General features: G+C 61.0%; 115 protein-coding genes (1 of these 115 only partly in view). 50 read left to right on the top strand and 65 right to left on the bottom strand.

The annotated features are described in order from the left end of the window. Positions 1–110: 110 nt before the first annotated feature. Positions 111–662, bottom strand: coding sequence for a GNAT family N-acetyltransferase (locus PH562_RS20905; RefSeq protein ID WP_285175456.1), 552 nt, complete (start codon positions 660–662; stop codon positions 111–113). Between the two features lie 17 nt (positions 663–679). Continuing rightward, a complete protein-coding gene (locus tag PH562_RS20910) occupies positions 680–1054 on the bottom strand; it encodes a DUF4180 domain-containing protein (protein ID WP_285175457.1) in 375 nt (124 codons plus the stop codon). A 275-nt stretch (positions 1055–1329) separates the two neighbouring features. On the opposite strand from PH562_RS20910, the gene PH562_RS20915 reads away from it, so the two are divergent. After that, the gene (locus PH562_RS20915; protein WP_285175458.1) at positions 1330–1878 is read left to right on the top strand and encodes an NADPH-dependent FMN reductase; all 549 of its coding nucleotides are present in this window, start codon (positions 1330–1332) and stop codon (positions 1876–1878) included. Positions 1879–1936: 58 nt separating this feature from the next. Then, positions 1937–2122 carry an alpha/beta hydrolase family protein gene (locus PH562_RS20920; RefSeq protein WP_285175459.1) on the top strand — a complete coding sequence of 62 codons (186 nt, stop codon included), beginning with the start codon at positions 1937–1939 and terminating at the stop codon, positions 2120–2122. A gap of 47 nt (positions 2123–2169) precedes the next feature. Here PH562_RS20920 and mug read toward each other — a convergent pair whose 3' ends face one another. Next, positions 2170–2751, bottom strand: a complete 582-nt coding sequence (mug, locus tag PH562_RS20925; RefSeq protein ID WP_285175460.1) for a G/U mismatch-specific DNA glycosylase — start codon at positions 2749–2751, stop codon at positions 2170–2172. 305 nt (positions 2752–3056) lie between these two features. Here mug and PH562_RS20930 point away from each other — a divergent pair, with 305 nt between their 5' ends. Beyond that, positions 3057–3497 carry a lipid-binding SYLF domain-containing protein gene (locus PH562_RS20930; protein WP_095433713.1) on the top strand — a complete coding sequence of 147 codons (441 nt, stop codon included), beginning with the start codon at positions 3057–3059 and terminating at the stop codon, positions 3495–3497. Between the two features lie 505 nt (positions 3498–4002). Here the strand turns inward: PH562_RS20930 and PH562_RS20935 are convergent. After that, positions 4003–4863, bottom strand: a complete 861-nt coding sequence (locus tag PH562_RS20935) for a LysR family transcriptional regulator (RefSeq protein ID WP_285175461.1) — start codon at positions 4861–4863, stop codon at positions 4003–4005. Positions 4864–5000: 137 nt separating this feature from the next. Here PH562_RS20935 and PH562_RS20940 point away from each other — a divergent pair, with 137 nt between their 5' ends. The 5 genes from PH562_RS20940 (at position 5001) to PH562_RS20960 (ending at position 9182) form a co-directional block, all read left to right on the top strand. Then, complete coding sequence (locus PH562_RS20940; RefSeq protein WP_285175462.1) at positions 5001–5753, top strand: alpha/beta fold hydrolase; 753 nt, start codon at positions 5001–5003, stop codon at positions 5751–5753. Between the two features lie 178 nt (positions 5754–5931). Further along, positions 5932–6828, top strand: coding sequence for an NAD(P)-dependent oxidoreductase (locus PH562_RS20945; protein WP_285175463.1), 897 nt, complete (start codon positions 5932–5934; stop codon positions 6826–6828). Beyond that, positions 6828–7652 (top strand): oxidoreductase, encoded by an 825-nt coding sequence (locus PH562_RS20950; protein ID WP_285175464.1) that lies wholly within the window; start codon positions 6828–6830, stop codon positions 7650–7652. Before PH562_RS20945 ends, PH562_RS20950 begins: the two co-directional genes overlap by 1 nt. Positions 7653–7703: 51 nt before the next feature. Further along, the gene (locus PH562_RS20955; RefSeq protein ID WP_285175465.1) at positions 7704–8552 is read left to right on the top strand and encodes an alpha/beta fold hydrolase; all 849 of its coding nucleotides are present in this window, start codon (positions 7704–7706) and stop codon (positions 8550–8552) included. A gap of 99 nt (positions 8553–8651) precedes the next feature. Then, a complete protein-coding gene (locus PH562_RS20960) occupies positions 8652–9182 on the top strand; it encodes a VOC family protein (RefSeq protein WP_285175466.1) in 531 nt (176 codons plus the stop codon). 416 nt (positions 9183–9598) lie between these two features. Here the strand turns inward: PH562_RS20960 and PH562_RS20965 are convergent, their stop codons facing one another. Together PH562_RS20965 and PH562_RS20970 are read right to left on the bottom strand one after the other, a co-directional pair. After that, positions 9599–10072, bottom strand: coding sequence for a methyltransferase family protein (locus PH562_RS20965; RefSeq protein WP_285175467.1), 474 nt, complete (start codon positions 10070–10072; stop codon positions 9599–9601). A gap of 21 nt (positions 10073–10093) precedes the next feature. Continuing rightward, positions 10094–10987 carry an NAD(P)/FAD-dependent oxidoreductase gene (locus PH562_RS20970; RefSeq protein WP_285175468.1) on the bottom strand — a complete coding sequence of 298 codons (894 nt, stop codon included), beginning with the start codon at positions 10985–10987 and terminating at the stop codon, positions 10094–10096. 200 nt (positions 10988–11187) lie between these two features. On the opposite strand from PH562_RS20970, the gene PH562_RS20975 reads away from it, so the two are divergent. Continuing rightward, entirely contained in the window at positions 11188–11838 is a 651-nt protein-coding gene (locus tag PH562_RS20975; RefSeq protein WP_285175469.1) for a TetR/AcrR family transcriptional regulator, read from the top strand. A gap of 146 nt (positions 11839–11984) precedes the next feature. Here the strand turns inward: PH562_RS20975 and guaA are convergent, their stop codons facing one another. From guaA to PH562_RS20990, 3 genes are all read right to left on the bottom strand, one after another. Beyond that, positions 11985–13547, bottom strand: a complete 1563-nt coding sequence (gene guaA, locus PH562_RS20980) for a glutamine-hydrolyzing GMP synthase (RefSeq protein ID WP_113233745.1) — start codon at positions 13545–13547, stop codon at positions 11985–11987. Between the two features lie 103 nt (positions 13548–13650). Continuing rightward, positions 13651–14292, bottom strand: a complete 642-nt coding sequence (locus PH562_RS20985) for a 5'-methylthioadenosine/S-adenosylhomocysteine nucleosidase (RefSeq protein WP_015338522.1) — start codon at positions 14290–14292, stop codon at positions 13651–13653. After that, positions 14289–14750, bottom strand: a complete 462-nt coding sequence (locus tag PH562_RS20990) for a PaaI family thioesterase (RefSeq protein WP_113233747.1) — start codon at positions 14748–14750, stop codon at positions 14289–14291. The genes PH562_RS20985 and PH562_RS20990 overlap by 4 nt, the downstream gene beginning before the upstream one ends. A 162-nt stretch (positions 14751–14912) precedes the next feature. Between PH562_RS20990 and PH562_RS20995 the strand changes: the two genes are divergently transcribed. Continuing rightward, a complete protein-coding gene (locus PH562_RS20995) occupies positions 14913–15983 on the top strand; it encodes a DUF2252 family protein (RefSeq protein ID WP_285175470.1) in 1071 nt (356 codons plus the stop codon). A 14-nt stretch (positions 15984–15997) separates the two neighbouring features. Here PH562_RS20995 and PH562_RS21000 read toward each other — a convergent pair whose 3' ends face one another. The 10 genes from PH562_RS21000 to PH562_RS21045 all read right to left on the bottom strand — a co-directional run bounded on the left by PH562_RS21000 (position 15998) and on the right by PH562_RS21045 (position 27735). Continuing rightward, a complete protein-coding gene (locus PH562_RS21000) occupies positions 15998–16801 on the bottom strand; it encodes an alpha/beta fold hydrolase (RefSeq protein WP_285175471.1) in 804 nt (267 codons plus the stop codon). A 514-nt stretch (positions 16802–17315) separates the two neighbouring features. Continuing rightward, positions 17316–18404 carry a DUF1513 domain-containing protein gene (locus PH562_RS21005; RefSeq protein ID WP_285175472.1) on the bottom strand — a complete coding sequence of 363 codons (1089 nt, stop codon included), beginning with the start codon at positions 18402–18404 and terminating at the stop codon, positions 17316–17318. Between the two features lie 3 nt (positions 18405–18407). Then, positions 18408–19619 carry an imelysin family protein gene (locus tag PH562_RS21010; RefSeq protein WP_285175473.1) on the bottom strand — a complete coding sequence of 404 codons (1212 nt, stop codon included), beginning with the start codon at positions 19617–19619 and terminating at the stop codon, positions 18408–18410. Further along, positions 19619–21178, bottom strand: coding sequence for a di-heme oxidoreductase family protein (locus PH562_RS21015; RefSeq protein WP_285175474.1), 1560 nt, complete (start codon positions 21176–21178; stop codon positions 19619–19621). The genes PH562_RS21010 and PH562_RS21015 overlap by 1 nt, the downstream gene beginning before the upstream one ends. Positions 21179–21223: 45 nt before the next feature. After that, positions 21224–22513, bottom strand: a complete 1290-nt coding sequence (locus PH562_RS21020) for an imelysin family protein (RefSeq protein ID WP_113231781.1) — start codon at positions 22511–22513, stop codon at positions 21224–21226. A 220-nt stretch (positions 22514–22733) separates the two neighbouring features. Continuing rightward, positions 22734–24023, bottom strand: coding sequence for an RsmB/NOP family class I SAM-dependent RNA methyltransferase (locus PH562_RS21025; protein ID WP_285175475.1), 1290 nt, complete (start codon positions 24021–24023; stop codon positions 22734–22736). Between the two features lie 205 nt (positions 24024–24228). Beyond that, on the bottom strand, positions 24229–24597 hold the full coding sequence (locus PH562_RS21030; protein ID WP_113231783.1) for a septal ring lytic transglycosylase RlpA family protein: 369 nt from the start codon (positions 24595–24597) through the stop codon (positions 24229–24231). 397 nt (positions 24598–24994) lie between these two features. After that, on the bottom strand, positions 24995–25867 hold the full coding sequence (locus tag PH562_RS21035; protein ID WP_285175476.1) for an SDR family oxidoreductase: 873 nt from the start codon (positions 25865–25867) through the stop codon (positions 24995–24997). Next, positions 25867–27030 carry a tRNA epoxyqueuosine(34) reductase QueG gene (gene queG / locus PH562_RS21040; RefSeq protein ID WP_285175477.1) on the bottom strand — a complete coding sequence of 388 codons (1164 nt, stop codon included), beginning with the start codon at positions 27028–27030 and terminating at the stop codon, positions 25867–25869. The genes PH562_RS21035 and queG overlap by 1 nt, the downstream gene beginning before the upstream one ends. 12 nt (positions 27031–27042) lie before the next feature. Continuing rightward, a complete protein-coding gene (locus PH562_RS21045) occupies positions 27043–27735 on the bottom strand; it encodes a glutathione S-transferase family protein (protein WP_015338534.1) in 693 nt (230 codons plus the stop codon). A gap of 151 nt (positions 27736–27886) precedes the next feature. Here PH562_RS21045 and PH562_RS21050 point away from each other — a divergent pair, with 151 nt between their 5' ends. Continuing rightward, on the top strand, positions 27887–28684 hold the full coding sequence (locus PH562_RS21050; RefSeq protein WP_285175478.1) for an undecaprenyl-diphosphate phosphatase: 798 nt from the start codon (positions 27887–27889) through the stop codon (positions 28682–28684). A 67-nt stretch (positions 28685–28751) separates the two neighbouring features. Here PH562_RS21050 and PH562_RS21055 read toward each other — a convergent pair whose 3' ends face one another. The 7 genes from PH562_RS21055 to dnaN form a co-directional block, all read right to left on the bottom strand. After that, positions 28752–28916 carry a hypothetical protein gene (locus PH562_RS21055; protein ID WP_047628464.1) on the bottom strand — a complete coding sequence of 55 codons (165 nt, stop codon included), beginning with the start codon at positions 28914–28916 and terminating at the stop codon, positions 28752–28754. A 288-nt stretch (positions 28917–29204) separates the two neighbouring features. Beyond that, the gene (locus PH562_RS21060) at positions 29205–30185 is read right to left on the bottom strand and encodes a complex I NDUFA9 subunit family protein (protein ID WP_285175479.1); all 981 of its coding nucleotides are present in this window, start codon (positions 30183–30185) and stop codon (positions 29205–29207) included. Between the two features lie 112 nt (positions 30186–30297). Then, positions 30298–30585 carry a DUF1330 domain-containing protein gene (locus PH562_RS21065; RefSeq protein ID WP_075856622.1) on the bottom strand — a complete coding sequence of 96 codons (288 nt, stop codon included), beginning with the start codon at positions 30583–30585 and terminating at the stop codon, positions 30298–30300. A gap of 27 nt (positions 30586–30612) precedes the next feature. Beyond that, complete coding sequence (gene pyrF, locus PH562_RS21070; protein WP_095433732.1) at positions 30613–31305, bottom strand: orotidine-5'-phosphate decarboxylase; 693 nt, start codon at positions 31303–31305, stop codon at positions 30613–30615. Between the two features lies 1 nt (position 31306). After that, a complete protein-coding gene (locus PH562_RS21075) occupies positions 31307–31894 on the bottom strand; it encodes a histidine phosphatase family protein (protein WP_095433733.1) in 588 nt (195 codons plus the stop codon). A gap of 19 nt (positions 31895–31913) precedes the next feature. Beyond that, the gene (pmtA, locus tag PH562_RS21080) at positions 31914–32507 is read right to left on the bottom strand and encodes a phospholipid N-methyltransferase PmtA (RefSeq protein ID WP_095433734.1); all 594 of its coding nucleotides are present in this window, start codon (positions 32505–32507) and stop codon (positions 31914–31916) included. A 160-nt stretch (positions 32508–32667) separates the two neighbouring features. Then, positions 32668–33786, bottom strand: a complete 1119-nt coding sequence (dnaN, locus tag PH562_RS21085; RefSeq protein WP_095433735.1) for a DNA polymerase III subunit beta — start codon at positions 33784–33786, stop codon at positions 32668–32670. 252 nt (positions 33787–34038) lie between these two features. Between dnaN and rsmI the strand changes: the two genes are divergently transcribed. From rsmI to PH562_RS21115, 6 genes are all read left to right on the top strand, one after another. Then, entirely contained in the window at positions 34039–34947 is a 909-nt protein-coding gene (gene rsmI, locus PH562_RS21090; protein WP_285175480.1) for a 16S rRNA (cytidine(1402)-2'-O)-methyltransferase, read from the top strand. Further along, on the top strand, positions 34940–35320 hold the full coding sequence (locus PH562_RS21095) for a YraN family protein (RefSeq protein WP_285175481.1): 381 nt from the start codon (positions 34940–34942) through the stop codon (positions 35318–35320). The genes rsmI and PH562_RS21095 overlap by 8 nt, the downstream gene beginning before the upstream one ends. A gap of 100 nt (positions 35321–35420) precedes the next feature. After that, positions 35421–36416 carry an endonuclease/exonuclease/phosphatase family protein gene (locus tag PH562_RS21100; protein WP_285175482.1) on the top strand — a complete coding sequence of 332 codons (996 nt, stop codon included), beginning with the start codon at positions 35421–35423 and terminating at the stop codon, positions 36414–36416. A 99-nt stretch (positions 36417–36515) separates the two neighbouring features. After that, positions 36516–37019 (top strand): cupin domain-containing protein, encoded by a 504-nt coding sequence (locus tag PH562_RS21105; protein WP_095433739.1) that lies wholly within the window; start codon positions 36516–36518, stop codon positions 37017–37019. 90 nt (positions 37020–37109) lie between these two features. Next, positions 37110–38057, top strand: a complete 948-nt coding sequence (gene gshB / locus PH562_RS21110; RefSeq protein ID WP_285175483.1) for a glutathione synthase — start codon at positions 37110–37112, stop codon at positions 38055–38057. Positions 38058–38248: 191 nt separating this feature from the next. Next, positions 38249–39781, top strand: a complete 1533-nt coding sequence (locus PH562_RS21115; RefSeq protein WP_285175484.1) for a YifB family Mg chelatase-like AAA ATPase — start codon at positions 38249–38251, stop codon at positions 39779–39781. Between the two features lie 98 nt (positions 39782–39879). Here PH562_RS21115 and cysK read toward each other — a convergent pair whose 3' ends face one another. Then, complete coding sequence (cysK, locus tag PH562_RS21120) at positions 39880–40848, bottom strand: cysteine synthase A (RefSeq protein ID WP_285175485.1); 969 nt, start codon at positions 40846–40848, stop codon at positions 39880–39882. A 327-nt stretch (positions 40849–41175) separates the two neighbouring features. On the opposite strand from cysK, the gene PH562_RS21125 reads away from it, so the two are divergent. Genes PH562_RS21125 through PH562_RS21135 form a run of 3 tightly spaced genes read left to right on the top strand, consistent with a single transcriptional unit; the run spans position 41176 to position 43013 of the window. Continuing rightward, complete coding sequence (locus PH562_RS21125) at positions 41176–41733, top strand: cysteine hydrolase family protein (protein WP_285175486.1); 558 nt, start codon at positions 41176–41178, stop codon at positions 41731–41733. Positions 41734–41757: 24 nt separating this feature from the next. After that, a complete protein-coding gene (locus tag PH562_RS21130; protein ID WP_285175487.1) occupies positions 41758–42390 on the top strand; it encodes a LysE family translocator in 633 nt (210 codons plus the stop codon). Continuing rightward, positions 42390–43013 carry a hypothetical protein gene (locus tag PH562_RS21135; protein WP_285175488.1) on the top strand — a complete coding sequence of 208 codons (624 nt, stop codon included), beginning with the start codon at positions 42390–42392 and terminating at the stop codon, positions 43011–43013. Before PH562_RS21130 ends, PH562_RS21135 begins: the two co-directional genes overlap by 1 nt. A 2-nt stretch (positions 43014–43015) precedes the next feature. On the opposite strand, the gene PH562_RS21140 is transcribed toward PH562_RS21135, so the two are convergent. Both PH562_RS21140 and PH562_RS21145 read right to left on the bottom strand, forming a co-directional pair. Continuing rightward, positions 43016–43318 (bottom strand): NIPSNAP family protein, encoded by a 303-nt coding sequence (locus PH562_RS21140; protein WP_285175489.1) that lies wholly within the window; start codon positions 43316–43318, stop codon positions 43016–43018. Further along, the gene (locus tag PH562_RS21145) at positions 43315–44229 is read right to left on the bottom strand and encodes a DMT family transporter (protein WP_285175490.1); all 915 of its coding nucleotides are present in this window, start codon (positions 44227–44229) and stop codon (positions 43315–43317) included. The genes PH562_RS21140 and PH562_RS21145 overlap by 4 nt, the downstream gene beginning before the upstream one ends. 108 nt (positions 44230–44337) lie before the next feature. On the opposite strand from PH562_RS21145, the gene PH562_RS21150 reads away from it, so the two are divergent. After that, a complete protein-coding gene (locus PH562_RS21150) occupies positions 44338–44802 on the top strand; it encodes an Lrp/AsnC family transcriptional regulator (protein WP_483315368.1) in 465 nt (154 codons plus the stop codon). Here PH562_RS21150 and PH562_RS21155 read toward each other — a convergent pair. Next, positions 44799–45692: a GNAT family N-acetyltransferase gene (locus PH562_RS21155; protein ID WP_285175492.1), complete on the bottom strand. Its 894-nt coding sequence runs from the start codon at positions 45690–45692 to the stop codon at positions 44799–44801. The two genes, PH562_RS21150 and PH562_RS21155, sit on opposite strands and share 4 nt — an antisense overlap. Beyond that, a complete protein-coding gene (dut, locus tag PH562_RS21160; protein WP_285175493.1) occupies positions 45692–46162 on the bottom strand; it encodes a dUTP diphosphatase in 471 nt (156 codons plus the stop codon). Before dut ends, PH562_RS21155 begins: the two co-directional genes overlap by 1 nt. A gap of 91 nt (positions 46163–46253) precedes the next feature. Between dut and PH562_RS21165 the strand changes: the two genes are divergently transcribed. Then, positions 46254–47837 (top strand): peptide chain release factor 3, encoded by a 1584-nt coding sequence (locus PH562_RS21165; protein WP_285175494.1) that lies wholly within the window; start codon positions 46254–46256, stop codon positions 47835–47837. Between the two features lie 40 nt (positions 47838–47877). Here the strand turns inward: PH562_RS21165 and PH562_RS21170 are convergent, their stop codons facing one another. Further along, on the bottom strand, positions 47878–48705 hold the full coding sequence (locus PH562_RS21170; RefSeq protein ID WP_285175495.1) for a helix-turn-helix domain-containing protein: 828 nt from the start codon (positions 48703–48705) through the stop codon (positions 47878–47880). A 68-nt stretch (positions 48706–48773) separates the two neighbouring features. Continuing rightward, positions 48774–49166: a nuclear transport factor 2 family protein gene (locus PH562_RS21175; protein WP_113231900.1), complete on the bottom strand. Its 393-nt coding sequence runs from the start codon at positions 49164–49166 to the stop codon at positions 48774–48776. A 304-nt stretch (positions 49167–49470) separates the two neighbouring features. Here PH562_RS21175 and PH562_RS21180 point away from each other — a divergent pair, with 304 nt between their 5' ends. Both PH562_RS21180 and tsaA read left to right on the top strand, forming a co-directional pair. Beyond that, entirely contained in the window at positions 49471–50496 is a 1026-nt protein-coding gene (locus PH562_RS21180; RefSeq protein WP_285175496.1) for an iron ABC transporter substrate-binding protein, read from the top strand. Positions 50497–50517: 21 nt separating this feature from the next. Next, positions 50518–51042 (top strand): tRNA (N6-threonylcarbamoyladenosine(37)-N6)-methyltransferase TrmO, encoded by a 525-nt coding sequence (tsaA, locus tag PH562_RS21185; RefSeq protein WP_285175497.1) that lies wholly within the window; start codon positions 50518–50520, stop codon positions 51040–51042. 72 nt (positions 51043–51114) lie between these two features. Here the strand turns inward: tsaA and betC are convergent, their stop codons facing one another. Beyond that, positions 51115–52629, bottom strand: coding sequence for a choline-sulfatase (betC, locus tag PH562_RS21190; RefSeq protein ID WP_285175498.1), 1515 nt, complete (start codon positions 52627–52629; stop codon positions 51115–51117). Between the two features lie 20 nt (positions 52630–52649). Next, on the bottom strand, positions 52650–53597 hold the full coding sequence (locus tag PH562_RS21195; RefSeq protein WP_285175499.1) for a choline ABC transporter substrate-binding protein: 948 nt from the start codon (positions 53595–53597) through the stop codon (positions 52650–52652). 99 nt (positions 53598–53696) lie between these two features. Here PH562_RS21195 and PH562_RS21200 point away from each other — a divergent pair, with 99 nt between their 5' ends. Next, positions 53697–54599 (top strand): choline sulfate utilization transcriptional regulator, encoded by a 903-nt coding sequence (locus tag PH562_RS21200; protein WP_285175500.1) that lies wholly within the window; start codon positions 53697–53699, stop codon positions 54597–54599. A gap of 10 nt (positions 54600–54609) precedes the next feature. On the opposite strand, the gene otsA is transcribed toward PH562_RS21200, so the two are convergent. Further along, a complete protein-coding gene (gene otsA / locus PH562_RS21205) occupies positions 54610–55986 on the bottom strand; it encodes an alpha,alpha-trehalose-phosphate synthase (UDP-forming) (protein ID WP_095433756.1) in 1377 nt (458 codons plus the stop codon). 47 nt (positions 55987–56033) lie between these two features. Next, a complete protein-coding gene (gene otsB, locus PH562_RS21210; RefSeq protein ID WP_285175501.1) occupies positions 56034–56828 on the bottom strand; it encodes a trehalose-phosphatase in 795 nt (264 codons plus the stop codon). Between the two features lie 662 nt (positions 56829–57490). Between otsB and PH562_RS21215 the strand changes: the two genes are divergently transcribed. After that, a complete protein-coding gene (locus tag PH562_RS21215) occupies positions 57491–58306 on the top strand; it encodes a class II glutamine amidotransferase (protein ID WP_285175502.1) in 816 nt (271 codons plus the stop codon). Here the strand turns inward: PH562_RS21215 and coaBC are convergent. After that, positions 58293–59504 (bottom strand): bifunctional phosphopantothenoylcysteine decarboxylase/phosphopantothenate--cysteine ligase CoaBC, encoded by a 1212-nt coding sequence (gene coaBC / locus PH562_RS21220; RefSeq protein ID WP_285175503.1) that lies wholly within the window; start codon positions 59502–59504, stop codon positions 58293–58295. The genes PH562_RS21215 and coaBC overlap by 14 nt on opposite strands. 235 nt (positions 59505–59739) lie before the next feature. On the opposite strand from coaBC, the gene PH562_RS21225 reads away from it, so the two are divergent. Then, positions 59740–60186 carry a nuclear transport factor 2 family protein gene (locus PH562_RS21225; RefSeq protein ID WP_285175563.1) on the top strand — a complete coding sequence of 149 codons (447 nt, stop codon included), beginning with the start codon at positions 59740–59742 and terminating at the stop codon, positions 60184–60186. A 124-nt stretch (positions 60187–60310) separates the two neighbouring features. Here the strand turns inward: PH562_RS21225 and PH562_RS21230 are convergent, their stop codons facing one another. Further along, positions 60311–61075: an SDR family oxidoreductase gene (locus tag PH562_RS21230; RefSeq protein WP_285175504.1), complete on the bottom strand. Its 765-nt coding sequence runs from the start codon at positions 61073–61075 to the stop codon at positions 60311–60313. Between the two features lie 119 nt (positions 61076–61194). Here PH562_RS21230 and PH562_RS21235 point away from each other — a divergent pair, with 119 nt between their 5' ends. Further along, positions 61195–62100 (top strand): LysR family transcriptional regulator, encoded by a 906-nt coding sequence (locus PH562_RS21235; RefSeq protein ID WP_113231820.1) that lies wholly within the window; start codon positions 61195–61197, stop codon positions 62098–62100. Between the two features lie 113 nt (positions 62101–62213). Here the strand turns inward: PH562_RS21235 and PH562_RS21240 are convergent, their stop codons facing one another. Continuing rightward, complete coding sequence (locus tag PH562_RS21240; protein ID WP_113231821.1) at positions 62214–63089, bottom strand: LysR family transcriptional regulator; 876 nt, start codon at positions 63087–63089, stop codon at positions 62214–62216. 98 nt (positions 63090–63187) lie between these two features. Here PH562_RS21240 and PH562_RS21245 point away from each other — a divergent pair, with 98 nt between their 5' ends. From PH562_RS21245 to PH562_RS21265, 5 genes are all read left to right on the top strand, one after another. Further along, positions 63188–64471, top strand: coding sequence for an MFS transporter (locus tag PH562_RS21245; protein WP_285175505.1), 1284 nt, complete (start codon positions 63188–63190; stop codon positions 64469–64471). A gap of 15 nt (positions 64472–64486) precedes the next feature. Then, complete coding sequence (locus PH562_RS21250; RefSeq protein WP_285175506.1) at positions 64487–64873, top strand: VOC family protein; 387 nt, start codon at positions 64487–64489, stop codon at positions 64871–64873. Between the two features lie 86 nt (positions 64874–64959). After that, positions 64960–65301, top strand: coding sequence for an ArsR/SmtB family transcription factor (locus tag PH562_RS21255; RefSeq protein WP_285175507.1), 342 nt, complete (start codon positions 64960–64962; stop codon positions 65299–65301). Beyond that, positions 65285–65767, top strand: coding sequence for an SRPBCC family protein (locus PH562_RS21260; protein ID WP_285175508.1), 483 nt, complete (start codon positions 65285–65287; stop codon positions 65765–65767). The genes PH562_RS21255 and PH562_RS21260 overlap by 17 nt, the downstream gene beginning before the upstream one ends. A gap of 5 nt (positions 65768–65772) precedes the next feature. After that, positions 65773–66177, top strand: a complete 405-nt coding sequence (locus PH562_RS21265; protein ID WP_285175509.1) for a GFA family protein — start codon at positions 65773–65775, stop codon at positions 66175–66177. Between the two features lie 9 nt (positions 66178–66186). Here PH562_RS21265 and PH562_RS21270 read toward each other — a convergent pair whose 3' ends face one another. From PH562_RS21270 to ubiE, 9 genes are all read right to left on the bottom strand, one after another. Then, on the bottom strand, positions 66187–66855 hold the full coding sequence (locus tag PH562_RS21270) for a spermidine synthase (protein ID WP_285175510.1): 669 nt from the start codon (positions 66853–66855) through the stop codon (positions 66187–66189). Positions 66856–66980: 125 nt separating this feature from the next. Continuing rightward, positions 66981–68642 carry a thiourocanate hydratase gene (locus PH562_RS21275; RefSeq protein WP_285175511.1) on the bottom strand — a complete coding sequence of 554 codons (1662 nt, stop codon included), beginning with the start codon at positions 68640–68642 and terminating at the stop codon, positions 66981–66983. Positions 68643–68840: 198 nt separating this feature from the next. After that, the gene (locus tag PH562_RS21280) at positions 68841–69170 is read right to left on the bottom strand and encodes a TfoX/Sxy family protein (protein ID WP_037149213.1); all 330 of its coding nucleotides are present in this window, start codon (positions 69168–69170) and stop codon (positions 68841–68843) included. An 18-nt stretch (positions 69171–69188) separates the two neighbouring features. Continuing rightward, the gene (locus PH562_RS21285; RefSeq protein ID WP_285175512.1) at positions 69189–70289 is read right to left on the bottom strand and encodes a thiohydantoin desulfurase; all 1101 of its coding nucleotides are present in this window, start codon (positions 70287–70289) and stop codon (positions 69189–69191) included. A gap of 3 nt (positions 70290–70292) precedes the next feature. Continuing rightward, positions 70293–71567: a Zn-dependent hydrolase gene (locus PH562_RS21290; protein ID WP_483315369.1), complete on the bottom strand. Its 1275-nt coding sequence runs from the start codon at positions 71565–71567 to the stop codon at positions 70293–70295. Then, positions 71567–72949: a dihydroorotase gene (locus PH562_RS21295; protein WP_285175513.1), complete on the bottom strand. Its 1383-nt coding sequence runs from the start codon at positions 72947–72949 to the stop codon at positions 71567–71569. The genes PH562_RS21290 and PH562_RS21295 overlap by 1 nt, the downstream gene beginning before the upstream one ends. Positions 72950–72989: 40 nt before the next feature. Then, positions 72990–74573 (bottom strand): aromatic amino acid lyase, encoded by a 1584-nt coding sequence (locus PH562_RS21300; protein WP_285175514.1) that lies wholly within the window; start codon positions 74571–74573, stop codon positions 72990–72992. Positions 74574–74781: 208 nt separating this feature from the next. Further along, positions 74782–76356 (bottom strand): 2-polyprenylphenol 6-hydroxylase, encoded by a 1575-nt coding sequence (ubiB, locus tag PH562_RS21305; protein ID WP_285175515.1) that lies wholly within the window; start codon positions 76354–76356, stop codon positions 74782–74784. 62 nt (positions 76357–76418) lie between these two features. Next, complete coding sequence (gene ubiE, locus PH562_RS21310) at positions 76419–77195, bottom strand: bifunctional demethylmenaquinone methyltransferase/2-methoxy-6-polyprenyl-1,4-benzoquinol methylase UbiE (RefSeq protein ID WP_285175516.1); 777 nt, start codon at positions 77193–77195, stop codon at positions 76419–76421. A 246-nt stretch (positions 77196–77441) separates the two neighbouring features. Between ubiE and mutM the strand changes: the two genes are divergently transcribed. The 4 genes from mutM to dnaA all read left to right on the top strand — a co-directional run bounded on the left by mutM (position 77442) and on the right by dnaA (position 82054). After that, positions 77442–78332 carry a bifunctional DNA-formamidopyrimidine glycosylase/DNA-(apurinic or apyrimidinic site) lyase gene (mutM, locus tag PH562_RS21315; RefSeq protein WP_285175517.1) on the top strand — a complete coding sequence of 297 codons (891 nt, stop codon included), beginning with the start codon at positions 77442–77444 and terminating at the stop codon, positions 78330–78332. 54 nt (positions 78333–78386) lie between these two features. Continuing rightward, entirely contained in the window at positions 78387–79160 is a 774-nt protein-coding gene (locus PH562_RS21320) for an enoyl-CoA hydratase (RefSeq protein WP_113231838.1), read from the top strand. 192 nt (positions 79161–79352) lie between these two features. Next, entirely contained in the window at positions 79353–79628 is a 276-nt protein-coding gene (gene rpsT / locus PH562_RS21325) for a 30S ribosomal protein S20 (protein ID WP_004108374.1), read from the top strand. A gap of 872 nt (positions 79629–80500) precedes the next feature. Continuing rightward, positions 80501–82054 (top strand): chromosomal replication initiator protein DnaA, encoded by a 1554-nt coding sequence (gene dnaA / locus PH562_RS21330; protein ID WP_113231839.1) that lies wholly within the window; start codon positions 80501–80503, stop codon positions 82052–82054. Positions 82055–82128: 74 nt separating this feature from the next. Here the strand turns inward: dnaA and gcvA are convergent, their stop codons facing one another. Next, positions 82129–83025: a transcriptional regulator GcvA gene (gcvA, locus tag PH562_RS21335; protein WP_285175518.1), complete on the bottom strand. Its 897-nt coding sequence runs from the start codon at positions 83023–83025 to the stop codon at positions 82129–82131. Positions 83026–83180: 155 nt separating this feature from the next. Between gcvA and PH562_RS21340 the strand changes: the two genes are divergently transcribed. Then, the gene (locus tag PH562_RS21340) at positions 83181–84104 is read left to right on the top strand and encodes a DMT family transporter (RefSeq protein WP_285175519.1); all 924 of its coding nucleotides are present in this window, start codon (positions 83181–83183) and stop codon (positions 84102–84104) included. Positions 84105–84420: 316 nt separating this feature from the next. Here PH562_RS21340 and hemW read toward each other — a convergent pair whose 3' ends face one another. The 4 genes from hemW to rph are packed head-to-tail and all read right to left on the bottom strand — an operon-like array spanning position 84421 to position 87433. Beyond that, complete coding sequence (gene hemW, locus PH562_RS21345) at positions 84421–85596, bottom strand: radical SAM family heme chaperone HemW (RefSeq protein ID WP_113231901.1); 1176 nt, start codon at positions 85594–85596, stop codon at positions 84421–84423. Positions 85597–85632: 36 nt separating this feature from the next. Next, positions 85633–86277, bottom strand: coding sequence for an RdgB/HAM1 family non-canonical purine NTP pyrophosphatase (gene rdgB / locus PH562_RS21350; protein WP_113231902.1), 645 nt, complete (start codon positions 86275–86277; stop codon positions 85633–85635). An 11-nt stretch (positions 86278–86288) separates the two neighbouring features. Next, a complete protein-coding gene (locus PH562_RS21355) occupies positions 86289–86705 on the bottom strand; it encodes a VOC family protein (RefSeq protein WP_285175520.1) in 417 nt (138 codons plus the stop codon). Positions 86706–86716: 11 nt separating this feature from the next. Beyond that, positions 86717–87433: a ribonuclease PH gene (gene rph, locus PH562_RS21360; protein WP_285175521.1), complete on the bottom strand. Its 717-nt coding sequence runs from the start codon at positions 87431–87433 to the stop codon at positions 86717–86719. A gap of 172 nt (positions 87434–87605) precedes the next feature. On the opposite strand from rph, the gene hrcA reads away from it, so the two are divergent. After that, positions 87606–88694, top strand: coding sequence for a heat-inducible transcriptional repressor HrcA (hrcA, locus tag PH562_RS21365; protein ID WP_113231843.1), 1089 nt, complete (start codon positions 87606–87608; stop codon positions 88692–88694). A 23-nt stretch (positions 88695–88717) separates the two neighbouring features. On the opposite strand, the gene PH562_RS21370 is transcribed toward hrcA, so the two are convergent. Beyond that, positions 88718–89152, bottom strand: coding sequence for a GFA family protein (locus tag PH562_RS21370; protein ID WP_113231844.1), 435 nt, complete (start codon positions 89150–89152; stop codon positions 88718–88720). A gap of 214 nt (positions 89153–89366) precedes the next feature. On the opposite strand from PH562_RS21370, the gene grpE reads away from it, so the two are divergent. Continuing rightward, positions 89367–90008: a nucleotide exchange factor GrpE gene (gene grpE / locus PH562_RS21375; RefSeq protein WP_113231845.1), complete on the top strand. Its 642-nt coding sequence runs from the start codon at positions 89367–89369 to the stop codon at positions 90006–90008. 94 nt (positions 90009–90102) lie between these two features. Here grpE and ptsN read toward each other — a convergent pair whose 3' ends face one another. The 6 genes from ptsN to lptC all read right to left on the bottom strand — a co-directional run bounded on the left by ptsN (position 90103) and on the right by lptC (position 95398). Next, a complete protein-coding gene (gene ptsN / locus PH562_RS21380; RefSeq protein WP_015338601.1) occupies positions 90103–90567 on the bottom strand; it encodes a PTS IIA-like nitrogen regulatory protein PtsN in 465 nt (154 codons plus the stop codon). A gap of 88 nt (positions 90568–90655) precedes the next feature. After that, positions 90656–91231, bottom strand: coding sequence for a ribosome hibernation-promoting factor, HPF/YfiA family (gene hpf / locus PH562_RS21385; protein WP_075855429.1), 576 nt, complete (start codon positions 91229–91231; stop codon positions 90656–90658). 250 nt (positions 91232–91481) lie between these two features. After that, complete coding sequence (gene rpoN / locus PH562_RS21390; RefSeq protein ID WP_285175522.1) at positions 91482–93041, bottom strand: RNA polymerase factor sigma-54; 1560 nt, start codon at positions 93039–93041, stop codon at positions 91482–91484. A gap of 194 nt (positions 93042–93235) precedes the next feature. Then, entirely contained in the window at positions 93236–94024 is a 789-nt protein-coding gene (gene lptB, locus PH562_RS21395; protein ID WP_183810779.1) for an LPS export ABC transporter ATP-binding protein, read from the bottom strand. Between the two features lie 37 nt (positions 94025–94061). Beyond that, complete coding sequence (locus PH562_RS21400; RefSeq protein WP_285175523.1) at positions 94062–94715, bottom strand: LptA/OstA family protein; 654 nt, start codon at positions 94713–94715, stop codon at positions 94062–94064. After that, positions 94712–95398 (bottom strand): LPS export ABC transporter periplasmic protein LptC, encoded by a 687-nt coding sequence (gene lptC, locus PH562_RS21405; protein WP_113231848.1) that lies wholly within the window; start codon positions 95396–95398, stop codon positions 94712–94714. The genes PH562_RS21400 and lptC overlap by 4 nt, the downstream gene beginning before the upstream one ends. Positions 95399–95722: 324 nt before the next feature. On the opposite strand from lptC, the gene sppA reads away from it, so the two are divergent. From sppA to PH562_RS21420, 3 genes are all read left to right on the top strand, one after another. Then, positions 95723–96679, top strand: a complete 957-nt coding sequence (gene sppA, locus PH562_RS21410) for a signal peptide peptidase SppA (protein ID WP_113231849.1) — start codon at positions 95723–95725, stop codon at positions 96677–96679. 26 nt (positions 96680–96705) lie between these two features. Then, a complete protein-coding gene (locus PH562_RS21415) occupies positions 96706–97014 on the top strand; it encodes an integration host factor subunit beta (RefSeq protein WP_015338608.1) in 309 nt (102 codons plus the stop codon). Positions 97015–97181: 167 nt separating this feature from the next. Further along, positions 97182–97514 (top strand): LapA family protein, encoded by a 333-nt coding sequence (locus PH562_RS21420; RefSeq protein WP_069611376.1) that lies wholly within the window; start codon positions 97182–97184, stop codon positions 97512–97514. Here the strand turns inward: PH562_RS21420 and PH562_RS21425 are convergent. Beyond that, on the bottom strand, positions 97506–97964 hold the full coding sequence (locus PH562_RS21425) for a GNAT family N-acetyltransferase (protein WP_285175524.1): 459 nt from the start codon (positions 97962–97964) through the stop codon (positions 97506–97508). The two genes, PH562_RS21420 and PH562_RS21425, sit on opposite strands and share 9 nt — an antisense overlap. A gap of 36 nt (positions 97965–98000) precedes the next feature. After that, the gene (locus tag PH562_RS21430; protein WP_285175525.1) at positions 98001–98453 is read right to left on the bottom strand and encodes an SRPBCC family protein; all 453 of its coding nucleotides are present in this window, start codon (positions 98451–98453) and stop codon (positions 98001–98003) included. Between the two features lie 115 nt (positions 98454–98568). On the opposite strand from PH562_RS21430, the gene PH562_RS21435 reads away from it, so the two are divergent. The 6 genes from PH562_RS21435 to olsB are packed head-to-tail and all read left to right on the top strand — an operon-like array spanning position 98569 to position 104540. Beyond that, positions 98569–99714, top strand: coding sequence for a class I SAM-dependent methyltransferase (locus tag PH562_RS21435; protein ID WP_483315370.1), 1146 nt, complete (start codon positions 98569–98571; stop codon positions 99712–99714). Continuing rightward, positions 99711–100571 (top strand): TrmH family RNA methyltransferase, encoded by an 861-nt coding sequence (locus tag PH562_RS21440; RefSeq protein WP_113231853.1) that lies wholly within the window; start codon positions 99711–99713, stop codon positions 100569–100571. The genes PH562_RS21435 and PH562_RS21440 overlap by 4 nt, the downstream gene beginning before the upstream one ends. After that, the gene (gene lspA / locus PH562_RS21445; RefSeq protein WP_113231854.1) at positions 100568–101086 is read left to right on the top strand and encodes a signal peptidase II; all 519 of its coding nucleotides are present in this window, start codon (positions 100568–100570) and stop codon (positions 101084–101086) included. The genes PH562_RS21440 and lspA overlap by 4 nt, the downstream gene beginning before the upstream one ends. A gap of 55 nt (positions 101087–101141) precedes the next feature. Next, complete coding sequence (locus PH562_RS21450; RefSeq protein WP_285175527.1) at positions 101142–103430, top strand: hybrid sensor histidine kinase/response regulator; 2289 nt, start codon at positions 101142–101144, stop codon at positions 103428–103430. Positions 103431–103450: 20 nt separating this feature from the next. Next, the gene (locus PH562_RS21455; RefSeq protein WP_146214373.1) at positions 103451–103729 is read left to right on the top strand and encodes a hypothetical protein; all 279 of its coding nucleotides are present in this window, start codon (positions 103451–103453) and stop codon (positions 103727–103729) included. Then, on the top strand, positions 103662–104540 hold the full coding sequence (gene olsB, locus PH562_RS21460) for a l-ornithine N(alpha)-acyltransferase (RefSeq protein ID WP_285175528.1): 879 nt from the start codon (positions 103662–103664) through the stop codon (positions 104538–104540). The genes PH562_RS21455 and olsB overlap by 68 nt, the downstream gene beginning before the upstream one ends. Positions 104541–104546: 6 nt before the next feature. Here the strand turns inward: olsB and PH562_RS21465 are convergent, their stop codons facing one another. Both PH562_RS21465 and PH562_RS21470 read right to left on the bottom strand, forming a co-directional pair. Continuing rightward, positions 104547–105956 carry an adenylate/guanylate cyclase domain-containing protein gene (locus PH562_RS21465; protein ID WP_285175529.1) on the bottom strand — a complete coding sequence of 470 codons (1410 nt, stop codon included), beginning with the start codon at positions 105954–105956 and terminating at the stop codon, positions 104547–104549. A 77-nt stretch (positions 105957–106033) separates the two neighbouring features. Then, positions 106034–108322 (bottom strand): NADP-dependent malic enzyme, encoded by a 2289-nt coding sequence (locus PH562_RS21470; RefSeq protein WP_285175530.1) that lies wholly within the window; start codon positions 108320–108322, stop codon positions 106034–106036. A gap of 197 nt (positions 108323–108519) precedes the next feature. Between PH562_RS21470 and mutS the strand changes: the two genes are divergently transcribed. Continuing rightward, positions 108520–111096 carry the 5' portion of a DNA mismatch repair protein MutS gene (gene mutS, locus PH562_RS21475; protein ID WP_483315371.1) on the top strand. The gene runs 81 nt beyond the window's last position, so only the first 2577 of its 2658 coding nucleotides appear in the window; it begins with the start codon at positions 108520–108522; the stop codon falls past the right edge of the window.

The raw sequence follows: 111096 nt of genomic DNA on the forward strand, positions 1-111096 counted from the left end.
GTGCGACCATCAATGCTGACCTCCTCTCAGCCAGCATCTTGAATCATATTCGACATCAAAAGGGAATCCACGATTCAAACAAAATCTGAACCGCTCTAAAGCTGCTTGTCCTATTCCTTCGGCGCCTGACGGGCGCGGGAAAACAACAGCGTCTGCTTGTCATTGAGGTGCATCGGCTTCGGATCGCCATAGCCGGCTTTTTCGGCAACACGAATCGAGGCCGCATTGTCGGGCGAGATAAGGCAGACGCTGCGGTCAAATCGCGGTTGCTGGTCGAGCCAGGCGACGGCCGCCGCCAGAGCCTCCGTGGCAAAGCCCTTGCCATGCGCCCACGCGGCCAATGCCCAGCCGGCCTCCGGAATACCTCTGATCGGTGGTTCCATCACTCTGTGAAAGTCGGCAAAGCCGAGATCGCCGACATAGCGGCCGGAGGATTTCTCGCGGATTGCCCAATAGCCATGCCCGAGCAGCGGCCAGAGACCATGATAGGACAGCATCCGCATCCATGACTCCCTGGACGTGGAGACCACATTGCCGAAAATATGCCTCACAACCAGAGGATCGCTCCACATGCCCGCAAGCGGTTCGAAGTCATCGAGCGTATGTCCCGTCAGTATAAGCCGTTCGGTTTCCAGTCGCGGTGGGGAAAGTGTTACTTCCATAAGGCAGGACCTTTGATTTAGCTTTGGGCACTCTGCTGCAGGCGCTGCGCAAGCGCACCCAGATCGGGCAGGAACCAGACCTCACGGCCCCTGTTGGATTCGTACACGAAATCGCGCAGGGCGTTACTGTCCGCGATCCATCCGGAGATGTCGCCGACGATGACGAGCTGCGAGCGATAGTTGACGAATTTCTGGATGATCGCGCCGGCGATGCGGGTCGTGAGCCGGAAAAACTCCTCGCTCAGCCGTGATGTCGGAACGACCACCAGCTGGGCTTCAGCGTCCCATGCAGCGCTGATCCAGTCATTCACGTCCCTTTCGCTGGCGAGGAGCGGGCCGTTGTCATCGCCGATAACGACTTTTCGGCCGGAGAATTCTTTGACGGTGTACATGCTGGTTCGACTTTTGCTTGCTATTGAAATTAGGAGTTTTCGCCATCATTCCGCGTGAATGGTGAGGACAGCTATCATGTAGCGCATGGCGTTCCTAGGCCTACCAGATGCGATCCCTCGGCTTCGTCGAGGTTAGAAGCCAGTCGCCGGAGGGGCGTAGCACCGCGACCGGGACGCTACCTTCGGCCTTTCATAGCCAAAATGTGTATTTTGCACCTTTACAAGCTGGGTTGATCTCAATTAAGTGTATTATGCATATATATGGAGCGAACGCCATGCCATCCAGGATCCTCGTCATCATCGGCAGTGTCAGGCCGAACCGCATATGCCCTGCCGTCGCCGAATGGGTGACCTCGGTCGGGCGCGAGCTCCTGTCGGCCGAATTCGAGATCGTGGATTTGCGTGATTGGCCCCTGCCGATGGACGCCGAGCCCGGCATCCCGGCCATGGGTGATTATCGCACCGATCTCACCAGGGCCTGGAGCGAAAAGATCACAAGCGGCGATGCCTTCGTCTTCGTCAGCCCGCAATATAATTGGGGCTATCCGGCCATATTGAAGAACGCGCTCGATCATCTCTATCGGGAATGGGCAGGCAAGCCGGCGATGATCGTCACCTATGGCGGCCATGGCGGCGCCAAATGCGCAGCCCAGCTTCATGAAGTACTGACCGGATTGAAGATGAAGCCCACCGAAACCATGCCCGGCTTTACCCTGTCGCACAGCCGCATCGAAGCGAATGCCGGCGAAGTGGACCCGGCGACGGAATTTGCCGAGGGGCGACCGATGCTTGAACAGGCTTTTGGCGAGTTGGGCCGCCTCTGAACGCGCAATCCTCGCGGCGTCGATTTTCTCGATCGATCGATCAATGGAGCGTGACGGATTGGAGCCGCTCGCCTATTATATCGCATTGCAAAAAGCCGGCGTCCCCACGGAAATGCATCTATATGCACAAGGCAGCCACGCCTTCGGTCTTCGTCCCAAAAAGTTTCCCATCAGTCATTGGCCGGCGCTGGCGGAACGGTGGTTGCACACGATCGGCCTGCTCGATCCGCAAAAGCATAACTGATCGTCACGACAGTTCGGCGTGAGTGATCGCCGACCGGGAGGCGTCGGCTATTTTAAGAGATCCCGTTCGCCTTCAACCGCCAGCTTTACCTCGCGGTAATGTTCCGTCAGTTTCGCCAGATCGAAAGCCCGGTTGAGGCCGCTCGGATTGGGTAGGACCCAGATCGAGGCGCCGGCAAATGCCTCCGCTTGTCTGCCCCATCCGATATCGGCCCGCAGACTGATGGCCGCATAGGCCGCCTTGCCGAGAAATGCCAGATTTGCCGGCGCAAGCCGCCTGATTTTCTCTTCGAGCACGGGAGCGGCGGCAATGTAATCGCTCTTCTTCAGCTCGCTGGCGCTTTTCGTCGGGCGGGAGACTGCCGATGTCAGGCCGAGGCCATATTGCAGCATCTCGCGCTCTTCCTCCGCTCGCAGCAGGCGGGGAGTAAAGCCGGCAAGATGCAAGACCCGCCAGAAGCGGTTGCTGCGATTGGAAAAGTTATGCCCGTCGCGATGTGCGGTAAGCGCAGGATTCAATCCGCAGAAGATCACGGAAAGGTGCGGTGCCAAGATTTCGGCGAGCTCAGTCGCTGGTGCCGTGTCCTCTATCCCATTACTCAGCCCTTCGGCCGGAGCATCGTCTTGCATATTAAACGTCCGTGCGCGAGAGGAGGCGAAGGCTTTGCGGAAAGCCGCGTCCGTCATCCCTAACCGATAGATCGTGCCGCTTGTCGCGGACTTCGTTGATGAAGTAGCCCATGAAGCCTTATAAGCAAGCAATTGCGTTGGAAATAGACCCTGCCATTCACCGCGATCGGGATGGGTCCTAACGCTTTGTTTTAATGTGTTTTGGAACTAAAGGTCGTGCGAGACCGTTTATCTCTGACTTTGACACGACGCTGACGTCGTGCCCGGCCGGCTGGGTAAGCGGCGCTTTTGAGGAGTGTCTTAATATGAGGATTTCATCTGGATTTCGTTCGGTCGCGGTTGCCGCTATTGCTGCCGCGGGAATTGGCTTCGCCGGCGCCGCTCATGCCGATAGCGGCACGATCCGCTTTTCCGTCTACAAGGCGGCTTTCTTCGTCGGCGGCTCCGGAGGCGAGGGCACGCTCACCTTCCATGGTCGCAAATATCCCATCTCGATCGGCGGCATCTCGGGCGGCCTCGCCTTTGGCGCCTCCAAGACCTATTTCCAGGGCACAGTGCGCAACATTCGCCGCGCCCGGGATGTAGGCGGCGTCTACGGCGCTGCCGGCGGCGGCGGCGCGGTAGGCAAAGGCGCGCAGGTGATCGTCATGACAAATGACAAGGGCGCGAAACTCGAGCTCACGGGCCGGCAAGTTGGCTTGCAGGTCAACGCCGATATCAGCGGCCTGAGCATCACGGTGAAGTAAAAGCTGCCGCTTGATTGATGATTTTCCCGGCGGGCCTGATTGCCAAACGAAGTGATCAGGCCCTTTTTCGTGAAAGCCGCGAAGGAAGCGCCGTTATCCTTATTCCCACTCGATTGTTCCAAACCCAGCTAGGTCGTTGATCTATATTGGTTTTTCTGCCTATGACGCCGGAAGCCGACCCTCGGCAGTCAAAACCTTACGATGTTGATTTTAAAGAGAAAATCGTCGGCGAAAAATTTCTGCGATTTCGCCATCTATCGACGTCAATCGCCCGCTGAGCACCGATGTGGCGTTCCCCAGCACCGCTCGTGGCACCTCAAAAAGTACCGTCACTCGAGCCATATCATGCTTAATCACGCAGCGCCATGAAGCTGTGGCCGGCTGCTTTGCCAGCGATCGAATTCCAAGGCAACGGGATACTAGATTGCCCAGGAGCGACCGACCGAGACGACTACAGCGATCTTGGTGTTTCTCCGGGGACCTTGAATCATCCCCGGGCCGCTCATCATGCACTCGCGTTCAGGAGGTGGTCCGATACGGTTGAGATGAACGCACGGAGACGCTGAAGACGTCGTAGGTCCCGGTGATATCCCATCCAGATGTCTCGCGCCGGCGGCGGCATCGGCAGTTCCAGTCTGCGGATACCCGCGATCTGATCGCCGACCACGCGGGGCAGGACGGCGATCCCGACGCCTTGCCGACACATGCGCCCCTGGACGTTACGGTTGTTCGATCGCAGAACAGGTCTCGCGTTGGGGAAGCTCTCGATGAGCCAAGCGATATCGGGGAACTGCCCGGTCGACGTATCGTGGGTGATCAGCCGGAAACCGGTTCCGTCGCCATATTTGGGATCAGGCGACTCCTCGGCGAGGTAGACGCCGTACTCGAGCCTGAAGAGCCGCCGCTGAACGACATCGGCTGTGTTGAACGGAACGATACGAAAAGCGACGTCGGCCTCCCGCTGGGCAAGGTTGAACAGGCGCGTGCCGGTCAGGATTTCCACGTCGACATTGGGGTAGGCGTTGGAGAAATCCGCCAGGATCGGAGGCAGTACATAGGCCCCGAACCAGTCCGCTGATGAAACGCGCAGACTGCCTTTGAGATTTTGCTCCTGGCCCGCAAGCCGGCGCTCCATGGCCAGCGCGCCCTCTTCCATCTGCTCCGCCAGCGCGATGATCCCGTGGCCCTCTTCGGTCAGGACAAGACCGTCGGCGGTCCGCTGGAAGAGCGTGTGACCGATCGCCTGCTCAAGTGCGCGCAGTCGCCTGCCGACGGTCGGATGGCTTGTCTGAAGGGAACGCGCGGCGCCGCCGAGCGTGCCGGATCGCGCAACAGCAAGAAAGATTCTGACGTCACTCCATTCCATCTTAGCCCCCCACAAAACTGAACGCTGAGAATACATTTTTGTCACTTAAAGAACAAATCTAAGCACCTAGATTTCCACTATCGGTCCATCGGACCATCGCTCGTGTATCACCTCATGTCATTCGGAAGGATCGGCAAATGTCTCTTAAGTCTCTCTATCTCGGTGCTGCGGCTCTTGCAGTGGTGTTCGGCGCGCCCTCCGCTTTCGCGCAGCCGGCCCAAAATGTGATTTTGGTCCATGGCGCGTTGGTCGATGGCAGCGGCTGGAGGGGCGTTTATGAGCGTCTGGTCGCCAAGCGCTTGAAAGTCACGGTCGTTCAGGAGCCGAACACTTCGCTGGCGGATGACGTTCAGGCGGTTCACCGCGCTATCGAGCAGCAAAGTGGGCCGGTCGTCCTCGTCGGCCACAGCTATGGTGGTCAGATCATCACCGAAGCTGGGGTCGACCCGAAGGTTTCGGCACTTGTCTATGTCGCGGCCATCGTCCCGGATGTTGGCGAGGGCGTAGGCGATCTGTTTGAGAAGTGGCCGAGTCCGACCGCGGACGCGTTCAAGCCGACTTCTGACGGCTTCCTGCTGTTCGATCCCGCAAAGTTCCGGGCGGGATTCGCCGCTGACCTGTCCAAGGCCGAGACGGATTTCATGACTGACTCGCAGGTGCCCGTTTCGGCAAAGATCCTCGGAACCAAGACGCAGTACGCAGCCTGGAAGACCAAGCCGAGCTACGGCATCGTGGCCGGGCTGGACATGGCTGTCAGCGCCGAGGCAGAGCGGTCTATGTACAAGCGGGCAAGTGCGAAGGTCACCGAGGTGCCCGGTGCCAGCCATGCGGTTTATATCTCGCATCCGCGCGAAGTCGCCGACGTCATCGCCGAAGCAGCGAGCAAATGAAGCCGATGCTCTGATGGTCAGGCTCAGGGCTGCGGATGTTTCGTGACATGCGCCGAAGCCACCCCTGTGGCGGCATCGCGGCCGGCCAACTCATCGGCGCGGGTCTCGGTCTGACGATCGCCCGGCGGCCGGGTCCGACCCTGCGCCCAGCTCTCATCCGAACAACAGGAGATAGAACATGCAGATCGGATTTATCGGTCTCGGCAGTATGGGCTCGGCGATGGCCTTGAACCTAGTGAATGCAGGCCATGATGTTCGGGCCTGGAACCGTAGCAAGGTCGCCCAGGATAGTGTCCCCGGGGTGACGCTTGTCGAATTCGCGGCGGATGCATTCCAGGCCGACGCAGTCTTTACGATGCTGTCCGACGACGCTGCCATTCGCGAGGTGATCCTCGATGCCGGCCTGCTCGAAAGCGCGCAACCAGGGCTGACCCATGTTGTCACATCGACGATTTCGGTCGCCTTCGTACGAGAACTGGAGCTGCTGCACGACGAGGCTGGCCTTGGCTATGTGTCCGCACCGGTTCTCGGCCGACCCAACGTAGCGGCGAGCGGCCAGCTTAACATCCTGGCGGCCGGGAAGGCCGATGCAATTGCCGCGATCGAGCTGCTGCTCGCTCCCCTCGGCAAAAAGGTCTGGAAGTTGGGGGAGAACCCCGCTCGGGCGAATGCGGCGAAGCTTGCCTGCAACATGATGATCGCCATGGCCATCGAGGCGATGGCTGAGGGTGTCGTGCTGACCGAGAGCGTCGGCCTCGACCGTGCGGATTTCTTTGAACTCATCCTGGGCACCCTGTTCTCGGGCCGCGCCTATGAGAGCTACAGCGCGCAGATCACGGAACGATCATTCGAGCCCGGTTTCAAGGCCAAGCTCGCCCTCAAGGACATGCGCCTGGCGACCGAGGCCAGCAACGATATCGGACGCATGCTCCCGATGCTCGAAGCTGTCCGCGAGGGGCTCGGCAAAGCCGTCTCGGCGGGCCACGGCGAGAAAGACTGGTCGATCATGGCCGACATGACGGTTCGTGGCCGCAACAGCTTGGCGTCGTCTGAAAACAACTCGGAGAAAAAGTAATGAAAACTTGGCTCATCACAGGCTGCTCGAGCGGCTTCGGCCGGCGGCTCGCGCTCGCTGCGGCGCAGCGCGGCGATCGGGTCATCGCAACGGCCCGCAATGTCAACGCGATTGAGGAAATGGCTGAGCCTTTCGGCGGCCGCATGATCACTTTGCCACTCGACGTGACCGATACGGGGGCAGCTCAGGCAGCGGTCGCAAAGGCGGTCGAGACCTTTGGCGGGTTTGACGTACTCGTGAACAATGCCGGCTACGGACTGTTCGGCGCGATCGAGGAAGGCACGCCCGAGGAATATCGGCCGATGTTCGAGGTGAACGTCTTCGGTCTGGTCGAAACCACCAGAGCCGCTCTGCCTGTCCTGCGACGTTCGGGCGGCACGATCGTAAATATGTCGTCCGGCGCGGGCATCGCGGGCGGCGGCGGCGGAGGTTATTACAACGCCGCCAAATTCGCCGTGGAAGGGATTTCCGAAGCGCTGGCCGGCGAGCTGGAGCCGTTCGGCATCCGCGTGCTGATCGTCGAGCCTGGTCCGTTTCGCACCGATTTTCTTGGTCGTTCGATTACGATGGCGGCCAACGAGATACCGGAATACGCCGCGAGCTCGCGCAAGCGCTATCGCGAAACCAACAACGGCAGTCAGGCGGGTGATCCCGACAAGGCGATCGCGGTGATCCTGCAAGCAGTCGATGCCGATGACGCCCCGCTTCATCTGCCGCTCGGCCCGATCGCGCACGCGATCGCCGAGCGAAAGCTGGCTGCCTTCCGCAGCGATATCGATGCCTGGCGCGACATCACCATCGCCACCGATTTCAACCAGCCCTGAGCGCTGGCCGCGAACTCCGTTTGAACGCCAACATCTGACTGGAAAGTGATCATGATCGCAACTTTGAAGGGGTTTACCCAGCAGCTGGTGCCGGTGAATGGCATCAAGATCAACGCCGTCACGGGAGGCTCCGGTCCACCGATCCTTCTGCTTCACGGCTGGCCGGAAACGTGGTGGGAATGGCACCATGTGATCCCGCTGCTCGCCGAGCATTTCAGTGTTGTGGCCATGGATCTGCGCGGTGCGGGTTTTTCCGACTGCCCGCTTGACGGCTATGACAAGGCCACGATGGCGCATGACGCGCACGAGGTCATGGTTGCCCTGGGGCATGAACGCTACGCCGTGTGCGGCCATGACATAGGTGGAATGGTAGCGTTGCCGCTGGCCGCTATCTATCGAGAGGCTGTTACCCACCTGGCCGTCCTCGATGTTCCGCTTCCCGGCTGGACGCTATGGGAGGCGACGACTGCGAAGATCTGGCACTTCAGCTTCCATATGAACCGGGATCTACCGGAGCGCCTGATCCATGGCCGTGAATATGATTATGTTTCGGCCTTCATGGCTGAGCGGTTCTACGATCACAGCACCTTCAATCCGGCGGACATCGAGATCTACGCGAAAGCAATGGCTCTTCCTGGCCGCACGCGCGGCGGCATGGAATGGTATCGTACCCTCGCTGCCGACCATGCGGCCGCGCTCGAGTACAAGAAGCAACCGCTCGATATACCGGTGTTAGGTCTCGGCGGGGATCAGCGCTTCGGTGCGCATATGGTCCCGATGCTCAAGGAGTTCGCCAGCAATGTGACGGGCGGCTCGATTGCGCGGTGCAGCCACTATGTCGCTGACGAGCGGCCGGATGAGGTAGCGGCAGCTCTGATCGATTTCCTAAAGGCCAATTAAAATTCTGAACCGCCCCGTCCCGGTCGAATTACGACATCGCAGGCGAGTTGCGCCGGCACCTATCGCGTTCGATCGATTAAATAAGAAAGGAAAACTGTCATGACCGCACCCGTCATTCGCGGCGTCAATCATATCGGCATCACGGTACCCGACATCGAAGCAGCAAAATCGTTCCTGGTGGAAGCTTTCGGCGGCCAGGTGATCTACCAGTCCTTCGGACCGCAGGATCCACCGCGGCAGGGACCCGAATTCGAGCGGGCCACGGGTGCTTTCCCCGGAACGGTCGTGCACGCGCAGGCGATGGTCAAAATCGGAACCGGACCTGACATCGAGCTCTTTGAAATGCACGGCTCCGAACAAGCCCAGCCGGTTCGAGCGAGCGACTTCGGCATTACCCACTTCGGTGTCTACACCGACGATATCGACGCATCAGTAGAGCGCTTCGAAAAGGCTGGAGGCACGTCTCTTACCGCGCCGCGCGCTATTCCCTACGCAACCGAAAAAGGTCCTGGAAACAAGGTCTGCTATTGCCGCATGCCATGGGGCACGACGATTGAGTTTATCACCACGCCGGATCGCATGGCCTACCATGACCAGACGAACCTGCGCAGGTGGCAGGACGACGACTGAGTAGGGCGCGAAGAAAAGACCCGCATCGGTTAAGTCGCGGCGATGCCGCCGCTATCGGACGGTTCAACGAGTGCGCAGTCGCGATGGATCGACCGCGCCGGCGGTCCGCCCATCCGGGTGAGCCTGACCTTCGTCCGCGCGCGCTTGATACAACTCACTATGAATCCCTTACTCCCACTCAATTGTTTGAATCTAGTTAGCGGTTGATATAACTAGGTTTTTCATTCGTTTGCCGTGCAAAAAGCCGACCCACGGGCTGTCAAACCGCTGCAGTTTTGATTTCAAAGGGAAAAATAGCACGAACATTTTCTGTGCGGTTTCAGCATCTATCGAAGCCGATCGCCTTTCCGAACCCACTGATTGACCAAAGACGCCCCTCAGGAAGCGGAGGCCCCTTAGCGGCAGCGGCGGAATAGTCAGAGCCAGCGGCGAACCTCGGCCTTGTAGCGCCGGTAGTCATCGCCGAACTTCGCCTCGAGATAGCGCTCCTCGCGGGCGATCACCTGCGTCTGGATTGCGATCAGCACCAACGGGAGCAACGCCAAGGCGATCGGCGCGTCGAAGCCGATCGCGAGGCCCGCATAGATGAGCGCCATGCCGAGATACATGGGATTGCGGGTCCACCGATAAGGACCGTTCGTTGCGATGAGGGTCGTTGGCTGCGACGGCCGAACGTTGGTGCCCAGCCGCCGGAACACCCCCGCCGCCGCAAGCATCACCGCCGCGCCGGCAACGAACAGCGGCGCGCCCGTCGCGATCAGCAACCGCCAGTCGATGCCGACGGAGCGCAGGGTGACGAACCGCTCCGCCGCCAGCCCCAACAGCAGCGCTCCCAGATAGATGAAGGGCGGAGGGAAGCGCACACCCGCGCTGTCCGATTCGACGGCCATGTTCATCTCCAATCTGTGCTCTCAAGTCAGCATCGACTGCTGGGCGAAGATGCCCGCCATCGTGCCTTGCCATGATGCCGTGGTCACTGAGGGGATCATGGGGTTAGTGAGGTCGCCCGCGGCGTAGATGCCGGGCATGCTGGTTTCGCGGCGCTCATCAACCTTGAGGACGATGCCAAGGGGCGTAGCGGCCGTGGCGAGGCCCAGTGATTCATGCAGGCCGGCGGACGGCTTGTTGCGCGGATGCGCGAACAGAATGTCGACCGCGACATCACGGCCGGAATCGAGCTTGAGGGTGGGATTACGGCCGCCATGACGGGTGATTTCAGTGATCCGGCCATCGACGATAGGTGTGTTGCGACGCTCCAGATCGGCCCGGATATCGGGCGGAATGTCGTGACCATCGGCGAAGACCGTCAACCTGTCAGTCCAATCGTGGAATAGCCTGACCTGATTGAGCGACTGCGGTCCGGACCAGACGAGGCCCCAATGCTGGCCGGCGACTTCAAAGCCGTCGCAATAGGGACAGGGTACGATGGACTTGCCCCAGCCTTCGGCAAAGCCCGGAACATCAGGCATCTGGTCGATGACGCCATAACTCAGGATCAGGCGCCGCGCCTTAAGGGTTTCGCCGTCGGAAGTGAGGGCGGAGAAATCGTCGATGGCGCCGGAGACGCTTTCGGCCCGGGCATTGACCAGCTTGACCGTGGGATAGCGGGCCAGCTGCTGCCGCGCCTCGGCCAGGATGTCCAGTGGTGGCTTGTGATCGTGGCCGAGCAGACCATGCGAGTGGCCGGCGAAGCGGTTGCGCGGCAGGCCGGTATCGAGAACGGTGACCTCGCGGCGGGCACGGCCGAGCTGCAGCGCGCCGGCGAGACCGGCAAAGCTGCCGCCGATGATGATGACGTCATCCATGGTGATGGGCTCCGTGTTGCGGATGGAGAGGGGTGTACTGAGTCTGCCACGCAATATCGTCTAGCGACACGCATTCGATATCGCTTGGCGGCAAAGGGAAACCTGAGTTGGCGGACACGATGAAATCCACTCTTGGAATTTATGAAACTACGTAGTATCGTAATTCAAGAATAAAGATACTGTCAAGGACTGTAATTATCGTGCCCGACGAAAACATCCGCGTACGGCGTGGCCGGCCCGCCAATGAGGCGCTTGGCCAAACCATTGTCGACACCGCAGGCGAACTCTTTGCAGAACTGGGTTTTCAAGCGACGACCTTGGACAAGGTCGCCCAGCGAGCGAAGATATCCAAGCTCAGCATTTACAGGCACTTCGAGAACAAGGAGGCCCTGTTTGGCGCGGCCTTTGCGGCCCGCTGCCAGCAGTTAATCCCACAGGCGCTTTTTGAAGGCGTCGATGGCTCGGCCGAGGATCAGCTTATGGCGGTGGGATCATCGCTGCTTCGCACGCTGCTGCGCCCAGACGTCCGCAACGTCGAAGCCATGGTCATGGCCGATATGCCGAACCAAAAGTCGTTGAGCAAGGTCCATTACGAAGCCGGCCCCGCCCATATCGTCACCCAAATCGAGACCCTGTTACGTCAGTTGCACGCGAAGGCGGTCCTGAACGTGCCAGATCCTCTCCGGTCCGCCCGCTTGTTTGCCGCACTTTTCAAAGGCTCCGATCTTCTGATTATTGCACGCTTCGATGAGGCGGGAGCAGAGAACGATGACGAAATCGAATCCTATTGCCGGTCGGCCGTCGCCATGTTCATCGCCGCGCACGGTGGCAGCGACCATGCGGTGGCATAGCCTAGACGAGGCCGCGAGGAAGGGCGGAGAGCCCCCAATAACGCCCGCTTTTTTGGGAAGGTGTCATTCGAGCACAGCCCAAATGGATGAAACAGGCACGGCAGCGAAAATTGGCGCTTAGACTGCGCGATCACACCGTTCCCCCGTCACTCCCATTCGATCGTGCCGGGCGGCTTCGAGGTGACGTCGTAGACTACGCGGTTGATGCCGCGGACTTCGTTGATGATGCGGGTTGCGGCGCGGCCGAGGAATTCCATGTCGTAGTGATAGAAATCCGCCGTCATGCCGTCGACTGAGGTGACGGCGCGCAGTGCACAGACGAATTCGTAGGTGCGGCCGTCGCCCATGACGCCGACGGTCTGGACCGGCAGCAGCACGGCGAAGGCCTGCCAGATGGCATCGTAGAGGCCGGCCTTGCGGATTTCGTCGAGATAGATGGCATCGGCTTCGCGCAGGATTTCCAGCTTCTCGCGGGTAATGCCGCCTGGGCAGCGGATGGCGAGGCCAGGGCCCGGGAAGGGATGGCGACCGATGAAGCTGTCGGGCAGGCCGAGCTCCTTGCCGAGTGCGCGCACTTCGTCCTTGAAGAGTTCGCGTAGCGGCTCGACGAGCTGCATCTTCATGCGCTCCGGCAGGCCGCCGACATTGTGGTGCGACTTGATGGTGACCGAGGGACCGCCGGTGAAGGAAACGCTCTCGATCACGTCGGGATAGAGCGTGCCTTGGCCGAGGAAGTCGGCGCCGCCGAGCTTCTTGGCCTCATCCTCGAAGGTCTCGATAAAGAGGCGGCCGATGATCTTTCGCTTAGTTTCTGGGTCGGAAACACCCTCAAGCTCGCCAATGAAGCGGTCAGAAGCATCGACATGGATCAGATGCAGATTGTAGTGCTCACGGAACATGGCGACGACATTGGCCGCCTCGTCCTTGCGCATCAGGCCGTGGTCGACGAGAATGCAGGTCAGCTGGTCGCCGACCGCTTCGTGGATCAGCAGGGCGGCAACGGAGGAATCGACGCCGCCGGAGAGTGCACAGATGACGCGCTTGTCGCCGACCTGATCGCGGATCGCCTGCACCGCCTTGGCGCGATAGGCCGACATCGACCAGTCGCCCTTGATGCCGGCGATGTTATGGATGAAGTTGCCGATCAGCTTGGCGCCATCGGGCGTATGCACGACTTCCGGATGGAACTGCACGCCGTAATATTTGCGCTTCTCGTCGGCGATAAAGGCGTAAGGTGCGTTCGAGGACGTCGCGACCACTTCGAAACCTTCCGGCAGCGCGGTGACGCGGTCGCCGTGGCTCATCCATACCTGATGGCGCGAACCGTTCGACCACAGCCCTTCGAAGAGGGCGCAGTCCTTGTCGACTTCGAGGAAGGCGCGGCCGAATTCGCGATGGTGACCGCTCTCGACCTTGCCGCCGAGCTGCATGCACATGGTCTGCTGACCGTAGCAGATGCCGAAGACCGGAATGCCGCTGTCGAAGATGATCTGCGGCGCCCGCGGCGAACCTTCGTCCACGGTCGAGGCCGGGCTGCCTGACAGGATCACGGCTTTCGGCTGCAGCCGCTTGAAGCCGGCTTCGGCGGACTGGAAGGGAACGATTTCGCAGTAGACGCCTGCTTCGCGCACACGCCGCGCGATGAGCTGCGTCACCTGGCTGCCAAAATCGACGATGAGAACGGTATCTGGATGTGCTGTCTGGGTCATGGCGAGCCTTTAATGAAAAGCGCTTTCCCTGGCAATCGGGCAAATCACGCGAGAGCCGATTTTATTGTCCCGATTGTCCTTAATTCTCATCGTCTCCGGCCTTTTAGAACCAGAATACGCCGTCTTCCAGCGCCGTAAACAGCCCATCGACGGCGTAGGAGAGTTTGCGGTCGATCACATGCAGATACTCCGTCCAGTCGGAAATGTGCTGCAGATCGACCTTTCCGTCGGAAATGCCCCGCAGGCCGATCAGCGGCAGACCATAGGTCTGGCAGGCGCGCAGCACCGCGAAGGTTTCCATGTCGACCATGTCGGTGCCGATGCGCTCATAGGCCTCTGCGCCGGAGACGATATTGGCGCCGGTCGAAAGGCTGCCCTCGGCAATGGTCGGGATGCGCAGCGGCAGTTCGATCGTCGCCGGCAGATCGAGGAAAGGCGTGCGGCCCTTTTCGAAGCCAAGGGGCGAAGCATCCATATCGCGGTAGGAAACGGAGGTGACCTGGTAGACCTCCGTCTGTTCCAGTTTGGCAGAGCCGGCCGAGCCGAGCGACACCACGAGATCGGGAAGATCGCCCTGAGCTTCGAGCTGCGCGAAGGCGCGGGTGAGCGCGATGGCCGCCTCCACGGGGCCTACGCCCGTCATCAGCGGATCGATGCGCGAGCGCAGGAAGGGTCCATATTCGGCCTCGGCGGCCATGACGAACAGGATCGATTTGCCCGATACCCGCTTCAGTTCGAATTTCATCCGCTAATTCCCTCTCTGCCCCGGATGACCATCATCGTTCCGGTCATCGAGGCAATCAGCTTGGCCGGTCCGTCGCCGATGGCATAGCCGCGGCCGTCGGCGACGATGATCGTCGTGCCAGGCTTGGTGACGTCGCCACGAAACAGGAAGCGCTCGCCGCGCCCCGGCGACATCAGATTGACCTTGAATTCGATCGTGAGGATCGACGCGGAGGGATCGATGACACTGTAGGCGGCAAAGCCGCAGGCCGAATCCAGCGCGGCGGCAATGATGCCGGCGTGCAATATGCCATGTTGCTGCGTCAGCTTGATATCGAAGGGCAGCTCGATCTCGACCGTGCCGTGTTCGACGCGCGTCAGCTCTGCGCCGATCGTCGCCATGGCGGCTTGCCGTTCGAAGCTGGTCCTGATGCGGGTCCGAAAATCGCCGCTGGTCCCCGTCTCGTCTGCCCCTGTCATGCCGTCCCCTTTCGCGGGTGCGAAATTGGCACGGAGAGGCGGTTTGGACAAGGGTTATCCGGTGGAAAAGCGGAGGCGTCCCGGCCTGCACTCCCGACATCGAATTTCCACGATCGGATCGTCATGCTATCCGAAACGATGAAGCTTGTAGCGAGGGCGCAGATGACGACGATCCGGCAATCGGTGGCTGCCTATGAGACCTGGATGCGGGCGCAGCTCGGCGCCGATCTGGTGGAGGCGGGTCTGGCAAAGAAACACAAGCTGATGAAGGCCGACAGTTTCTCCTTCCTGCGCGGCACCTATTGGCGCTGGGCGGAAATCATCATCGACGTCTGCTCCGAGCTCAAGAGCGCGCCGCAATTGCTGGCGATCGGCGATACGCATCTGGAAAATTTCGGCACCTGGCGCGACGAGGAAGGCCGCCTCGTCTGGGGCGCCAATGATTTCGACGAGGCGGCCGTCATGCCCTATGCACTCGATCTCGTGCGCCTTGCCACAAGTGCCATGTTGGCGCGCAGCGAGGACGGCCCGACGCCGCGCATTGTTGCCGACAGCATCCTTGCCGGCTATCGCCGCGGCCTGCGCGAGCCGTCTCCCGTCATTCTTGAGCGCGATTACAAATGGCTGCGCAATGCCGTCTTGCTGCCGAACGCCGAGCGCAAGGCCTTTTGGGAGAAATACCGCAACCTGCCACCGGCAACCGCACCCGATCGTTATCTCAAGGCCTTGCACAACGCCCTGCCGGATCCGGCAGTAGTTTTCGAGCCGAAGCCGCGTCTCGCCGGCACAGGCAGCCTCGGCCGCCCGCGCTTCGTCGCCTATGTCGATTGGCGCGGCGGCCCGGTATTGCGCGAGGTCAAGGCTTTGCTGCAATCCGGCTGGTCGCTGAAGCACGATCCGTCGAACAAGACGATCCGCACCGGCACCATCGCTGGCGGACGGGCGCGTTCATCCGATCCGCGCTATCAGGTGAGTGGAGGCTTGTTGGTACGCCGCCTGTCGCCCAACAGCCGCAAGATCGAGGTCGACGGCGATGCCGAGGTGCTGCTGTCGCCTGATATGCTGGATCTGATGGGTTTTGAAATCGCCAATTGCCACGCCAACGATGCCTCGCTCGTTCCCGGTATTCTGGCCGATCTCGATGCGCGCAATGCCGATTGGCTGCGTGTGGCCGCCAAGGCGGCCGCCGCAGCGGTCACGGCGGAGCAGGTGGAATTTGCGAGAAGAGGCTAAGGCCAGCGAACCGGTCAATGCCCTGCAGCTTCCAGGATCAAATGGGCGATCGTATCGGGATGCGAGATCAGCGAGAGATGGCTGGCCTTCACTTCGATGGTTTTGGCACCCATGCGCTTGGCCATGAAGCGCTCCAGATCCGGATTGATCGTCCTGTCTTCGGTGGAGACCGCATACCAGCTGGGCTTGCTGCGCCAGGCGGCCTGCGTGGTCTTGCCGGATAGGAGCGCCTTCTGGAAGGGTTGCTGCACGGCATAGAGCACCTCGGCCTTCACTTTGGGCAGGTCGCCGGCGAAATCGCGCAGGAACGCTTCCTCGGTCAGCCGTCCTTCGTCGCCATCGAAGACGATGCCGGCCGATGCCGGCGGTGTCGGATATGTCTTGGCGAGCGCCGTATAGTCTTCGCCGGCATCCGGTGCGCGGGCGGCGACATAGACGAGCGCGGAAACCTTCGGATGCACGCCGGCTTCGGTGACGATCATGCCGGAAAAGGAATGGCCGACGAGGACAGTCGGGCCGTCCTGACGATCGAGAACCCGCTGCGCGGCCTCCACCGCTTCCGGAAGTGTCGTCAACGGATTTTGTACCGCCGTGCAGTTCAGCCCCTTGGTCTGCAGCCGGGCGATAACCTCAGTCCAGCAGGAGCCGTCTGCAAAAAGTCCATGGGCCAGGACGACGTTGCGAGCCTTCAATGGCGCAGACTTGACCGCTCCGGAGGCGGGTGTCGGAGTGCTGGCAGCCATGCCGCGCGTGGAAATGAGGGAGGCAGCGGCGCCGGCGATAACGGCGGTCGAGAAATTCCTTCTGGTCATCATCATGATCGTGATCCTTATGGTGTTGAGGATAAATGGGCACCAGAAAGCCGTCCGCGCCGAATGTCGGAACGGCAAAGCTTCTGAAATTCTGTATGTCTCGCAGCGGCATACGATCGAGCGCGCGGATCATATGCCCGATCCTGTATTCCGGTTCAGCTTCGAGCTTGCTTTATGTATGCAAAGCGTGAGGCTGTTGATCGCTTTTGTATTTTAAATGGCGTCTATGGTCAATAATTGGGTGCATAACGGTTGCGTGATTGGTTATATGTATGCAGAAGCGATGAGAGGAGATGCTTCTGCATACGGCCCAGGTTGATCTCGGGGAACTCTGGCGGATGGGCTGCGTGACGCGGTTGAGAGCCGCTGTCCGGACGTATTCACAACCCAAAGCCATCATCCAGGCTATCGGGGAAGGGGATGGAAAGGATGTCACGGCGCATGCGGGCACCTATGCTGAATGCCCCGACGGCATTGCGGCGCTTTATCCAAGTCAGCTGCGGCGCAGCCAAAGTCCGCATCAGCCGCGGGCGATCCGCACGATGTGTTGATCCCAGGCGACGTCGCTGTGCTCGTTCAGGAAATCTCCGTCATAGGAAGAAACGGCGAACCCGCGAGGAGCCGGCGCGATGCCCGCCGCATCGGGGATGCTCTCCACCTTCAGCACCTCGCCGGTCCTCGCATCCAGCGTCACCGAGGTCCCTTCAACCGGTGATGTGACACCTACGAGGTTTTCGGCGCGATTGACGGCGATAGCGCCGACGTAATTGCCAAGCGCCCGGGTCGTATCGTCGGGCAGGGTGACGAAGGTCAGATCCTCCCCCCTCGCGAAATGGCCGACAAGCGGCGGCAGGTCGTTGCGATGCCCTTCGTATTGGCAGGCGAACCAGACCCGGCCGCTGGCATCGATATCGACATGGCGGGTCGAGACCTGCGCGTATTGCGACGGAAGCGTGTGCTTTTCGATCAGCCGGCCGCTGGCGGCGTCGATCAGCGTCAGCGACGGTTCCATATGGTCGAGGTTGAGCTTGGTGCGGCCGAAATCCGGATGCGTCTCGATGCCGCCATTGGCGACGATCAGGAATCTGCCGTCGTCTGAAACCGTCATGTCGTGTGGGCCGACGCCGTAGGTCTCGTATTCGCCGATGCGCGCAAAGTGGTTGCCGGCATCATAGAGCCCGATGATACCGCGATTATTGTCGAAATCGTTCTCGCTGGCATAGAGCAGCCTGCCATCGGGCGAAAACGTGCCGTGGCCGTAGAAATGCCGGCCTTCTTTAGCGGAAATGACGATCGGCTCGGCCTTGTTCCAGGGATCGAAGATCATCGCGTAGGTGCCGGGCCGGCGGGCGAAGGCGACGGTCTTGCCGGTCGCCTTGGAAAAAGCCATGCCGTGGGCGCGGGCAGGCAGCGCCACCTGATCGATGATGCGGCCGTGTTCGGTCACCGTCGCCACGGCGAAGGAGCCGTCCGCAGCGCGGATGCCGGAGGCGTAGACCGCATCGGCCCGCTCCAGCGCTATCAGCGCGCTAGGCTTCAGGGCCGCAAGGAAGGTCAGCCCCGCGGCTTTGACAAAAGCTCTCCGATCGATCAGGCCGCTGCGCATCATGTTCTAGTCTCCGTCGGCGAAGGAGAAGCCGGCTGAAAGGCCGATGGCACCGCCATACGCGTCGCTGAAGCCGGTGGCGAGATCGCGGCTGACGGCGAGCAACTTGTCGATCTTGGCGCGCTCCGCATCATTGCCGATTGCTGCCTCGATATCCGGGTTGATTGATGACGTTGTCGCCGCAAGCTCGTTCAGCAGGCCGTCGATCTTGGTGGCGACAGCGCGCTTGTCAGCCGGCAGCAGCTTCGCCATGTCGGCTTTTTCCCAGAGCGTCTTCAGGCCCTCGATATTGCCCGTGAACGAGGTCCACGTATTGGCCGAACGCCAGTAGATCGCCATCTTCGGCCGCGCCGTTGCCGGATCGCCCTTATAGAAGGTTTCCAGCCGCTGGTCGCGGACATTGGCCGCGCCATGCACGAGAATTCCGAGCAGCGCCGTTACGGCCTCCTTGTTATCCATGAAATCGTCGCTGGTCTTGCCGGGGAATTTCCAGGATTTCTGCACGCCATCTGGCGCATCCCACTCGTCGGCGATTTCCTTGGCCGTATTTTCGATATTGCCGGCAACCGCCGCGCCATAGCGGCAGCGGAAGCTCTGCTTGTCCTTGCCGAGAACGTCGGAGCCGTTGCCGAAGAGCACATATTCCAGCGCCGTCATGCTCATGAGCGCCACGCTCTTGCCGGCGACGGCCTCGACAGTCGTGTCCTGCTCATCCGCCTTGGCGATCAGCGCCTGCACCTGTTTGAGGCCTACGCCCTTGCGGTCGGGATAGAACAGGATGTGCTCGAAGCGGTTCTTTTCGATGATCGGGCCGGTATCGACGATCTCGATGCGCGACCAGCTCTTCACGGTGTCGCCGAAAGCCGATTTGGCGCCGGAAAGGGTGGCGTCCGTGGGATCGGCGCAAAGCGCCTTCATCGCGACAGTCAGTTTGGAGGCGGAGTCGTGCATGGCACGGTAGCCGGGGCGGATCACTTCATCGACGGCCTTCTGCAGCACGGCCGGCACCGCCGCCTCGTTCAGGCCGGCGCCATTGGTACCGACATCCTCGGCATGAGCAGGCAAGGCGGCAACGGTGAGAAGAAGGCTGGCGGCCAGAGCAATTCCAGCAAAAGTGCGCAGCGGTTTTGCGTCTGGAATTGCGTGAAAACAATGGGACGGAGCATTTGCGTGACTCTGTTTAGAGCGGAAATGCTCTGGACGTTTCCAGTGGCGCATTAAAGGGACTCCAGAAAGTTGATGAGGGCTTGCCGATCGTTCTTCGAAAGACCGGCGAATGCGTTGCGGGCTTTTTCGGCCTCTCCTCCATGCCAAAGGATGGCTTCGGTCAATGTGCGGGCGCGGCCGTCATGCAGATAGGCCTGCCGGCCGCTCACCGTCTGTGTCAGGCCTATACCCCAGAGCGGCGGCGTGCGCCAATCGCGGCCGGATGCCACGCCCACCCGCTGTCCATCCGACAGGCCTTCGCCCATGTCGTGCAGCAGGAAGTCGGAATAGGGCCAGATCAGCTGGAACGCCTGCGGCGAATCCTTGCCGTTGCTGCTTTTCAGGCCGTCGCGTGTCACGAATTTCGGCGTGTGGCAGGCCGCACAGCCGGAGCGGTAGAACATGTCCTTGCCATGCAGCACTGCGGGCTGGCTCGTCATGCGGCGGGCCGGCACGGCAAGATTTTCAGAATAGAAGGTAACCAGGGGGAGCACCGGGTCCGGCGCTTCCGTGTCGCCCAGGCGCTTCTGCACGCCGGTCGGCATGATCAGACATTGCGGTTCCTTGGCGGTGCAGTCGCCGTACGGGTTCGGTCGGTCCGGTGTCGAAATGCCGATATCGGCTGAAAAGGCGTCGGCCACCTGGTCGCGCACGGTCGCATTCTGGGCCTTCCAGCCGAAGCGCCCGAGCGCGAGCTGACCGGTGCGGTGATCGCGGACGATGGCGGGGCGGCCGCGAATACCAGTGCCCTTCTTATCGTCCGGATCGGCATTGGCGAGAATATCGGCATCAGGAATGGCCTCGATCAGGCCGAGACCAATCATCGGCGGCGCTATGCGCGGCGAAAGTGTGGTATTGGCGTCCATCGGCCCGTAGGCGAGATCGCCGATACCGTAATGCGGTTTGCGCAAGGTCGCCGTTTCCCCGCCGCCAAGTGTCACCGTCTCCTCGCTATAGCTGAGGGTTACCTTGCCTTCGGCGGCGAGGCCGGGAACGGCAAGATCCTGCAGCTGCGCTCCATAGGTCGAATCCGGGAAATTGAGCGCGTGAAAGTCCTTGACGACCTGCTCCTCCTCCGGGGTTACGGCGGGCCGTGCAAGGCGCAAGACCATTGAGGTCGCGGCAGCTCCCGCTTCTTCAGGCGGATGACCCCGTCCATCGCGGATATGGCAGCTCTGGCAGGAGCGGGCGTTGAACAGCGGCCCCAGTCCATCGGAGGCCTGGGTGGAGGAGGGAGCGGAGACCCAAAGCTTGCGAAAGAGCGCGTTGCCGAGATGAAAGTCCTGGCCCTGTTCCTGGTCTAGCTTGGCCGAAGGCTGGGAGAAAATATCGCGCGTGACCTTGTCGATCGAGGTCAGACCGCCGCCCTGCATCGTTTCATAGGGTTCGGCCTTGAGGAAGTTGCTGGTTGCGCGGGTCACGTCGCGCACGCGCTTCAGCTCTTCGCCCGGGAGATCGCTGCGCGTGGTCGGAAAATCGAGAATATCGGCGGCTGCCAGCGTGATGGAAAAAACCAACATACCCGCGGCGATGGCGGGCAAAAGGGCGCGATTGGCCGGTAAACCTGTCATGGGTATTGAGGCGGCAACGTCTTGTCGCGCTGCCGCCATCCCTTATTACTTCTTGGTGAAGACGGCGTTCGGGTTGTCCAGGCTGTCCGAACCTTCGAGCTTGATCGTGCCGAGATCGAGAGCGGCGATGACGCGCTGGATGCTCTTCGTCTGGTCGAGCAGGCCGTCGATGGCCTTCTGAACCGTCGCGTTGCCTTCCTTGTTGCCCTCGCCGATCATCTGGTCGTATTTCTCGACCGTCTCGCCGCGATGCACCAGCGCCTTCATGGCCGCAAGCGTCGTGTCGAGCTTGCCTTCCATCTCCTTGTCGAGCGCCGGATCCTTGGCCTTGACCAGATCGTGCAGCGACGGACCCTTCAGCTTGGTGCCGTCGACGCGGGTATAGTTGCCGTTATAGGCGGCAGCGATGCCGATGGCGTCGCCATTATGCTCGTTATAGGTATTGTCGGAGAAGCAATCCTGCTCTTCTTCCGGATCATGCAGCAGCAGGCCGAGCTTCATGCGCTCACCGGCAAGTTCGCCGTAGGAGAGCGAGCCCATGCCGGTCAGGATGGTGGTCAGGCCGGCCTTCGGATCGGCTTCGACATGCTTGGTGGCTTCGCCGTCCGGCGCCCACTTGTCGGTCATCTCCTGCAAATCCGAAACCAGCAGCGTCGAGGCGGACTTCAGATATTCGGCGCGGCGATCGCAATTGCCGTGCGTACAATTCTTCAGATCGTAATCGGTAGCGGGACGTTCGCCGGCGCCGGCACCCGTGCCATGCAGGTCCTGTCCCCACAATAGGAACTCGATGGCGTGATAACCCGTCGCAACGTTGGCTTCGACGCCGCCAGCCTGATGCAGCGTGCCCGACAGGAATTCCGGCGTCAGATGCGAAGCGTCGACATCCTTGCCGTTGATCTTGATCGTCTTGTTGGCGATGACATTGGCGACGTAGAGCGAGTTCTCATCGCTCTCCGTGCCGTAGGAGGCGTCGACATAATCGATCAGGCCCTCGTCCAGCGGCCAGGAATTGACCTTGCCTTCCCAATCGTCGACGATCGGATTGCCGAAGCGATAGACTTCCGTCTGCGCATAGGGAACGCGAGCCTTGATCCAGGCCGCGCGTGCGGCCTTCAGCGTCTTGTCGCTGGGGTTGGCGAGCAGGGCGTCGATGGCCTTGTCGAGTGCCTTCGCCGTCGTCAGCGAGTCCTGATATTTGGCATGTGCCAGTTCCGCATAGTGCTTGAGAACGGCAGCCGGCTCGGGAGCGGCTGCGAGAGCCGGCAGGCTGAACGCGGCGGTCGTGACAACGGCCACCGCGAGCGCGGCGCCAATTCTGTTTTTCAGTTTCATGTTCCTCTCCTGTGACAGCGGGGGGCACCGTCAAAACTTGGTAATTTGTGTCATGTATGAAAAACAAACTTGTGTCAAACGCTCTAGTTTAGAACGATTTTAAGGCGAAGGGCCAAGGGTTTAACGTCGCAAGCGAAATGGATTCGCTCGCGAATGCGCAGATATGGGCGTTTGATATTGCGTCAGCGGGGCAGTGGAAGCAGGCTCGTTCGCCGCCAGCTCACATCTTCCGCTGCAGGCGGCTGAAGAAGAAGCCGTCGGTATCTGTGGAGGCCGGCGTCAGCGTAATGGTCTTACCGTCGGAGGAGCGCGGCTTTGCGGCATCCTTGCCGAACAGTTTCTCCCAGGAGCTCAGGGTTTCCACGACTTCGAAGTCTGGATTCTGGGCGGCGAAACGGTTCACCTGTGCCTCATTCTCCTCCGGCAGCACCGAGCAGGTGACATAGAGCAGAGCGCCGCCGGGGCGGACGAATTCGCCGGCCTGCGCCAGGGCTTCCTGTTGCTGGCTGGTGCGTTCATCGAGGTTCTTCTGTGTCAGTCGCCATTTGGTATCGGGACGCCGCCGCCATGTGCCGGTGCCGGTGCAGGGAGCGTCCACCAGAACCTTGTCGAACTTGCCGCGCAGTTGGAGCAAGCCGTTGCGGTCGTCATGGACCTGAACATTACGGGTGCCCGCCCGCTTCAGGCGCTCAATGATCGGCGCCAGCCGCCGCCGGTCGCTGTCGTAGGCATGGACCTGGCCCTTATTGTGCATCGCGGCCGACATGGCGAGCGTCTTGCCGCCACCGCCGGCGCAATAATCGAGCACCTGGTCGCCTTCATCAGGCAGGACTAGATCGGCGACGATCTGCGAGCCTTCATCCTGCACCTCGAACCAGCCCTTCTGGAACGAAAGTTCGGCCGTGACGTTCGGCAGGCGGGATGCGCCTTCTCCGGCGGGAATGCGGATGCCGAAACGGGCAATCTTCGATGACTGGCCACCGGCGCGCTCCAGCGCCTTTACGACCTTGGCGCGGTCAGCCTTCAGGGCATTGGCGCGAAGATCGAGCGTCGGACGCTCGGAGAGAGCCTTGGCTTCGGCAAGCCAGCCATCGCCAAAGGCTTGGCTGAAGGAGGGCTCGACCCATTCGGGAATATCGCCCTGGACATGACGAGGCGCATCTTCGAGCTTGCGGGCCGCAAACGCGGCCAATGTTTCGGCGCTCGGCGCCTCGGGCGCAAATTTATCGCCGTCCAGCTCCGCTGCCAGCGCCTCCGGCGTCAGGCGCCATTGGCGGAAGAGGACTGCATGAGCAAGCGCGGACGCACTGTCGTCTCCCATCAGCCAGGCATGCGAAAGCCGCATGCGCAAGGCGTCATAGACGATGTTGCCGATCGCGGCCCTGTCCCCGGACCCAGCGAAGCGATGGGCAAGGCCCCAATCCTTCAGGGCATCGGCCACCGGTCGCTTGCGCGCTTCGATATCGGCAAGAACTTCGATGGCCCCCTGCAATCGGCCGCCCAGACGCATTCACACTCTCCTGCTCGCGCATGACCCGGAACCCGTTCGAGCTCATCTTGGGACTCTGCGCCTACCAAAACTGCTGACGCCTCGCCGATCCGCGCAGACAATGCCCATGGCGGCGGATTTTGAGACGCCTCAACCGCGTGGTAGCCGCGATTGGCCGAGAGAGCAAGCGTCATGCCGATTTGCCGGTAGTTCCGGCTTTCGGCGATTACTTCGAGGCGACGACCTCGTAACAGACCTTGGCAGTACCCGAAGCGACCATGCCGATGTTCTGTGCGGCAGCGCGGGAGAGATCGAGAACACGTCCGCGAATGAAGGGCCCACGGTCATTGATGCGAACGACGACGCTACGGCCATTGTGCTTGTTGGTGACCCGCAGACGCGTGCCGAAGGCGAGCGAGCGGTGGGCTGCAGTAAGATTTCTGGAACTCATGCGTTCCCCGGAAGCAGTCTTGGAGCTTCCTCCGTACCATGAAGCGCCTCCGCAGCCAACGGATGCAAATGCCGGAGTCGAAACGACAGCAAAGGAGGCGGATATAGTTGCGGCGATTGCCAAAGAACGTGCGATTTTCTTCAAACCGATTTTTCCCTCAAGCTATTGAACTTGCGCCCTGGGTAGGCGGCGGGCTTAAATCAGGCCAAAAATGGCGAAAAAGTGCCACTAAAGATCACGGAATGTTACATACTGTAACATTTGTGATGTTAAGAGAATACTAGGGCTATTCAGCAGATTTGCTTGATCGTGGAAAAAACCTAATAAAATCAGTTAAAACTCGAATGAATTTTCTCGTAAGCATCCGCCGATGCCGGGCATCACAAAAATCGGAAAAATAATTTTCCGCCGTTGCCATAATTGCTGCCGCATTTGTGCAATTTTAGAGGTCGTTAACCATAAATGCGGAGCAAATTGAACTAGGCCAGCCGGCTAAGTAGGAATTTTCATGCGATCCGGTGGGTATATTAGGGGCGATTTCTCAGCCGCGCCACGCTTCAGAGGACCAGAGTTCGGCCAGCGACATACGATACTCTGGGTAGCGGAACTGGAAGCCGAGCGTGCGCAGTTTCGCGTTCGAAACGCGCTTGTTCTCGCCATAGAAGGAGCGTGCCATCGGCGTCAGCTCAGCTGTTTCGAAAGGCTGTTCCGGTGGCGGTTCGACGCCCATCAGGCGCGCGGCTTCGGCAATGACATCCTGCGGCGGCGCAGGCTCGTCGTCGGTGACATTATATATACCGCCGAGCTTGCGATCGGACAGGAAGCGGGCGCAGGCGCCGATATCCTCGACGCGGATGCGATTGAACACCTGGTTCGCCTTGATGAGCCGCCGGGCGGTTCCCTTTTCCAAATTGCAGAAGGCATTGCGGCCCGGGCCGTAAATGCCGGAAAGCCGCAGCACGGCAACGGGGAGGCCGAGCCGGATGCCGGCGCGCAGCCAGCCGTCTTCCGCCTCGACCCGTTCGACGGAGCGATCCGCAACCGGATGCAGCGATGTCTGTTCGCTGACCCAGGCGCCCTTATGGTCGCCATAGACCCCGACGGTCGAGAGATAGCAGATCCATTCCAGCTTCGGCATTAAGGCCTTGAGATTGAGCTGCGCCAGCCGCAGCAGCGGATCGCCCGATTTGCCAGGCGCGATCGATTGCACCAGATGCGTCGCGTTTTGCATCGCCTCCGAGAGAGCCGGGTCGAGCGTCTCGCCATCGAAGACGAAGGCCTCGATGCCTTCCTTCGTCAGCTGTTCGGCCTTGTCGGCGGAGCGGGTGGTGCCGGTGATGCGAATGCCGGAGCCGGCGAAGGCCTTGGCGATGGCGGTTCCGGAATAGCCGCAGCCGAAAATCATCACATGCATCACAATACCCCTGCCAGTTTCCATTCGGCGCGGACGTCTTCGTCCGCCTCGTTCTCGTCATCTCTTTCTGCCGCAAACGCATGGAATTCGCCAGCCGTCATCAGCCGCGATAGAGCCCAGACCGCCATGCCGCGCACGGTGGGCGAGGGATCCCTCGCCAGTTCGCGACATTTCTCGATAAAGGAACGCTCGCCCGAATTGCCGGCCGCGATAAGCACATTGCGGATGAAGCGGTCCCGACCGATGCGCTTGACCGGCGAGCCACTGAAGAATGTGCGGAAGGCTGCATCGTCCAGACCAAGCAGAAAGGCGATCGACGGTTCCTTGAGATCCTCGCGCGCCACCAGTTTCATCTCCGAGGCGGCGCTTGCGAACTTGTTCCAGGGGCAGGCGGCAAGGCAGTCGTCGCAGCCGTAGATGCGGTTGCCGATCAACGGCCGAAGCTCTGGATCGATCGGACCCTTGTGCTCGATGGTCAGATAGGAAATGCAGCGCCGTGCATCGAGCTGGTAGGGGGCTGGGAAGGCATTGGTCGGGCAGGCGTCGAGACAGGCCCGGCAGGAGCCGCAATGGTCAATCTCCGGCTCATCGGGCTCGAGATCCGCCGTGGTGAACATCGAGCCGAGAAAGAGCCAGGATCCGAAGGCGCGGCTGACGAGATTGGTATGCTTGCCTTGCCAGCCGAGACCGGCCGCGCCCGCCAGCGGTTTCTCCATGACCGGCGCCGTATCGACGAAGACCTTGACGTCCTCCTTCGAGCGCGCGGCGAAGCGTGTGGCGATCTCCTTCAGCCGTCCTTTGATGACATCGTGGTAGTCACGGTTTCGGGCATAGACGGAGATCGCCGCTTTGTCCTTTTTGTCCAGAATGCCGCGCGGATCTTCGTCAGGGCCGTAATTGAGGCCGAAGAGGACGATGGAGCGGGTCTCGCTCCAGAGTACGCGCGGATCGCCTCGGCGGTCGCGGGTCTCCTCCATCCAGCCCATCGTGCCGTGATGGCCTTTGTCGAGAAACTGGCCGAGCCGGACGGCCGCTTGCGGAATGGCATCCGGCCTGGTGATGCGACAGAGATCGAAACCCTGGGCACGCGCTTCCTCTCGCAAAAAAGCGGTCAGTGTGTTTCGACGCTTGTCAGCTTTTTCCGCTTCGCGATCACCGGGCATATCGAGCCCTCGTCAGAAATCCAGATCGGCATAGTGCGAAACCGGAGTGACTCCACGCACACGTTCCGCCAGGATCGGCCGGAAGGATGGGCGCGACTTCAGCCGCTGATACCATTCCTTGGCGACGGGCGATTCCGTCCAGTCGATCTCACCCAGATAGTCTAGCACGGAAACCGAGGCTGCGGCGGCGAGATCGGCGTAGCTCAGCCGTTCGCCCGCGAGCCACTGCCGCGAACCTGCAAGCCAGGAGAGATACTTCATATGCTGGCGAATATTGCCACGCGCCATGCGCATGACCTTGGAATCGGGCGCGCCGCCACCCTGTTCGGCGGTCATCTGCAGCTTGAAGACGCGCTCGCGCGTCAGCGGCCGCGTCACATCCTGCTCCATCTTCTGCATGAACCATTCCGTCAGCCGGCGAATTTCGGCGCGCTGGAACGGATCTTCGGCCAGAAGCCGGCGGTCGCGCTTCAAGACACCATGCGTCTCGTCGAGATATTCGGAAATGACCGAGGCGCCACAGAGCGCCCGCATGCTGTCATCGACATAGACAGGCAGGGTGCCGGCGGGGTTTAGCGCCAGGAAATCGCGTCGCTTTTCCCAGGTCTGTTCCTCGATCAGCTCCGTCTGATAGCCATATTCCGTCAGGATCAGGCGAACGAACCGGGAGGAAGATGACATTGGGTGGTGATACAGCGTCGGCATTGGTACTCGGGTGTTTCTGATTGATGCTACGGAAGTCTTTTGGGTCGCGATCCTGCGGCCCTAGTCATTTGTCATCGGTTGAAGCTATAGGATCTTGGCCTAGTTTGCACAAGCGAATCGGGCCGCCCTGCCGTTAGACAAAGGACACGATATGGCTGAACAAATTATTATCGCGTTGGTTTTAGGCCTTGTAGAGGGGCTTACGGAGTTCATTCCGGTCTCCTCGACAGGCCATCTCATACTGCTTGGACATTTTCTCGGCTTCAAATCGGCCGGTACTTTTGAAGTTTTGATCCAGCTCGGCGCGATTCTCGCCATTCTGCTTGTCTATTTCAATCGCCTCGTCCAGATCGCCAAGGCACTCCCCGTCAGCACCAAGGCTCGTCACTTCGTGCTCGCCGTCCTCTTCGGTTTTCTGCCCGCTGCCGTCATTGGCGCGCTGGCGCATGATTTCATCAAGACCGTGCTGTTCGATTCGCCGAAGGTCATCTGTATCTCGCTGATCCTCGGCGGCATCGTCCTGCTCGTCATCGACAGGATCGAGTTCAAGCCGAAATATACCAGCGCCTATGAATTTTCCTGGCCGATGGCGATCAAGATCGGCTTCTTCCAGTGCCTGGCGATGATTCCGGGAACGTCACGCTCCGGTTCCACTATCGTCGGTGCCCTGCTGCTCGGCGCCGATAAGCGTTCGGCCGCTGAATTTTCCTTCTTCCTCGCCATGCCGACGATGGTCGGCGCCTTCACGCTGGACTTGTGGAAGAGCCGCCATGATCTGAGCTTCGCCGATGGTCAGCTGATCGTCATCGGCTTCTTCATGGCCTTCATCTCGGCGTTGCTTGTCGTGCGTGCGCTGCTCGACTTCGTATCCCGCCGTGGTTACGCCCCCTTCGCATGGTGGCGCATTGCCGTCGGCGCAATCGGTCTCATCGGTCTCTATTTCGGCTGAGACCGATCGTCGGTGCTGATATCCTGAAAAGTGAAGGCCGGTGAAAACCGGCCTTTTTCATACCCGATCAGTTCGGGGAAGACGCATCGATGGAACCCGTCGTGCAGGGGTCGACGCCGTAGGTCGGCGCACATTCGCCCTTGATCGAGGCGATGCTGCCGCGGGCCACGAAGGAGCCTGCGAGAATCACCAGTGCCGCGCACGCAAACAGAAGCGCGATAGACTTGCCCATCGAAGAATGCCTTTCCGCAGAAGTGTGAAGCGCGCCACGGACCGGTTTGTTGTTCAAGCCTGGGACGCGCGGCTGTGTTAGTCAGTGAGATGAGCAATAGCAATAAATGTTCATATTAAATTTGACGTTAATGCTACTATTTCCACACTGCGTCTTTTGAGCAACGCCAAGCTGTGAATGGCGGGGCTCTGCCAGCGTCTTAAAGTCCGATTCTGTCTTCGCGGGGCAATGAAAAACGCCGCTCGGTAAAGCCGGGCGGCGTGTGAATTTCGTGGAATGGCCGAATCGTCAGGCGGCTTTGCCCGAGCCCGTGAACTGGCCCTGCGGACGGTAGCGCACCAGGTAGGAGGGCAGCACGGAGACGAGCAGCGTCGGCAGCAGGCCGATGCCCTTCAGGGTGCGTCCTTCCGTTTCCGCTTGCTTCGAAACGACATTGTCGCTCTTCAGCAGCGTGACCTGGTCGGCGGTGATCGGCGGCTTGATGAGCGGCACGAGCGACGCGACCGAGCCGATCAGCGAAGCCAGGCCGAAGGGGATGGAGACGAATGACTTCTTGCGATTGATGACGGCAAGCGTCGTCTCGAGACATTCGCGGAAGGACAGCACTTCCGGACCGCCGAGCTCATAGATCGTGCCGGCCTTCAGTTTACCGTCGACGCTGCGGGCGACGGTCTCGGCGATGTCCTGAACGTAGACTGGCTGGAACTTCGTCTTGCCGCCGCCGATCAGCGGCAGGAAGGGTGCGGTGCGGGACATGTCGGCAAATTTATTGAAGAAATCATCTTCAGGGCCGAAGACGATCGAGGGGCGCAGGATCACCGCATCGGGCTTGATCGACAGGACGGCGGCTTCGGCGCGAGCCTTGGTGCGGGCATAGGCCGAGGGCGAGTTGGCATCAGCGCTGAGGGAAGAAATATGCGTCAGCGAAGCGCCCGCATTGCGGGCGGCTTCCGCAATCGCCTTGGCGCCGAATTCCTGCACGGCGTCGAACGTGTTGCGGCCGCTTTCGGCGAGGATGCCGACGCAGTTGACGACATGCTGAGCGCCTTCGACGGCGCGGTCGATGGAGTTACGGTAGCGCACATTGGCCTGGACGATCGAAATCTGGCCGAGATTGCCGAGTGGCTGCAGGAAACCGGCAAGATCGGGGCGGCGAACAGCGACACGGATGCGATAGCCGCGCTTGGCAAGCGCACGCACGGTGTGTCGCCCGATGAAACCTGATCCTCCGAACACGGTGACGAGCGGCGGGAGGTTGGACAGGGTCATGGCGGGCTCCTCGAAAGGCTTTGATTGGGCTTATCTGGTTTCGTCTTAGCCGATCCGCGCGCCGAGGTGAAGTGCCATCGCGCTGCATTGCAGCGTCGGCTTTTCAAAGGGGTTAAACCCCTTCGACGACGACCATTTCCGCGTCTGCCACCTGTTGCCGGATTTTGGCCGCGATCTGGTATTCCGGCGAATTGTAGCAATCGACGGCGTGCTGCAGCGATGGAAATTCGATGACGACGTTGCGGCCGCGCGCCTGTCCCTCAAGCGGGGTAAACGCTCCGCCGCGTGCAAGGAAATTCGCGCCGTATTTCTCGAAGGCGGGCTTCGCGGCGGCGACATAATCCTTGTAGCGCTCGGGGTCGCGGACATCCACGCGCGCGATCCAATATCCCTTTGGCATGTTTTCCTCCCTGATTGTTGTCGTGGTTTAGAGCGCGGCGTCCATTTCGGCGAGGATGGCGCGAGCGGCCTCCTTCGGATCGGCGGCCTTGACGATTGGCCGTGCGACGACGAGATGGCTCGAGCCGGCCTTGATGGCCGCGGCCGGCGTCATAACGCGCTTCTGGTCGCCCTTGTCGCTGCCTGCCGGGCGGATGCCGGGGGTCACCAGCGCCATATCCGGCCCTATGATCTTGCGGACGGCGGCGGACTCTTCGGCCGAGCAGACAATGCCGCCCATGCCGGCCAGATGCGCCTGTTCGGCCCGGCGCAGCACCAGCGTGTGCGGGTCATATTCATAACCGGCGGCGATGAGATCGCCTTCGTCCATCGAGGTCAGCACGGTGACGCCAAGCAGGCAGAGGTCTGAGCCCTTGGCCGCTTCGACTGCCGCCTTCATGGCTTTCGGATAGGCGTGCAGCGTCAGCATCGACATGCCCATCTTGACGATATTCTCCACGCCGGAGGCCACCGTATTGTCGATGTCGAGCAGCTTCATATCGAGGAAGATCTTCTTGCCGCTGGCGGCAAGGTCGCGCGCGAATTCCAGGCCGCCGGCAAAGGCGAGCTGATAGCCGATCTTGTAATAAAGGATATCGTCGCCGAGGGCGCCGACCACTTTTTCGGCCTCCTGAAGGTTTGGAACATCCAGTCCAACGATCAAGCGGTCGCGTGCGGTCATATCAAGCCCATCCCATCCAATCTTCCATGCGTGTCCAGTCGCATGAGACGGCGCGCTTCGCAAGATCGAAACAGAAAAGATTGCCGCCCCCTGGCGGCTGATCGCCCTGCCGCGCAATCGGCTTCCCCTCCAGATGGCATTTCAGCAGCGTGCCGACGCCGCCATGGCCGACGAAGGCGATCGGCGCGTTCGGATCGTGCCGCGCAAGAACGGCCTCGACATTGGAAACGATCCTCGCCTGCGCATCGATGGCGCGCTCCCAGCCCTTGAAGCTCTCATTCGGGTTGGCGAAAAACCAGTCCGCCGCCTTCTCGAACTCCGGCGGCGCCAGAAAGCCTGTGGCACTGCGGTCGTTTTCATGCATGGCCTCGATGACCTCGATCGGCGCACCGCTTGCCGTCGCCAGAGCCTCGGCTGTTTCGATCGCCTTGCGCTCGCCGCTGGAGACGATGAGGCTCAGCTTGCCCGCCCAGGGTCGGCTCGCCGCCAGCCGCACCCGCTCGGCGCCAATGTCGGACAAGCCCCATTGCGGCACCGGCACATTCGGGTCGATCCGCACCTGCGGGTGCGTAATATAAAGAGCGTACATGGATTTCTCAGCGATTGTCTCAGCCGCGGCTATAGACCCAGAGCTGGGCCGGCGGAATGTTGCGGACGATGAAGTCGTAATGGCGGATATGATAGCGATCCGGCTTGGCGATGATCGGTGAGACCGGGCCGTAGGAGATCTGCACCACGGGTCGGCCGGGCGGCATGCGGTCCAGCAGGCTTTCCAGCAATGCGACGCGCGCCTTCATCGGGAAATTGAGGAGAGGAATGCCTGAGACGACGGAATCGAACGTCTGTCCGCGCAGCACGCCAAGCGTCTTATCGAGGTCGAAGGCGTCGCCATTGATGAAATTGACGCCGGGGTAACGACGGACGAGATGATTGTAGAAATCGGTGGAATATTCGATGGCGACGAGATTTTGCGGCTCGACGCCACGTCCGAGGATCGCCTTGGTGATCGCCCCGGTTCCCGGCCCAAGCTCCAGCACCGGCAGGCCGGATTGCGTATTGATGACGCTAGCCATCTTGCGGGCCGTGATCGACGAAGTAGGAACGATCGACCCCACGGTCTTCGGCCCTTGCATCATGCCCTTGAAGAAACGGATCTCCTCGTCGAACTTCTTGCCAAGCCGTTCCTTGAGACGCAGCGCCATGCTCTCCCCCATCAGATGTTACCGTCGCGACTTACATATCGCTTCTCTAGGATCTTGCAACGGAATGACGCAATAACAAGAGAAAATGTCGCAATCGACAAAGGACCAAATAAAAGCGCCCCTGTGGCGATTAAACGCACGAAAGGGCGCTTTAGTTTCGCTATACGCGCATCGGCATCAGCACATAAAGCGCATCGTCGCCGGCCGTGTCGCGAATGAGCGTCGGCGATCCGGCATCGGCCAGCAGGAATATGGCTGCATCGCCGGAAAGCTGCGCGGTGATGTCGAGGAGATACTTGGCGTTGAAGCCGATTTCCATCGGGTCCATCTCGTAGCCGACGGCGACTTCTTCCGTCGCACTGCCCGAATCCGGATTGTTGACGGTCAGCAGCAGCTGGCCATCGGATAAGGCCAGCTTCACGGCCCGGCCACGCTCCGAAGAAATGGTCGACACGCGGTCGACAGCCTGGGCAAAGGTCTCGCAATCGACCCGCATTTCCTTGTCGTTGTTGGCCGGAATAACGCGTTGATAGTCCGGGAAGGTGCCGTCGATCAGCTTCGAGGTCATGACGATGGAGCCGATGGTCAGACGGATCTTGGCGTCGGAGACTTCGACGGTGACGATCGCATCCGGCGTGTCCACGAGCTTCTGCAGCTCGCCAACCGTCTTGCGCGGGATGATGATGCCGGGCATGCCTTCGGAACCAGAGGGAGCGCTGACATCGGCGCGTGCCAGGCGATGGCCGTCCGTGGCCACAGCCCTGAGCTTCAGGTCGCCGCCGCTTTCGATCGTATGGAAGAAGATGCCGTTGAGGTAGTAGCGCGTCTCTTCGGTGGAGATCGCAAACTGCGTCCGGTCGATCAGCATCTTCAGATCCGAAGCCTTCAGCTTGAACGAATGGCTGAAGCTGCCGGCAGTGAGATCGGGGAAATCGGATTCCGGCAGGCATTGCAGCGAGAATTTCGAGCGGCCGGAGGCGACCGTCATCGAGCTGCCGTCGGTGTTGGTGGCGAGAAGCACTTCCGAGCCGTCGGGAAGCTTGCGCACGATATCGTAGAGCAGATGCGCAGGAACCGTGGTGGCGCCGGCCTGTTCGACATTGGCGGGCGTTGCCTCGGTGATTTCGAGATCGAGGTCGGTCGCCTTCATGTCGAGGTTCGTGCCGTCGGCCTTGAGCAGCACGTTGGACAGGATCGGGATCGTGTTGCGACGCTCGACCACGCGATGCACGTGGTTCAGCGACTTCAGGAGGTTCGACCGCTCTATTGTAATACGCATGGATGCTACCGCTTTCGACCGTGACTAGCCGGGCGGCCCGAGGCGCCCGAGCGACATGTTTTCGGACAAGGCCCGAAAGATTGGACAGGCAACTTGGCAGACTTCTCCATCCGAATGCAAGAGGCATAGATGATTTGCCCAGCGCCAATTCGCCATTTCGTCGGCAATGCTCCACAGGAATTGCACCGCTCTTGCCGTCCGCGCGCGCCTCGCCCATAAAGGCTGCTTATCCCAGGTGAATTCAGGACCGGTATGAACGAAGAGCAATCAGGCGGCGGGACACGCAGTTTCCGCCTGCATAACAATCAGATCCCGGCCCGTCCTCTCGAACCGGCTCTCTATCTCGTCGCGACGCCGATCGGCAATCTCGGCGATATCACTTTGCGGGCGCTGGAGACGCTGGCCGGTGCCGACGTGCTGGCCTGCGAGGATACGCGTGTCACCCGTGTCCTGCTCGACCGCTATGGCATCCAGAACAAGCCCTATGCCTATCACGAATACAATGCCGACGAAGCAGGCCCCCGGCTGCTGCAAGCTCTGGAAGCTGGCCGATCGGTGGCGCTGGTATCGGATGCCGGCACGCCGCTCGTGTCCGATCCTGGTTACCGTCTTGCAGTGCAGGCGATCGAAGCGGGCTATAAGGTCGTTCCCATTCCAGGCGCCTCCGCGCCGCTGGCGGCTCTCGTCGGCTCCGGCCTGCCCAACGACGCCTTCTTCTTTGCCGGTTTCCTGCCCGCCAAGGACAAGGGCCGGCGGGATCGGTTGGCCGAGCTGGCAGGCATCCCCGCAACCCTCATCTTCTTTGAATCGCCGCATCGCATTGCTGCGACTCTTGCCGCCGCTGCCGATGTGCTGGGGGGCGAGCGTGCCGGCGCCGTTTGCCGCGAACTGACGAAGACCTTCGAGGAATTTCGCCGCGGTACGCTATCCGAACTCGCCGCATTCTATGATGCTGTTGAGAATGTGAAGGGCGAGATCGTCTGGCTCGTCGGCCCGCCGGCGGAAAGCGTTGCGACGGAGGCCGATGTCGATGCCGTCTTGGCCGATCTCTCAGGGACCATGCCGACCGCCAAGGCGGCAACGGAGGCTGCGCGCTTGACCGGCTTGCCGCGTAAGGAGCTTTACCAGCGCCTGCTCGACATGAAGGAGCGCCATGGCTGATACGAAGCCCGGGTCCGGCGAGAAGCTGAAGCGGCAAAAGGCCTGGCGTCGCGGCCATGTGGCCGAATATCTCGCCGCCGCCTTCCTGATGCTCAAGGGCTATCGCATCCTGGCGATCCGCCATCGCACCAAGCTTGGTGAAATCGATATCGTCGCCCGCAAAGGCGACCTCGCTATCTTCGTGGAGGTCAAATCCAGACGCGGCGCGCAGGAGGCGATCGACGCCGTTTCCTTCTCCTCGCAAAAGCGCATCCGTGCCGCGAGTGATCTTTGGCTTACCCGCCAGCCGGATTTTGCCCGCCTGTCGCAACGCTATGATATTGTCGCGATGCTGCCGGGTCGCTGGCCGCAGCATTTTCCGGATGCGTTTTGAGCACGTCGTTACAGGACCGTCACAAAATCAGCCTATTGCCGGACCGATAAGCGTTCGCGATTTCCGCCGCGCTCACAATGCTATTTCGACAGGCTTCAATATGATCCGCAACACCGTTTCCGCATTCACCGTTCCCTCGCAGGAAGAGCGCAAGAGCTTTATTTCACTCGAAAAGACCGCGGCCATCCATGCGAAAAAACTTGCATCGCTTGCCTGCATGAATGCTGTGCGCATCGGCGAGGCGGACGCCACGGTCGAGGCTCTGTCCTTCCCCTTTACCGTCACTGCCTGGAACCTCGAGCGCTGCCTCTTTCCTGAGGAAAGTGCGGCCAAGCTGCGGGAAACCGGCGCGCCGTTGATCCTGCTATCGGAAATGGATCTGGGCATGGCCCGCACCGAGCAGCGCGATCCCACGGCTGTAATCGCCGGCGAACTCGGCATGAACCATGCCTATGGCGTCGAGTTTCTCGAACTCAGTCTTGGCTCGGAAATCGAGCGCTCCTACTGCCGCGATGATTTCAATGAGAAGGGTTTTCACGGCAACGCCCTGATGGCCTCCGTCGCCCTGAAGGATGCTTTCATGATCCGCCTGCCCGGCGAGGCCGTCTGGTTTAACGACAGCAACGAGCAGCCGCGCATCGGCGATCGCTGCGCCGTCGGCGCTATCGTGGAGACGGAGGCTGGTCCCATGGTCACCGTTTCCGTTCACCTCGAGAGCGTCGCGACCGCTATCTATCGCGAGCGGCAGCTGGCAGCATTGATCGATGAAGTCGAGGCCTTCGCGCCCGGCCTGCCGATCCTGATCGGCGGCGATCTCAACACCGGCAATCACACCGGCGGCGATTATTCGACCGATACGCTCTTCGCCATGGCCGAGGGCCGTGGTTTCGAATGCCATGGCGGGCCGCTCGACCAGACCAGCACGCGCCCGAGCCTGATCACCCGCTTTCCCGATCGCGCCATGAAGCTCGACTGGTTCATTACCCGCGGCTTGAAGATCGGCGAAAGCCATCTTGTTTCCTCCCTCAACGGAGAAGGCAAGCCGCTCTCCGACCACGATATGGTCGTCTGCACAATCGAAGGTTTTTCCGCCTGATCGCTGCAATCGTTAAAATGCGCGCGGTTTCGTGAACCCTGCCGTTACCCCTTCCATGCGAATGAGATCGCAGACGCACATGGAATTTTGGGGGATTGCATGGTCTTGAAACTGATGTTGGCGAGCATGGCGGCCTTTGCCACCCGTGCGGCGCCGATCGTCCTCGCGATGCCACAGTCGAAGAGCTTTGTGGCAGGCGCCAGCAACGAAATGGAAATGAAGCCGTCGCCGATCGAACCCTCCTGGGTTTTGTCCGGTAATCCGGTCGCCCGCATCGCCGAGCATTCGCGCGGGCAGGACGATGCCGCAATGACGGCGCTGTGGGATTGCACCGCGGGCGAGTTCCGCTGGTATTTCGGCTGGGATGAAACCGTAATGATCCTCGAAGGCGAGGTACATATCACCACGGAAGACGGCGTCGAGCGGACACTTAGCGCCGGCGATGTCGCTTATTTTGCCGGCGGTACCTGGGCGACATGGCGCATCGATCGCTACCTGCGCAAGGTCGCCTTTCTGCGCAAGCCGTTCCCGAAGCCTCTGACCATGGCTTATCGCCTGCGCAACTTTGTCCGTCAGGGCGGCGCACAAGGCCTTGCTGCCTAAGCGGGCCACTTGAGAGAAGCCATTGAATAGCCGTTGCGTTTGCATGCGGGCCGACCTACATCTGTCCGCAAATTCGAGCGAGGGTTGACTATGGCTGGTATCAAGAATGTTGCGGTCCAGATGGACCATGTGAAAAGCATCAACATTGCGGGTGACTCCACCTTCGCCATGAGCCTCGAGGCGCAGAACCGGGGCTATAAGCTCTTCCACTATACGCCGGAGCGGCTGAGCATGCGCGACGGCAAGGTCTATGCCTCCGTCGAGCCGATGATCCTGCGCGACGTCAAAGGCGATCACTTCGAGCTCGGCGAGCCGGAGCGCGTCGATCTCTCCACCATGGACGTGGTGTTGCTACGCCAGGACCCGCCCTTCGACATGGCCTATATCACCTCGACGCATCTGCTCGAGCGCATCCACCCGAAGACGCTCGTTGTCAACGACCCGGCCTGGGTGCGCAATTCGCCGGAAAAGATTTTCGTCACTGAATTTGCCGATCTCATGCCGAAGACGCTGATCACGCGCGATCCGGCTGAAATCCGCCGTTTCCGCGATGAGATGGGCGACATCATCCTGAAGCCGCTCTATGGCAATGGCGGCGCCGGCGTCTTCCACTCGACCCGCGACGACCGCAATCTCTCGTCGCTGCTGGAAATGTTCGGCCAGCTCTTCCGCGAGCCCTTCATTGCCCAGCAATATCTGCCCGATGTGCGCAAGGGCGATAAGCGCATCATCCTTGTCGATGGCGAGGCTGTCGGCGCGATCAACCGCGTGCCGGCCGAACATGATGCCCGCTCCAACATGCATGTCGGCGGCCGCGCCGAAGCCACCGAGCTGACGGCGCGCGAAAAGGAAATCTGCGCCCGCATCGGACCGGCCCTGAAGGAGCGCGGCTTCCTGCTCGTCGGCATCGATGTCATCGGCGACTATATGACCGAGATCAACGTGACGTCGCCGACCGGCATCCGCGAAGTCAAGCGCTTCGGCGGCGCCGATATTGCCAGCCTGCTCTGGGATGCGATCGAAGCCAAGCGGGCCTGATCGGCAGTTTCCGCCACGCTTTCAGCTGAACGATCATATTCACCCAGGATGTCGATGATTTCGACATAATCGGGCGAAGCTTTTGTTCGTTTATTGTTCTTGTTTCATTCCTTGTCTTGTGCCAGATTGCAACCCGTAGTTTGCGGATCGGGGCACGTAACGGCAAACGGGTTTGGCGACAGGGGATAAGCATGGTAGCGCGCGTCAGTACGGTTGCGTTTCAGGGCATTGAGGGCGTACCCGTCGAAGTGCAGGTGATGATCGCGCCGGGCAAGGTGCTGATGCACATCGTCGGCCTGCCGGACAAGGCCGTGGCCGAGAGTCGGGAGCGGGTTCAGGCGGCATTGCACGCCTCCGGTCTCGCCCTGCCGCCAAAGAAGGTCACGGTCAATCTCGCGCCGGCCGATCTGCCCAAGGAGGGCAGTCATTTCGATCTTGCAATCGCGCTTGGGCTGATGGCGGCGCTCGGCGCGATCCCAGCCGATGCCCTGTCGTCCTACACCGTTATCGGCGAACTCAATCTGGATGGCACGATCGCGCCCGTTGCCGGTGCGCTTCCGGCGGCAATCGCCGCCAACGCCATGGGCAAGGGGCTGATCTGCCCGGCCGAAAGCGGGTCGGAAGCCGCCTGGGCCGGCAAGGAGATCGATATTCTGGCGCCGCGCAGCCTGATCGCGCTCGCCAATCATTTCCGCGGCACGCAGGTTCTGTCACGGCCAGAGCCGTCAGTCCGTGCCAATGCCGCCAATCTACCCGACCTTGCGGATATCAAGGGGCAGGAGAGCGCCAAGCGCGCGCTGGAAGTGGCGGCCGCCGGCGGCCACAATCTGCTATTCGTCGGGCCGCCGGGTTCCGGCAAGTCGATGCTCGCCTCGCGTCTGCCGTCGATCCTGCCGCCCTTGTCGACGAACGAGCTGCTGGAGGTGTCGATGATCCATTCGATCGCCGGCCAGCTTTCCGGCGGCAAGCTCTCCGATCGGCGCCCGTATCGCGCGCCGCATCACTCGGCCACCATGGCTGCGCTCGTCGGCGGCGGCATGCGCGCTCGGCCCGGCGAAGTCTCGCTCGCCCATCACGGCATTCTCTTCCTCGACGAACTGCCGGAATTTTCGCCGCAGGCGCTCGATGCGTTGCGCCAGCCGCTCGAAACCGGGGAGTGCGTCATTGCGAGAGCAAACCACCGTGTCTCCTATCCGGCCGGCATCCAGCTCGTGGCAGCAATGAACCCGTGCCGCTGCGGCATGGCCGGTGAACCGGGCCACACCTGCGCCCGCGGGCCGCGTTGCGCCAGCGACTATCAGGGCCGCATTTCCGGTCCATTGCTCGATCGTATCGATATCCGCATCGACGTGCCGGCAGTCTCCGCCGCCGACCTCATCCGGCCGACAGCCTCAGAGAGCAGTGCCGATGTCGCACTCCGCGTCGCCCGCGCCCGTGAACGGCAGCGGGAGCGTTTCGAGCGGGCCGGCATGAGGGATGTCAGCACTAATGCCCGCTGCTCGACGGCGATGATCGAAACCATCGCCGAGCCGGATGCCGCCGGCCTGCAATTGCTGCGCGATGCGGCCGAAAAGATGAAATTCTCCGCCCGTGGCTACCATCGCATCCTCAAGGTGGCGCGCACGCTTGCCGACCTCGACGACAAGCCAACGGTCGGGCGCATCCACCTCGCCGAAGCCATCTCCTATCGTATCGCCGGAGAGCGGCTGACCGCGCATGCTTGAAAATTCGGGACTCTCGCAGCGCGTGATCGTCTTCAGCCTGCCCAAATGAAAAAAGGGGTGCCGCAGCACCCCTTTCCCAATCAATTGCTGCCGTTAACTCAGCCGCCAAGTCCTTCGAACAGCGCAGTCGAGAGATAACGCTCGGCGAAGGACGGGATGATGACGACGATGGTCTTGCCTTCGTTTTCGGGACGCTGGCCGATTTTGATGGCCGCCGTCAGGGCGGCGCCGGATGAGATGCCGACCGGCACGCCTTCGAGCTTGGCAACGAGCCGGGCTTGCTGGAACGCCTCGTCATTGCTGACGGTCACTACCTCGTCATAGACATGCGTATCGAGGACTTTTGGTGCGAAGCCGGCGCCGATGCCCTGGATCTTGTGCGGGCCGGGATTGCCGCCGGAAAGAACGGGCGAATCCGCCGGCTCGACGGCGATGACCTTGATATCGGGCTTGCGTGCCTTCAGCACCTGGCCGACACCGGTGATCGTGCCGCCGGTGCCGATACCGGAAACGAAGATATCGACCTTGCCTTCGGTGTCGTTCCAGATTTCCTCGGCCGTCGTCTTGCGATGGATTTCCGGGTTGGCGGGATTTTCGAACTGCTGCGGAATGATCGCATCCGGCAGCGACGCGGCCAGCTCTTCGGCCTTGGCGATCGCTCCCTTCATGCCCTTCGGTCCCTCGGTCAGCACCAGCTCGGCGCCGAGCAGCGCCAGCATCTTACGGCGCTCGATCGACATGGTCTCAGGCATGGTGAGGATCAGGCGATAACCCTTAGCGGCGGCGGCAAAGGCGAGCGCAATGCCTGTGTTGCCCGAGGTCGGCTCGATCAGCACGGACCGGCCGGGAGCGATCTTGCCCTGGGCTTCCAAGTTTTCGATCATGGCGACGCCGATGCGGTCCTTCACGGAAGCGATCGGATTGAAGAACTCGAGCTTTGCCAAGATGTTGGCCTTGACGCCCTTCTCCTTCGCCAGCTTGTCGAGGCGGACGAGCGGCGTATCGCCGATGGTCTCGGTGATCGAGGCGTAGACGCGGCCGCGGCCGGGTTTGCGGGTGTCGGACATGGGTAGCTCTCCCTACATTGAATTATGCAATGACAATAGGATCAAATGCGCGCGGAAACCAGAGTGCACACCCGTTCCCTGCGTGAAGCGCGTGAGAAAAGAATCTCCTAACGGCCTTCTTTTAGAATGTTTTTTTCAGGCGGCGCGCATAGCGCTGAAGGGCGCGTCGCAATAGGCAAGCAGCGCCGCGAGCGTCATGAAGGTTTCCTCCTGGGATAGTGCTGGCGCTATCGCACCACCTTTGCGTTTTCAGGCGATTGCGCCGATGCAGCGAACATATTACCAAGGTGTTAACGGCCCATCGTAACTGCTTTGCCCAAGGATATCATGTCTTCCGCATTGCTCCTGATCGATCTTCAGAATTCCATCCTGACGGGCCTCGGCACGTCGGATCGCCAGCCGGCTATCGATGTCGCGCTGGAGACGGTCGTTGCGAAGCTCGCAGCGTTGAAACACAGCGCCCGCGCAGCCGGTATTCCGGCCTTCATCGTCCAGCATGACGGCGGCCCGACCCATCGTTTGGCCAAGCGCAGCGAAGGCTGGCAGCTGCGCCGGGAGATCGCGCCGGAAGCCGGCGATGTCGTGGTACACAAGACGAGCTGCGATTCCTTCTTCGAGACGGATCTGGAAGCACGGCTCAAGGGCCGCGGCGTCACTCATCTCATCGTCGGCGGTTGTATGACGCAGTTCTGCGTGGATACGACCGTGCGGCGTGCTGTTTCGCTCGGCTTCGACGTCTCGCTGATATCGGACGGTCACACGACGGCGGATATGGGCAAACTGAGCTTCGAAGACATTGTCACCCATCACAATATGCTGCTTGACGGCTTCGATGCCGGGCCGCATGAAATCAAGCTGGTCGCATCCACCGAAATCTCCTTCTGAAGCCCTTTCTCCGCCGGAGCCTCCATGCCGCATCTGACCAGCATGATCACCTTTGCCCTGATCGCTCTCGGCATGGTGCTGACACCTGGACCGAATATGATCTATCTGGTGTCGCGCTCGATCTCGCAGGGGCCAGCGGCAGGGTTGATCTCCCTTGGCGGTGTCGCCTGCGGCTTTCTCCTCTACATGTTCTCGGCTGCGCTCGGCATTACCGCCTTCGTCTTTGCCGTGCCCTTCGCCTATGATGCGCTGAGGCTGGCGGGTGCCGCCTATCTCGCTTGGCTCGCCTGGAATGCGTTGAAGCCCGGCGGCCGCTCGGCCTTTCAGGTGCGCGCGCTTCCCAAAGATAGTACACGTCGGCTCTTCACCATGGGGCTGGTGACGAGCCTTCTGAACCCGAAGGTTGCGATCCTCTATTTGTCGCTGCTGCCGCAGTTCATCGATCCCGCCGCCGGCAGCGTCTTCACCCAATCCATTGTTCTCGGCTTCGCGCAGATTATCATCAGCGTAACATTCAATGCCATCTTCGCGCTGAGTGCCGGCTGGATCGCGATGTTCCTCACCAGCCGCCCGTCCTTCGCCCTGGTGCAGCGTTGGCTGATGGGCACAGTGCTGGCCGGGCTCGCCGTGCGCATGGCTTTCGAGGCGCAGCGTTGATGCGGAGCGTTTCGCTGCTGTTCGCTAGCCTTCTGACATTAGCATCGCTCTGTGGCGCTGCTTCGGCGGCGGAGGCGGGAACGCAGACGATCGTCTTCATGCGCCATGGTGAAAAGCCCGAGGCAGGTCTTGGCCAATTGAGCTGCCAGGGCCTCAATCGGGCGCTGGCTTTGCCGCTGGTGCTGACAAAGCTCTTCGGCAAACCGGCGGCGATCTTTGCGCCTGATCCATCGAAGAGAAAGGACGATTCCGGCACTTCCTACGATTATATCCGGCCGCTCGCGACCATCGAGCCGACGGCAATCGCCCTTGGAATGCCTGTCGATACCAGTTTCGGCTATGAGGATATCGATGATCTGAAAACCGAGCTGAAGAAGCCTGCCTATGCCGGCAAGCTGATCTTCGTCGCCTGGGAGCACAAGCAGATCGTCGATCTCGCCCGCGAGCTGATGAGCGAGAATGGCGGCGATGAAAAAGCGGTGCCGAAATGGCATGGCAAGGATTTCGATAGCCTCTACGTGCTGCGCATCGGCGGGGCTAAGGCCGGATCAGGCGCGACCTTCGAGAAGGTGGCCGAAGGCCTCGATGGTCGCTCCGATGTCTGTCTGAATCCGGCTAAATAGCCTTAGAGTACCGGGCGCATGAAGCTGCGCTCGTAGCTGACGATGCAGCGCGTTTCCTCGCCATAGGCAAGGGCGGCCTGGCATTCAGCATCCTCGGGTATTTTCAGGCGATATTCCTCATAGGCGGCCAGGCTCGGAAAGCTGAAGAGCGCCAAGGCGATGTTATTGGCGCCTTCATGCGGCATGAAATAGCCGTGATGCGTGCCGCCCATCCGGTTGACCAGCGGAATCCAGAGCTTGGCGTAATGTTCGAACTGGGCAAGCTTATAAGGGTCGATGACGTAGCGAAGATAGCAGGTGATCATTCGGCAGCCCCCTTGGAAAGATGGTGATTTCTATTCCAGGGCAGGGGGATCGTCCATCCCAGATTCATGCCGGCCGCAGCCGCGAGGATGATGATCGCGCCGAGGATTTGCGCGATGCTGAGCACATGGCCGAAGGCGAAGCGATCTACCAAGATGGCGGCGATCGGATAGACGAAGGAGAGCGCGCCGGTCAGGTGCGTCGGCAGCTTCTGGATGGCGCCATAGAGCAGCACATACATCAACCCGGTATGCACGATGCCCATGGTAACGAGGATCGACCATCCTCCGACATCCTGGGGTGCGGCCGAGAAATTGGTAAAGGGTGCCAGCATCAGGATACCGGTCGAAACCTGAATGAGCGCGATCAGGTGCGGCGGCGTGCCCTTCAACCATTTGGCGGCGATCGCTGCCAGCGCATAGAAAAAGGCCGCGCCCAGCGAAAACAGGATACCGATTGCGTAGCTTCCGCCACCTGCTGCCTCCGCCGGCTTGCCTTCGACGATCACGGCCATGCCGGCAAAGGCGAGGCCGAGCCAGAAGAGCTTGGTGAAGGTGATCCGTTCGCCGAGGAACAATGCGCCAAGCCCGAGCAGCATGAAGGGCTGCGTGTTGTAGACCGTCGTGGCGATGGAAATGGAAGCGTGGGAATAGGCCGCGAAAAGCAGCAGCCAGTTGAGTACGATGGCGATCCCGCCACCGACGGCGATGGAAAAGGTCTTGAGATTCAGAATGCCGGGACGCAGCAGGCCCATGGCCGCGCAGATGACGAGCAACGTCAGTGCGCCGAAGAAGCAGCGCCAGAAGACCACCCCGGTCACCGCCTGTCCGGACATCAGCACGAACCAGCCGATCGTGCCTGAAATCAGCATCGCCGCCGTCATTTCCACCGTGCCGCGTTTAATCTCGTTCATTGCCTTGGCTCCCGTCTATCTACCCCAATCATATTGCGGCATCGACGCTGGTGATATATATTTAGTAAGGTAGTTTCGCCAAAAGACCTAAATAAATGAGGTTGGATGATGAGTGCTCCTAATGTGAACCTTGGTCTCGATGAGGTCGATCAGCGGATGCTGGAGGCGCTGGCGCGCAATGCCCGCATATCGCTGAAGGAACTGGCGGAAGCGGCCGGCCTGTCGTCGCCGAGTGCGGCGGAACGTCTGCGCCGGCTCGAGGAGCGCGGCATCATCTCGGCCTTCACCGTGGATATCGCGCCGGAGGCGATCGGCTATCCCCTGCAGGCGATCGTCCGCATCCGGCCTCTGCCCGGCCAGCTGCACGTCGTCGAGCGGATCATTCAGGAGACGCCGGAATTCATCGAGTGCGACAAGGTCACCGGCGACGATTGCTTTATCGGTCGGCTGGTGGTGCGCTCGATGGGTGAACTCGATGGGATATTGGACAAGATCACCGAGCGGGCAGAGACGAACACGTCGATGATTAAGGCGACGCCGGTCAAGCGCCGCCTGCCGCCGTTATCACGCTAAAATTCCGCCATTGGCGAGAGCATGAGCGGCCCGGCAATATCCTCTGCCGCTTTGCTGCGCGCCATTAGCGTCGTGTAACCCTCGTAGGGCTGCAGCGATACCTGGCAATCCAGCCGATCCGGTGAAAAGCAGATCTCGATGCGATCGGGTTCGATATCAAGCGCGGACACGATGGTCGCCAGCGAAGGGATCGCCATTGCCACGACATCGAGAAGCCAGAGAGTCGCGCCATCGAACGTCCATGCGATGACCACCTCATCCCCAAGCGCCGTCAGGCGGATCGCGGAGTTGAAGGAGGCATTCAGGAGAAACATCTCCGTCTGTCTGACAACGGCAAATTGGGCGGAGACCGGCTGCCGGTTTTGCAGCAGCGTCTTGATCAGGCGCAGATCGTCAGGCGCTTCCAGGGAGAGCTGCCGGGCTGTCAAATCAGATTTCTGAAGCTTCGGCGTCTGCGCAACGAAGATATGCTGCGGCAGGACGCGAAAGCCATACCGCTCATAAAGCGCAGGCTTGTCGGTGAGCAGGAGATCGAGCTGGTAGCCCTCCACCGCGGTGTGGGCAAAGGCGCGCTGCATGAGGTCGCGATAGAGGCCGCGTCCGCGCCATTCCGGCCGGACCGCGCCGGATTGATAGCCCGCCGCCTTGACGGCCCTGCCATTAATGATCATCGGCATGGAGAAGGTGGTGAAATTGGCGACGCAACGGCCATCGGCATCGAAATAGCCAAACGGCATGCTTGTGGGATCGGGGCCGCCCAATCGATCCTGGACGCCGACATCGATCGAAAACGTGTCTTCCAGCAGGCCGACAAGACCCTTCCATGCAGAAGGATCGCCGAAATAATCCTGCCGCAGGGTCAGGCCATGCGTTTGGACAACATCCAACATCACACGCCGGTCGAGCCGAAACCGCCTGAGCCGCGCGTGGTTTCGCTGATCTCCGCAATCTCGGCGACACGCACCTGCATGACTGGCGCTATGACCATCTGCGCGATCCGCATGCCGCGGGTGATCTCGAACGGCTCCTCGCTGAGGTTGGCCAGCAGCACCTTCACTTCGCCGCGATAGTCGCTGTCAACCGTGCCGGGCGAATTCAGGCAAGTAATCCCATGCTTGAAGGCAAGCCCGGAACGCGGCCGAATCTGCGCCTCGAAGCCTTTAGGAACTTCGAAAATAAAACCCGTTGGAACGAGAACCCGATTCCACGGCGCGACCGTCAGCGTCGCACCGTCGTCGACGGCGGCGCGCAGGTCCATACCGGCCGCGCCCTTGGTCTCGTAGGCGGGCAGTTCCAGGCCCTCCCCATGCGGCAGGCGGATGAGGTTCAGGGTCGGAGTGATATCGGTGTGAATGGTCATACGCCAATAGTTTGCGTTCGAAAGCCTTAGGTCAATTGCATTTAGGGCTTTGAGTCGCTAGATACGGCCGCAATTCACAGGATTCACACGCATGGCTGAAAGTCTCGCCGAGGCGGTTTCCCGCCGCCGCACATTCGCTATTATCGCTCACCCGGACGCGGGCAAGACGACGCTCACCGAAAAGCTGCTGCTGTTCGGCGGCGCCATTCAGCTCGCCGGCGAAGTCAAGGCCAAGAAGGATCGCATGCAGACGCGCTCCGACTGGATGAAGATCGAGCGCGAACGCGGCATCTCGGTCGTGACTTCAGTCATGACCTTCGAATATGATGGTAACGTCTTCAACATTCTCGACACACCCGGTCACGAAGACTTCGCCGACGATACCTATCGCACGTTGACGGCCGTCGATGCCGCGGTCATGGTCATCGATGCCGCCAAGGGTATCGAACCGCGGACGCTGAAGCTGTTCGAGGTCTGCCGCATGCGCGACATCCCGATCATCACCTTCATCAACAAGATGGACCGCGAAAGCCGCGATCCCTTCGAAATCCTCGATGAAGTCGAAGAGAAGCTGGCGCTGGATACGGCTCCGATCACCTGGCCGATCGGCCGCTCTAAGACCTTCTGCGGCTCCTATCATATTGCCGCCAACACCGTGCGCGGCTCCGATACCGAGGTCGAGGCGACCAAGGTAAATGGTCCGCAAGCTGTCGCCGACCGCTTGCCGGAAAACGAGCGGCAGGCCTTCATAGATGAGACGGAACTGGCGATCGAAGCCTGCCGTCCTTTCGATCGGGAATCCTTCCTCGAAGGTCATATGACGCCGGTCTTCTTCGGCTCGGCGCTGCGCAATTTCGGTGTTCGCGATCTCATCAACGCGCTCGGCGACTTTGCGCCGCCGCCGCGCGATCAGGTCGCCGATATCAGGACGGTTCACGCCACCGACGACAAGATGACGGCCTTCGTCTTCAAGATCCAGGCCAACATGGACCCGAACCATCGCGACCGTATCGCTTTCGCCCGCATCTGCTCCGGCAAGCTGGAGCGCGGCATGAAGGCCCGTCTGTCGCGCACCGGCAAGCAGCTCGGTCTCACCGCGCCGCAATTCTTCTTCGCCTCGCAGCGCCAGCTCGCCGACACAGCCTATGCCGGCGATGTCGTCGGCATTCCGAACCACGGAACGCTGCGCATCGGCGATACACTGACGGAAGGCGAATCCCTCGTCTTCCAGGGTGTGCCCAACTTCTCGCCGGAAATCCTGCGCCGTGTTCGTCTTGAAGACGCGATGAAGGCGAAGAAGCTCAAGGAAGCGCTGCAGCAGATGGCCGAAGAAGGCGTCGTGCAGCTCTTCTCGCCGGAAGATGGCTCGCCCGCCATCGTGGGCGTCGTCGGCGCCCTGCAGCTCGACGTGCTGAAGGAGCGGCTGATGGCCGAATACGGCCTGCCGGTTTCCTTCGAAATGTCACGCTTCTCCGTTTGCCGCTGGATCTCGGCCGACCAGCCCGCCGACCTCGAAAAGTTCGTCACGGCACGCCGCGGCGATATCGCCCGCGACCTCGACGGTGATCCGGTCTTTCTCGCCCAAGACAGCTTCTCGCTGCGCTACGAGGCGGAACGTTACCCGGCTATCAAGATGGTTGCCATCAAGGAATATCACGCCGTCAAGGCGGCGTGATATCGGGGACTGAAGCCACAGGCGATAGGCCTGTGGCGCATCACCCTTCGGCTGCGTTCATCAGCTCCGCGTAGCGCGCCTCCGTGGCGTCATCCAGCGGAAACATGCACTCGACCCGCAGCTCCTGCGTCGTAATCATCTGCGCGGTTCCAACCGTCGTCACCAGTGAGAAAAATCTCAGAACTTGCCCGTCCTTCACGAAGGACAAAGGAATCAGCGGCGCATTCGCGATCGCTGGCGATGTCTGCCATTCGGTATTGACATCCGGATAGGCAAGCAGACTGTCGACAAGCTCCTTCGTCCGTCCGTCGATGACGCGGCCGACGGACTCGCGGAAAACACGCCTCATAAGGCTTTCCGCAGTCTTCTCCCAATCCGCAATGAAAGGCCGCATGCCCGAGGGGTCGAACATGAGATGCAAGAGATTGCGCGGTTTCGAACGTGCGGCCATATCGGTGAAGTGGCCGAAGAAGCGAAGCGTTGCATCGTTGGACATCAGCACATTCCAGTAGCGATCCATCACGACGGCTGGGAATGGCTCGTGCTGACGCAGCATGCGCTTCAGCGCATTGGTGACGCCCTGCATCTCCTGATCATCGAAGCTTCCTTCGGAATAGATCGGCGCATAGCCGGCGGCGAGCAACAGCGTGTTGCGCTCGCGGAACGGCACGTCCAGGGCATCGGCGAGACGCAACACATTCTGGCGACCGGGCGTGCTCCTGCCGCTTTCGATAAAGCTGATCTGGCGCTGCGAGATGCCGGTGTCGAGCGAAAGCTCGAGCTGGCTCTTGCCGCGCGTGTCGCGCCATGCGCGCAGCTGCGGTCCCAACTCGTTCGACAATCTCGGTTCGGCGCGAAGGGAACTCATTCTGTAAAGCCTCGCTTCGTTCGTTTGGTGTGGCGGGGCCGTATGGGCAGCCCCGCCAGCTTCAATTGTTATGAGAAAGCGACCGGCCCGACCGAGCCGTACCAATGGCGCACTTTCGTCGGGTCTGCCTCGTCCATGTAGAAAAAGTGCGTCATGACCGGTTTGACCACCGCCTGGGTGCGATCGTTGGGGGTCATGGTCACGGTTCCGCGGAACACTTTCAGCGATCCGGCGTCCCAATATTCGGTGACATCATGCAATGCCGTGAAACCGGTGTCGATGAATGCGCGCAAGTTCCGGCGAATGGTTTCGCGCCCCTTCCAGTCGGCAATGCCGAGATTGCATGTGGCATCTTCCGCAAGGCAATCAAAGCCTTCGCCGAAAGTCTTGTCGTCGATTTCGCGCCAGAAGGCGAGCAGCCATTGCGGGGCGTCTTTTTTGGTGAATGACATAGTCGTCATGGATTTCTCCTGAGCCTGCCTTTGGAAGGATGTCGTGGCCATCGACGCCATGCCGGGCAAAGGCTCTCTTTCGTTGAAGGGCTGAAAAGCTCTTCCTGCAAGAAGATGGTCTTTAAATACACCGGGACGAATGCCGCCCTCAATTACATCAGATGTAATGAAGACCGGCCGATTGTGTCTCATGCTGATCCGATCGGTTCGGATGCGTTTCGTTTTGGAATACTGCCATCGCGATGTTCCATCCAATATAGCGCTATGCCATAGTGCCGCCCCGAGGTCCCCTCGATCAGAATGAGCAGCTTTCATGATGAAATTTCTTGCGGTTCTTGCTCTGGCCTTCGTCGGCCTGATGCCGGTCGCAGCCGAGGCGCGAATCATCACCGATGCGGCCGGACGCACGGTGTCCGTGCCGGATAAGATCAACCGCATTCTGGTGGCCGGGCCGCCAGCCGCCGTCCTGGTTTATGTGCTGGCGCCGGAGAAGCTGGTGGGCTGGGTGCATGCGCCTGATGATGCCGCCAAGGCCTATCTGATGCCGTCGGTGCGGTCGCTGCCGACAATCGGGCGCCTGACGGGCAAGGACAGCACGATCAGTGCACAGGCAGTCATCGACGCCAAGCCTGATATCATCCTCGATGCCGGCACGGTCGATCCGACCTACAAGGCTCTGGCTGACAAGGTACAGTCCCAAACACATATTCCCTATGTCCTGGTCGATGGCAGCTTTGCCCGCACCGCCGATACGCTTCGCGACGTAGGCGCGCTGATCGGTGTCGAGGATCGCGCCAACAAGCTTGCCGATTATGCCGATTCCGCGATCAAGGATCTGAACGACAAGCTCGCGACGCTGCCGAACGATCCACGACCGCGCGTCTATTACGGCCGTGGTGCCGATGGCCTCGAAACCGGGCTTTCCGGCTCGATCAATCTCGAAATCCTCGATGCCGTCGGCACGATGAATGTTGCTGCCGCTGCCGGCAAGGGCGGCCTCGCCAGGGTGACGCCACAGCAGGTCGCTGGCTGGAATCCGGATATCATCATTGCCGAGAGCCCGGCTTTCGCTGCTTTGGTAAAGAGCGACCCGCAATGGGCCGGCATCAAGGCCGTCAAGGACGGCAAGATCTTCGTGCCGCCGTCTCTGCCTTTCGGCTGGTTCGATTCTCCGCCCGGCGTCAACCGGCTGCTCGGCGTGCGCTGGATGGAGAAACTGCTCTATCCAAAGCTCTTCCGCAGCGATTTTTCCGACGATGTGAAGGAATTCTACAAGCTGTTCTACCAGGTCGATCTGACCGACGATCAGCTTGCGTCCTTGTTGAAGGGCATGAAGTAACGCCTGATAAGGAGGACACGGATGGTCCGGGAAAACGAAATTCGCGAAAACGAGGTGGCTGTCGAGCCGCCCGCAGCCTCGGATGCGGGCCTCACCTTCATCGGCCGCATTTCGACACCCTGGACCTCACGCATGGAAACGCCGCGTCAGGGTCGCCACGACGGCCCGATCTGCCGGATCGAGATCTTCGAGCCCTGGGTGGCGGCGTTGAAAGGCGTCGAAGTCTTCGAGCGGCTGGAGGTTCTTTATTGGCTGGATCGGTCTCGCCGGGATCTCGTGCTGCAAAGCCCGGCCAACAGCGGCAAGGTGCACGGCACCTTCTCGCTGCGCTCGCCGGTGCGGCCCAATCCCATCGGCACATCCATCGTCAAGCTGGAAGCCGTCGAAGGGAGCGTCTTGCTGGTGCGCGGGCTTGATTGTCTTGATGGCACGCCGCTACTCGACCTGAAGCCCGATCGCACCCTGTTCAAACCGATCGCGCCGCCGCAGCCCGGAGATTTCCAGACCGGCGACGGCGAGACGGCGCATTACTGCCAGAAGGCGTAAAGCATGATTCAAAAGTGCGTAGCGCTTTTTGAATAAGATCATGCCGGTGCCGGACCACGAAATCCCATTGCCCTATTCGCCTCGCGGATAGCGCTGATTTTCCTCCAGCACGTTCAGATCCATGTGGTTGCGCATGTAGCGCTCCGAGGCCTTCTGCAGCGGCTGATAGTCCCAGGGATAATAGGCGCCGTTGCGAAGCGCCGTGTAGACAACCCATCGCCGTGCCTGGCTTTCACGCACGGCAGCGTCAAAGCTCGCGAGGTTCCAGCGTGCCATGGCCTGCGCCGTCAGTCTCTCCAGCGTTTCCGCATAGGCCGGGTCGCCTGCCAGGTTGGTCAGTTCCTGCGGATCCTCCCTGAGGTCGAAGAGCATCGGCGGATCTTTCTCGCAAAGGGTCAGCTTGTAATTGCCGTCGCGTAAGGCCACCAGCGGCGCTTCCGAGCCTTCCGCGGCATATTCCATCGGCACGGGGCTACGGCCTCCGGTTCCAAGAGCCAGCGGCGTCAGGTCCTCGCCATCCGTCCAGCGGCGCAGCGATGCGATGTCGATACCGGCAAGGGCGGCGAGCGTCGGCGTCACGTCGAGCGTCGACACCGGCTGGTCTATCCGCTTCGGCTGCCAGCCGGGCGCTGCGATCATCAGCGGCACGCGGGCCGAGCCTTCGAAGAAGTTCATCTTGAACCAAAGGCCGCGCTCGCCGAGCATGTCGCCATGGTCCGAAACGAAGAGGATGATCGTGTTGTCGGCCATGCGGCCGCGCTCGAGCGTTTCGAGGATCTCGCCGATCTTTTCGTCGACATAGGAGATGTTGGCGAAATAGCCGCGCCGCGCCCGGCGGATCTGCTCCGGCGTGATGTCGAAGGCGGTGTGATCGCAGGCTTTCATCAGCCGCTGCGAATGCGGGTCCTGCCGCTCGAAGGGGATTTCGCCGACTTGCGGGTCGAGCGCCGGGCAATCCTCATAGAGATCCCAGAAGCGGCGACGCGCGACGTAAGGGTCGTGCGGGTGCGTGAAGCTGACCGTCAGGCACCAGGGTCTTTCGTCTTGGCGGCGCGATAGATCGTAGAGCTTGCGGGTCGCGTGATAGGCCACCTCGTCGTCATATTCCATCTGGTTGGTGATCTCGGCAACACCCGCGCCTGTGACCGAGCCGAGATTGTGATACCACCAGTCGATGCGCTCGCCAGGCTTGGTATAGTCAGGTGTCCAGCCGAAATCGGCAGGGTAGATGTCGGTCGTCAGCCGCTCCTCGAAGCCGTGCATCTGGTCGGGGCCGACGAAATGCATCTTGCCCGACAGCGCTGTCTGGTAACCGGCGGCGCGCAGGTGATGAGCGAAAGTCGGTATATCCGAGCAGAATTCGGCGGCATTGTCGTAGACGCGCGTGCGGCTCGGTAGCTGCCCGGACATGAAGGAGGCGCGTGCCGGCGCGCAGAGCGGGCTTGCCGTATAGCTGTTGGCAAAACGCACGGAACGCTTCGCCAGGGCTTTCAGGACCGGCGCATGCAGGAACTCGGCCGGGCCGTCGGGAAAGAACGTCCCGTTGAACTGATCGACCATGAGGATGAGGATATTCGGGCGGGACATGCTGGTGTCTTTCATGAAACTCAGAGGCCGATGGCGGCTTTGACGGCGTCGAGGCCGGGCTTGCCGTCGATAGTGGTGACGCCGGCAAGCCAGGGCGTCAAGGCATCCGGATGCGCCTTCAGCCAAGCGGTCGCCGCATCCTTGGCGCTGTCACCGCCGAGGATCGAGCCCATCAGTGAATTCTCCATGCCGATGTCGAAGGTGAGATTATGGAAGAGCTTGGCGGCATTCGGGCATTGGGCGGCCCAGCCGGTGCGCGCCAGCGTATAGACTTCGGCGCCGCCGTAATTCGCGCCGAAATAGGCATCGCCGCCGGAAAGATAGGCGATCTTGAAGCGCTCGTTCATCGGATGCGGCGCCCAGGCGAGGAAGACGATCGCCTGCTTGTCTTTGGAGGCGCGCTCTACTTGCGACAGCATCGCCTGCTCGCTCGATTCCACCAGTTCCCAGCCTTTCAGACCGAAATCGTTGGCGTCGATCATTTTCTGGATATTGGCATTGGCCGGTGCACCTGGTTCAATGCCGTAGATCTTGCGGCCGAAATCGTCGGCCTGCTTCTGCAGGTCGGAAAAGTCCCTGATGCCCTTGTCGGCAACATAGGTCGGAACGGCCAGCGTGAACTTGGCGCCCTCAAGATTGCGGTTCAGCACCTCGGCCGCTTTCGCCTTGTTCAGATCGTCGACGAAGGCCTTCTGCGCCGGCATCCAGTTGCCGAGGAAGACATCGATCTCGCCTGTCTTCATTGCCTGATAGCCGATCGGCACGGAAAGCGTCTTGATGTCGGGTTCATAGCCAAGGGCGGTCAGCAGTACGCCGGTCACCCCATTGGTCGAAGTGATATCGGTCCAGCCGGGGTCCGAAAGATGGATCGTCTTGCAGCTGCCGCCGTCGGCGCGAGCGATGCCGGCAAGGGAAAGAACGGAAAGAAGAGCGCCGGCGGCGAGCCGTCCCATTGCAGACATGCACATGACGATGGTTCCCTCTTGTTATTGGATTATTTTATTGAACATCACTAGAGTTCCTGCTGTGAAGCGGGCATTTTTCGATAGATGCCAAAAGGAAATTTTATGGCTGAACGTCTCGTTGATCTTGGTTGGCTGCGGATATTCCTGGAAGTGGGCCGTTCCGGCAGCCTCTCTGCCGCCGCTGCAGCGCTTGGTCTAACGCAACCGGCTGTCAGCTACCAGATCCGCCGCATCGAGGAGCAGATGGGCGTGCCCTTGTTTCGGCGCCAGCATCGCGGCGTGGCGCTCTCGCCGGAAGGGCAGCGCCTCTTCGAAATCGTCGAAAAATCCGTCGGCAGCGTCGACCATCTAGTGCGCAGCTTCCGCGTGGAATCAGAGCGGCCATCCGTTCGCCTGCGTACGGACTATGCCTTTTCCGCCCTCTGGCTGATTCCCCACATGCATGCCTTCCGGTTGCTTCATCCTGAAGTCGATATCCAGATCGTCGCCACGCAGCGGCCGGATCGCGGCGCCCCGGAAAGTGGCGATATCGCCGTCTTCTTCGGGACACGCAACGAGTTCGGTCCGGGTGCTACGCTGCTTCTGCCGGAGAAGGTCGTGCCGATCTGCACCAGAGGTTTTGCCGAGCGGCACGGTCCATTCACCGATCCCTCGCAGCTTACCGGCACCACGCTTGTTCACCTCGATACGGAAATGCCGTCGCCATGGTTCGACTGGCAGAGCTATCTTGCCGCCTTCGGCATTACCCGGGATGCCTATGCCGGCCGCGGCGACCTGCGCTTCAACACCTATTCGTTGGTGGTGCAGGCAGCCCTCAGCGAACAGGGCGTTGCCATCGGCTGGATGGGCCTTGTCGATTCCCTGCTCACAGCGCGGACGCTGGTGACGGTAGGTCCCATGCTGGAGGCGCCGGAACGCGGCTATTGGCTGATGCCGCCGGCGGCCGCAAACCTAGAGGCGGAGCGGCTGGCGCAATGGCTGCTCACTGAAGCCGCCGCCGGATGATCATCATGCTCTATTCCGCCGTAAGATCGGCAAGAAACGTCTCGCACCAGCGCGATACGTCATTTTCGAGGAGATAATCCATCATGCCGCGCCAGCGCTCCTGCCGCTCCTGCAGCGGCATGTTGATGGCGCGCGCCAGTGCATTGGCGGTGCCGTCGACATCATAAGGGTTGACCAGCAAGGCACCCTTCAGCTTGCGCGCGGCACCGGCAAAGCGCGAAAGCACCAGCACGCCTGGGTTTTCAGGATCTTGCGCCGCGACATATTCCTTGGCGACGAGGTTCATGCCGTCGCGCAGCGGCGTCACCAGCCCGACCTTCGCAATCCGGTAGAGACCCGCGAGGATCGGCCTACTGATCGAGCGGTTGATGTAGCGGATGGGTACCCAGTCTACCGTGCCGATCGCGCCGTTGACCCGGCCGGCCTGTTCGGCAACCGCATTCTGCATCGCCTCATATTCGGGGACTTCCGAGCGGGATTTCGGCGTGATCTGCAGATAGGTGATGCTGCGCTGGTGAGCGGGGTTGTTGGTGATGAAACGTTCGAAAGCGTCGATGCGTTGGGTGATGCCTTTGGAATAATCCAGCCGGTCGACCCCAAGAATCAGGTCGCGGCCTTCGATGCTTTGACGCACTTTCTGCACCATGCTGTGCGACGCTGCCCTGCGGGCGAATTCGGCAAAGCCTGCCGTCTCGATACCGATCGAATAGGCGCCGCCGCGAAAATCATGGCCGTGCGCACTGAAATGGCCGGGGCTTTTCTCGATGCCCATGCCCTCGCGTTTCAGGCAGCCCGCAAAGTTTTCAAGATCATGGTCCGTCTGGAAGCCGAGCAGATCGTAGGAGGAGAGGCCCCGCATGATCTCCTCATGCACCGGCATGGCAAGCACGACGTCTGCAGGCGGCCAGGGAATGTGCAGGAAGAAGCCAATGCGGTTCTTCAGGCCCATCTGCCGCAGCTCTGCGGCCAGCGGGATGAGGTGATAGTCATGCACCCAGATGATATCGTCAGGCTCGATCAGCGGTGCGAGCCGGTGGGCAAAGAAGCGATTGACGCGGAAATAGCCGGTCATTTCCTTGCGGGCATATTCGGCAAGATCGAGCCGGTAGTGGCAGATCGGCCAGAGAACACGGTTGGCAAAGCCCTGATAGTATTCCTCGACATCGGTCTGGGTCAGATCGGTGAGCGCATAGGTGATGTTGCCGTCCTGCGTCATCTTCAGCGGCTCGGGCTCCACGTCGCCGCTCGATTTGCCGGACCAGCCCATCCAGATGCCGCCGCGCTCGGCAAGCGCCGCCTGCAGCGCCACCGCAAGGCCGCCCGCCGCGGCGGCACCCTTATGGTCGGGCACGGAAACGCGATTAGAAACAATGATCAGTCGACTCACGAATTCTTCCTTTCGAGAAGGCTGGTAGACATCGCCATGATCGAAAATTACTTGACGAGCGTTCCCAGCACGTCCCTTAAACGCGCAGGTGAGCCAATGGATGCACGCGCCAGTGTTTTTCCGTTGGCATCGCCGATGCGTACGGATTGGCCGCCGAGACGGTTGGCGGCGGCAAACATGGTCTCGTCGGTCACGTCGTCACCGATCGCGACCGGACGGCGTCCCTCGAACGGCTCTTCGGCAAGAAACGCCTCGACGGCGCGTCCCTTGCTGGCATGGGAAGGGCAGATTTCGATCACCATCTTGCCGCGCTGCAGGTTCCAGTCGGGACCGGCTTCCTCCAGATGGCGCTGCATGACTTCGCCGATCTCGGCCTCGTTTGCCGGCGAATGGCGGAAGTGGACCGCGACCGCAGCTCCCTTATCCTCCACGATGGCGCCGGGCCAGGCGAGCGCTTCGCGCCGAATGATCTGCTTCATCTCCTGGAAGGCAGGCGGAATATGTGCGCGCCGCAGCCGTCCCCCTGCATCGCGACGTTCCGCGCCATGCAGGCCTGCAACGGGAAAACGAAATGGCGCGAAAAGAGGATCGACGAATTCGATGGCGCGGCCGGTGACCAAGGCCAGCGCGCCGCCGAGCTGGCGGGAGAGCGCATGCAGCGTGCCGGGCAAATAGTCCGGAACGACGATCGCTTCCGGTCTTTCGGCGAGATCGAGCAGGGTTCCGTCGATATCGAGGAACAAGGCCCAGTCCTGCGGATATAATGAGAGTGCGGTAAGGGCCGGCTCGTTCAGCGGCCTCGGCTTGGCTTCACCCTTTTCGGGCTGTTCCTGAGAAGACATGCTGGTTTAGCTAAGGCGCTCTTCCCATTTGGCAAGGCAAAAAATAATAGCTGAAAATCAAAAGGGGCCGCCTTAAGCGACCCCCCATGAGCTTTGGCCCGTAACTGGCCTGAAGCGGCGAACGCTTCGGGAAGGTGTTGATCAGAGCGAGGGCTGCCTCGCAACGCTCACAACCATTTCCATGCCGTATACAAAGACCGAAATCTCACTAGACATTGGATCACCTTCCTTTCGTTACGTTTCAGACAAGCTAAACGTAGCTCAAATTTGACGTGATGCAAGAGGTTCGATCCACGGGAGCTTCACACTTATTGTCGCATTGAAATGCTTATGCTCGGTGCCTCCTCGCGAAAAGCGCTGTGACATCGGGCTTCACGAAGAAAATGTTGCGACGCCAAACGTGATCGGACGACGCGTCAAATATCTGTCATCTTGCGCTGCAGACGATGGAAAATTAAGACTTTATTACCCATTCTGCATAAACAATTGTCCTAGAGCCGGATGATTTTAGGTCGGCTCGACCTAAAATCTGAATCCGCTCTAGAATCGAAGAAGTAGAGCGTGATGTCGTCCGAAAACCGCCTACACTTTTCGGCATCACGCTCTGGATGAGCCATTCTCCCGCGGGACAGGAAGACAGCGGTAATCGGAGTAGAAGACGCATGTGTCGTTGGGCAGCCTATCGTGGAGACCCCCTCTATCTGGAGGAGCTGGTGTCTTCGCCCGCCCACTCCCTGATCGAGCAATCCCATTGCGCCACGCGCGCCAAGACGGCGACCAACGGCGATGGTTTCGGCATCGCCTGGTATGGCGACCGGCCGGAACCGGGCCGTTACCGCGATATCCTGCCGGCCTGGTCCGATTGCAATCTGAAGAGCCTAGCCCGGCAGATTCGTTCGCCGCTCTTCCTCGCCCATGTCCGCGCGGCCACCGGCGGCGGCACACGGCGCGACAATTGCCATCCCTTCGTCTTCGAGAACTGGTCCTTCCAGCACAATGGCCAGATTTCCAATTTCGACCGCCTGCGCCGGCCGATGGAAGCCATGCTCGACGACCGGCTGTTCCAAGCCCGCAGCGGCACAACCGATTCCGAGCTCCTGTTCCTGTTGGCGATGCAGTTCGGTCTTACGACGAACCCGACGGCGGCGATCGCTCAGACCATTGGTTTCGTCGAGGGCTTGTCGCTGCATCTGACGGGCTCGGTACTGGTGCGCTTCACGGCGGCCTTCTCCGACGGAAAGTCGCTCTACGCCATCCGCTATGCGACCGACCGCAAGGCGCCGACGCTTTATGCCTCGCCTGTCGGGTCAGGCTACTGCCTCGTATCGGAGCCGCTGAACGACGATGTCGATGCCTGGCGCGAGATCCCCAATGGCAGCGCCGTTCTGATCGACGACACGGGCGTCCATGTCACGCCCTTCCAGCCGGAAGAGCATGCCGTCGGAGAGATCCGGACGCCGGCTGCTATCCCTGCTTGAACTGTTCCGATATCAGCGCCGCCAGCCGCACCGCCACTTCATCCTTGTCGAGATCGGGCCACTGCTCTACGCCGCCGTGACTGACAATCTTCACGCGGTTTCGTGTACCCCCCATAATGCCGGTTGCGGGCGAGACGTCGTTGGCGACGATGAAGTCGGCGCCCTTGCGATCGAGCTTCGCGCGGGCATTGCTCTCGACATCCTGCGTCTCGGCGGCAAAGCCGATCACGAGTTTCGGCCGCTGCGTATGGTGGCCGACGGTTTTCAATATGTCGGGGTTTTCGGTAAGCGCCAGCGTCGGGATCGACTCGCCCGGATGTTTCTTGATCTTCTGATCGGATGCGGAGGCGACGCGCCAGTCCGCAACCGCGGCCACCATCACGGCGATATCAGCTGGCAGAGCAGCCAGAACGGCATCGCGCATCTCATCAGCTCGCTCGACATGGATGACGGTAAGACCAACCGGGTCGGGTATGGTGACAGGGCCTGAAACGAGGGTGACGTCCGCGCCCAGCGCCGCAAGTGCTGCGGCGATCGCATGACCCTGCCGTCCCGACGAGCGGTTGGCGATATAGCGCACCGGGTCGATCGGCTCGTGTGTCGGCCCGGAGGTGACGACCGCCTTCTTGCCGGCAAGCGGCTTGGCGCCGTCATCCAGCCGACGCTCGGCTGCCGCGACGATATCGAGCGGCTCCGCCATCCGGCCAGCGCCGCTCTCGCCGCTCTCGGCCATTTCGCCCGTCATCGGCCCGACGAAGGCAATACCGTCGCCACGGAGCGTCTCAACATTGCGCTTGGTCGCCGGATGTGCCCACATCTTCGGGTTCATGGCGGGGGCTGCGAGTACAGGCCGGTCGGTGGCGAGCAATATGGTCGAGGCGAGATCGTCCGCCAGCCCGTTTGCCATCTTGGCGAGCAGGTCGGCAGTCGCGGGCGCGATCAGCACGAGATCACAGTCGCGCGCCAACCTGATATGGCCGACATCCTGCTCATCCTCTCGCGAAAACAGATCGGTAAAGACATGGTCGGCAGCAAGGGCCCCAACGGCTAGCGGCGTGATGAACTCCTGGGCGCCCGATGTCATGACGGGCCGCACGCTTGCGCCGCGCTCGCGCAGCCGGCGAATGAGATCGAGACTCTTATAGGCCGCGATGCCGCCGGAGATGATGAGAAGGATGCGCTTTCCTGCGAGAACCATGCCTGAACCCGTCGCCTGTTCTTTTGCCGATAAGCCTAAGCCTTTGGTGTGTCATAGGCAATCGCCGCGTGCTTCCATCGAGCCCGGCGTGTCGGTGATTGCGATGCAGGCGATCGGATTTTCCGCTATTTGCCGCCAATGATCACGTCGGCATCACCGACTTGTCATTTGCAGGCATCTTCGCCTTCGACAAAGTGAACGTGTTAACGACAAAAGGAGCAACGCCTTGAAATTGATGAAAGTCGCTGTCATCGCCCGGCCAATCATGGCCGCTGCCATGCCGGCCTTTGCCGAGCGCGCTTATTCGCCGCAGGAGCTGAAGAATAAGGAGATCGTTCTGGATTTCTATCAGAAGGCGCTGAACGACAAGGATTTCGACGCGGCTTCCAAATATCTCGGCAAATACATCCAGCACAATCCTCTTGCCGCCGATGGTCCCGAGGGTCTGCGCGGCTTCCTCGAGTACCTGAAAAAGAACTACCCGCAGTCGAAGAGCGAGATCAAGCGTGTGATGGTCGATGGCGATTATGTGATCCTGCGCGTCCACGCTGTTCGCCAGCCGGGCGACCGCGGCAGCGCTATCGTCGACATTTTCCGTGTGGAAGACAACAAGATCCAGGAACATTGGGATTCGGTGCAGCCGATCCCTGAAACCTCGAAGAATAGCAATACGATGTTCTGAGCGGAAAGGCCGGGGCTCATTCGAAGCATTTGAGCGACATGCTCCCGCAGCCATTTATATGTTGCGGGATCATGTCCGCGTTCCGAAGCTGCCGACGCGACAATTGCTTCGGCTAAACACTCGGTCAGGTCCGCGTGATCGACAAGCCGCCGTCAACAAGCGAAGCCGTGCCGCTGACGAAGCTTGCGTCATCGGAGGCGAGATAGAGGACCGAGCGAGCGATCTCTTCCGGGCCGGCGACGCGCTTCAGCGCATGCAGATTGGTGATGAAAGCCTGCTTTTCGGCGGTGTCGTTCATGTCGCGATACATGTCGGTATCGACGGCACCCGGCAGTACGGCATTGACACGCACGTTCTGCGGGCCAAATTCGGCGGCGAGAGTTTGCGTCAGACCGATCAGGCCTGATTTGCTGGCGGCATAGGCGGCAACGCCGGGGAAGCTGACGGTGTGGCCGACGAAGGTCGATGTGAAGATCACCGAACCACCGCCGTGCTTTACCATTTCACCGATCTGGTGCTTGGCAGCCAGGAACGACGCAGTAAGGTTGATCGCCAGCGCATCCGCAAAGCCTGCCTCCGAAACTTCGGTGCTGGGGCCGGCCTCGCCGATTGTGCCGGCATTGTTGAAGGCAATATCAAGCTTGCCGTAACGCTCGACTGCAAGGGCGACCAGAGCTTTGTGATAGTCTTCCGAGCGCACATCGCCGGCCAATACGGCTGCTTCACCGCCGGCTGCCTTGATCTCCGCGGCAAGGCTTTCCAGTTCAGCGGCGCGGCGAGCGCCGACGACAACCTTGGCGCCTTCGACGGCGAACAGTTTTGCCGTGACGCGGCCGATGCCGGAGCTGGCACCGGTGACGATTGCAACTTTTCCATTCAAGCGGTTCATTGTTCCATCTCCTGTGTGAGGACGTGTCTTTCGGTTTGTCCGATACCTGGAAGATGGCCTTTTCCGATCGTTCGGATTAGTCTGCAAAAAGAGGAATTCGAATTCGGAGTTTCCGAACGATGCTGAAGATCGACGGGATCGTGACGTTCGTGACTGTAGCCGAGGCCGGCTCGATCAGCGAGGCGGCCCGACGCCTGCGCCTGTCGAAATCCGTGGTCAGCGAGCGCCTGTCGGAAATGGAGAAGGCGTTGGGGGCAACCCTCCTTCACCGCACGACCCGCAAGCTGACCCTGACGGAGGACGGCACCGCCTTTCTGCAGCGCGCGACCCGCATCGCGCAGGAAGTACGTGAGGCGGCTTCCGATCTCGCCGAACGGCGCGGCACGCTGATGGGGCCTCTGCGCATCGCAGCTCCCGTCACCTTCGGCCGCCTGCATCTGGGGCCGGCCCTCTATCCGTTTCTTGCCGCGCATCCGGAAATCGAGCTGACGCTCGATCTCGACGACCGCCGGGTCGATGCCGCCTCGGACGGTTACGACGCGATCATACGCCATGGCCTGATCGCCGACTCGCGCCTCGTCGCTTGGAAGCTCGCCCGCAGCCGCCGCCTTCTTGTGGCCTCGCCGGATTATCTCAGCCGCCACGGTAACCCCGCGTCGCTATCCGATCTCGAGGATCACCGCGGGATTTTCTACACGAATCGCGGCGTCGCGGACTGGCGTTTCGAGGGACCGGAGAGCGCCATCGTCATCCGTGCGAAGCTAGCGCTAGGCGTGAACAATGGCGATGTTCTCCACGATGCCGCAATTGCCGGGCTCGGCATCGCCCTGCTGCCCGCCTTCATCGCCGGACCTTCGGTGAGGGAAGGGCGGCTTGTCGAGATCGATGTCGGCTATCGGCCCGAGCCGGAATTCATCTTCATGGCGCATCCGGAAGGCCGCAATCCCTCGGTCAAGCTGCGCGCCATCGCCGATCATCTGAAGAAGGCGTTCGGCGATCCGCCTTATTGGGAGCGGAGCAAGTAATTAGAGCATGATGCCGAAAAGTGTGAGCGGTTTTCGGACGGCATCATGCTCCACTTCTTCGATCTTAGAGCAGATTCAGGTTTTAGGCCGAACAGGCCTAAAATCATCCGGCTCTAGGCAATCAGGCTCATGAGATTGGCGATGACGGGCGATCGCTGCGCCTTGAGACTGGCAAGGCCGAGACGCGCCACGACCGGCGGCCCGTCGATTCGCCGATAGGCGACGCCATCGAGCTTGATCTGTGCGATCGAAGCCGGAACGATGGAAACGCCTAGGTTTGCGGCGACGAGATTGACGACGGATGGGATCTGCGGCGCCTCCTGCGTCACCACGAGATCGAAGCCCGCCTCGCGGCAAGCGGCGACGATATCGTCGTAGAGGCTGAGCCCCACCATGCGCGGGAAGAGAATGAAGGGTTCGCCGGCGAGCTCCGCGATCGGCAGGCGTTCCTTACTTGCGAGCGGATGATGGGCCGGAAGCGCGATCAACATCGGCTCATCGGCAAAACGTTTCAGGCGCACATCTCTGGGGTCTTCCAGGCCCGGGCGAATGAAGGCCGCGTCGATCTCGCCGCGCATCAGCCGCTCCATCAGCGCATTGGTGTTCATCTCGGTCAGCGATATCAGCACTTCCGGCCAGTGCCGGCGAAACTCGCGAATGGTTGAGGTGACGATGGTGTTGAAGGCGGAGGAGGCGGTGAAGCCGAGCGAGAGGCGGCCGATCTCGCCGCGATTGGCGCGCTGGGCGGCAAGCTTTGCCTTTTCCGCCGCATCGACCGCCATTTTCGCTTCCGCGAGAAAGGCCTCGCCGGCCGCCGTCAGCTCCGCGCCATGTGGCACGCGGTGGAACAGCTGCGCACCCACTTCGTTTTCCAGGTCCCGGATCTGTTGGCTGAGCGGCGGCTGGCCGATGCCGAGCTTGGCCGCCGCGCGGGTGAAGTTCCCTGTTTCGGCCAGCGCCAGAAAATAGCGGATATGACGCAGCTCCATCGCTATCTCCAAAAGCTATTGAGATCGCCTGTTCCATATATTGGACTAATGGAGCTGGTCTGGCTAGATTCCAGGGCAAGAAAGGTCAGGTGCCACCAATGTTTCGCGCCGCAAGTAAGCAGCAAACCACCGCGTCCGAAGTTCCCTCACGCCCCGAATTGTTGCTCGTCAGGAACGAGCCCCCGACCGAGGCCCGCCAATTTCTGACGCGCGGCACGCCTGCCTTCCGCCGCGCGACCATTGGGCTGTTTCTCTCCGGTTTCGCCACTTTCTCGCTGCTCTATTGCGTCCAGCCGTTGATGCCGATCTTTTCTCAGGATTTCGGTGTCACACCGGCTGCAAGCTCGCTGTCGCTGTCACTTTCGACCGGCTTCCTGGCCTTCGCGATCTTCGGCGCCGCCGCCGTTTCCGAAAGCCTCGGCCGCCGCAGCCTGATGTTCATTTCGCTGCTCGGCGCCGCCATCTGTACGCTCGTCTGCGCGGTATCGCCAAGCTGGCATATGCTGCTTGCCGTTCGCGCGCTCGAAGGCTTTCTGCTGGGTGGCGTCCCGGCCGTCGCCATGACCTATCTGGCCGAAGAGATCGAACCGCGCGGCCTCGGCGGCGCCATGGGCCTCTATATCGCCGGCAACGCCTTCGGCGGCATGGCCGGTCGCGTGGTGACGGGCACGATCGCCGAATATCTGAGCTGGCGGCCGGCGCTGGCAACGATCGGCATTCTCGGCCTGATCGCGGCCATCGGCTTCCTCTATCTCCTGCCGCCGTCGCGCAATTTCACCCCGCGCAAGGGTTTTGATGTTGCCTTCCACCTGAAGGCCTGGAGCGGCCACTTCGGTAATGCGGCGCTGCCGCTGCTCTTTGCTATCGGCTTTCTAGTCATGGGCTCCTTCGTCACGGTCTATAACTATGCCGGCTTCCGTCTCGTCGCCGATCCCTATGATCTCAACCAGACCGAGCTTGGACTGATCTTCACCGCCTATCTCTTCGGCATCGTTGCCTCGTGGGCGGCAGGTCTCCTCGGCGATCGCATCGGCCATTTTATCGTGCTGCCGGTGGGCGTGCTGATCGCCGCACTCGGGGTGGCGGTGACGCTTTCCAGTTCCTTGCCGCTGATCATTCTCGGCATCGTCCTGGTGACGATCGGTTTCTTCATGGCCCACTCCGTCGCCAGTGCGCTGGTGGGGCGGCTGGCTCACGGCTTCAAGGGGCACGCCTCCTCGCTCTACCTGCTCGCCTATTATCTCGGCTCCAGTATAGCGGGCTCGGTCGGCGGCTATTTCTGGCTTGCCGATGGCTGGAATGCCGTGGTTGCTTTCATCCTCGTCATGCTGGCACTATGTCTCGCCAGCGCCCTTGCCGTTGCCGGGCTGGCGCGTCGTTAAGCCCAGGAAGCCACCATGATCCGCATCGACCATCTCGATCATCTGGTGCTCACCGTTGCGAGCATCGAGGAGAGTTGCGATTTCTATGCCCATGTCCTCGGTATGGGTGTCGAAACATTTGGCGAAGGCCGCAAGGCTCTCACCTTCGGCAACCAGAAGATCAATCTGCATCAAGCCGGCCATGAATTCGAGCCGAAGGCCGAGCAGCCAACGCCTGGCTCAGCGGATCTCTGCTTCATCAGCACCACGTCGCTGGATGACGTCATCGCTCACTTGCAGACCAAGGGCGTTACGATCGAGGAGGGCCCCGTGCGCCGAACCGGCGCGACCGGCCCCCTTCTCTCAGTCTATTTCCGCGATCCCGACCAGAACCTGATCGAAGTGTCCAACATCATTTCCTGAGATTGCGTGCCGGCAGCAGCTTCTTGACATCGCGTGCTTGCGTCATATATTAAACCAATAAGTTAATTAACTATATGGTTTATCAAATGGACACGTTGAGCGCGACCCTTTCGGCCCTAGCCGATCCCACCCGCCGGGCAATCCTGGCGCGGCTGGCAAGCGGCGAAGCATCCGTCTCCGAGCTGGCCGAACCCTTCGACATGTCGCTGGTCGCCGTTTCCAAGCATTTGAAGGTGCTGGAGAAAGCCGGCCTGATCTCGAAGGGTCGGGAAGCGCAATGGCGACCCTGCCGGCTGGAACCGAAACCGCTGCGGCAGGTCGATGACTGGCTGGAGAATTATCGCCAGTTCTGGAACGACAATCTCGATCGCCTGGAAGCCTACGCAGCGTTACTACAAAAGGGAGGAAAGAATGACCCCAGCAACTGAAGGCGCCAGCATGCGTCCGCCGCGCGAGATCGTGTTGACCCGCGACATTGCTGCGCCGCGTGCCCTGCTGTTTCGTCTCTGGACCGAACCGCAACATCTGATGCGCTGGTGGGGACCGCAAAACATGACGGCGCCGTCCGTCTCGGTCGACCTGCGGGAAGGGGGTGCCTGGCGATACTGCATTCTGACACCGGAGGGGAAGGAATATTGGAGCCACGGCCGCTATCTGGAGATCGTCCCGCCCGAGCGCCTCGTCTTCACTTTCGCCTGGGAAAACCAGGAGGGTAGGCCTGAACATCCGATGCAGGTGACCGTGGAATTTCACGAGCGTGGCGAGAAGACACGCCTCGTCTTCCGCAAGGTCGAACTGCCTGACGATACAGAGCTGAGATTGCAGACCGGCGGCTGGGAACAGGCGCTCGACAAATACGCCGCTTACGCAGAAGCCACCTCAAGGGAAGGATGAGAGTGATGAAGAAGACCTATCATGGAAGCTGCCATTGCGGTGCCGTCGCTTACGAAGCCGATCTCGACCTGCAGGGCGGTACCTTCAAATGCAATTGCTCGATCTGCAAGAAGAAACGCAATTGGCTGGCTGTCGCCACACCCGCCGATTTCCGTCTGACCTCGGGCGAGGACAGCATCGGTGAATATCAGTTCGGCCCGCGCATCCTGCATCACCTCTTCTGCAAAAATTGCGGCATCAGCTCCTTCAATTGGGGTGAAAATCCCGCACTCGGCGGCAAGTTCTATGCGATCAGCATCAGCTGCCTGGACGATGCCACTGACGAGGAACTTGCCTCGCTTCCCGTCGGCTACTTCGACGGCCGCGACGACCGCTTCGATCGCGCGCCGGAGGAAACGCGTTATCTTTAGCGAAATGGTCTAGCCTTTGGTGGCCAGCCAGATCACATGACGTGCGCCTGTCTTACCGTTGGCGCGCGTATTGACGACCTCGGCAGCAAAACCGCTGTCGCGCAGCCGCCTTGTGAAGCGCTCGTCAGGTCCTGAAGACCAGACCGCGAGCACACCTCCCGGGCGTAAGGCATCACGCGCTGCCTTGAGGCCCTGATAGTCGTAAAGCCCGTCATTGGCCTCTGACGTGATGCCATCTGGGCCGTTGTCGACATCGAGCAGGATAGCGTCGTAAGACGCCTTGCGGGCGCGGATGAGCGGACGCACATCGCCCTCATGAATGGCGACACGCGGGTCATCGAGACAGCCGTCGAAGACCGTTGTCATCGGCCCGCGCGCCCATGTGACGACAGTCGGCACAAGTTCCGCAACCGTGACCTTGGCATCCGCATCGAGTTCGCCGAGGGCCGCGCGCAAGGTGAAGCCCATGCCGAGGCCGCCGATCAGTATATGCGGCGCCTTCCGGCCCCTGATCTTCTCGCAGGAAAGCGTGGCAAGCGCCCGCTCGGAGCCGCTCAGGCGGCTGTTCATCAGCTCGTTGGTGCCGAGCATGATGGAAAATTCCTGGCCGCGCTGCTTCAAACGCAGCTCGCCGCCGCCAGGGATTTTCGCAGTATCAAGCAAGGTCCAGGGGATCACGGGCAATTCTCCAAAGCAATTCCAGGAAAAGTGCGAAGCGGCTTTCCGTCCGGAATTGCGTGTAAAGCAGGTCGTCTCAAGTTGCCCGGACCATAGTCTTTCAATGTCGCCAAGAACAGACGCGCTTACCCCAGCCGGATATAGGGCACATCCTTTTTCGCAACTTCATCAAGCGCTTCCTCATAGCCGGCATCGGCATAGCGCATCACGCCGAGCGCGGTGTCGTTGGTCAGCGCGTGGTCGAGCCGTTCGTCGGCGGCTTGCGTGCCGTCGGCGACCACGGTGACGCCGCAGCTCGTCATATAGCCGGCATAGCCGCCGCCGCCGGAGTGGACGACGACGAGGTCGGCCATGGACGAGCAGAGCATCATGGCGTCGATCAGCGGCCAGTCGGCAATGGCGTCGGAGCCATCTTTCATGCGCTCGGTCATGATGTTTGGATGTGCCATGGCGCCGGCATCCAGATGGTCGCGCGAAAACGCGATCGGACCCTTCAGCTCGCCGCTTACCACGAGCTCGTTGACGCGGCGGGCCAGCGCCGTCCGCTCGCCATGGCCGAGCCACGCGATGCGTGCCGGCAGTCCTTCGAAGGGCACATGCTGACGGGCAAGCTTGATCCAGTTGGTGATGATCTTGTTGTCGGGGAACATTTCCAACAGCAGATCGTCGATGCGCGCGATATCGCTCTCCTCGCCTGATAGGGCCATCCAGCGGAACGGGCCGATGGCGCGACAGAAGAGGGGCCGCAGATAGGCTTCGGTGAAGATCGGGATATCGAAGGCGTTCGTAACGCCGCCTTCCTTCGCCTGGGTGCGGATCAGGTTGCCGTTGTCGAAGACTTCAGAGCCTTGTCTCTGGAAATCCAGCATGGCCTTCACATGCTCGACGATCGAGGCACGGCTTGCCGCCATGAGCTGGCCCTGACCGTCGTCACGCAAGTCCCGAACCTGCTGCAGGTTCATGCCTTTCGGCACATAGCCATAGACGAGATCGTGCGCGGAGGTCTGGTCGGTGACGATATCGGGCACGATGCCGCGCCGCGCGATCTCGGGATAGATCTCGGCCGCATTGCCGACAAGGCCCACGGAAAGCGCCCGCCTCTCCTTGACCGCCGCATCGATCATCGCCAGCGCCGAATCGAGATCGGGGGCGATTTCCTGCAGGTAGCCGATCTCCTGGCGCTTCTTGGCGCGCTCGGCATCGATATCGACGCAGAGGATGGCGGCCCCCGCCATACGGCCGGCGAGCGGCTGCGCGCCGCCCATGCCGCCGAGCCCGGCCGTCAGCACGAAACGGCCAAAGAGATCGCCGCCGAAGCGGCGCTCGGCGATGCGCATGAAGATTTCGTAGGTGCCCTGGATCACGCCCTGGCTGCCGATATATTGCCAGGCGCCGGCCGTCAGGCCGCCCCAGCAGATCAGACCTTTGCGCTGCAGCTCGTAGAACACCTCGGCCTTCGCCCATTGTCCGACGATGTTGCAATTCGCCATGATGACGAGCGGCGCCTTGTCATGCGTGCGGATGAGGCCGATCGGCTTGCCGGACTGGATGAGCAGGGTCTGGTTCTCCTCCATTTCGGTGAGTGCCTTGACGATGCCCTTGTGTGCCGCCCAATTGCGAGCCGCCTTGCCGAGGGCGGCGTAGACGACGAGATTGTCCGGATCTTCGCCGACCGAGAGCACGTTTTCGAGCAGGCGCAGCAGGGCCTCCTGCCGCCAGCCTTTGGCACGCAGCTCCGGGCCGCCCGGAATGGGGAATTTCGGGTGACGTGGATTGGCTTTCGGCATGGTCCTCTTACCTCTTGTTTCGTGGTGGTCTACCTTCTCCCCTCGGGGAGAAGGTGGCCCGAAGGGCCGGATGAGGCGGCGGCTAGGCATGTACCGTCCTAGCTTACCGTTCGGATGTTCGCTCCTTTATCCCCCTCATCTGTCCTGTCGGACATCTTCTCCCCGCTGGGGAGAAGAGGAGTGTTCTTCAATACTCATTCATTTCGGCGGCAGGCCTTCGACAAAGTCCAGCGCGGCCAGAAGCAGCCGCTTGCGCAGCATGTCGTTGCCATAGGCTTCCGGCCCGGCGCGCACCCAGCCCTGCATTGTCCGGCCGCCCATCTGCATGCGGTTGACGTCGTGCTGCTGAACCGCCCAGCTATCGTTGCCCTTGCCGAGGCGGATCAACATGCCGTCTTCGCGCGCGCCGCATAGCAGATGGCCATTGAGCAGAAAGGCCCAGCCGCCGAACATTCCTTTTTCGCTGAGCCCGGGCCGTGGTCCGAGCTCTTCTCTCAGCAATTCTTCGAGACCAGCGTCACGCGCCATCTGCGCCTCCCGCGCCTTTCAGCCTTTCTTGCCGGCCAGAGCGTATTTCGCGATCTCGATCCCCATAGCCTTTTCGACGGAGGGATAGACCGTGGGGTCGAGCACGCTGGCGGACAGCGGAATGATATCCGTCGGCACATGCAGGATGAAAACCTTCATGCCTTCGTGCAGCTGGCCGACGCTCAAGGGTTCGCCTTCCGGCGACAGCGTGGTGATGACGGAGGGGAAGGTTGCGAGGCGCTTGCCGCCGACATCCTCGACGGCCATGTATTCGTTCATTACATGCATGGTGACGGCCTTGTCGCCGCTGCCGACCGTGATGGTGCCGATGTCGAAGGCTTCCTTCGTGTAGACGACATCCTTCCTGGTGATCGTGCCCTCGGCCAGGATATGGCCGCCGGTGGTCTTGCAGATGGCATCGATGACGGCGCTGCCGCCCTTCTTTTCCGCCTCGATGATCGCTTCGCCGAGCGAAAGCGCCATGGAGATGCCGCCGAGCGCCGCATGTGTACGGACGTAGGAAGCGCGCAAGGGATTGCGGCAGGAGGCGATGAAGCCGCCGGACTGGTCGGATGCCGCACGCAGGATCGGCGAGATCTTCGCCGTCGCGCCCTTCACCACAAGCTCGATATAGCGGTTTTCGGCGCGGTTGCCGCCGACGGCGGTCTGGATCATCTGCTCGGGCGAACCGGCCATGCCGATCGAGCCCATATCACCAGTTGGATGGGCGCGGATGTCGCCGACCGCGTCTACCACCTTCGTTCCGAGGATCGCCGACGGCAGCCAGCCGTTCAGCGTCGAAGACCTGCCGTTCTGACCGATGATCAAGCCGGAAAGCTTTTCGCCGAGCTCGTCCTGCAGCAGCTGTACGGCCTTCACGTAATCGATGCCCTGCATTTCCCAAGGGGTCGTGGAGGCCGGTGCGCCGATGGCGGCGGCCGTGGCGATCCAGTCGTTGTCGTTCAATTCGTCGATCGACACCAGCTCCGGCTTGCCGACATTGACGGCCGCATAGCCGAGCATGCGGCCGTGATCGGCCCAGCCGCCACCGCCCGCGGCGTAAACGGAGCCGCCCTTGACGGCCGCTTCCACATCCTTGGCAACGAGTACGCGTCCCATTGGCTACTCCCGGTTCTGTTTGAGATTCTTGTCCATGTCGCGCACCGCTTCGAAAAGAACGGCGGCACCCATGGCGATGTCGTCGTTCTCGGCCCACTCTTCGGCGCAGTGGCTACGGCCTTCCTTGCAGGGCACGAAGATCATGGCGGCAGGTGCGACCTTGGCGATCCAGGCCGTGTCGTGACCGGCGCCGGAGGCCATGCGGCGATGCTTGGCGCCGACAGTCTCGCAGGCGCGCTCGAGCGTTTCGAGCAGCGCCGGCGCGCCGGGGGTCGGCATGTTGTCGGAGACGCGCACCGGCGTATTGATCGTCACGCCATAATCGGCGGCAATGGTCTTCACCTCGCCATCGATCCAGGCGAGGAAATCTTCCATGTCGCTGCGGATTTCGGCACGGCCGTCTATCAAGAGCACGACCTTCGAGGGCACGACATTGGCGGCATTCGGCTCGATGCGGAATTCGCCGACGGTCGCGGCGAAATGGCCCGGCGTCTTTGCCTGCTCTGCCGCGCGTCGGCGAATGTCGAGGACCAATTGCGAGGCGGCCACCAGCGCATCCGCGCGGCGGTCCATCGGCGTCGTGCCGGCATGATCGGCGCGGCCTTCCACGGTGATTTCGATGCGGGTGATGCCGGCGATCGCGGTGACGATGCCGATATCCTTGTTTTCGGCTTCCAGCACCGGACCCTGCTCGATATGCAGCTCCAGAAAGCCCGCGAGATCCGGCCGCTTCTGCGCGAGCAGCACGGAAGGATCGCCACCAACCTCGGCAATGCCCTGCGACAGCGTGCGGTCGCCGCTCACGCGGGTAAGCCACGCCTCGGGGATCTGCCCGGTCATGCCGCGGCTGCCGACGCAGGAAACGCCGAAGATGCTGACTTCCTCAGCAAGAAAATCGACGATCTCCAGATCGTGATCGAGCTCGATGCCGCGATCCTCTAGGGAGCGCGCGACTTCGAGCGCCGCAATCGTGCCGGCGATGCCGTCGAAGCGGCCGCCATCGGGCACGGTGTCGGAATGCGATCCCACAAGGATCGTGCCGAGGCCCGGCTTGGCGCCAGCACGCCGGCCGATCAGATTGCCGGCGGCGTCGATGCGGGTCTCAAGCCCTGCCGCCTTCATACGCGCGTCGATATAGGCGCGCCCTTCGAGGAAGAGCGGCGAGAAGGCGCGGCGCGTCCAGGGATGGCCCGGCTCGGTAATACCGGCCAGCGCATCGATATCTTCCGCGATACGATCGGCATTTACGGGCAGGTTGTGGCGCTTGGCTTCGGTCATCAGGCTGCATCTCCGGCAAGTATTTGGCGAGGCAAGGGACGGACGAAGCTGCCTGAGCCGGGCTCGGCCAGCACTTTCTGTCCCTCTGTAATCTGCTTGCCTCTAAGATAGGCGGCGGACACCGTCCAGGGCAGGCGAATGCCGTTATAGGGGCTCCAGCCGACGATATTGTTGCCGCTGGATGCTGCGTCATAGACCATTTCTCGCGGTTCCAGCACGACGATATCGGCGTCCTTGCCGGGGGTCAGCGCGCCCTTGATGTGGTCGAGGCGGAAATGCTTAGCCGGGTTTTCCGCCATCAGCTTTGCGGCCCAGGTCAGCGGCACGCCGCGTTCGAGAGCACCCTTGACGAAGAGTGGCACCATGACCTCCAGTCCCGGCACGCCGGAAGCATTCGCCAGCATGTCCGGATTGGTCTTGCGGTTTTCCGACCAGCTGACATGGTCGGTCGAGACGAGCCAGACATTGCCTTCCGCCACCTTGCGCCACAAGGTTTCCACTTCGGCGCGCGGGCGGATGGGCGGATTAATTTTCGCCTTGCCGCCGAGACGCCGCACATCGTTTTCCTCGTCGAGCGTCAGGTAATGGATGCAGCATTCGACCGTCGCCTCGAAGCCGTCGCGGCGATAGGCGCGCGCGATGTCATAGCCGCGGCCGAGCGAGCAATGCACGACATGCGCCGGGCAGCCGGTATCCGCACCCGTTTCGAAGATCGTGTGCATGGCGAGTAGCTCTGTGATCGGTGGTCGCGAAAGGCCGTGAGCGCGATAGTCTGTCACGCCGCTTGCCTTCACCTGCTCCATATAGGCGCGCACCGCTTCGTCGTCTTCGTTGTGGACGCCGGCGGTCAGGCCCGTCGGAGCGATAGCGGCAAAGCAGGCATCGAGGAGAGCGGGCGGAATGCGGGGAAAGCGCTTGGGATCGGTGCCGAAGGTGGAGAATTTGAAGGCGGCCACACCCGCCTCGACCATCTCGCCGATGCGCGCCGGGCCTTCTTCCGGATCGACCGTGCCATAGAGGGCGAAGTCGACGCGCGATTGCGGGGCGGCATGGTCGATTTTCTTCTTCACCGCCGCTGCCGAGCAGACGAGATTGCCTTCGTCATAGGGCATGTCGACGATGGTGGTGACGCCGCCAGCGGCTGCCGAGCGCGTCGACCAGATGAAATCCTCTTGGTCCTTCTGCGAGAGGGAGTGAACCTGCGCATCGATCGCGCCAGGCAGGATCAGCGCCTTGCCGAGCAGGTGCCGCTCGCGTGCGGTCGGCGGCACGCCCATGCCGATCTCGGCGATCTTGCCGTCGCGCACGGCGACATAGCCGGCTTCCACGATGCGTTCAGGCAGCACCACGGTGCCTTGCAGAACAAGATCGAAATCGGCCATGTGCATTCTCTCCGCCAGTCAGTTGGTTCAGTCGGTGGGTTCAGATAGCAACGGTGTCGCGATAAAGCCGCTCTTCGACCCGCTCCAGCGAGCCGAGCGCGAAGAAATCATCATAGGCGAGGATCGGCTTGTGAGCGATCAATTCTGAAACGAAAGCCTCCGAGCCCAGCTCCTCCTCGATCGCCTCGACTTCAGCCGATAGCGGCCGATCGACCACATAGAAATCGGCATGCTTGCGCACGACGTCATAGAGCATGCGCGCGACCCCCTCCGGCTTGTCGCCGAGAATGTCCATCGCCTGGGCCGACAGCAGGGCTTCAAGAGCGGCCAGACGCTTCAGGGCCCGCATCTGCCGCTCGAAACGCTCGATGACCAGCGGCAGGAAGGCGGCCTCGTCCTCCATCCCGGCTGCCACCACGAGGGACTGCGCCGACACCGGATTGGACATGGACAGAACACGCGAGAAGATCTCGCCGGCAAGCTTGATGATCGGGCCGAAGCCAGTCGCGATCCTGCCTTCCGGCACGAGATTGACGGGAAGGCCGCGCCGTTGGCCGTTGCCGAGCAGGACGCAGCGATTGAAGGCATTGCGGGCCGCATGGGCCATGCAGATCACGGCCGCTTCCAGAAGCACGGTGACATCGAGCGGAAGAGATCCACCTGACGTCATCACACGCCCATCGACGATGACTGGGTTGTCGTCCGAGCGGCCGGTGGCTGCCAGGATCTTGTGGCCGGCCGTCAAAAGGTTTTCGATGACGGCGCCGAAGACCTGGGCGATCATGCGCAGGCTCAGCGGGTCCTGCACATGGGTCGCGACCGGCCAGGGCCATTCATCCGAAGCGTTGCAGAGCCACGCACCGATCAGTGCCTCGCGGGCGGTGCCGACATGGCGCACGGCAATCCACGGATCGCGCGAGGCGCCAAGTGCACCGGCCGCCATCATGCCCGTCGCAAGCAGCACGCGAATCGAGGCGGCGGCATTGCGGGTCGTCTCGGCGGCGGCGGCAAAGCTCACGGCATTGACGCTGAGCGAGGCCAGGCTGTCGCGCGGCATCATCCTGACGGGGGCGATACCGGCGGCATCGAAGGCATCGGCAGCCTGCATGCGGCGGCCGCGATAGACGGCCTCGCCAACGCCGGTCAGAACCGCGCCGATCTGACCCATCAGGCCGATATCCGCGCAGCCGATCGAGCCCGTACGCCTCACGACGGGAATGACATCAGCGCTCAGCAGCTGCAGGTAGGCCTGGATCAGTTCCTGCGAACAACCTACTTGGCCGGTGAGCGCGGTGTTGACTCGGATCGCCATCGCATTGCGGACGACCGACATGGAGAAGGGCGCGCCAGTGCCGAAATGATGAGCGCGCACGAGGCCGAGATTGAAGGCATCGAGATCTTCGGGGGACCATTCGATATCCTTCATGGCGCCGACACCGGTCGTGGAGCCATAGACCGGCATGCCCGACTGAATGGTGCTTTCGAGAACGCCGCGCGCCAGCCGCACCCTGGCCATGCCGCTTTCCGACGCCGATGGTAGGACGGCTCCCGCACCGATCCGCACCAGATCGCTGAACCCAAGGGGCTGCCCGGTGAGTTCGATGCCGGCTCTCTGACGCTCCATCTCTGCTGTTCTCCTTTTTTGCAAGGCTATGCGAGCCTTGTCGTCAATGGGATATCCCAAATGGCGAACACCTTGATCCGTGCCGGACAGACTGATTTTGAGGCGAGTGCGTACGTTGCGCAACTCTATGTTTGCGCGCGCATGGGGCTTCCTGCACCGGCCAGCTATTTTGGCCGAGACGAGGACGAAGCATCCGAAAACGTCGCGATCAGCTCAGGTGCCAGGCGATATAGAGCAGCGTCAGCGCAATTATCCAAAGCGCAAAGCGGCCGGAACGGCTGTGCTTGGCCTCGGCCTTGCCGATTGCTTCGGCGGTCTGCGGATCGAAACGCAGGCCGTTTTCGCTCATATGCAGCAGTTCGTGGTGGAATTTCTCGGTCTTCGCCGCAATCTCGGGTGCGGCTTCGGCAAGCTTCACGGCCGCTTTCAAACCATCCTTCAGATCGGTCATGATCCGCTTCGGGCCAAGATTGGTGCGGATCCAGTCGCCGACGACCGGTTCGGAAGCCTTCCACATGTTGAAGCGTGGATTGAGCATGCGCGATACGCCCTCGACCACGACCATGGTCTTCTGAAGCATGACCAGCTCGGGCCGAGTCTCCATGTCGAAGAGTTCGGTCACTTCGAAGAGCAGGGTCAGAAGCTTGCCCATGGAGATGGTTTCGGCCGGCTGGCCATGGATCGGCTCCCCGATGGCACGGATAGCCTGCGCAAAACTTTCTATATTGTGATGGGCAGGTACGTAGCCGGCTTCGAAATGCACTTCGGCCACCCGGATATAATCGCGGGTGATGAAACCGTAGAGGATTTCGGCAAGGAAACGGCGTTCCTTCTTCCCCAGGCGTCCGACGATGCCCATGTCGACGGCAACGATCATGCCGGTCGCATCGACGAAGAGATTGCCCGGGTGCATGTCTGCATGAAAGAAGCCGTCGCGCAGCGTATGGCGCAGGAAGGACTGGATCAGCGTATCGGCGAGCGCGTTGAGATCGTGACCGGCCGCCTTCAGCCCCTCGACGTCGGACATCTTCACGCCGTCGATCCACTCCATGGTGATGACGTCGCGGCCGGTGCGTTCCCAGTCGACCTTCGGAACGCGAAAGCCCGGATCCTTGTCGGTGTTTTCGGCGATCTCGGAGAGCGCGGCCGCTTCCAGCCGCAGATCCATCTCGACCTTGGTGGTCTGCTCGAGGGTCTTGGTCACTTCTACGGGACGAAGGCGCCGGCTGGAGGGCATGAAGCGCTCCTGTAGCCGCGAAACGAGATACATCGCCTTGATATCGTTGGAAAAACGCTGACGTACGCCCGGCCGAACCACCTTGACGGCCACGCGCTTGCGCCCCTCTGCCGTCTCGATTTCGGCCGGATGCACCTGCGCTATTGAAGCAGCGGCAATTGGCTCGCCGAAGCTGGCGTAGAGATCGCTGATCCGCCGGCCAAGAGAAGCCTCAATGGCTGCCGTTGCGGTCTCATGCGGAAAAAAGGCCATCCGGTCCTGAAGCTGCGACAGGTCGTTGGCCATGTCTACGCCGACGACATCGGGACGTGTTGCCAGGAACTGGCCGATCTTCACATAGGACGGCCCGAGCCGCTCGACCGCCTGGGCGAGCCGGTCGCTGCGCGCTTGGCTCTTCGCCTTCCTGCGCGCAAAGATGCTGACGAAGGACTTGGCGAGACTGACGGAGGGCGGCAGCCCTTCCGATGGCAGTGCCATGACCACGCCTTCGCGCACGAGCACCCAGCCGACCCGAACAAGGCCGAAATATGCGCTGAAAGCACTCATAGCGTCTCAAGGTCTCGAAGAGAGGAGGCCGTCAGCCGCATGATATGGCTCGACATCATGCTTCAGAGCTTCCAGCCGGAGTGCAGCGCCGCGATGCCGCCGGTGTAATTGGTGAAACTCACGCGCGAGAAGCCGGCCTCGCGGATCATCGTCGCGAAATCCTGCTGGTTCGGGAACTTGCGGATCGATTCCACCAGATACTGATAGGGTTCGGCATCGCCTGTTAGCGCCTTGCCGAATTTCGGAATGGCGTTGAAGGACCAGGCGTCGTAGACGCGGTCGAGCAGCGGCAGGTCGACTTCGGAGAATTCGAGCACGAGCAGCCGACCGCCGCGCTTCAGGACGCGATAGGCCTCCTTCAGCGCCACATCGATGTGCGGCACGTTGCGGATACCGAAAGCGATCGTATAGGCGTCGAAGGAGTTCGGCTCGAAAGGCAGCTCCTCGGCATTCGCCTCGACGAAGGTGAGGTTGTCGGAAAGCTTCTTTTTCTCCGCACGCTCGGCGCCGACGGCCAGCATCGAGCCGTTGATGTCGAGCACCGTCGCATGCGCCAGCCGGTTTGAGGCCTCGACGATGCGGAAGGCGATATCGCCCGTGCCGCCGGCGACGTCCAGCACCTTGTAGGCAGGGTCCTTGCGCGGGTTGAGCGCTGATATCATCGCGTCTTTCCATGCACGATGCATGCCCATGGACATGACGTCATTCATCACGTCGTAGCGCTTGGCGACCTTGTGGAATACCTCGTTGACGAGACCCTGCTTTTCGCCATCGGCTACTTCGCGGAAGCCATAGGATGTTTCCATGCCGCCATCGGCGGAGGTGCGGCTGTCTGCCATCGGCTCAACTCCGTTACATTACAGCGCCGCGCGTCATTTATGGCGCGCAAAGGTCGCTGTAACACTTTAAACTTGCTGCATAATTCTCTCCTTAAATCGATTCCGATCTAAGGAATTATGCAGTATTCAGCGGCGGACCATAGCGAAATCGCGTTTGCCACGCTATCTCATCAGCCAGATCACCAGCCGCAATGCCTTGGGCTATAGCTCAGATCATAAGCGGTTGAAACATAAAGATGGATAGCCATGCCGGAATTACCAGAGGTCGAAACTGTCAGACGGGGCCTTGCGCCTACCATGGAAGGTGCCGTTCTGAAGGAACTGGAGCTGCGCCGCAACGATCTGCGCTTTCCTTTCCCGGCCGATTTCGCGCAAGCCGTTTCGGGCCGCGGCATCGCGTCGCTGTCGCGCCGTGCCAAATACCTACTGATCGATCTCGACGATGGCAAGACGATCGTCGCGCATCTCGGCATGTCCGGCTCGTTTCGGGTCGAGGCCGGTCGGGAGGCACAAGCGCCGGGCGAATTCCATCACCCCCGCTCCAAGGACGAGAAGCACGATCATGTCCTCTTCCATCTGGAGGGCGCAAGCGGCGAGGCGCGTGTCATCTATAATGACCCACGTCGCTTCGGCTTCATGGACATTGTTAGGCGGACGGACATGATGAGCCATCCCTTCTTCCGCGACCTTGGTCCGGAACCCACCGGCAATGAGCTCGATGCCGATTACCTGGCTAAGCGTTTTGCCGGCAAGGCGCAGCCGCTGAAGAGCGCGCTGCTGGACCAGAAGAACATCGCCGGTCTCGGCAATATATATGTGTGCGAGGCGCTGTGGCGCTCCCACCTGTCGCCATTGCGCGCCGCCGGCACGCTGGTTACGGATACGGGCAAACCGACAGAAGCGCTGCTGGTGCTGGTCGAAGCGATCCGCGAGGTCATTGCCGATGCGATCGCCGCTGGCGGCTCGTCGCTGCGTGATCATATCCAGACGGACGGCTCGCTCGGCTATTTCCAGCATTCCTTTTCTGTCTATGATCGTGAAAGCCAGCCTTGCAGTACGCCCGGCTGCAGCGGTACGGTCAGTCGCATCGTCCAGGCGGGGCGCTCTTCTTTCTACTGCGCTTCCTGCCAAGACTGAGTGAAGGGCCAAAGCTGATTTAAAGGGCCAGAGCTGACTTAAAGGGAGAGAGAAGTGGCTTACGAAACCCTCATCGTCGAAACACATGGGGCTGTCGGCCTCATCCGGATCAATCGGCCGCAGGCGCTGAATGCGCTGAATTCAACGGTCCTGTCCGAGCTGAAGCAAGCCTATGCCGCTCTTCATCTTGACGATGCCATCGGTGCGATCGTGCTCACCGGTTCGGAAAAGGCCTTTGCTGCCGGCGCCGACATCAAGGAAATGCAATCGCTCGATTTCGTCGACGCTTATAAGAATGACTTCTTCAGCGGCTGGGCCGAGATTGCCAATGCCCGCAAGCCTGTCATCGCGGCGGTCAGCGGCTTCGCGCTCGGCGGCGGCTGCGAGGTGGCGATGATGTGCGATTTCATCATCGCCTCGGAAACCGCCAAATTCGGCCAGCCGGAAATTACGCTCGGCGTCATTCCCGGCATGGGCGGCTCACAGCGTCTCACGCGCGCGGTCGGCAAGGCGAAGGCGATGGATCTTGTATTGACGGGTCGGATGATGGATGCGGCAGAGGCGGAGCGTTCAGGTCTCGTGGCGCGCGTCGTGCCGGCAGACAAGCTCTTGGACGAAGCGCTGGCCGCCGCCGCCAAGATCGCCTCTCATTCCCGTCCTTCGGTACTGATGGCCAAGGAAGCGGTCAACCGCGCTTTCGAAACCACGCTCGAGGAGGGATTGCGCTTCGAGCGCCGCCTGTTCCATAGCCTGTTTGCCACAGAGGATCAGAAGGAGGGCATGGCGGCCTTCGTCGAGAAGCGCAAGCCAGCCTTCAAGAACCGCTAAGGCCGGGATTCAGGAATTACGCGGGTTTGGCGAGAATCCGCGTTGACGCCGCGGCTCATTCCGGTTATATGCCCGCCACAGTTTGGAAAGCCGCTCTGGTTTTCCGCAATTGCTCCCGCATTGCTGGATGAAGTGGCCATGGGGCCTACGCCGCAACGATGGAGTTTTGTTCGAATTCTAAGAGAGGCATACATGGCCAATACTACCTCGGCGAAAAAAGCGACCCGCAAGATCGCCCGCCGCACCGATGTCAACAAGGCTCGTCGCTCGCGCGTTCGCACGTTCGTTCGCCAGGTCGAAGAAGCCATCGCATCGGGTGATGCAGATCGCGCAAAGGCAGCTTTCGTTGCAGCTCAGCCGGAACTGGCTCGCGCAGCCACCAAGGGCGTGCTTCACGCCAACACCGCTTCCCGCAAGGTTTCGCGTCTTGCCAAGCGTGTGAAGGCTCTTTCGGCCCCGACCGCGTAATCTTTCGTTAACGATTTAATCGTTAGAGTTAAGCCCGGCCCTCGCGCCGGGCTTTTTGGATTCGGCCAAAAAAATGCCGCATTGCCAAAAATGGCCGGCCGTTCATGTCATTGACGTGACAGAAATATGCCTTTGAAAACAAAGGCTTGCGACAGGATATCTCAGCGCTGGGTGATCTGCATGACGCATTGCCGGCTCACAACTGAGTCAAGGGATTTTTTATTTTTTTTCTTTTGAAAGCTGTGGGAATCGCGTTCGATAGGAATCTCTTTGATTCAACAGCGATTCTTTTTTGAAGGGCTTGTGACAGTCAAAAATGGCCTCCGGAGTCAATGGCCGCCTCTTAATTTTGTGTAAAATTCATCGTTGATATCTGCCTTCGATCCTGCCTAAATGGATTTCAACAAGGGGCGCGGATTTCACCTTAAACGGCTTCGGCAAACACCGTTACGTATGGCGGTGGAGGTGGTTTTGTCTCTTGTGACGGAGCGGTTCAGTTCCGTTTTTTCAAACAGTTGACGAGTAAGAACCGGAAGCGGCGACGCTTGCGGAACGAGGAAGCTTGTCTGTCCTTTGCGGCCCAAATCATTGGCGCGGCTGCGGGGAGGGGAGAAAAATTGACAGCCATTGGAGCGGTCAGTCGGAGTACGAGGGCCGATTGATGCTCCGGTTACAGACGCCGGGACGAAGACTGCTTTAAAGAGCGGTTTTTGCCACAGTGTTCCTGTAAAGCCCGCTGGCCGGGCGTGGCTGATGAACCGGTATGCGGCGCAGCTTGGGATAACGAGCGTGATCGTCATGCCATGGCGAAGAACCAAGGGCGGCAGTGATCTGCTCCCGCCCTATAAAGAGACTGTGGAAGGCGGCACTATATGCAGATACATACGAGGGCGACGGGTGCGTTGGAAAATGGGGACAATGCGCAGGCGTTCGGTGCGGTTTGCTTAGAAGCGGCGGGGGAAAAGGGCGACGTGGCGCAAAGTAATTTGTTCGAGCGCGTCAGCGCGCGCTTGAAGGCTCAGGTCGGACCCGATGTCTATGCCAGCTGGTTTGCGCGGCTCAAGCTTCATTCGGTATCGAAGAGCGTCGTTCGTCTCACGGTCCCGACGACATTTCTTAAGTCCTGGATCAACAATCGCTATCTCGATCTCATCACCAGCCTGTACCAGGCTGAGGATGCCGAGATTCTCAAAGTCGAAATTCTGGTGCGCACAGCGACCCGTCAGGGCACGAAGCCAAGCGCCGATGAACAGCAGCCGGCGGTGCCGGATCAGGCGGCTGTCGCACCGATCCGTCGTGCCGTCGCCCAGCCCGCTGGGCAAGTCGTTGCCCAGGCCGTGAGTGCGGCTGCGGCTGCGCGGCCTGCAACGGCGGGTACGCCGCTCTTCGGCTCTCCGCTCGATTCCCGCTTCACCTTCGACACCTTTGTCGAAGGCAGCTCGAACCGTGTCAGCCTGGCCGCTGCGAAGACCATCGCCGAAGCTGGCTCCGGCGCCGTGCGCTTCAACCCGCTCTTCGTCCATGCGACGGTCGGCCTCGGCAAGACGCATCTGCTGCAGGCGATCGCCAATGCGGCGGTACAGAACCCGCGCGGCCTGCGTGTCGTCTATCTGACGGCGGAATACTTCATGTGGCGCTTCGCAACCGCGATCCGCGACAATGACGCACTGACGCTGAAGGACTCGCTGCGCAATATCGACCTGCTCATCATCGACGACATGCAGTTCCTGCAGGGCAAGATGATCCAGCACGAGTTCTGCCACCTCTTGAACATGCTGCTCGACAGCGCCAAGCAGGTCGTCGTCGCTGCCGATCGCGCGCCTTGGGAGCTGGAATCGCTCGATCCGCGGGTGCGTTCGCGCCTACAGGGCGGTGTGGCGATCGAAGTCGAGGCGCCGGACTATGAGATGCGTCTTGAGATCCTCAAGCGCCGTCTCGATGCTGCCCGCCAGGACGATCCTTCGCTGGAGATCCCGGCTGAGCTTCTCTCGCATGTCGCCCGCAACGTGACTGCCAGCGGCCGCGAGCTGGAAGGAGCCTTCAACCAGCTCATCTTCCGTCGCTCCTTCGAGCCGAACCTGACGGTCGAGCGCGTCGACGAGCTGCTGGCGCATCTGGTCGGCTCCGGCGAACCGCGCCGCGTCCGCATCGAAGACATCCAGCGCATCGTTGCTCGCCACTATAATGTCTCGCGTCAGGAACTGGTCTCGAACCGTCGCACGCGCGTCATCGTCAAGCCGCGCCAGATCGCCATGTACCTGTCGAAGACGCTGACGCCGCGTTCCTTCCCGGAAATCGGCCGCCGCTTCGGTGGCCGCGATCATACGACTGTGCTGCATGCGGTGCGTAAGATCGAGGAACTGATCTCCGGTGACAGCAAGCTGTCGCACGAGATCGAGCTGCTGAAGCGCCTCATCAACGAGTAAGCTGAGCGTCAGCATTCATCACATCGTCCACGGCCGGCTTGATCGCCGGCCGTTCCTTTTTGCGCTCCAAGCGCTTAGGTCGGAGGCGTCGCGCGTGATACCTCGGAAAATAGCCAGGCGCGCAGCGCCGCGATCGCCGGCCGTTCCAATGCCCCGGGCGGATAGACGAGATGGTAGGCGAGAGCGCTCGCAAATCCGATCGGAAAGGGTGCGACGAGGCTGCCATCTGCCAGTTCCTGCTCCACGAAGGAGCGGCGCATCAAGGCGATGCCAAGGCCAGCCTTCATGGCGTGGTAGGCGCCCATGCCGTCGGTGAAGACCGGCCCATGCATGGCATCCACCCGCGTTGCCCCGACCGCCTTCAGCCAGAGCTCCCAGTCACGCCGGTAGACATCATGGATCAACGTCAGGGTGGCGAGATCGTCAACCGCAGGGGAGGGGCCGAGTGCGGCCGCCATCTCCGGCGTACAGACCGGAACATATTCGTCATCGAGAAATCTCTCGCTCGCCAGCCCCTCGTAGCCGCCGAGACCGTGGCGAATAGCGATATCGATCCCATCCCGCTGGAAATCCATCATGCGGTAGGAGGCGCTGATGCGTAGATCAATATCGGGGTGGGCCTCTTCGAAGCGCCGCAGCCGTGGCACCAGCCAGTGCGTGGCAAAGCCCGCCGTGCAGGTAAGGGTCAGCACCGTATCCTTGGCGCGCATGGCCAGCGCCGAAGTTGCTTCGCGGATAAGGCGGAATGCCGTTCGCATCGTCGCGAAATATTCAGCGCCTTCACTCGTCAGTGCCAGGCTGCGGGCTCGCCGCTCGAAAAGGCGTACGCCCAGCGCGCTTTCGAGATCGCGGATCTGCAGGCTGATGGCGCCCGGCGTCACGTGCAGCTCGTTTGCGGCCAGCGTCATGCTGAGATGCCGCGCGGAGGCTTCGAAGGCGCGCAGTGCCGAAAGGGATGGCAGTTGATCCATGATGATTGAGCTCAGCTAAACCATGATTTGAAAAAGACTCGTTTGCCAGAGGCTGGATATAGCGAGATTATTCCAGCAATGGCGATGGTTGGCAATCATGTCGCGGTTGGTCACCAATAAGTAAAACTCAATCAGCTGATGCTGGAGATGATCAGATGGCACAGAAATCCATGGGCGCGGTCGAATGGAGCATGCTGGTAGGGCTATCCATTCTGTGGGGCGGCTCCTTCCTGTTCAACGGCATTCTGGTGCGCGAACTGCCGCCCTTCACTATCGTCACCGCGCGCGTCGCGCTCGCCGCCATTGCCCTGCATGTCATCGTGCGCGCAACCGGGCATTCCATGCCGAAAGACGGCAAGGCCTGGCTTGCCTTCTTCGCCATGGGCTTCCTCAACAATGTCATCCCGTTCCTGCTGATCGTCTGGGGCCAGACACATATCGCCAGCGGGCTTGCCTCGATCCTCAACGCCACCACGCCGCTCTTCGCCGTCATCGTCGCCCATTTCCTGACGGAGGATGAGAAGATGACCGGCAACCGCCTGATCGGCGTCATCGTCGGCTTTATGGGCGTGGCCCTGATGATCGGCCCCTCGGTGCTGGCAAGCCTCGGTTCCAACGTGCTGGCGCAGCTTGCCGTACTGGGTGCCGCCTTCAGCTACTCGCTGGCTGGCATATTCGGCCGCCGTTTCCGCCGTATGGGGCTGGCGCCGATCATTCCCGCCGCCGGCCAGGTGACGGGCTCGGCGATAATGCTTCTGCCGATCGCGCTCTTCGTCGATCGCCCCTGGGCGCTGGCAATGCCGTCCACCGAGACCTGGCTGGCGCTCGCCGGCCTGGCCATCCTGTCGACCGCCATCGCCTATATGCTGTTCTTCCGCATCCTGGCGACGGCCGGCGCCACCAACCTGATGCTGGTGACTTTCCTGATCCCCGTCAGCGCAATCCTGCTCGGCGCGCTCATCCTCGGCGAAAGCCTGCAGCCGAAACATTTCATCGGCATGGCGCTGATCGCGGTCGGCCTTGCCGCAATCGATGGGCGCTTACTTGCCCGCCCCTTGAGGGGGAGGGTCGGCACGTAGTGCCGGGGTGGGATGATGTCGGCAAGAACCGGAACATCATCGCACACACGGGGATCACCCCCCGCTTTGCGGCGACCTCCCCTCAAGGGCAGGGGTATCGCCTATGGGGTGGATCGGCACCGGAAATTCCTTCTCCCCTTGGGGAGAAGGTGGCCCGAAGGGTCGGATGAGGGGGCTATCGATTTGAATTCATGGATTTTCGTAGTCTTGGCGGGCACCCCCTCATCCGCCTGACGGCCCCTTCTCCCCGAGGGGAGAAGGGGGTGGCCGCGATTTCAGCTCATATGCGATAGCCCTGCCCTCAAGGAGGGGATAGTCAGCAAGCGAGATCGGCGACGACCGAGTCGAGAACCAGCATTCCCGCCGGCGTGCAGCGCAAGCGGGAATTACCGATCCGTTCTATGAAACCGTGTTCCAGTAAAAACGCCTCGCGCTGCGGATCGGGATCGCGCCCGGACAGCTGCTGCCAGCGAGCGAGATCCACGCCCTCCCGCAGCCGCAGGCCCATTAGCAGCAATTCGTCGGCCTGTTCGTCGAAACCAAGCATTTCCTGGTCAATCATGCCGTGGCCGTCGCGCTCGACCATCTCGAGCCAGCTCTCCGGCTTGCGTTCGGTCGCCGTCGCCAGCTTCTGCGGGCCACGCGTCAGGCGGCCGTGGGCGCCGGGACCGATGCCGGCATAGTCGCCATAGCGCCAATAGGTGAGGTTGTGCCGGCTCTCGGCGCCGGGACGCGCGTGATTGGAAACCTCATAGGCCGGCATGCCCTCACGCTCGGTAATCTCCTGCGTCGCCTCATAGAGCAGCGCCGATTGATCGCCATCGGGCACGATCAGCTTGCCGGCCTTGTGCAGGCCATAGAAGGGCGTGCCTTCCTCGATCGTCAGCTGATAGAGCGAGAGATGATCGACCGCATAGGAGATCGCCTCTTTCAGCTCGCGTTCCCACTCCTCGACGGTCTGGTTCGGGCGAGCATAGATAAGGTCGAAGGACATGCGCGGAAAAATCTCGCGCGCCAGTCTGATCGCCTTCAGCGCATCCTCGACATTGTGCAGACGTCCGAGGAATTTCAGGTCGCGGTCGTTCAGCGCCTGCACGCCCATCGATACGCGATTGACCCCAGCGGCGCGGTAGCCTCGAAAGCGCTCTGCCTCGACGCTAGACGGATTGGCCTCCATGGTGATCTCGATGCCGTCAGGCACATGCCAGGTCTTGGCAATGCCATCGAGGATCGCGCCCACCGTCTCGGGCTTCATCAGCGACGGCGTGCCGCCGCCGAGGAAGACGCTGGTCACGGTTTTAGGGCCGCTGATCATCCGCATTGTCGCCATTTCCTTCAAAAAGGCGGCAGCAAAACGCTCCTGATCGACTGGCTGATGGCGGACATGGCTGTTGAAATCGCAGTAGGGACACTTTGCCGCGCAAAAGGGCCAATGCACATAGACGCCGAAACCGGGTTCGCCGGTATCGGGCAGCAATTGCGCCCCGCGCATCAGATCCTCGGTATCAACGACTTCCACGGGGTTAGCTTACGCCTCCAGGCAGGTTTCGACAAAGATCTTGAAGGCGCGGGCGCGATGCGAGAGCGCCTGCTCGTCGCCGGGCTTCCAGCCATGCTTCTGCTCGGCACTCATTTCGCCGAATGTGGTCTCGTATCCCTTGGGCTGGAAGACCGGGTCGTAGCCGAAGCCCTGGGTGCCGCGCGGCGGCCAGACGACGGTGCCTTCTACTTCGCCGCGGAAAAGCTCGGTATGCCCGTCCGGCCAGGCGAGGCAGAGCACGCTGACGAAGCGAGCCGTGCGGCTCTCCGGCGCGGTGGCACCGGCCTTTTCCAGGGCGGTCTCTACCTTCTGCATCGCCATGGCAAAATCGCGCGTGCCGTCAGCCGTTTCGGCCCAATTGGCGGTATAGACGCCGGGATCGCCGCCGAGCGCATCGATCACCAGGCCGGAATCGTCCGAGAGTGCCGGCAGGCCGGAGGCGTTGGCGGAGGCGAGCGCCTTGATCGCAGCATTTTCCTCGAAAGTCGTGCCCGTCTCGTCCGGCTCGATGAAGTTCAGATCGGCGGCGGACTTGGCGGTAAAGCCGAGCGGGCCGATCAGATCGCGGATTTCCTGGATCTTGCCGGCATTGTGGCTGGCGACGACAATGGTCTTGGTGTCGAGCTTGCGCATGTGCTGTCCTGTCATAGGCCCCAGATGCGGGGTTCGGCGCATTCCAGGCTGTTGCCGGCCGGATCGCGGAAATAGATCGAACGGCCGCCATTCGGCCAGTGAAAATCGGCTTCGATATCGACACCGGCCGCCTTCAGCCTTTCGGCCATGGCCTCGATATCATTGCCATCGACGCGGAAGCAGACGTGACCATGCCCCTTGGTCCCATGCGGCGGCACGGGCAGGGAACCCGGCTCATGCGCCTTGACCGTTTCTTCGCTGTTGAAGATCAGCAATACGCCCGGTCCGCAGCGATAGAAGACATGACGGTTGCCGCCGCGCGAGATCTTCTGCAATCCGAGTATGCCGCCATAGAAGGCCTCGGCTGCATCGAGATCGTCCGCATAGAGTGCGGTTTCAAGGACGCCTGCGGGGGCCGGGTCAGCCATTCAAAATATCCTCAGGCGATAGCCTGCTTCTGCAGCTCCACCAGTTCGGCAATGCCGTTCTTGGCCAGATGCATCAGCGTGGCGAATTCCTCTTCGCTGAAGGGCGCGCCTTCAGCCGTTCCCTGGATCTCGACGATGCCGCCTTTGCCCGTCATGACGAAATTGGCGTCGGTCTCGGCCGAGGAATCTTCAAGATAGTCGAGATCGATGACAGGCTGACCGGCGAAGATGCCGCAGGAGATAGCGGCGATGTGATCCTTCAGCACGCGCTCGACCTTCACCATGTTGCGGCTTTCCATCCACTTCAGGCAGTCGTAAAGCGCGATCCAGCCGCCAGTGATCGACGCCGTGCGCGTGCCGCCATCCGCCTGGATGACGTCGCAGTCGACGGTGATCTGGCGCTCGCCGAGCTCCTTGAGATCGACGACAGCGCGCAGCGACCGGCCGATGAGGCGCTGGATTTCCTGTGTGCGGCCGCCCTGCTTGCCGGCAGCGGCTTCGCGCTTCATGCGCTCGCCGGTCGCGCGCGGCAGCATGCCGTATTCGGCCGTGACCCAGCCCTTGCCGCTGTTGCGCAGCCATGGCGGCGTCTTGTCTTCCAGGCTTGCCGTGCAGAGCACATGCGTATCGCCGAATTTCACCAGGCAGGAGCCTTCCGCATGCTTGGAAAAATTGCGCTCGAATGACACCTTGCGCATCTGGTCGGTTTTTCTGCCTGAAGGCCGCATTCCACTCTCCTGAATGTTCGTTGACCGCTTCTACGACCCACAGGCCGCTTTTGCAAAGGAAAAGCAGGCTGCAAAGCCCCTCGGCAGCCTTGGCGACATTTTTCCCTTTTGCCATTGCTAACTGAATGATTATATTTTGCCTAAGGCTCAACGGAATGGATCTGACAGCGAAATGGTATTCACGACATCGTCGGTCTCGGATGTCATTGCTGCACTGGACGAACGCTCCAAGGAAATCTTCCGTCGCATCGTCGAAGGCTATCTTGAAAACGGTGAGCCGCTGGGTTCGCGCAACCTCTCGCGGCTATTGCCCATGTCGCTGTCGCCGGCTTCCGTGCGCAATGTCATGAGCGATCTGGAAGAGCTGGGGCTCATCTATTCGCCGCATGTCAGCGCCGGGCGATTGCCGACCCAGGTGGGGCTGCGCTTCTTCGTCGATGCCTTTATGCAGGTCGGCGATCTCTCTGCCGAGGACCGCGCCAGTATCGACCGGCAGGTGCGCGGCAGCAATCGCGATCAGCCGGTGGAATCGATGATGTCGGAGGCAAGCCGGGTGCTGTCGGGCATTTCGCGCGGCGCCGGTCTCGTCATCACCTCCAAGAGCGATCCCGTTCTCAAGCATGTGGAATTCATCCGGCTGGAGCCGACCAAGGCGCTCGCCGTGCTCGTCGGCGAGCACGATCAGGTCGAAAACCGCATCATCGAACTACCGGCCGGGACGACCTCGTCGCAGCTCATGGAAGCTGCCAACTTCCTCAACGCCCATATGACCGGCCAGACGATGCCGGAGTTGCGGCGGCAGTTGCAGAGCCTCAAGGAAAGCGTGCGCCAGGAGCTGGACAGCCTGTCGCATCAACTGGTAGAGCGCGGCATCGCCGTCTGGTCCGGCGGCGAAGACGACGGCAAGCCGACGCAGCTCATCGTGCGCGGCCATTCCAACCTGCTTGCCGAAATCGGTGGTGCGGAGGATCTGGATCGTCTGCGCCTGCTTTTTGACGATCTCGAGAAGAAGGACAGCCTGATCGAGATTCTCAATCTCGCCGAAAGCGGACCGGGTGTGCGCATCTTCATCGGCTCGGAAAACAAGCTCTTCTCGCTGTCCGGCTCTTCGTTGATCGTTGCGCCCTATCGCGATGATGATGATCGCATCGTCGGTGCTGTCGGCGTTATCGGCCCGACGCGGCTGAACTACGCCCGCATCGTGCCAATGGTCGATTATACCGCGCAACTGATCTCCAGACTGTCGCGGCCTGGAATGTGAGAAAAGCGATCTGACGATAACCGTCAATCGGGAAGCAAAGTTCCCGATCCGCCCATTTCGGCTGGTAAATCCTTCTGCTTCGGCAGCCCGTCCTTCAGATGCAGCACCGTCGTCTCGTAGTTGACATGCACGCCCGGCTGAAAATCGAGGCCGGGAAGGACGGCCGCGTAGACATCGGTCACGCCCCACGGCGGATGTTCCGTCAGAAGATGGCCGCCGCAGACCGTACACCACTTGCGCACGCTCTTCTCGGTCTTCTGGTAGCTGCCGATTTTGTCCGTGCCTTTGGTGACGTGCACGGCTTCCGGCGGCCAGAGCGAGAAGGCATTGACCGGCCCTGCCGACCATTCCCGGCAGGAGTCACAATGACAGTAACCCATCGCCATTGGCTCGCCATCGACTGCGATTTCCACCGCGCCACAGAAACACTTGCCTGAAAGGGATTTGCCATTAGACATTGATGTCACCCCCGCTGTGCTGAGATGCCTTTCAGAATACCACCGGCGAGGAGGGCTGAACAGTCGATGTCACAAGCGGCAGCCATGAGCAGGGAGAGGTATTACCGCCGTCGCAAAGCCGCAAATTGGCTGTTCTTCTCGACAAAGCCTTGATTTTTTCCGGCCAAACCTCGATATCGGGCACATCCAAAGACCAAGCAATTCGGAGACCGTCATGACCGACGAAACAACAAAAACCGGACCTGACGCCACGGCGGCTGACACGTCAGCGGATTTCGCGCAGGATGCAGCGGAAACCATTGATGCGGCTGAGCCGTCGCAGCCAGATCCGGTTGAGCTGCTGAAGGCCGAGAACGGCGAACTGCGTGATCGCTACCTTCGCCTCGCTGCCGAGATGGACAACCTCCGTCGCCGCACCGAGCGCGATGTGAAGGACGCAAAGTCCTATTCCGTGGCAAGCTTCGCCCGCGACATGCTCTCGGTGGCAGACAATCTGCGCCGCACGCTGGATGCCATTCCTGCTGAAGCACGCGCCGGTGCCGATGTCGGCCTTAAGACGCTGATCGAAGGTGTCGAGATGACCGAGCGTTCGATGCTGTCGGCTCTCGAGCGTCACGGCGTGCGCCAGCTCGAACCGATCGGACAGAAGTTCGACCCCAATTTCCACCAGGCCATGTTCGAAGTGCCCAATCCTGAGGTGCCGAACAACACGGTCGTTCAGGTCGTGCAGGCAGGTTTCGCCATCGGCGACCGCGTTCTGCGCCCGGCCATGGTCGGCGTTGCCAAGGGCGGCCCGAAGATCGTGGAAAATGCCGAGCAGGGCGCCAACAGCCCCCTGGACGAGAAAGACGCCTGATCCTCTTTCGGGCAACGCCAATAAAAGAAGAGAGCCGGACGATCTCGGATCATCCGGCTCTTATTTTTGCCTTGGTCCGGTGCAATTCAAGCGGTTAGGCAGCGTTGGATGCCTGCTCCTCGTTGAGGAAGGCGTAGATGGCTGAGGCGGAATCGGTGGCGCGGAGCTTGGCGACGAGATCCTGGTCGCGCAGGACGCGGGCGATGCGCGAGAGCGCCTTCAGGTGGTCTGCACCGGCACCTTCGGGTGCGAGCAGCAGGAAGACGAGATCGACGGGCTGGTCGTCCAGAGCCTCGAAATCGACAGGCGCTTCAAGGCGCGCGAAAATGCCGGCGATGGACTTGATGCTGGCAAGCTTGCCGTGCGGAATGGCGATGCCGTTTCCGACGCCGGTGGAGCCCAGGCGTTCGCGCTGCAGCACGACGTCGAAGATTTCGCGCTCGGGCAGTCCGGTGAGCTTGGAGGCTTTGGCGGCCAGCTCCTGAAGCAGTTGTTTTTTGGAATTTGCCTTCAAGGCGGGGATGATCGCATCTTGCTGTAGCAAATCTGCCAATGCCATTCTCTTTATCCTTCGTGTCGCCGAGAACCGATGACGGGCAAGCGGCGGCCAGCTGCGATGATGCGCAGCCGCCGCTTATCTTCTATTCTCAGCCTTTGATATTGGCTGCGTCGATCCAGCCAATGTTGCCGTCCTGACGGCGGTAGACGATGTTCAAGTGTTCGTTGCCGGGGCTGCGGAAGAGCAGCAGCGGCTCGTCGGTCATATCGAGCGCCATCACGGCGGTCGCCACGGACATGGTCTTCAATTGTTTCGTGCTCTCTGCGACGATCGCCGGCGCGAAGTCGGCAGGAATCTCCTCGTCGTCATCGGGAACGCCGTCCATGACGGTATAGGCAACTTCCGCCTGACCGTTCACATGGTTGCCAGCCTGATGGTCCTTGAGTTTGCGTTTGTAACGGCGCAGGCGCTTTTCGATGCGCTCGGACGCAGCGTCGAAAGCAAGCTGCGGGTCCATGGCTTCGCCGGCAGCATGCAACACGACACCGCTATCGAGGTGAAGCTTGCAATCGGCCGCGAAGCGCGAGCTGGACTTGTGTACAGTTACCTGACCTGAATACCCCCCGTCGAAGTATTTGGTCACGGCCATACCGATCTGGTCCTCAATCCGCTGACGGAAGGAGTCGCCAATTTCCATATGTTTACCGGAGACACGCACACTCATGGAGTTTCCCTTCTTGTAGTGGTTATTGCGCGTATCAGTTTACGCCAAGCCTCAAGCTCATCCAAGCACTTCACGCAGTCAAAGGCAAATTGCGTATATCGACCGCCTTTTGGATGGTGGGGATAAGTTTCATGGTCGTGCTGTCCTGCAGCGATTGCGGCGGGCTTCTAGCCCTGCCTCATACGAAAGTCAACTGCATCTTAACGGACCGTTAGGAGTTTAGCATCCTGTGGTTGAAGGGCGCCGGCCGTCAGAAACCAGAAACTTTGGCTAGAGCCCGCTTCTCCCGGCGCCGTTGCACCGAAGAGGGGATGTTCATGGCTTCGCGGTACTTTGCAACCGTGCGGCGAGCTAACTCTATCCCGCCCTTCTTCAGCGTATCGACGATATCGTCGTCGGAGAGGACCGCATCCGGGCTCTCGCTGTTGATCAGCAGGCGGATCTTATGGCGAACGGCCTCGGCGGAATGGCTGTCTCCACCCTCGACGGCGCCAATCGAAACCGTGAAGAAATATTTGAGCTCGAACAGCCCGCGCGGCGTCAGCATATACTTGTTCGAGGTCACGCGGCTAACCGTCGATTCATGCATTTTGATGGCGTCCGCCACGGTTTTCAGATTAAGCGGCCGCAGATGGTCGACGCCATGCAGCAGGAATGCGTCCTGTTGCCGCACGATCTCGCTTGCCACCTTCATGATCGTCTTGGCGCGCTGGTCCAGGCTGCGGGTCAGCCAATTGGCGTTCTGCAGGCATTCCGACAGGAAGGCATGGTCCTGGCTGGTCTTGGAAACGGAGGCGAAATAGGACTGGCTCACCAATACCCGCGGCAGCGCATCGGGGTTGAGTTCTACTAGCCAGCTCCCGTCCGCGGCGGGTCGCACGACGATATCGGGCATGATCGCCTCCGATATCTCTGTCTCGAAGCCGCTGCCGGGCTTGGGGTTGAGCTGGCGGATTTCCGCCATCATGTCGAGCAGGTCTTCCTCATCGACGCCGCAGAGCCGCTTCAGCGTGGCGAAATCGCGGCGGGCAAGCAGCTCGAGATTTTCGATCAGCCGCTCCATGGCGGGATCGAAGCGATCCTTCTGTCGGAGCTGGATTGCCAGGCATTCGCTGAGGGAGCGGGCAAAGACGCCCGGCGGATCGAGTTGCTGTAGGGCCTCCAGCACGCGCTCGACGTCGGCAAGCGTCGCACCGAGGCGTTCGGCCGTCTCACCGAGTTCACCGCGCAGATAGCCACAGTCGTCGAGCTGGTCGACGAGATGCTGGGCGATCAGCCGGTCGCCCATGGCGGGAAGCGAGAAGGGGATTTGCTCGTTGAGGTGATCGCGCAGCGACACCTGGCCTGCGACGAAATCGTCCAGATCGTAGCCTTCGCCGGCCTCGCCGCCAGGCATGGATTTCCACTGGCTGAGCAGCTCCGGCGCATCGGCGCGCTGCGGGTTGCCGTCATCGGGAAAGACGTCGCGGAAATTGGTGTCGAGCTCGTCGCTCAGCCGGTTGGCGTTGCCAGTATTATCGCTCTCGTACCAATCGCTCGCCAGATCGCCGGCATTGCGTTCGGAACCATCCTCGCCATGGGCTTCTTCCATGGTCTCGAAGCGTTCGTCCTTGGCCTCGCGATCGCCGCCCCTGCCTATATCCTCGTCATTTGACGCAAATTCCAGCAGCGGATTCTTTTCGACTTCCTGCGCGATGAATTGCGTAAGCTCGAAATGGGTCATCTGCAGCAACTGGATGGATTGCATCAGTTGCGGTGTCATCACCAGGCTCTGGCTTTGGCGCAGGAAAAGATTGGCCGATAGTGCCATAGCGGACGCGGGACTCCCCTTGAACTCCTCGGGAATCCGCGCCTTTATCACTAAAATTCTCGCGAAATTCCAACTGGCCCAAAAATTGCTTTTTTATTGGATTTGGTCAAGTGGAACTGTGGAGCGGAAGTAAATTTCCGGCGCGCGGCTGCTTTCGATAATATTAGCAGATCAAGCGGTGTAATTTCAGCCTATCACAGGCTGAAATTGTCACCCAGATACAGCTTGCGTACTTCGGGATTGCTGACGATATCGTTTGCCCTGCCGTGAGTGAGCACCTCGCCGGCATGGATGATGTAGGCGCGGTCGATCAGGCCGAGTGTCTCGCGGACATTGTGGTCCGTGATCAAGACGCCGATCCCGCGTGCCGTCAGGTGATGCACGAGGTTCTGAATGTCGGCGACCGAAATCGGGTCGACACCGGCAAAAGGTTCGTCGAGCAGCATGAAGGTCGGATCCGTCGCCAGCGCGCGGGCGATTTCCAGGCGTCGCCGCTCGCCGCCCGAAAGCGCGATCGCCGGCACGCTGCGCAGATTGCGAATGTGGAACTCCTCCAGCAATTCGTCGATCTTGCGCTCCCGCTTCGTCTTGTCCCTTTCGTGGACTTCGAGCACGGCGCGGATGTTTTCTTCCACGGTCAGGCCGCGGAAGATCGAGGCCTCCTGCGGCAGGTAGCCGACGCCGAGCCGCGCACGGCGGTACATCGGCATCGACGTGACGTTGTTGCCGTCGATCTCGATCGTGCCTTCATCGACCGGCACCAGCCCGGTGATCATGTAGAAACAGGTCGTCTTGCCGGCGCCGTTCGGCCCGAGCAGTCCGACTGCCTCGCCGCGACGCACCACCAACGAAACACCGTTGACGACACGTCGCGTCCGGTAGGTCTTGGTGAGGCCACGGGCGATCAGCGTGCCCTTATAGCGTGCCTTGTCCGCGGTCGGTGCGCTGGATGCCGCAGAAGACGGCCCGGGCACGCCGGGCAGGGTGGAAGTGGTCGATGTCGTCACGAGGGGGCCGGTATCAGTTTTTCTTTTGTTGTTGTTGCTGCACTTGCTGCGACTTCGGATCGAGCTGAATCTGGACGCGACCGCCACAGGAATCCAGCTGCGCTTCACCCGTCGCCATATGCACGGTGAGCTGGCAGCCAGTAAAAACATTCGGTCCGTCGGTCAGAACCACCTTCTTGCCCTTGAGGATCGCAAGCTGGTTGGCCATGTCGAAGGAGCCGTCCTCCGCCGTCGCCGTCTGCGTCCCGGAAACGAGGTAGACCTTGTCGGTGACCAGAATGTGGTCGATGTTGGCATCGCCCGACACGAGCGACTGGTTCTGCTCCTTGGCAGCCTTGGCGACCGGATTGTCGGGCTGCTTGGCATCCCCTGCCTGCTTCTTCTTGTAGAAGACCGTCATCTTGCCGGCCTGCATGGTCGTGGTGCCCTGGACCACCTTGACGTTGCCGGTAAAGACGGCCTGGCTTTCCTGATCATGGATCTCGAGCTTGTCGCTTTCGATCTGGATCGGCTGATCCTTGGAGAGGGCCAGACCCGGCATCGAGCTGGTCGTCGACTGCGCGCCGGCGTTCCCGGCTGCAAAGAAGGCGACTGCGCCAAAAGCGCAGAAAAGGCCGGCCTTGCGCAAGCCGGAATTGAAAATTGAATTAGGCCAATACTTTATCATGAACCGCCCGGCTTCTGTTGGCTATCTGAATTATGGAGAGCGGCAGGTTCGATGTTCATCCGAACCTGCCCGTCGAATTCGATTACGCTTCCCTTATCCGTCATCTTGAGCGAACGCGCAACAACCGACATACCACCGCGGGTGATGGCAACCTCGTCCTGGCTGGAAAGGTCACCCTTCTTCACATCCAGGAAGGCAGTCTTGAATTCGGCGTGCAGCCCATTGTCCATCAGGATGGTAAAGGGTTCGGTCAGCTTCAGTGTATCGGCCTGGCGGTCGAAATCCGCGCTCGCGGCCGTAACATGGGCGATCACGTCGGTATTGACCGGCATGGATGCCTTGATGGTCTTGAGCGTGATCATGTTGGGATTCTTGATATCCTGAAGCGCTTTTTCGGCAAGCAGCGAGTAGTTGATACCGTCCTTGTTGCGGCCGGCAATGGCGGGGCGTTCCATGACGACCTTGCCATCCTCGATCTTGGCGCCCTCGATCTGGATATTTGCCGGCAGATAGGCGCGGATGACAGAGACCGCAATGAAGAGGAGCGAAATGATGACGGCGGCAAGCGGCAGCAGCACCCTGAGCCGCTTTACGCGGTTAGAGTGGAAAATCGCGTCTTTATACGCGTTCCGTTCCGGCACCGAGCGTATTGCCTCGCCGGGGGACTCGATCGTGTTGAGCATGCAACAGGTCCGTCTTCTATGATCCGGAGAACCGCATTCACGCTATGCGAGGCTGTGCCAAAAAGCCTATCGGATCGTTTCGCATTATTGCACTGGCTTGCCAATATGGATTTTTTCCTGCTGTGGGCGAATTTTAGCAGAAAAATATGCCATAGGCCGGTTTCATCAGCTCGGGCGATGTCCTATCTGATGAACGACAGAGCGACGTCCCGCCGACGACATCGAAAACGGGAAACGCTTTTCTCTAAGGATTGTGCCCGTTTCAAGGTGTCATACATCCGGTTTGTAGCGCTTTCAATTTGTTGCAGGGAGAAATAAGGCGTGATGGACAGTTCTGCAATCGCGGATCGGCGACAATTGCGCCGCAAGCTCGGTTTCTGGCGCATTGTTGCCGTTTTGCTCCTTGTGGCATTGGGCTTTGCGTTTTATCGCTTCGTCTCCGCCGATCTACCGGATGCGCGCGGTCCGCAGATCGCCCGCGTCAAGATTTCCGGGCTCATCCAGGACGATACGGAGCTGCTGGAGCGGCTGAAGAAGATCCGCGACAATGACCAGGTCAAAGCGTTGATCGTCTCGATCTCGTCGACGGGCGGAACGACCTATGGCGGCGAGCGCATCTTCAAGGCGATCCGCGCCGTGGCCGCCAAGAAGCCGGTCGTATCGGACATCCGCACCGTCGCTGCCTCGGCCGGCTACATGATCGCGACAGCCGGCGACGATATCGTTGCGGGCGATACCTCCATTACCGGGTCGATCGGCGTCATCTTCCAGTATCCGCAGGTCAAGGACCTGCTCGACAAGGTCGGCGTTTCGCTGGACGAGATCAAGTCGGCGCCATTGAAGGCCGAACCCTCGCCGTTCCATCCCGCAAGCGAAGACGCCAAGAACATGATCCGCAGCATGGTCATGGACAGCTATGGCTGGTTCGTCGATCTGGTGGCGGAGCGTCGCAAGCTTTCGCGCGACGAGGTGCTGAAGCTTGCCGACGGCAGCATTTTCACCGGCCGTCAGGCGCTGCAGAACAAGCTGATCGACACGCTCGGCGGCGAGGATGAAATCCTTGCCTATCTCGAAACACGCAAGGTCAAAAAGGACCTGCCGATCGTCGATTGGAAGCCGGAAGACAAAACTTCATCCTTCTTTTGGCCGGGTGCCGCTTCCTGGTTGCTAAATCGTCTCGGTTATGATGATTTTATTAAAGGAGAGAGTCTCCAGAAAATCATGACCGATAAGTTGTTTCTTGACGGCCTGCTTTCTGTTTGGCAGGGTGCAGCCAATTGATAAATCAATGATTTAAGGGGATAGCTGTGATCAAGTCGGAACTGGTGCAGATTGTTGCCGCCCGCAACCCGCATCTCTATCACCGCGATGTCGAAAATATCGTCAATGCTGTCTTGGATGAGATCACCGATGCACTCGCTGCGGGAAACCGGGTTGAGCTTCGCGGTTTCGGCGCTTTTTCCGTCAAGAACCGGCCTTCGCGCTCTGGTCGCAACCCGCGCACGGGGGATACGGTCTTCGTCGAAGAAAAATGGGTTCCCTTCTTCAAGACGGGCAAGGAATTGCGCGAGCGCCTGAATCCCGGCGCCGGCGACGACGAGGAAGACGACAACTGATCGGGCCATTCCGGCCGAGTTTCCCCCGATGCGCCGACGGAAATAGTCGTCGGACATGATTGTGCCGCGACGCGGTGGCACTTGAATTCAGCCGCCTCTTTTCTATTCTGCGGCTGAAGGCGGCTTGGGTGCGTGGCACTCATGGCCGCGGACAAAGGAGCTGCGCGATGGCCAAAAAGATTGTCAATCTGCTGATATTGCTGCCTCTCGGCATCATTCTCATCATATTTTGCGTTGCCAATAGGCAATCCGTGACATTGGCCCTCAATCCGTTCCGACCGGAAGATCAGGTGCTGTCGCTGAATGCGCCCCTGTTCGTTTTGCTGTTTGTAGCGCTGATCCTCGGTATGATCGTCGGGGCCGCGGTCACTTGGTTCAATCAGGGAAAACATCGCAAACGTGCCCGCAATCAATCGCGGGAAGCGGTGCGCTGGCAGGCCGAAGCCGATAAGCATCGCACGCGCGCCGAAGAAATCGCCGGGCAGCTGCCATCAAAGTGACGTGAGGTCGGCGAGCCGCATCTCTTTATAATCGCCCTCCGGCGAGGCGCCGTCGCCGATGATCTCGAAGCCGAGTTCCCTATAGAAGGCCATGGCGCGGATGTTTTTGACCAGGCATTTCAGCCGATAGCGGCGCCGAGGCCAATCCGGCAGGCTGGTAAGCAGTGCCTTGCCGGCACCGCGGCCCTGGAAGGCCGGCAGCACATAAAGCATATGGATGAAGTCATCCGGCTCCCAGATCGCGGCAAAGCCGACAATCGCACCATGCTCGTCCTCGCAGACGAACAGGCGTTCGCCATTGGTATGAATGGCGAAATCCTCGAGGGTGAAATGGCCTGGATCGACCCATAGGAACGTTTCGCGACGGACGCGGAGATAGATCTCCGCAAGCTGCTGCATATCCTGTTCGCGTGCAGGCCGAATGGCCCAGGTCTCGAATTTCGATGTCATGATCGACTATATGGGGCGGAAATATTCCCCCGGCAATCAGGCGTTTGCCTGGCCGTTGATGGCAGCGGTGAAATCGGCGAAAAACTGCTGCGCCAGCTTTTTGGCGCTGGAATCGACCAGGCGGGAGCCGAGCTGCGCAATCTTGCCGCCGACCTGCGCCTTCGCCTCATATTGCAGGATCGTTTCGTTGCCGTCTTCCTTCAATATGACGTCCGCGCCGCCCTTGGCAAAGCCGGCAATGCCGCCCTTTCCTTCGCCCGAGATCGTATAGCTTTCCGGCGCATTGATGTTGGAAAGCTTGACCTCGCCATTGAAGGAAGCCGAAACCGGGCCGATCTTCAGCTTTACGGTCGCGGTCAGTTCCGTCGGTGAGACCTTTTCCAGGCTTTGGCAGCCCGGAATACATTGCTTGAGGATCTCCGGATCGTTCAGCGCCGCCCATACGGCGTCCCTGGGTGCTGCGATCCGCTCCTCGCCGGTCATGTCCATGCGCAATCCTCCCAATGTGACATTTTGTGCATGGATCATCGCAGATCGGAAAGCGCTTTGCCAAGTGGCGGCCAGATGCTATTTGCACGCACATATCAATTTTGAGACAAGCATGGTGAAACATAGGGAAAGCCGGCCCGGCCAGAAAAGTGCGGGCGGTCTCGGGGCAAAACCCCGGCGTGATATGCCCGGCAAGCCGTCGGCAAAGCCCGCGCATGCTTCAAGGCCAGCCAAGCCTTTGCGTGATGCCAAGCCTCCGCGCGATCATGGCGAGCGTGTTGCCGAGCCGCGTGCTGCAGGACCTGCCGCCGCCGCGCCCGAACGCCCGCTGATCGCCCGAACCGGTGAGCGTCCGCCGGAGCGTGTGCCCGTGATCCTCGAGTCGCTCGGTGCCGGCGATTTCCACCTGATCGACAGCGGTAACGGCCTCAAGCTCGAGCAGTATGGACCGTATCGCATCGTTCGGCCCGAAGCACAGGCGCTATGGCCGCCGTCGCTCGCCGCGCATGTCTGGGACAATGCCGATGCCATCTTCACCGGCGATACCGATGAGGACGGCATGGGCCGCTGGCGCTTTCCGCGCGAAGCGCTCGGCGAGACCTGGCCGCTGCAATTGCTCGGCGTCGATTTCCTCGGCCGCTTCACCGCCTTCCGGCATGTCGGGGTCTTTCCGGAGCAGATCGTGCACTGGGCCTGGATGAAGGAGCAGATCGAGGCGGCGAAACGGCCGTTGAAGGTCCTGAACCTCTTCGGTTATACCGGCGTGGCGTCGCTGGTGGCGGCAGCAGCCGGCGCAGAAGTGACGCATGTCGACGCCTCGAAGAAGGCGATCGGCTGGGCGCGCGAAAACCAGGCTTTGGGCCGCATGGAAAAACTGCCGATCCGCTGGATCTGCGAGGATGCGATGAAGTTCATCCTCCGTGAAGAGCGGCGCGGCAACAAATACGACATCATCCTCACCGACCCGCCGAAATTCGGCCGTGGCCCGAACGGCGAGGTCTGGCACCTGTTCGAGCATCTGCCGCTGATGCTCGATATTTGCCGCGAAATCCTGTCGCCGAAAGCGCTCGGCCTCGTGCTGACGGCCTATTCGATCCGCGCCAGCTTCTATTCGATCCATGAGCTGATGCGCGAGACCATGCGCGGCGCCGGCGGCGTGGTCGAATCCGGCGAACTCGTGATCCGCGAAGCCGGCCTTGATGGCCGCACGCCGGGCAGGGCGCTTTCCACCTCTCTCTTCAGCCGCTGGGTGCCGAAATGAACCAGGATTTCCGCAATGACGGCCCACGCAAGGTCGGACAGGTCAAGGAGGTCACCTCGCTTGCCAATCCGATCGTCAAGGACATCAAGGCGCTGACGGTCAAGAAATCCCGTGAGGAAAGCGGCGCCTTCCTGGCGGAGGGCCTGAAGCTCGTCATCGACGCGCTCGAACTCGGCTGGACGATCCGCACGCTTGTTTATGCCAAGGCCGCCAAGGGCAAGCCTCTCGTCGAACAGGTGGCCGCCAAGACGGTCGCGGCCGGCGGGCTGGTCCTGGAGGTCAGCGAAAAGGTCATCGGCTCCATCACCCGCCGCGACAATCCGCAGATGGTGGTCGGCGTCTTCGAGCAGCGCTGGCGACAGCTTCGCGACGTCAAGCCGAAGACGGGCGAAACATGGGTGGCGCTCGACCGGGTGCGCGATCCCGGCAATCTCGGCACCATCATCCGCACCGCCGATGCGGCCGGCGCTTCCGGCGTCATCCTCGTCGGTGAGACGACCGATCCCTTTTCGCTGGAAACCGTACGCGCCACCATGGGCTCGGTCTTTGCCGTACCCGTCGTCAAAGCGACGCCGGAGGAGTTTCTGGCCTGGAAGAAGAAGGCTGAGGTTTCCGTTGTTGCCACCCATCTGGCTGGCGCGGTGGACTATCGCACCATCGATTACAAAAAGAAGCCCGTCGTCATCCTAATGGGCAACGAGCAGTCCGGCTTGCCGGATGCCCTGGCGAAAGAGGCCGATGCGCTCGCCCGCATCCCGCAGGCCGGCCGCGCCGACAGCCTCAATCTGGCGGTCGCGACGGCAGTCATGCTGTTCGAAGCCCGCCGCCATATCCTGACCTTGAGCGAGACCCGATGACCGAGAGCGAGACCCACGAACAGCGGACTGCAAAGCCGGCCCTGTTTTCACGGCCCCTGCCGATACTGATTTTTATCGTCGTTGCAGTCATACTCGACCAGGCCATCAAGATCATGGTCGACAACTGGCTGCCGCTGCAGGAGATGGTGCCGGTCATTCCGATGCTGGCGCTCTATCGCACCTATAATCTCGGCGTGGCCTTCTCGATGCTCTCGGGCATGGACGGCTGGTTCATCGTCGGGATGCGCCTCGTTATCGTCGCCTTCGTGCTGTGGCTCTGGCGGCGCACGCCCGATCATCGCTGGCTCGCGCATACGGGCTTTGCCCTGATCATTGCCGGCGCACTCGGCAATCTGCTCGACCGCTTTCTCTACGGTCATGTGATCGATTATATTCTGTTCCATACGCAGACATGGTCTTTCGCCGTTTTCAATCTTGCCGACAGTTTCATCACCGTCGGTGCGGGCTGCGTCATTCTCGACGAGCTTCTCATGCCGAAAAAGGCAAAAGCTTAAAATTCTAGCGAATCCCTGAAGGCATCGGGAAGAATGCCCATGTTAGCCAGACTGCATGAGCACTCTGGCAGATTTGCAGGAAAAGCTTGCAGCGGCGGCAGTTCACGACCAAACGGGACCGATCGAAGGGCCGGTCGCCGACGGATCGTCGCTTGCAAAATCGACCGTGCCGCGTGAGGCAGGCCAGCACACGGCGCTGCCTGCGCAAGCCTGGTGGCTGCAAAGCCATTGGCTGAATGGCGGCGGTCTTGTGGCTGGGGTCGCTTTTCTTGCGATCGGCTTTGCCGGAGGTCCTCTGCTGCTTGTAGGCTTTCTTGGCCTCGCTGCCCTTGCGCTCGCAGCCGTCGGCATCGGCAAAACCCGGGGCGCTGCGCGCGAGCCAGAGATTGTCGCCGCCGATTTCAGCGAGAGCGATCACGATCGCCTATGGGAGCACAAGGAAAGCACCAGCCTCCTTGCCACCGTCCATGATGCGCTTGGCGACATCGCGGTCACGCGCAGCATCGACCGCCGGATTCTGCATGCCAACGCCACCTTCAGCAGATTGACCGGCAGGTCGCACCCCGAGGGCCTGACGCTGGAGGAGGCTGGCCTCGTATTCCGCGCCGTCACCGATGCGAAACATCAGGACGCGGAAATTGCGACACCCGAGGGCCGGCGCATCTTCGCCTGGCATGATGTCATGTTCCGCGATGCGGCGACCGGGCAATTACGCATACAGAGCATCGCGCGCGACGTGACCGAAGAGCGGCAGACGGCCCGCCTGCGCGAAGATGCGCGGCTGAAGGCCGAATACAACAGTGCCGCCAAATCGCGGCTGCTCGCCACCGTCAGCCATGAGATCCGTACGCCGCTGTCGGGCATTCTCGGCATGAACCATCTGCTCGCCCAGACGCCGTTGACTTTGGAGCAGGCAAATTACCTGACCGGCATTCGCCAGTCGGGTCATGCACTGGTGCAGCTGGTCGAAGATCTCCTCGATTTCTCCACGATCGAAGTCGGTCGCTTTCAGTTGCATCCGCGTACGGAGGCTTTACGGCCGCTGCTGGAGGGCGTCATCGAGATGCTCGCCCATCGCGCCCATGAAAAGGGCATAGAGATCGCTGCAAGCATTGCGGCCGATGTTCCGGAGAACTTGGAGTTCGATCCCGCTCGGTTGCGCCAGATCCTGTTCAATGTCATCGGCAACGCGGTGAAATTCACCCAGACCGGAGGTGTTCTTGTCAGCGTCGACCTCAGCGGCCGGGATTTGACGATATCGGTGCGCGACAGCGGTCCCGGCATGACCGAGGAAGAACAGGCCCGCGTCTTCGGGGAGTTCGAGCAGGCCGGCACCACGGTGGAACGAAGCGCCGGCACCGGCCTTGGCCTTGCAATCTCCGCCCGCATCCTGCGCGAATTCGGCGGTGGGCTCAGCGTCGCCAGCGAGCGCGGTAAGGGCAGCGAGTTCGTCATCTCCTTCCCAGTCGGCCTGGTTGCCGGAGAGAACGGAAACGACCGGCGCAATACCATGCTCAGGGGATCCCGTATCCTGCTGCTCGCTCCCGAAGGTGCGGCAAGCGCGGCCATCATGCGAACCATCCAGACCCTTGGCGGTCATTGCCGGCTGATCGGCCCGGGCGACATGGATGACTTGCTGCCTTCCTTCCCGATGGGCGAGGGCGGGGTCTGGACGGATCTCATCGTCGACCATCGCATGGCGCCCTGGTACTTCAGCGAGGGAAATGCGCTTGCGGTGCCGAGACTGCGCAAGATCTTCCTGGTCAATCCCGAGGAGCGCAACACTCATCCGCTGGACCTTTTCGACGCCTGGCTCATCCGGCCGCTGCGCGAGCAATCGCTGATCGATGTGCTCAGAGGCCGCATGCGCGGCATGGAAAGGCGCGAAGCCTTGATCGAGGCCGTCTCGGAGATCGGCATAACGACGCCCGAGGCGGAGGAAGACCGCCCGCTCGATATTCTGCTGGGCGAGGATGACCCGGTCAATGCGATGCTGGTTCGGGCCATGCTCTCCAAGGCTGGTCACAGGGTTCGCCTCGTCGAGGATTTCGACGGTCTTCGAGCCCGCACCGAAGACGGCGAAGCGCGGCCGGAGGTGCTGGTGACGGATTTCAACATGCCGGGCGGTACGGGCGCGGCTGCGCTTGCGCAATTGCGCGCTCATGAGCGCAGGCATGGCCTGCCGCCGCTTCCGATCATTGTGCTGACCGCGGACAGCCGCGATTCGATCCGTCGCCAAGCACTGCTGGCCGGGGCTGATGCCGTCATCGTCAAGCCGGTCGACCCCGAAAAGCTGACGACCGCGTTACGCGGCCTGTCGAGGTCGGTCTTCGAACGCGCCTAGAAATCATCCGTGATCTGCGGATGAAAATTGCAAAGCCGGCTCATCAATGCCCGATAGAGGCCGGCGATATGGCTCAACTTACGGCAATTGTCATCGCTAAATTGGGGACGGCGCGTCCATTCGAAAAATTGCAATGGGCACGCTTCTTGCTTTTAACCAAGCTGCGTGTCACTTTCCTGTCGCACGAATTTGGTTTATGGCGCTATATCGGCCCGCAGGGGGAGAATCGCCATGTCCATCGAAATCTTGAATCGCGAAGCTCAGGGCGAAATGGTTCAGTCTTCAAAGGCAACGGTTGAACCGGTTGCCAGCGATGTGCTCGGACGCATCGGAAATCTCGAAACGCGCCTTGCCCGCACAGCGCGCGAAATCGATGCCGCTCAGGCCGTACGCTACCGCGTTTTCGTCGAGGAGATGAACGCGCAATTGCCGGCCGACGCCATGCGTCGTCAACGCGACGTCGATAGCTGGGACGCCATTTGCGACCATCTTCTGGTGCTGGATCGCTCGCTCGAAGGCGATCCGGAAGACCAGATCGTCGGCACCTACCGCCTGCTGCGCCAGGAAGTGGCCATGGCCAATGGCGGCTTCTATTCGTCGTCGGAATTCGACATCGACGCGCTGCTTGCCCGTCATCCCGACAAGCGTTTCATGGAACTCGGCCGCTCCTGCGTGCTGCCGGATTACCGCAATAAGCGCACGGTAGAGCTGCTGTGGCAGGGCAATTGGGCCTATGCGCTGAAGCACGGCATGGGCGCGATGATCGGTTGCGCCTCCTTTCCTGGTGTCCTGCCGGAACAGCACGCGCTGGCCTTGTCCTTTCTCTATCACAATGTTGTCGCCAAGGATGACTGGGCCGTCGGCGCGCTGCCGTCGCTCGCTCGGACCATGGACCTGATGCCGGTCGAGGCCATCAATCCGAAAAAAGCGCTGATGGCGATGCCGCCCTTGATCAAGGGCTATCTGCGCCTTGGCGCCATGGTCGGCTCGACCGCCGTCGTCGATCAAGCCTTCAACACGACGGACGTTCTGATCGTGCTGCCGATTGCCAGCATCTCCAACCGCTACGTGAACTACTACGGAGCGGATGCCGGTCGCTTTGCCAGCTGAGGACTATCAAGGGATCGCAAAAATATCGATCGCATCGGTGATGCCGCGCAGCGCGACATGATGCGATTGCGGCGTGAGGCCGCGCCTCGTCATCAGTTCGGCGGCCCGAGGATGATCGAGCACCGAGCTGGTGGCGAAGATCTCCCGTGATGTCGCGAGATGCTGGACGCGGGATGCGATATTGACTGTCTGCCCGAAATAATCCTGCCGTTCGTTCAGGCTCACGGCGATGCACGGCCCCTCATGAATGCCGATTTTCAGAAGAAGATCGTCGTTGCCGCGTTCGTTGTTGAGGCTCAGCATGGCCTCGCGCATCCGCATCGCCGCAGTGAGCGCTCGGTCCGGCGTCGGGAAGGTCGCCATGACGGCATCGCCGATGGTCTTGACGACGGCACCCGCCTCCGCCGCTACGATTTCGTGCAGGATGCCGAAATGGGTCTTGACCAGATCGAAGGCCGCGAGATCGCCGACCCTTTCGTATAGTTCCGTCGAACCGCGCAGATCGGTGAACAGAAAGGTGAGGCTGGTGATTTTCAGCCGCTGATCGATGTCGATCGTGTCCGTGCGATAGATGTCGCGGAAGGTCTGATTGGAAAGCAGGTGCTTGGCGGTCAGAAATGGCCGGCGTTGTCCGAGCAGCGTGTGAAGAGCTTCGTTAGCCACGCAGATCGATGGCAGCACGCGAAGGTTCGTGTGGTTCTCCATCTGGATGCGCAACGGTCCGGGCCGCAATTCTATGGCTTCGCTGTGGCGGTGCATGCGGTCGAAAACGAGCGAAAGAGCTTGGCGCTCTTTCGATGGCTCACCCTTCACATCGAGGAATTGCGCTGCATGCGTGACGGGCTCGAAGATGATGGTAAATTCCGCCTGCAATTGAAGCGATATGACGGCTTTCTCGCCGGGCGGCAGTTCCAGGGATTCCAGCACGAATTGATCGACTTTCTCTTCGTACCCCTCCTCGGGAAGGTCGATGCCCGAACCCCAATAGATCTGGCGGAAATATTCGAGCGGAGGCAGGTCGTGCGGATTATGCGCTTCGATGTGGCGCACGCGCGGACTCACGGTGAAGGTGACTTCGACCATCTCATCGAGCGTCGGTTCGTAGCCGGCCGCGCAAAGCGTACAGTTATAGGTGTCGCTTTGCACGGTTTTCAGCGAGGTATTGGCATCCAATACCCCGCCGCAGCCGGGGCAAAGAACATTCCACGACATCTCGAACAGGCCCAGGCGAGATGCGTGCAGGAAGGCATTAATGGTCTGTTCTTCGTTGAAGCCGTGGGCAGCCGCGAAGGCGAGTGCATTCACACGGTTGAGCTTGCGGTCGGGTGCCTCAAGGACGAGCCGCTCGATAGCATCGACAATGTCAGGCTGCGCTGAATGGCGCAGCACTCCGAACAGGACCTGAGCTTCACTCATCCCTCTATTTTACACCGAATTGATACGGCAGCCATCACCTTTGTTCGGCCGCCGGCTCAGTCTTTAGGGGGTAGTGATTACGAACCTGCGCCATAGGCGGCGATGGCGGCCATGTTGACGATATCGGAATCCTTGGCACCCATCGACGTGATCTGCACCGGCTTGTCGAGGCCGACGAGCAGTGGCCCGATCACCGTGGAGCCACCGAGTTCCTGCAGCATCTTGGTGGAGATCGCCGCGGAGTGGAAAGCCGGCATAATGAGCACATTTGCCGGCCCCGAAAGCCGCGAGAAGGGGTAGAGGCTTTCCATAAGCTTGCGGTCAAGCGCCACATCGGCGGACATTTCGCCGTCGAATTCAAAATTGACATAGCGCTTGTCGAGAATATCAACCGCTTCGCGCACCCGCTCGGAGCGTTCGCCCGGGGGGTGGCCAAAGGTGGAATAAGCGAGCATGGCGACGCGTGGTTCATAGCCCATGCGCCGTGCGAAGCCGGCAGCTTCCTCGGCGATATCGGCCAGTTCTTCCGAGGTCGGCATGTCATGCACGGCGGTATCGGCAACGAAGACGGTTCGACCGCGCGCAAGCACGATCGATATGCCGATGACCCTGTGTCCCGGCTTGGCGTCGATGCAGCGACGCACGTCCCCGAGCGCGGTCGAATAGTTGCGCGTCACGCCCGTCACCATTCCGTCCGCGTCTCCCAGCGCCACCATGCAGGCGGCAAAGTGATTGCGGTCGTTGTGGATCAGGCGCGTCACGTCACGATGCAGATAGCCCTGGCGCTGCAGCCGGGCATAGAGATAATCGATATAGGCGTCGCCCCGCTTCGAGATGCGGGCATTGACGATCTCGAGACCTGGGCGGTTGAGATCGATGCCGGCGCGTTCGGCGGTCGCCTCGATCAGATCCTCGCGGCCGAGCAGGATGGCAGTGCCGAGCCCCTGATTGGCGTAGGAGAGCGCGGCGCGCATGACCTGCTCCTCTTCCGCCTCGGCAAAGACGATGCGCTTCTGATGCCGGCGGACACGCTCGTACAGCTGCGCCAGCGTCGAGGCGATCGGATCGCGCCGAGCCGAGAGTTCGCGCGCATAGGCGGCCATATCTGCTATTTCGCGGCGCGCGACGCCGCTCTCGATCGCGGCTTTTGCGACGGCGACCGGGATTGCCGAGATGAGCCGCGGGTCGAAGGGCACGGGAATGATATATTGTGCGCCGAAGCGCGGCCTTGCACCCTGATAGGCGGCGACGACATCGTCGGGCACGTCTTCGCGCGCAAGGCTCGCCAGCGCGTTGACGGCGGCGATCTTCATCTCGTCATTGATGGTCGTGGCGCGCACGTCGAGCGCGCCGCGGAAGATATAGGGAAAACCGAGAACGTTGTTGACCTGGTTCGGATAGTCCGAGCGCCCCGTCGCCATAACGGCGTCGTCGCGGATGCGGGCGACTTCCTCCGGCGTGATTTCCGGATCGGGATTGGCCATGGCGAAGATGATCGGCCGGTCGGCCATGGAGCGGATCATCTCTTCGGAGAAGGCATCCTTCTGAGACAGGCCGAAGACGACGTCGGCGCCCTTCATCGCTTCTGCCAGCGTGCGCTTCTCGGTCTTGACCGCATGTGCCGACTTCCACTGGTTCATGCCTTCGCTGCGGCCCTGGTAGATTACGCCTTTGGTGTCGCAAAGGACGATGTTTTCTGGCGCGAAGCCCATCGACTTGATCAATTCGATACAGGCGATGGCGGCCGCGCCCGCGCCGTTGCAGACGAGCTTGGTGGTCTTCAGGTCGCGGCCCGTCAGCTCCAGCGCGTTGATCAGCCCGGCGGCGGCGATGATGGCCGTTCCGTGTTGGTCGTCATGGAACACCGGAATGTCCATGAGCTCGCGCAGGCGCTGCTCGATGATGAAGCAGTCAGGTGCCTTGATATCTTCCAGATTGATGCCGCCGAAGGAAGGGCCGAGATAGCGCACGCAATTGATGAATTCGTCGACATTCTCGGTGTCGATCTCGAGATCGATCGAATCGACGTCGGCAAAGCGCTTGAAGAGGACCGATTTGCCTTCCATGACCGGTTTGGAGGCGAGTGCGCCGAGATTGCCGAGGCCGAGAATGGCCGTGCCGTTGGAGATGACGGCAACCATGTTGCCGCGCGAGGTATAGTCGTAGGCGGTAGCCGGATTGGCAGCGATCGCCTTGACGGGAACGGCGACGCCGGGCGAATAGGCAAGGGAAAGATCGCGTTGTGTCGCCATCGGCTTGGTGGGGTTGATCTCAAGCTTGCCGGGGCGGCCGTTCTTGTGGAAGTCCAGTGCTTCCTGATCGGTAATCCCCGTTCCCGGACGCGACTTGCTCTTGCTGTCAGCCATAGTTCCTCCAAACCTCCTGTGGGCGACCGGTCCCTCTTGCCCGATAGCTGTTGTCTTCTATAGCGGCGCGCGGATAGGGTGGCACCTCATTTTTTTGGAAAAACTGCACCTCCGTGAACGAACGTATTAACGCCAGCATCGATGCTTTCTCGGCCGCCGAGCTTGCCTCGGAGGAAAGCCGCGCCTCGGCCACTCCGATGATGGAGCAATATATCGAGATCAAGGCGAACAATCCCGGTTCGCTGCTGTTCTACCGCATGGGCGATTTCTACGAATTGTTCTTCGAAGATGCCGTCGATGCCTCGCGTGCGCTCGGCATCACGCTGACGAAGCGCGGCCAGCACATGGGGCAGGATATCCCCATGTGCGGCGTGCCTGTTCATGCAGCCGACGATTATCTGCAAAAGCTGATCGCCCTTGGCTTCCGCGTCGCCGTCTGCGAGCAGGTGGAAGATCCGGCGGAAGCCAAGAAGCGCGGCGGCAAGTCCGTGGTGCGGCGCGATGTCGTGCGTCTGGTGACACCGGGCACGATCACCGAAGAGAAGCTGCTTTCGCCCTCGGAATCCAACTATCTGATGGCTCTGACACGCATTCGCGGTGGTGCCGAGCCGCAGCTGGCGCTCGCCTGGATCGATATTTCCACAGGCGTCTTCCGCCTCGCCGAGACGGAGGCGTCAAGGCTGCTCGCCGATATCCTGCGCATCGATCCGCGAGAGCTGATCCTGCCGGATACGACGTTCCACGATCCGGAATTGAAGCCGGTTTTCGACATTCTCGGCCGCACGGCGGTCCCGCAGCCGGCCGTGCTGTTCGACAGCGCCAGCGCTGAGGGGCGAATCACCCGTTACTTCGGCGTGTCGACGCTCGATGGTTTCGGCACCTTCACGCGGGCCGAACTAGCAGCCGCCGCAGCCGCGATTGCCTATGTCGAGAAGACCCAGCTCGCCGAGCGGCCCCCGCTGGGGCTGCCGGAGCGTGAAAGCGGCGCTTCCACACTTTTCATCGATCCCGCCACGCGTGCCAATCTCGAACTGGTCCGCACGCTCTCCGGTGACCGCAACGGTTCGCTGTTGAAGACGATCGACCGCACCGTGACCGGCGGTGGTGCCCGGCTTCTTGCCGAGCGGCTGATGTCGCCGCTGACCGACCCCGCCCGTATCAACGAGCGGCTGGATTCGATCGGTTTTCTGATCGAGGAGCCGTCGCTCTGCAGCGATCTGCGTTCGGCGTTGAAGCATGTGCCCGACATGCCGCGCGCGCTGTCGCGCTTGGCACTCGATCGCGGCGGCCCGCGCGATCTCTCGGCGATCCGGCAGGGGTTGGCCGCTGCCGCCGATCTTGCCCGTCTTCTCGGTGGCGCCCTGCTGCCGGAGGAGCTTGCCGCTGCATTGGCCGGGCTGAAAGCTTTGCCAGCCGATCTTGAGGCGATGCTGGCTGCCATGCTTGCCGAAGAGCTGCCCCTGCTGAAACGGGACGGCGGTTTCCTGCGGGAAGGGGCGAATACCGAGTTGGACGAAGTGCGGGCATTGCGCGATCAATCACGCCGCGTCATCGCCGGCCTGCAGCTGCAATATGCCGAGGAAACCGGCATCAAGTCGCTGAAGATCAAGCACAATAATGTGCTCGGCTACTTCATCGAAGTCACGGCCGGCAATGCCGGCCCGATGACCGACACCAGTGAGGCCAAGGCGCGCTTCATCCATCGCCAGACCATGGCGAACGCCATGCGCTTCACCACGACCGAACTTGCCGATCTCGAAAGCCGCATCGCCAATGCCGCCGACAAGGCGCTGGCAATCGAGCTCGAGGCCTTCGACCGCATGGTCGCAGCTGTGGTGGCTGCTGCCGAGGCGATCAAGGCGGGCGCCCGCGCTCTGTCGGTGATCGATGTCGCGGCTGGGCTCGCGCTGCTTGCCGAGGAGCAGGCCTATTGCCGGCCTATCGTCGATGGCAGCCGTATGTTCGCCATCGAGGGCGGCCGCCATCCGGTGGTGGAGCAGGCGCTCCGCCGTCAGGCAGGCGGACCTTTCGTCGCCAACAATTGCGATCTTTCGCCGAAATCCGATGGCAAGGATGGCGCCATCTGGCTCCTGACCGGCCCGAACATGGGCGGTAAGTCCACCTTCCTGCGCCAGAATGCTTTGATCGCCATTCTCGCGCAAATGGGTTCCTTCGTGCCGGCCGCTTCGGCTCATATCGGCATCGTCGACCGGCTGTTCTCGCGCGTCGGCGCTTCCGACGATCTGGCCCGCGGCCGTTCGACCTTCATGGTCGAGATGGTCGAGACGGCAGCGATCCTCAATCAGGCGACGGAACGCTCCCTTGTCATCCTCGATGAGATCGGTCGCGGCACCGCGACTTTCGATGGCCTTTCCATCGCCTGGGCTGCCGTCGAGCATCTGCATGAAGCCAACCGATGCCGCGGTCTCTTCGCCACGCATTTCCATGAGCTGACCGTGCTATCGGAGAAGCTCGGCCGGCTTTCCAATGCCACCATGCGTGTCAAGGAATGGGATGGCGACGTCATCTTCCTGCATGAGGTCGGGCCGGGCGCGGCCGATCGCTCCTACGGCATTCAGGTCGCGCGTCTCGCCGGCCTTCCTGCGTCCGTGGTGGCGCGCGCCCGCGATGTCCTGACGCGGCTCGAAGATGCCGACCGCAAGAATCCGGCAAGCCAGCTCATCGATGATCTGCCTCTCTTCCAGGTGGCCGTCCGCCGAGAGGAGGCCGTTGGCCGGCGCGAGCCGTCCAAGGTCGAGGAACGGCTGAAAACG

It is taken from the genome of Rhizobium centroccidentale, from assembly GCF_030182565.1.
Taxonomy (GTDB): domain Bacteria; phylum Pseudomonadota; class Alphaproteobacteria; order Rhizobiales; family Rhizobiaceae; genus Rhizobium.

Bases quoted from the DNA above. Each gene is read 5' to 3' on its own strand.
- PH562_RS21250 (WP_285175506.1), top strand. From the start codon at position 64,487: ATGATCCGCATCGACCATCTCGATCATCTGGTGCTCACCGTTGCGAGC.
- PH562_RS20915 (WP_285175458.1), top strand. From the start codon at position 1,330: ATGCCATCCAGGATCCTCGTCATCATCGGCAGTGTCAGGCCGAACCGC.
- PH562_RS21135 (WP_285175488.1), top strand. From the start codon at position 42,390: ATGCGGAGCGTTTCGCTGCTGTTCGCTAGCCTTCTGACATTAGCATCG.
- PH562_RS21425 (WP_285175524.1), bottom strand. From the start codon at position 97,964: ATGACATCGAAATTCGAGACCTGGGCCATTCGGCCTGCACGCGAACAG.
- PH562_RS20995 (WP_285175470.1), top strand. From the start codon at position 14,913: ATGACGACGATCCGGCAATCGGTGGCTGCCTATGAGACCTGGATGCGG.
- PH562_RS21045 (WP_015338534.1), bottom strand. From the start codon at position 27,735: ATGCCGACGCTGTATCACCACCCAATGTCATCTTCCTCCCGGTTCGTT.
- PH562_RS21240 (WP_113231821.1), bottom strand. From the start codon at position 63,089: ATGGAGCTGCGTCATATCCGCTATTTTCTGGCGCTGGCCGAAACAGGG.
- PH562_RS21195 (WP_285175499.1), bottom strand. From the start codon at position 53,597: ATGTGCATGTCTGCAATGGGACGGCTCGCCGCCGGCGCTCTTCTTTCC.
- rpsT (WP_004108374.1), top strand. From the start codon at position 79,353: ATGGCCAATACTACCTCGGCGAAAAAAGCGACCCGCAAGATCGCCCGC.
- PH562_RS20950 (WP_285175464.1), top strand. From the start codon at position 6,828: ATGAAAACTTGGCTCATCACAGGCTGCTCGAGCGGCTTCGGCCGGCGG.
- olsB (WP_285175528.1), top strand. From the start codon at position 103,662: ATGTCCATCGAAATCTTGAATCGCGAAGCTCAGGGCGAAATGGTTCAG.
- PH562_RS21290 (WP_483315369.1), bottom strand. From the start codon at position 71,567: ATGACCGAAGCCAAGCGCCACAACCTGCCCGTAAATGCCGATCGTATC.
- PH562_RS21105 (WP_095433739.1), top strand. From the start codon at position 36,516: ATGGTCTTGAAACTGATGTTGGCGAGCATGGCGGCCTTTGCCACCCGT.
- coaBC (WP_285175503.1), bottom strand. From the start codon at position 59,504: ATGGTTCTCGCAGGAAAGCGCATCCTTCTCATCATCTCCGGCGGCATC.
- gshB (WP_285175483.1), top strand. From the start codon at position 37,110: ATGGCTGGTATCAAGAATGTTGCGGTCCAGATGGACCATGTGAAAAGC.
- sppA (WP_113231849.1), top strand. From the start codon at position 95,723: ATGGACAGTTCTGCAATCGCGGATCGGCGACAATTGCGCCGCAAGCTC.
- PH562_RS21125 (WP_285175486.1), top strand. From the start codon at position 41,176: ATGTCTTCCGCATTGCTCCTGATCGATCTTCAGAATTCCATCCTGACG.
- PH562_RS21225 (WP_285175563.1), top strand. From the start codon at position 59,740: ATGAAAGTCGCTGTCATCGCCCGGCCAATCATGGCCGCTGCCATGCCG.
- pmtA (WP_095433734.1), bottom strand. From the start codon at position 32,507: ATGGCGCTGCGTCTCAAGGAACGGCTTGGCAAGAAGTTCGACGAGGAG.
- dnaA (WP_113231839.1), top strand. From the start codon at position 80,501: ATGCAGATACATACGAGGGCGACGGGTGCGTTGGAAAATGGGGACAAT.
- rsmI (WP_285175480.1), top strand. From the start codon at position 34,039: ATGAACGAAGAGCAATCAGGCGGCGGGACACGCAGTTTCCGCCTGCAT.
- PH562_RS21260 (WP_285175508.1), top strand. From the start codon at position 65,285: ATGACCCCAGCAACTGAAGGCGCCAGCATGCGTCCGCCGCGCGAGATC.
- PH562_RS21060 (WP_285175479.1), bottom strand. From the start codon at position 30,185: ATGACCCTGTCCAACCTCCCGCCGCTCGTCACCGTGTTCGGAGGATCA.
- PH562_RS21095 (WP_285175481.1), top strand. From the start codon at position 34,940: ATGGCTGATACGAAGCCCGGGTCCGGCGAGAAGCTGAAGCGGCAAAAG.
- PH562_RS21400 (WP_285175523.1), bottom strand. From the start codon at position 94,715: ATGATAAAGTATTGGCCTAATTCAATTTTCAATTCCGGCTTGCGCAAG.
- PH562_RS20970 (WP_285175468.1), bottom strand. From the start codon at position 10,987: ATGGATGACGTCATCATCATCGGCGGCAGCTTTGCCGGTCTCGCCGGC.
- dnaN (WP_095433735.1), bottom strand. From the start codon at position 33,786: ATGCGTATTACAATAGAGCGGTCGAACCTCCTGAAGTCGCTGAACCAC.
- PH562_RS21420 (WP_069611376.1), top strand. From the start codon at position 97,182: ATGGCCAAAAAGATTGTCAATCTGCTGATATTGCTGCCTCTCGGCATC.
- PH562_RS21215 (WP_285175502.1), top strand. From the start codon at position 57,491: ATGTGTCGTTGGGCAGCCTATCGTGGAGACCCCCTCTATCTGGAGGAG.
- PH562_RS21130 (WP_285175487.1), top strand. From the start codon at position 41,758: ATGCCGCATCTGACCAGCATGATCACCTTTGCCCTGATCGCTCTCGGC.
- PH562_RS21280 (WP_037149213.1), bottom strand. From the start codon at position 69,170: ATGGCGCGTGACGCTGGTCTCGAAGAATTGCTGAGAGAAGAGCTCGGA.
- queG (WP_285175477.1), bottom strand. From the start codon at position 27,030: ATGCCCGGTGATCGCGAAGCGGAAAAAGCTGACAAGCGTCGAAACACA.
- PH562_RS21200 (WP_285175500.1), top strand. From the start codon at position 53,697: ATGGCTGAACGTCTCGTTGATCTTGGTTGGCTGCGGATATTCCTGGAA.
- PH562_RS20910 (WP_285175457.1), bottom strand. From the start codon at position 1,054: ATGTACACCGTCAAAGAATTCTCCGGCCGAAAAGTCGTTATCGGCGAT.
- pyrF (WP_095433732.1), bottom strand. From the start codon at position 31,305: ATGACCGCACGCGACCGCTTGATCGTTGGACTGGATGTTCCAAACCTT.
- PH562_RS20905 (WP_285175456.1), bottom strand. From the start codon at position 662: ATGGAAGTAACACTTTCCCCACCGCGACTGGAAACCGAACGGCTTATA.
- PH562_RS21050 (WP_285175478.1), top strand. From the start codon at position 27,887: ATGGCTGAACAAATTATTATCGCGTTGGTTTTAGGCCTTGTAGAGGGG.
- PH562_RS21300 (WP_285175514.1), bottom strand. From the start codon at position 74,573: ATGGAGCGTCAGAGAGCCGGCATCGAACTCACCGGGCAGCCCCTTGGG.
- ubiE (WP_285175516.1), bottom strand. From the start codon at position 77,195: ATGGCAGACAGCCGCACCTCCGCCGATGGCGGCATGGAAACATCCTAT.
- PH562_RS21175 (WP_113231900.1), bottom strand. From the start codon at position 49,166: ATGACGACTATGTCATTCACCAAAAAAGACGCCCCGCAATGGCTGCTC.
- rpoN (WP_285175522.1), bottom strand. From the start codon at position 93,041: ATGGCACTATCGGCCAATCTTTTCCTGCGCCAAAGCCAGAGCCTGGTG.
- PH562_RS20965 (WP_285175467.1), bottom strand. From the start codon at position 10,072: ATGGCCGTCGAATCGGACAGCGCGGGTGTGCGCTTCCCTCCGCCCTTC.
- PH562_RS20930 (WP_095433713.1), top strand. From the start codon at position 3,057: ATGAGGATTTCATCTGGATTTCGTTCGGTCGCGGTTGCCGCTATTGCT.
- PH562_RS20945 (WP_285175463.1), top strand. From the start codon at position 5,932: ATGCAGATCGGATTTATCGGTCTCGGCAGTATGGGCTCGGCGATGGCC.
- PH562_RS20960 (WP_285175466.1), top strand. From the start codon at position 8,652: ATGACCGCACCCGTCATTCGCGGCGTCAATCATATCGGCATCACGGTA.
- gcvA (WP_285175518.1), bottom strand. From the start codon at position 83,025: ATGGATCAACTGCCATCCCTTTCGGCACTGCGCGCCTTCGAAGCCTCC.
- PH562_RS20955 (WP_285175465.1), top strand. From the start codon at position 7,704: ATGATCGCAACTTTGAAGGGGTTTACCCAGCAGCTGGTGCCGGTGAAT.
- PH562_RS21015 (WP_285175474.1), bottom strand. From the start codon at position 21,178: ATGACAGGTTTACCGGCCAATCGCGCCCTTTTGCCCGCCATCGCCGCG.
- ptsN (WP_015338601.1), bottom strand. From the start codon at position 90,567: ATGGCATTGGCAGATTTGCTACAGCAAGATGCGATCATCCCCGCCTTG.
- PH562_RS21035 (WP_285175476.1), bottom strand. From the start codon at position 25,867: ATGCATGTGATGATTTTCGGCTGCGGCTATTCCGGAACCGCCATCGCC.
- PH562_RS21165 (WP_285175494.1), top strand. From the start codon at position 46,254: ATGGCTGAAAGTCTCGCCGAGGCGGTTTCCCGCCGCCGCACATTCGCT.
- hemW (WP_113231901.1), bottom strand. From the start codon at position 85,596: ATGCGCGGGGCGCAATTGCTGCCCGATACCGGCGAACCCGGTTTCGGC.
- PH562_RS21275 (WP_285175511.1), bottom strand. From the start codon at position 68,642: ATGCCGAAAGCCAATCCACGTCACCCGAAATTCCCCATTCCGGGCGGC.
- PH562_RS21455 (WP_146214373.1), top strand. From the start codon at position 103,451: ATGAAAATTGCAAAGCCGGCTCATCAATGCCCGATAGAGGCCGGCGAT.
- PH562_RS21465 (WP_285175529.1), bottom strand. From the start codon at position 105,956: ATGAGTGAAGCTCAGGTCCTGTTCGGAGTGCTGCGCCATTCAGCGCAG.
- PH562_RS21115 (WP_285175484.1), top strand. From the start codon at position 38,249: ATGGTAGCGCGCGTCAGTACGGTTGCGTTTCAGGGCATTGAGGGCGTA.
- PH562_RS21295 (WP_285175513.1), bottom strand. From the start codon at position 72,949: ATGGCCGATTTCGATCTTGTTCTGCAAGGCACCGTGGTGCTGCCTGAA.
- mutM (WP_285175517.1), top strand. From the start codon at position 77,442: ATGCCGGAATTACCAGAGGTCGAAACTGTCAGACGGGGCCTTGCGCCT.
- PH562_RS21180 (WP_285175496.1), top strand. From the start codon at position 49,471: ATGATGAAATTTCTTGCGGTTCTTGCTCTGGCCTTCGTCGGCCTGATG.
- PH562_RS21245 (WP_285175505.1), top strand. From the start codon at position 63,188: ATGTTTCGCGCCGCAAGTAAGCAGCAAACCACCGCGTCCGAAGTTCCC.
- dut (WP_285175493.1), bottom strand. From the start codon at position 46,162: ATGACCATTCACACCGATATCACTCCGACCCTGAACCTCATCCGCCTG.
- PH562_RS21100 (WP_285175482.1), top strand. From the start codon at position 35,421: ATGATCCGCAACACCGTTTCCGCATTCACCGTTCCCTCGCAGGAAGAG.
- PH562_RS21370 (WP_113231844.1), bottom strand. From the start codon at position 89,152: ATGTCTAATGGCAAATCCCTTTCAGGCAAGTGTTTCTGTGGCGCGGTG.
- PH562_RS21065 (WP_075856622.1), bottom strand. From the start codon at position 30,585: ATGCCAAAGGGATATTGGATCGCGCGCGTGGATGTCCGCGACCCCGAG.
- PH562_RS21150 (WP_483315368.1), top strand. From the start codon at position 44,338: ATGAGTGCTCCTAATGTGAACCTTGGTCTCGATGAGGTCGATCAGCGG.
- PH562_RS21010 (WP_285175473.1), bottom strand. From the start codon at position 19,619: ATGCGCCACTGGAAACGTCCAGAGCATTTCCGCTCTAAACAGAGTCAC.
- PH562_RS21170 (WP_285175495.1), bottom strand. From the start codon at position 48,705: ATGAGTTCCCTTCGCGCCGAACCGAGATTGTCGAACGAGTTGGGACCG.
- betC (WP_285175498.1), bottom strand. From the start codon at position 52,629: ATGTCCCGCCCGAATATCCTCATCCTCATGGTCGATCAGTTCAACGGG.
- PH562_RS21140 (WP_285175489.1), bottom strand. From the start codon at position 43,318: ATGATCACCTGCTATCTTCGCTACGTCATCGACCCTTATAAGCTTGCC.
- PH562_RS21020 (WP_113231781.1), bottom strand. From the start codon at position 22,513: ATGAAACTGAAAAACAGAATTGGCGCCGCGCTCGCGGTGGCCGTTGTC.
- PH562_RS20990 (WP_113233747.1), bottom strand. From the start codon at position 14,750: ATGACAGGGGCAGACGAGACGGGGACCAGCGGCGATTTTCGGACCCGC.
- guaA (WP_113233745.1), bottom strand. From the start codon at position 13,547: ATGACCCAGACAGCACATCCAGATACCGTTCTCATCGTCGATTTTGGC.
- hrcA (WP_113231843.1), top strand. From the start codon at position 87,606: ATGGTATTCACGACATCGTCGGTCTCGGATGTCATTGCTGCACTGGAC.
- rph (WP_285175521.1), bottom strand. From the start codon at position 87,433: ATGCGGCCTTCAGGCAGAAAAACCGACCAGATGCGCAAGGTGTCATTC.
- PH562_RS21155 (WP_285175492.1), bottom strand. From the start codon at position 45,692: ATGTTGGATGTTGTCCAAACGCATGGCCTGACCCTGCGGCAGGATTAT.
- PH562_RS21285 (WP_285175512.1), bottom strand. From the start codon at position 70,289: ATGGGACGCGTACTCGTTGCCAAGGATGTGGAAGCGGCCGTCAAGGGC.
- PH562_RS21000 (WP_285175471.1), bottom strand. From the start codon at position 16,801: ATGATGATGACCAGAAGGAATTTCTCGACCGCCGTTATCGCCGGCGCC.
- PH562_RS21430 (WP_285175525.1), bottom strand. From the start codon at position 98,453: ATGGACATGACCGGCGAGGAGCGGATCGCAGCACCCAGGGACGCCGTA.
- PH562_RS20935 (WP_285175461.1), bottom strand. From the start codon at position 4,863: ATGGAATGGAGTGACGTCAGAATCTTTCTTGCTGTTGCGCGATCCGGC.
- PH562_RS21440 (WP_113231853.1), top strand. From the start codon at position 99,711: ATGAACCAGGATTTCCGCAATGACGGCCCACGCAAGGTCGGACAGGTC.
- cysK (WP_285175485.1), bottom strand. From the start codon at position 40,848: ATGTCCGACACCCGCAAACCCGGCCGCGGCCGCGTCTACGCCTCGATC.
- PH562_RS21075 (WP_095433733.1), bottom strand. From the start codon at position 31,894: ATGTACGCTCTTTATATTACGCACCCGCAGGTGCGGATCGACCCGAAT.
- PH562_RS21235 (WP_113231820.1), top strand. From the start codon at position 61,195: ATGCTGAAGATCGACGGGATCGTGACGTTCGTGACTGTAGCCGAGGCC.
- mug (WP_285175460.1), bottom strand. From the start codon at position 2,751: ATGCAAGACGATGCTCCGGCCGAAGGGCTGAGTAATGGGATAGAGGAC.
- PH562_RS21005 (WP_285175472.1), bottom strand. From the start codon at position 18,404: ATGATGCGCAGCGGCCTGATCGATCGGAGAGCTTTTGTCAAAGCCGCG.
- PH562_RS21255 (WP_285175507.1), top strand. From the start codon at position 64,960: ATGGACACGTTGAGCGCGACCCTTTCGGCCCTAGCCGATCCCACCCGC.
- lspA (WP_113231854.1), top strand. From the start codon at position 100,568: ATGACCGAGAGCGAGACCCACGAACAGCGGACTGCAAAGCCGGCCCTG.
- PH562_RS21145 (WP_285175490.1), bottom strand. From the start codon at position 44,229: ATGAACGAGATTAAACGCGGCACGGTGGAAATGACGGCGGCGATGCTG.
- lptC (WP_113231848.1), bottom strand. From the start codon at position 95,398: ATGCTCAACACGATCGAGTCCCCCGGCGAGGCAATACGCTCGGTGCCG.
- rdgB (WP_113231902.1), bottom strand. From the start codon at position 86,277: ATGCGCAAGCTCGACACCAAGACCATTGTCGTCGCCAGCCACAATGCC.
- PH562_RS21470 (WP_285175530.1), bottom strand. From the start codon at position 108,322: ATGGCTGACAGCAAGAGCAAGTCGCGTCCGGGAACGGGGATTACCGAT.
- PH562_RS21025 (WP_285175475.1), bottom strand. From the start codon at position 24,023: ATGCGTCTGGGCGGCCGATTGCAGGGGGCCATCGAAGTTCTTGCCGAT.
- ubiB (WP_285175515.1), bottom strand. From the start codon at position 76,356: ATGAGTGCTTTCAGCGCATATTTCGGCCTTGTTCGGGTCGGCTGGGTG.
- grpE (WP_113231845.1), top strand. From the start codon at position 89,367: ATGACCGACGAAACAACAAAAACCGGACCTGACGCCACGGCGGCTGAC.
- PH562_RS21355 (WP_285175520.1), bottom strand. From the start codon at position 86,705: ATGGCTGACCCGGCCCCCGCAGGCGTCCTTGAAACCGCACTCTATGCG.
- PH562_RS20940 (WP_285175462.1), top strand. From the start codon at position 5,001: ATGTCTCTTAAGTCTCTCTATCTCGGTGCTGCGGCTCTTGCAGTGGTG.
- PH562_RS21450 (WP_285175527.1), top strand. From the start codon at position 101,142: ATGAGCACTCTGGCAGATTTGCAGGAAAAGCTTGCAGCGGCGGCAGTT.
- tsaA (WP_285175497.1), top strand. From the start codon at position 50,518: ATGGTCCGGGAAAACGAAATTCGCGAAAACGAGGTGGCTGTCGAGCCG.
- hpf (WP_075855429.1), bottom strand. From the start codon at position 91,231: ATGAGTGTGCGTGTCTCCGGTAAACATATGGAAATTGGCGACTCCTTC.
- PH562_RS21230 (WP_285175504.1), bottom strand. From the start codon at position 61,075: ATGAACCGCTTGAATGGAAAAGTTGCAATCGTCACCGGTGCCAGCTCC.
- PH562_RS20985 (WP_015338522.1), bottom strand. From the start codon at position 14,292: ATGAAATTCGAACTGAAGCGGGTATCGGGCAAATCGATCCTGTTCGTC.
- PH562_RS21340 (WP_285175519.1), top strand. From the start codon at position 83,181: ATGGCACAGAAATCCATGGGCGCGGTCGAATGGAGCATGCTGGTAGGG.
- PH562_RS21265 (WP_285175509.1), top strand. From the start codon at position 65,773: ATGAAGAAGACCTATCATGGAAGCTGCCATTGCGGTGCCGTCGCTTAC.
- PH562_RS21055 (WP_047628464.1), bottom strand. From the start codon at position 28,916: ATGGGCAAGTCTATCGCGCTTCTGTTTGCGTGCGCGGCACTGGTGATT.
- otsB (WP_285175501.1), bottom strand. From the start codon at position 56,828: ATGTCTTCTCAGGAACAGCCCGAAAAGGGTGAAGCCAAGCCGAGGCCG.